General features: G+C 44.0%; 110 protein-coding genes and 1 tRNA gene (1 of these 111 running past the window's edge). 45 read left to right on the plus strand and 66 right to left on the minus strand.

What is annotated here, in order from left to right:
* Positions 1-282: 282 nt before the first annotated feature.
* The gene (gene serB, locus EXT48_RS13325) at positions 283-1296 is read right to left on the minus strand and encodes a phosphoserine phosphatase SerB (protein ID WP_130164743.1); all 1014 of its coding nucleotides are present in this window, start codon (positions 1294-1296) and stop codon (positions 283-285) included.
* A gap of 95 nt (positions 1297-1391) precedes the next feature.
* Here serB and EXT48_RS13330 point away from each other — a divergent pair, with 95 nt between their 5' ends.
* Positions 1392-2033, plus strand: coding sequence for an AhpA/YtjB family protein (locus tag EXT48_RS13330; protein WP_130164744.1), 642 nt, complete (start codon positions 1392-1394; stop codon positions 2031-2033).
* 74 nt (positions 2034-2107) lie between these two features.
* Complete coding sequence (locus EXT48_RS13335; protein ID WP_239361049.1) at positions 2108-2848, plus strand: thioesterase II family protein; 741 nt, start codon at positions 2108-2110, stop codon at positions 2846-2848.
* 315 nt (positions 2849-3163) lie between these two features.
* Here the strand turns inward: EXT48_RS13335 and EXT48_RS23885 are convergent, their stop codons facing one another.
* From EXT48_RS23885 to EXT48_RS13380, 8 genes are all read right to left on the minus strand, one after another.
* The gene (locus EXT48_RS23885; protein ID WP_239361048.1) at positions 3164-3439 is read right to left on the minus strand and encodes a hypothetical protein; all 276 of its coding nucleotides are present in this window, start codon (positions 3437-3439) and stop codon (positions 3164-3166) included.
* A gap of 843 nt (positions 3440-4282) precedes the next feature.
* On the minus strand, positions 4283-5086 hold the full coding sequence (locus tag EXT48_RS13350; protein WP_130164745.1) for a TatD family hydrolase: 804 nt from the start codon (positions 5084-5086) through the stop codon (positions 4283-4285).
* Positions 5052-5693 carry a pyridoxamine 5'-phosphate oxidase gene (gene pdxH / locus EXT48_RS13355; protein WP_205991261.1) on the minus strand — a complete coding sequence of 214 codons (642 nt, stop codon included), beginning with the start codon at positions 5691-5693 and terminating at the stop codon, positions 5052-5054. The genes EXT48_RS13350 and pdxH overlap by 35 nt, the downstream gene beginning before the upstream one ends.
* A gap of 68 nt (positions 5694-5761) precedes the next feature.
* The gene (argS, locus tag EXT48_RS13360; RefSeq protein WP_130164746.1) at positions 5762-7504 is read right to left on the minus strand and encodes an arginine--tRNA ligase; all 1743 of its coding nucleotides are present in this window, start codon (positions 7502-7504) and stop codon (positions 5762-5764) included.
* A gap of 24 nt (positions 7505-7528) precedes the next feature.
* Entirely contained in the window at positions 7529-9118 is a 1590-nt protein-coding gene (prfC, locus tag EXT48_RS13365) for a peptide chain release factor 3 (protein ID WP_017216978.1), read from the minus strand.
* 284 nt (positions 9119-9402) lie between these two features.
* Positions 9403-10353 (minus strand): sensor domain-containing diguanylate cyclase, encoded by a 951-nt coding sequence (locus EXT48_RS13370; RefSeq protein WP_130164747.1) that lies wholly within the window; start codon positions 10351-10353, stop codon positions 9403-9405.
* A gap of 132 nt (positions 10354-10485) precedes the next feature.
* On the minus strand, positions 10486-11184 hold the full coding sequence (locus EXT48_RS13375; RefSeq protein ID WP_010607683.1) for a DUF3581 family protein: 699 nt from the start codon (positions 11182-11184) through the stop codon (positions 10486-10488).
* 177 nt (positions 11185-11361) lie between these two features.
* Positions 11362-12000 carry a cytochrome b/b6 domain-containing protein gene (locus EXT48_RS13380; RefSeq protein ID WP_045989137.1) on the minus strand — a complete coding sequence of 213 codons (639 nt, stop codon included), beginning with the start codon at positions 11998-12000 and terminating at the stop codon, positions 11362-11364.
* Positions 12001-12173: 173 nt separating this feature from the next.
* Between EXT48_RS13380 and EXT48_RS13385 the strand changes: the two genes are divergently transcribed.
* The 3 genes from EXT48_RS13385 to EXT48_RS13395 all read left to right on the plus strand — a co-directional run bounded on the left by EXT48_RS13385 (position 12174) and on the right by EXT48_RS13395 (position 14019).
* Complete coding sequence (locus EXT48_RS13385; protein WP_130164748.1) at positions 12174-13031, plus strand: transporter substrate-binding domain-containing protein; 858 nt, start codon at positions 12174-12176, stop codon at positions 13029-13031.
* A 75-nt stretch (positions 13032-13106) separates the two neighbouring features.
* Entirely contained in the window at positions 13107-13595 is a 489-nt protein-coding gene (locus EXT48_RS13390) for a glutathione peroxidase (RefSeq protein WP_010379179.1), read from the plus strand.
* Entirely contained in the window at positions 13582-14019 is a 438-nt protein-coding gene (locus tag EXT48_RS13395; protein ID WP_130164749.1) for a MarR family winged helix-turn-helix transcriptional regulator, read from the plus strand. Before EXT48_RS13390 ends, EXT48_RS13395 begins: the two co-directional genes overlap by 14 nt.
* Before the next feature lie 65 nt (positions 14020-14084).
* Here EXT48_RS13395 and gltX read toward each other — a convergent pair whose 3' ends face one another.
* The 4 genes from gltX to proB all read right to left on the minus strand — a co-directional run bounded on the left by gltX (position 14085) and on the right by proB (position 18287).
* The gene (gltX, locus tag EXT48_RS13400) at positions 14085-15572 is read right to left on the minus strand and encodes a glutamate--tRNA ligase (protein ID WP_130164750.1); all 1488 of its coding nucleotides are present in this window, start codon (positions 15570-15572) and stop codon (positions 14085-14087) included.
* An 83-nt stretch (positions 15573-15655) separates the two neighbouring features.
* A complete protein-coding gene (locus EXT48_RS13405; protein ID WP_026000901.1) occupies positions 15656-16021 on the minus strand; it encodes a glutaredoxin in 366 nt (121 codons plus the stop codon).
* 86 nt (positions 16022-16107) lie between these two features.
* Positions 16108-17076: a GGDEF domain-containing protein gene (locus tag EXT48_RS13410; protein WP_130164751.1), complete on the minus strand. Its 969-nt coding sequence runs from the start codon at positions 17074-17076 to the stop codon at positions 16108-16110.
* Positions 17077-17147: 71 nt separating this feature from the next.
* Positions 17148-18287, minus strand: coding sequence for a glutamate 5-kinase (gene proB / locus EXT48_RS13415; RefSeq protein WP_102056186.1), 1140 nt, complete (start codon positions 18285-18287; stop codon positions 17148-17150).
* A gap of 363 nt (positions 18288-18650) precedes the next feature.
* Between proB and EXT48_RS13420 the strand changes: the two genes are divergently transcribed.
* On the plus strand, positions 18651-18878 hold the full coding sequence (locus tag EXT48_RS13420) for a hypothetical protein (protein ID WP_010379194.1): 228 nt from the start codon (positions 18651-18653) through the stop codon (positions 18876-18878).
* Positions 18879-18895: 17 nt separating this feature from the next.
* Here EXT48_RS13420 and EXT48_RS13425 read toward each other — a convergent pair whose 3' ends face one another.
* Complete coding sequence (locus tag EXT48_RS13425) at positions 18896-19396, minus strand: DUF1543 domain-containing protein (RefSeq protein ID WP_010607693.1); 501 nt, start codon at positions 19394-19396, stop codon at positions 18896-18898.
* Between the two features lie 108 nt (positions 19397-19504).
* Here EXT48_RS13425 and EXT48_RS13430 point away from each other — a divergent pair, with 108 nt between their 5' ends.
* Positions 19505-21145 (plus strand): amidohydrolase, encoded by a 1641-nt coding sequence (locus EXT48_RS13430; RefSeq protein ID WP_130164752.1) that lies wholly within the window; start codon positions 19505-19507, stop codon positions 21143-21145.
* On the opposite strand, the gene EXT48_RS13435 is transcribed toward EXT48_RS13430, so the two are convergent.
* Entirely contained in the window at positions 21136-21354 is a 219-nt protein-coding gene (locus EXT48_RS13435) for a YgjV family protein (protein ID WP_010379202.1), read from the minus strand. The genes EXT48_RS13430 and EXT48_RS13435 overlap by 10 nt on opposite strands.
* A 284-nt stretch (positions 21355-21638) precedes the next feature.
* Between EXT48_RS13435 and EXT48_RS13440 the strand changes: the two genes are divergently transcribed.
* Positions 21639-22295 (plus strand): Crp/Fnr family transcriptional regulator, encoded by a 657-nt coding sequence (locus tag EXT48_RS13440; protein ID WP_130164753.1) that lies wholly within the window; start codon positions 21639-21641, stop codon positions 22293-22295.
* A 59-nt stretch (positions 22296-22354) separates the two neighbouring features.
* On the opposite strand, the gene EXT48_RS13445 is transcribed toward EXT48_RS13440, so the two are convergent.
* The 8 genes from EXT48_RS13445 to EXT48_RS13480 form a co-directional block, all read right to left on the minus strand.
* Positions 22355-22918 (minus strand): phosphoribosyltransferase, encoded by a 564-nt coding sequence (locus tag EXT48_RS13445; protein ID WP_010607696.1) that lies wholly within the window; start codon positions 22916-22918, stop codon positions 22355-22357.
* A gap of 348 nt (positions 22919-23266) precedes the next feature.
* A complete protein-coding gene (gene parC / locus EXT48_RS13450; protein ID WP_045989146.1) occupies positions 23267-25570 on the minus strand; it encodes a DNA topoisomerase IV subunit A in 2304 nt (767 codons plus the stop codon).
* Positions 25571-25578: 8 nt separating this feature from the next.
* Positions 25579-26688 carry a sorbosone dehydrogenase family protein gene (locus tag EXT48_RS13455; protein WP_130164754.1) on the minus strand — a complete coding sequence of 370 codons (1110 nt, stop codon included), beginning with the start codon at positions 26686-26688 and terminating at the stop codon, positions 25579-25581.
* 1 nt (position 26689) lies between these two features.
* On the minus strand, positions 26690-28579 hold the full coding sequence (gene parE / locus EXT48_RS13460) for a DNA topoisomerase IV subunit B (RefSeq protein WP_130164755.1): 1890 nt from the start codon (positions 28577-28579) through the stop codon (positions 26690-26692).
* A 77-nt stretch (positions 28580-28656) separates the two neighbouring features.
* Positions 28657-29220, minus strand: a complete 564-nt coding sequence (locus EXT48_RS13465) for a YqiA/YcfP family alpha/beta fold hydrolase (RefSeq protein WP_130164756.1) — start codon at positions 29218-29220, stop codon at positions 28657-28659.
* Positions 29205-29981: a metallophosphoesterase gene (locus EXT48_RS13470; protein WP_130164757.1), complete on the minus strand. Its 777-nt coding sequence runs from the start codon at positions 29979-29981 to the stop codon at positions 29205-29207. Before EXT48_RS13470 ends, EXT48_RS13465 begins: the two co-directional genes overlap by 16 nt.
* Positions 29968-30423 (minus strand): DUF1249 domain-containing protein, encoded by a 456-nt coding sequence (locus tag EXT48_RS13475; protein ID WP_010379051.1) that lies wholly within the window; start codon positions 30421-30423, stop codon positions 29968-29970. Before EXT48_RS13475 ends, EXT48_RS13470 begins: the two co-directional genes overlap by 14 nt.
* 22 nt (positions 30424-30445) lie before the next feature.
* A complete protein-coding gene (locus tag EXT48_RS13480) occupies positions 30446-31048 on the minus strand; it encodes an NUDIX domain-containing protein (protein WP_130164758.1) in 603 nt (200 codons plus the stop codon).
* Positions 31049-31295: 247 nt separating this feature from the next.
* On the opposite strand from EXT48_RS13480, the gene tolC reads away from it, so the two are divergent.
* The 5 genes from tolC (at position 31296) to EXT48_RS13505 (ending at position 36158) form a co-directional block, all read left to right on the plus strand.
* Positions 31296-32642 carry an outer membrane channel protein TolC gene (gene tolC / locus EXT48_RS13485; protein WP_045989153.1) on the plus strand — a complete coding sequence of 449 codons (1347 nt, stop codon included), beginning with the start codon at positions 31296-31298 and terminating at the stop codon, positions 32640-32642.
* A 105-nt stretch (positions 32643-32747) separates the two neighbouring features.
* Positions 32748-33671, plus strand: coding sequence for an LpxL/LpxP family Kdo(2)-lipid IV(A) lauroyl/palmitoleoyl acyltransferase (gene lpxL / locus EXT48_RS13490; protein WP_045989154.1), 924 nt, complete (start codon positions 32748-32750; stop codon positions 33669-33671).
* Between the two features lie 26 nt (positions 33672-33697).
* Positions 33698-34306 (plus strand): TcpQ domain-containing protein, encoded by a 609-nt coding sequence (locus EXT48_RS13495; protein ID WP_017217000.1) that lies wholly within the window; start codon positions 33698-33700, stop codon positions 34304-34306.
* Positions 34307-34782: 476 nt separating this feature from the next.
* The gene (locus EXT48_RS13500) at positions 34783-35628 is read left to right on the plus strand and encodes an SsrA-binding protein (protein ID WP_239358616.1); all 846 of its coding nucleotides are present in this window, start codon (positions 34783-34785) and stop codon (positions 35626-35628) included.
* 41 nt (positions 35629-35669) lie between these two features.
* Complete coding sequence (locus EXT48_RS13505; protein WP_130164760.1) at positions 35670-36158, plus strand: hypothetical protein; 489 nt, start codon at positions 35670-35672, stop codon at positions 36156-36158.
* Between the two features lie 207 nt (positions 36159-36365).
* On the opposite strand, the gene glnE is transcribed toward EXT48_RS13505, so the two are convergent.
* Positions 36366-39164, minus strand: coding sequence for a bifunctional [glutamate--ammonia ligase]-adenylyl-L-tyrosine phosphorylase/[glutamate--ammonia-ligase] adenylyltransferase (glnE, locus tag EXT48_RS13510; RefSeq protein ID WP_130164761.1), 2799 nt, complete (start codon positions 39162-39164; stop codon positions 36366-36368).
* A gap of 79 nt (positions 39165-39243) precedes the next feature.
* Between glnE and EXT48_RS13515 the strand changes: the two genes are divergently transcribed.
* The 6 genes from EXT48_RS13515 (at position 39244) to ruvX (ending at position 43529) form a co-directional block, all read left to right on the plus strand.
* Positions 39244-40137 carry a hypothetical protein gene (locus EXT48_RS13515; RefSeq protein WP_045989157.1) on the plus strand — a complete coding sequence of 298 codons (894 nt, stop codon included), beginning with the start codon at positions 39244-39246 and terminating at the stop codon, positions 40135-40137.
* An 11-nt stretch (positions 40138-40148) separates the two neighbouring features.
* The gene (locus tag EXT48_RS13520) at positions 40149-40646 is read left to right on the plus strand and encodes a hypothetical protein (RefSeq protein WP_039494456.1); all 498 of its coding nucleotides are present in this window, start codon (positions 40149-40151) and stop codon (positions 40644-40646) included.
* 62 nt (positions 40647-40708) lie between these two features.
* Positions 40709-41443: a 16S rRNA (uracil(1498)-N(3))-methyltransferase gene (rsmE, locus tag EXT48_RS13525; protein ID WP_010379040.1), complete on the plus strand. Its 735-nt coding sequence runs from the start codon at positions 40709-40711 to the stop codon at positions 41441-41443.
* Positions 41444-41500: 57 nt separating this feature from the next.
* On the plus strand, positions 41501-42460 hold the full coding sequence (gene gshB / locus EXT48_RS13530; protein WP_130164762.1) for a glutathione synthase: 960 nt from the start codon (positions 41501-41503) through the stop codon (positions 42458-42460).
* A gap of 19 nt (positions 42461-42479) precedes the next feature.
* Positions 42480-43037: a YqgE/AlgH family protein gene (locus EXT48_RS13535; RefSeq protein WP_010379034.1), complete on the plus strand. Its 558-nt coding sequence runs from the start codon at positions 42480-42482 to the stop codon at positions 43035-43037.
* Positions 43038-43079: 42 nt separating this feature from the next.
* Positions 43080-43529: a Holliday junction resolvase RuvX gene (ruvX, locus tag EXT48_RS13540; protein ID WP_017217006.1), complete on the plus strand. Its 450-nt coding sequence runs from the start codon at positions 43080-43082 to the stop codon at positions 43527-43529.
* 323 nt (positions 43530-43852) lie between these two features.
* Here the strand turns inward: ruvX and EXT48_RS13545 are convergent, their stop codons facing one another.
* Genes EXT48_RS13545 through EXT48_RS13555 form a run of 3 tightly spaced genes read right to left on the minus strand, consistent with a single transcriptional unit; the run spans position 43853 to position 46900 of the window.
* Positions 43853-44740: a hypothetical protein gene (locus tag EXT48_RS13545; RefSeq protein WP_130164763.1), complete on the minus strand. Its 888-nt coding sequence runs from the start codon at positions 44738-44740 to the stop codon at positions 43853-43855.
* Positions 44718-45839 carry a PilT/PilU family type 4a pilus ATPase gene (locus tag EXT48_RS13550; RefSeq protein ID WP_130164764.1) on the minus strand — a complete coding sequence of 374 codons (1122 nt, stop codon included), beginning with the start codon at positions 45837-45839 and terminating at the stop codon, positions 44718-44720. The genes EXT48_RS13545 and EXT48_RS13550 overlap by 23 nt, the downstream gene beginning before the upstream one ends.
* Positions 45840-45853: 14 nt before the next feature.
* A complete protein-coding gene (locus tag EXT48_RS13555) occupies positions 45854-46900 on the minus strand; it encodes a type IV pilus twitching motility protein PilT (protein ID WP_130126814.1) in 1047 nt (348 codons plus the stop codon).
* Positions 46901-46930: 30 nt separating this feature from the next.
* Between EXT48_RS13555 and EXT48_RS13560 the strand changes: the two genes are divergently transcribed.
* The 7 genes from EXT48_RS13560 (at position 46931) to EXT48_RS13590 (ending at position 53088) form a co-directional block, all read left to right on the plus strand.
* Positions 46931-47614 (plus strand): YggS family pyridoxal phosphate-dependent enzyme, encoded by a 684-nt coding sequence (locus EXT48_RS13560; RefSeq protein ID WP_130164765.1) that lies wholly within the window; start codon positions 46931-46933, stop codon positions 47612-47614.
* 13 nt (positions 47615-47627) lie between these two features.
* Positions 47628-48449, plus strand: coding sequence for a pyrroline-5-carboxylate reductase (gene proC / locus EXT48_RS13565; RefSeq protein WP_039494449.1), 822 nt, complete (start codon positions 47628-47630; stop codon positions 48447-48449).
* A gap of 9 nt (positions 48450-48458) precedes the next feature.
* Positions 48459-48992: a YggT family protein gene (locus EXT48_RS13570; RefSeq protein ID WP_010379021.1), complete on the plus strand. Its 534-nt coding sequence runs from the start codon at positions 48459-48461 to the stop codon at positions 48990-48992.
* A 10-nt stretch (positions 48993-49002) separates the two neighbouring features.
* Entirely contained in the window at positions 49003-49437 is a 435-nt protein-coding gene (locus tag EXT48_RS13575) for a DUF4426 domain-containing protein (RefSeq protein WP_069020914.1), read from the plus strand.
* Positions 49438-49444: 7 nt separating this feature from the next.
* The gene (locus EXT48_RS13580; RefSeq protein ID WP_069020913.1) at positions 49445-50038 is read left to right on the plus strand and encodes an XTP/dITP diphosphatase; all 594 of its coding nucleotides are present in this window, start codon (positions 49445-49447) and stop codon (positions 50036-50038) included.
* Positions 50035-51171, plus strand: coding sequence for a radical SAM family heme chaperone HemW (hemW, locus tag EXT48_RS13585; RefSeq protein ID WP_130164766.1), 1137 nt, complete (start codon positions 50035-50037; stop codon positions 51169-51171). The genes EXT48_RS13580 and hemW overlap by 4 nt, the downstream gene beginning before the upstream one ends.
* 84 nt (positions 51172-51255) lie before the next feature.
* Entirely contained in the window at positions 51256-53088 is a 1833-nt protein-coding gene (locus EXT48_RS13590; protein WP_130164767.1) for a DUF885 family protein, read from the plus strand.
* A gap of 401 nt (positions 53089-53489) precedes the next feature.
* Here EXT48_RS13590 and EXT48_RS13595 read toward each other — a convergent pair whose 3' ends face one another.
* The 3 genes from EXT48_RS13595 to EXT48_RS13605 all read right to left on the minus strand — a co-directional run bounded on the left by EXT48_RS13595 (position 53490) and on the right by EXT48_RS13605 (position 57388).
* Positions 53490-55292 (minus strand): HAMP domain-containing sensor histidine kinase, encoded by a 1803-nt coding sequence (locus EXT48_RS13595; RefSeq protein ID WP_130164768.1) that lies wholly within the window; start codon positions 55290-55292, stop codon positions 53490-53492.
* 44 nt (positions 55293-55336) lie between these two features.
* Entirely contained in the window at positions 55337-56728 is a 1392-nt protein-coding gene (locus tag EXT48_RS13600) for a diguanylate cyclase (RefSeq protein WP_130164769.1), read from the minus strand.
* 575 nt (positions 56729-57303) lie between these two features.
* A tRNA-Leu gene (locus EXT48_RS13605) sits at positions 57304-57388 on the minus strand.
* A 317-nt stretch (positions 57389-57705) separates the two neighbouring features.
* On the opposite strand from EXT48_RS13605, the gene EXT48_RS13610 reads away from it, so the two are divergent.
* Positions 57706-58203 carry an RDD family protein gene (locus EXT48_RS13610; RefSeq protein ID WP_130164770.1) on the plus strand — a complete coding sequence of 166 codons (498 nt, stop codon included), beginning with the start codon at positions 57706-57708 and terminating at the stop codon, positions 58201-58203.
* Positions 58204-58296: 93 nt separating this feature from the next.
* Here EXT48_RS13610 and lptG read toward each other — a convergent pair whose 3' ends face one another.
* Both lptG and lptF read right to left on the minus strand, forming a co-directional pair.
* Positions 58297-59364, minus strand: coding sequence for an LPS export ABC transporter permease LptG (lptG, locus tag EXT48_RS13615; RefSeq protein ID WP_088531502.1), 1068 nt, complete (start codon positions 59362-59364; stop codon positions 58297-58299).
* Positions 59361-60473 (minus strand): LPS export ABC transporter permease LptF, encoded by a 1113-nt coding sequence (gene lptF, locus EXT48_RS13620; RefSeq protein WP_130164771.1) that lies wholly within the window; start codon positions 60471-60473, stop codon positions 59361-59363. Before lptF ends, lptG begins: the two co-directional genes overlap by 4 nt.
* A gap of 196 nt (positions 60474-60669) precedes the next feature.
* Between lptF and pepA the strand changes: the two genes are divergently transcribed.
* From pepA to EXT48_RS13635, 3 genes are all read left to right on the plus strand, one after another.
* Complete coding sequence (gene pepA / locus EXT48_RS13625; protein WP_010377415.1) at positions 60670-62181, plus strand: leucyl aminopeptidase; 1512 nt, start codon at positions 60670-60672, stop codon at positions 62179-62181.
* Between the two features lie 390 nt (positions 62182-62571).
* Entirely contained in the window at positions 62572-63018 is a 447-nt protein-coding gene (locus tag EXT48_RS13630; RefSeq protein WP_010377414.1) for a DNA polymerase III subunit chi, read from the plus strand.
* A gap of 20 nt (positions 63019-63038) precedes the next feature.
* Positions 63039-65888, plus strand: a complete 2850-nt coding sequence (locus EXT48_RS13635; protein ID WP_130164772.1) for a valine--tRNA ligase — start codon at positions 63039-63041, stop codon at positions 65886-65888.
* Between the two features lie 86 nt (positions 65889-65974).
* On the opposite strand, the gene rpoS is transcribed toward EXT48_RS13635, so the two are convergent.
* The 10 genes from rpoS to EXT48_RS13685 all read right to left on the minus strand — a co-directional run bounded on the left by rpoS (position 65975) and on the right by EXT48_RS13685 (position 73099).
* Entirely contained in the window at positions 65975-66955 is a 981-nt protein-coding gene (rpoS, locus tag EXT48_RS13640; protein WP_017217021.1) for an RNA polymerase sigma factor RpoS, read from the minus strand.
* A 63-nt stretch (positions 66956-67018) separates the two neighbouring features.
* Entirely contained in the window at positions 67019-67840 is an 822-nt protein-coding gene (locus tag EXT48_RS13645; RefSeq protein ID WP_130164773.1) for a peptidoglycan DD-metalloendopeptidase family protein, read from the minus strand.
* A gap of 124 nt (positions 67841-67964) precedes the next feature.
* A complete protein-coding gene (locus EXT48_RS13650; RefSeq protein ID WP_039494434.1) occupies positions 67965-68603 on the minus strand; it encodes a protein-L-isoaspartate(D-aspartate) O-methyltransferase in 639 nt (212 codons plus the stop codon).
* Positions 68604-68612: 9 nt separating this feature from the next.
* Positions 68613-69353 carry a 5'/3'-nucleotidase SurE gene (gene surE / locus EXT48_RS13655; RefSeq protein WP_010377409.1) on the minus strand — a complete coding sequence of 247 codons (741 nt, stop codon included), beginning with the start codon at positions 69351-69353 and terminating at the stop codon, positions 68613-68615.
* Between the two features lie 35 nt (positions 69354-69388).
* Positions 69389-70426, minus strand: a complete 1038-nt coding sequence (gene truD / locus EXT48_RS13660) for a tRNA pseudouridine(13) synthase TruD (RefSeq protein WP_130164774.1) — start codon at positions 70424-70426, stop codon at positions 69389-69391.
* Positions 70423-70899 carry a 2-C-methyl-D-erythritol 2,4-cyclodiphosphate synthase gene (gene ispF / locus EXT48_RS13665; RefSeq protein WP_130164775.1) on the minus strand — a complete coding sequence of 159 codons (477 nt, stop codon included), beginning with the start codon at positions 70897-70899 and terminating at the stop codon, positions 70423-70425. Before ispF ends, truD begins: the two co-directional genes overlap by 4 nt.
* Positions 70892-71590 carry a 2-C-methyl-D-erythritol 4-phosphate cytidylyltransferase gene (ispD, locus tag EXT48_RS13670; RefSeq protein WP_130126822.1) on the minus strand — a complete coding sequence of 233 codons (699 nt, stop codon included), beginning with the start codon at positions 71588-71590 and terminating at the stop codon, positions 70892-70894. Before ispD ends, ispF begins: the two co-directional genes overlap by 8 nt.
* Positions 71574-71867 (minus strand): cell division protein FtsB, encoded by a 294-nt coding sequence (gene ftsB / locus EXT48_RS13675; protein ID WP_010377404.1) that lies wholly within the window; start codon positions 71865-71867, stop codon positions 71574-71576. Before ftsB ends, ispD begins: the two co-directional genes overlap by 17 nt.
* Positions 71868-71899: 32 nt before the next feature.
* The gene (locus EXT48_RS13680) at positions 71900-72544 is read right to left on the minus strand and encodes a hypothetical protein (RefSeq protein ID WP_205991262.1); all 645 of its coding nucleotides are present in this window, start codon (positions 72542-72544) and stop codon (positions 71900-71902) included.
* An 84-nt stretch (positions 72545-72628) separates the two neighbouring features.
* Entirely contained in the window at positions 72629-73099 is a 471-nt protein-coding gene (locus EXT48_RS13685; RefSeq protein WP_130164776.1) for a DUF2947 domain-containing protein, read from the minus strand.
* Between the two features lie 84 nt (positions 73100-73183).
* Here EXT48_RS13685 and EXT48_RS13690 point away from each other — a divergent pair, with 84 nt between their 5' ends.
* Genes EXT48_RS13690 through EXT48_RS13700 form a run of 3 tightly spaced genes read left to right on the plus strand, consistent with a single transcriptional unit; the run spans position 73184 to position 75487 of the window.
* On the plus strand, positions 73184-73420 hold the full coding sequence (locus EXT48_RS13690; RefSeq protein WP_010377401.1) for a DUF1653 domain-containing protein: 237 nt from the start codon (positions 73184-73186) through the stop codon (positions 73418-73420).
* Between the two features lie 43 nt (positions 73421-73463).
* Positions 73464-74300 (plus strand): MoxR family ATPase, encoded by an 837-nt coding sequence (locus tag EXT48_RS13695; protein WP_088531513.1) that lies wholly within the window; start codon positions 73464-73466, stop codon positions 74298-74300.
* Between the two features lie 2 nt (positions 74301-74302).
* Positions 74303-75487, plus strand: coding sequence for a VWA domain-containing protein (locus EXT48_RS13700; RefSeq protein ID WP_010605646.1), 1185 nt, complete (start codon positions 74303-74305; stop codon positions 75485-75487).
* A 46-nt stretch (positions 75488-75533) separates the two neighbouring features.
* Here the strand turns inward: EXT48_RS13700 and EXT48_RS13705 are convergent, their stop codons facing one another.
* Together EXT48_RS13705 and acs are read right to left on the minus strand one after the other, a co-directional pair.
* Positions 75534-76187 carry a response regulator transcription factor gene (locus EXT48_RS13705; RefSeq protein WP_010605647.1) on the minus strand — a complete coding sequence of 218 codons (654 nt, stop codon included), beginning with the start codon at positions 76185-76187 and terminating at the stop codon, positions 75534-75536.
* Positions 76188-76273: 86 nt separating this feature from the next.
* Complete coding sequence (gene acs / locus EXT48_RS13710) at positions 76274-78214, minus strand: acetate--CoA ligase (protein ID WP_130164777.1); 1941 nt, start codon at positions 78212-78214, stop codon at positions 76274-76276.
* Between the two features lie 319 nt (positions 78215-78533).
* Between acs and EXT48_RS13715 the strand changes: the two genes are divergently transcribed.
* Complete coding sequence (locus EXT48_RS13715) at positions 78534-79694, plus strand: DcaP family trimeric outer membrane transporter (RefSeq protein ID WP_130164778.1); 1161 nt, start codon at positions 78534-78536, stop codon at positions 79692-79694.
* 396 nt (positions 79695-80090) lie between these two features.
* Here the strand turns inward: EXT48_RS13715 and hflC are convergent, their stop codons facing one another.
* From hflC to EXT48_RS13760, 9 genes are all read right to left on the minus strand, one after another.
* Positions 80091-80969, minus strand: coding sequence for a protease modulator HflC (gene hflC, locus EXT48_RS13720; protein WP_039494419.1), 879 nt, complete (start codon positions 80967-80969; stop codon positions 80091-80093).
* 5 nt (positions 80970-80974) lie between these two features.
* Positions 80975-82150, minus strand: coding sequence for an FtsH protease activity modulator HflK (gene hflK, locus EXT48_RS13725; protein ID WP_039494418.1), 1176 nt, complete (start codon positions 82148-82150; stop codon positions 80975-80977).
* A 92-nt stretch (positions 82151-82242) separates the two neighbouring features.
* Entirely contained in the window at positions 82243-83532 is a 1290-nt protein-coding gene (gene hflX, locus EXT48_RS13730) for a ribosome rescue GTPase HflX (protein WP_130164779.1), read from the minus strand.
* Between the two features lie 24 nt (positions 83533-83556).
* Positions 83557-83820 carry an RNA chaperone Hfq gene (hfq, locus tag EXT48_RS13735; protein WP_010377383.1) on the minus strand — a complete coding sequence of 88 codons (264 nt, stop codon included), beginning with the start codon at positions 83818-83820 and terminating at the stop codon, positions 83557-83559.
* Positions 83821-83896: 76 nt separating this feature from the next.
* Complete coding sequence (gene miaA, locus EXT48_RS13740; RefSeq protein ID WP_240703387.1) at positions 83897-84787, minus strand: tRNA (adenosine(37)-N6)-dimethylallyltransferase MiaA; 891 nt, start codon at positions 84785-84787, stop codon at positions 83897-83899.
* A gap of 106 nt (positions 84788-84893) precedes the next feature.
* Positions 84894-86759 (minus strand): DNA mismatch repair endonuclease MutL, encoded by a 1866-nt coding sequence (gene mutL, locus EXT48_RS13745; protein ID WP_240703388.1) that lies wholly within the window; start codon positions 86757-86759, stop codon positions 84894-84896.
* Between the two features lie 3 nt (positions 86760-86762).
* A complete protein-coding gene (locus tag EXT48_RS13750; RefSeq protein WP_130164782.1) occupies positions 86763-88106 on the minus strand; it encodes an N-acetylmuramoyl-L-alanine amidase in 1344 nt (447 codons plus the stop codon).
* Positions 88099-88572: a tRNA (adenosine(37)-N6)-threonylcarbamoyltransferase complex ATPase subunit type 1 TsaE gene (gene tsaE, locus EXT48_RS13755; RefSeq protein WP_010605655.1), complete on the minus strand. Its 474-nt coding sequence runs from the start codon at positions 88570-88572 to the stop codon at positions 88099-88101. The genes EXT48_RS13750 and tsaE overlap by 8 nt, the downstream gene beginning before the upstream one ends.
* Complete coding sequence (locus tag EXT48_RS13760; RefSeq protein WP_130164783.1) at positions 88569-90053, minus strand: NAD(P)H-hydrate dehydratase; 1485 nt, start codon at positions 90051-90053, stop codon at positions 88569-88571. Before EXT48_RS13760 ends, tsaE begins: the two co-directional genes overlap by 4 nt.
* 11 nt (positions 90054-90064) lie before the next feature.
* On the opposite strand from EXT48_RS13760, the gene queG reads away from it, so the two are divergent.
* Positions 90065-91198 carry a tRNA epoxyqueuosine(34) reductase QueG gene (gene queG, locus EXT48_RS13765; protein ID WP_130164784.1) on the plus strand — a complete coding sequence of 378 codons (1134 nt, stop codon included), beginning with the start codon at positions 90065-90067 and terminating at the stop codon, positions 91196-91198.
* 205 nt (positions 91199-91403) lie between these two features.
* Here the strand turns inward: queG and EXT48_RS13770 are convergent, their stop codons facing one another.
* The 3 genes from EXT48_RS13770 to EXT48_RS13780 all read right to left on the minus strand — a co-directional run bounded on the left by EXT48_RS13770 (position 91404) and on the right by EXT48_RS13780 (position 95301).
* Positions 91404-92537 (minus strand): PleD family two-component system response regulator, encoded by a 1134-nt coding sequence (locus EXT48_RS13770; protein WP_045988582.1) that lies wholly within the window; start codon positions 92535-92537, stop codon positions 91404-91406.
* Positions 92538-92695: 158 nt separating this feature from the next.
* Positions 92696-94663: a hybrid sensor histidine kinase/response regulator gene (locus EXT48_RS13775; protein WP_130164785.1), complete on the minus strand. Its 1968-nt coding sequence runs from the start codon at positions 94661-94663 to the stop codon at positions 92696-92698.
* Positions 94664-94812: 149 nt separating this feature from the next.
* Complete coding sequence (locus EXT48_RS13780; protein WP_130164786.1) at positions 94813-95301, minus strand: GNAT family N-acetyltransferase; 489 nt, start codon at positions 95299-95301, stop codon at positions 94813-94815.
* A gap of 67 nt (positions 95302-95368) precedes the next feature.
* On the opposite strand from EXT48_RS13780, the gene EXT48_RS13785 reads away from it, so the two are divergent.
* The 4 genes from EXT48_RS13785 to EXT48_RS13800 all read left to right on the plus strand — a co-directional run bounded on the left by EXT48_RS13785 (position 95369) and on the right by EXT48_RS13800 (position 97312).
* Positions 95369-95920: a glutathione peroxidase gene (locus EXT48_RS13785; RefSeq protein ID WP_026000907.1), complete on the plus strand. Its 552-nt coding sequence runs from the start codon at positions 95369-95371 to the stop codon at positions 95918-95920.
* 64 nt (positions 95921-95984) lie between these two features.
* On the plus strand, positions 95985-96266 hold the full coding sequence (locus EXT48_RS13790) for a peptidylprolyl isomerase (RefSeq protein WP_010377362.1): 282 nt from the start codon (positions 95985-95987) through the stop codon (positions 96264-96266).
* A 99-nt stretch (positions 96267-96365) separates the two neighbouring features.
* Entirely contained in the window at positions 96366-96944 is a 579-nt protein-coding gene (locus EXT48_RS13795; protein ID WP_017217044.1) for a glutathione S-transferase family protein, read from the plus strand.
* An 11-nt stretch (positions 96945-96955) separates the two neighbouring features.
* Positions 96956-97312 carry a DUF2750 domain-containing protein gene (locus EXT48_RS13800; RefSeq protein ID WP_010605663.1) on the plus strand — a complete coding sequence of 119 codons (357 nt, stop codon included), beginning with the start codon at positions 96956-96958 and terminating at the stop codon, positions 97310-97312.
* A 43-nt stretch (positions 97313-97355) separates the two neighbouring features.
* On the opposite strand, the gene EXT48_RS13805 is transcribed toward EXT48_RS13800, so the two are convergent.
* The 10 genes from EXT48_RS13805 to ndk form a co-directional block, all read right to left on the minus strand.
* Entirely contained in the window at positions 97356-97742 is a 387-nt protein-coding gene (locus EXT48_RS13805) for a VOC family protein (protein ID WP_130164787.1), read from the minus strand.
* Positions 97743-98153: 411 nt separating this feature from the next.
* A complete protein-coding gene (gene der, locus EXT48_RS13810) occupies positions 98154-99623 on the minus strand; it encodes a ribosome biogenesis GTPase Der (protein WP_039494393.1) in 1470 nt (489 codons plus the stop codon).
* A gap of 74 nt (positions 99624-99697) precedes the next feature.
* On the minus strand, positions 99698-100879 hold the full coding sequence (gene bamB / locus EXT48_RS13815; protein WP_069020892.1) for an outer membrane protein assembly factor BamB: 1182 nt from the start codon (positions 100877-100879) through the stop codon (positions 99698-99700).
* Positions 100880-100888: 9 nt separating this feature from the next.
* Positions 100889-101506, minus strand: coding sequence for a tetratricopeptide repeat protein (locus tag EXT48_RS13820; protein ID WP_045987786.1), 618 nt, complete (start codon positions 101504-101506; stop codon positions 100889-100891).
* Between the two features lie 9 nt (positions 101507-101515).
* Positions 101516-102793: a histidine--tRNA ligase gene (gene hisS, locus EXT48_RS13825; RefSeq protein WP_130126835.1), complete on the minus strand. Its 1278-nt coding sequence runs from the start codon at positions 102791-102793 to the stop codon at positions 101516-101518.
* 177 nt (positions 102794-102970) lie between these two features.
* A complete protein-coding gene (ispG, locus tag EXT48_RS13830; protein WP_017217050.1) occupies positions 102971-104089 on the minus strand; it encodes a flavodoxin-dependent (E)-4-hydroxy-3-methylbut-2-enyl-diphosphate synthase in 1119 nt (372 codons plus the stop codon).
* A gap of 5 nt (positions 104090-104094) precedes the next feature.
* Positions 104095-104946: a RodZ domain-containing protein gene (locus EXT48_RS13835; protein ID WP_239358677.1), complete on the minus strand. Its 852-nt coding sequence runs from the start codon at positions 104944-104946 to the stop codon at positions 104095-104097.
* 8 nt (positions 104947-104954) lie between these two features.
* Entirely contained in the window at positions 104955-106448 is a 1494-nt protein-coding gene (gene pilW / locus EXT48_RS13840) for a type IV pilus biogenesis/stability protein PilW (RefSeq protein WP_130126837.1), read from the minus strand.
* 141 nt (positions 106449-106589) lie between these two features.
* On the minus strand, positions 106590-107726 hold the full coding sequence (locus EXT48_RS13845) for a bifunctional tRNA (adenosine(37)-C2)-methyltransferase TrmG/ribosomal RNA large subunit methyltransferase RlmN (RefSeq protein ID WP_069020890.1): 1137 nt from the start codon (positions 107724-107726) through the stop codon (positions 106590-106592).
* A 195-nt stretch (positions 107727-107921) separates the two neighbouring features.
* The gene (gene ndk, locus EXT48_RS13850; protein WP_010377338.1) at positions 107922-108353 is read right to left on the minus strand and encodes a nucleoside-diphosphate kinase; all 432 of its coding nucleotides are present in this window, start codon (positions 108351-108353) and stop codon (positions 107922-107924) included.
* Between the two features lie 584 nt (positions 108354-108937).
* Here ndk and yegQ point away from each other — a divergent pair.
* The 6 genes from yegQ to EXT48_RS13885 form a co-directional block, all read left to right on the plus strand.
* Entirely contained in the window at positions 108938-110296 is a 1359-nt protein-coding gene (gene yegQ / locus EXT48_RS13860; RefSeq protein ID WP_130164788.1) for a tRNA 5-hydroxyuridine modification protein YegQ, read from the plus strand.
* 2 nt (positions 110297-110298) lie between these two features.
* Complete coding sequence (locus EXT48_RS13865; protein WP_010377334.1) at positions 110299-110544, plus strand: YfhL family 4Fe-4S dicluster ferredoxin; 246 nt, start codon at positions 110299-110301, stop codon at positions 110542-110544.
* Positions 110545-110776: 232 nt separating this feature from the next.
* The gene (locus EXT48_RS13870) at positions 110777-113464 is read left to right on the plus strand and encodes a PAS domain-containing sensor histidine kinase (protein WP_130164789.1); all 2688 of its coding nucleotides are present in this window, start codon (positions 110777-110779) and stop codon (positions 113462-113464) included.
* 2 nt (positions 113465-113466) lie between these two features.
* On the plus strand, positions 113467-113871 hold the full coding sequence (locus EXT48_RS13875; protein WP_010377331.1) for a response regulator: 405 nt from the start codon (positions 113467-113469) through the stop codon (positions 113869-113871).
* Positions 113872-113873: 2 nt separating this feature from the next.
* On the plus strand, positions 113874-114806 hold the full coding sequence (locus EXT48_RS13880; RefSeq protein WP_010377329.1) for a GGDEF domain-containing response regulator: 933 nt from the start codon (positions 113874-113876) through the stop codon (positions 114804-114806).
* Between the two features lie 356 nt (positions 114807-115162).
* Positions 115163-115343: the 5' portion of a M23 family metallopeptidase gene (locus EXT48_RS13885; RefSeq protein ID WP_130164790.1), read on the plus strand. 980 nt of this gene lie beyond the right edge of the window; only the first 181 of its 1161 coding nucleotides appear in the window; its start codon is at positions 115163-115165; the stop codon falls past the right edge of the window.

Below are 115343 nucleotides of genomic sequence, written 5' to 3' on the forward strand. Positions count from 1 at the left end.
CATCAAGAGCCCGGATATAAGCACGCAATCACACCAATAATGCTAAAAATGGCTTGTACAATTGGAGGAGTCCATATAAGGTGGTTCACCCGCCGAGCAGCTATGTTTTTCGAGTGAAGAGGAAGTGCCCTTTCTTTTGCGCAACGATTCTTTGGGCATCAAAGAAAAGGTAGTCGTAGCCCATGGATGGGCGTCAAAATCCGTCAGGAAGACGAGCTGACTTAATTCATAGTCTCGAGTGATTGGAGAAATCACCCTCCATGGTACGTCTCATAGCACATATTATTTCGGCACACCTAGCAAATATAACAGTTGTAGCAAAGATCCTTCACAAATAGCCGCGTCGGCATTTTCTACCACTTTTGGTTTACCATGGATTGCTACACCTAGTTGGGCTTTTGCCATCATCACTAAGTCATTTGCACCATCACCAATGGCAACGGTTTGAGTCATTGGGATCGCATATTGGGTTGCAAGTTGACCTAGCACTTCTGCCTTTTTGTCGGCATCTACGATATCACCTAGCACTTTGCCGGTAAGCTGCGCGTTTTCCACCTCTAGGGTGTTGGCAAATACAGCGTCTAGTTGGAGTGGCTCAATCAATGATTCTGCAAACCATGTAAAGCCACCCGAGGCGATGGCAAGATGCCAGTGATGCAGCTTTAGCGCCTGACATAACAGCTCTATACCGGGCATTAGCGGTAAGTTTTCTTTTAATGATTGAATTTGTGATAACGGTACGCCAGAAAGTGACGCAACGCGGCGGTGTAGACTTTCAGAAAAAGAGAGTGCCCCGGCCATTGCCTGTGCGGTGACAGAAGCCACTTCATCATATCGGTCGGCCAATCGAGCAATTTCGTCAATACATTCAATTTGAATTGCGGTGGAGTCCATATCCATCACAAGTAACCCAGGCTCTGCTAAAGTAGGTGCTTGTGTTATCACCGCACCTTGCGCATTAATGCTTTTGGCAAAATGCCTCACCTCAGCCTTACTCGGCATTTGCGATGCGTTAAAACGCATACCCAGTGCAACAGGAAGCTGTTCATGAGGTTGATATGCCGTAAAATAAGCCTGCTCGATAGCAAATGTTTGAAGAAATTTTGTGACTTCCACAAGGTGTTGCAATTGTATATTTGGGCCAAAAAAGCATATTGATTGGGTCGTCATCTCAGGTAATTGATTTACTTGTGTGAGGCTTGTGGTACCTTGGCAGCTATACCAATGAGCCAGCGCCATATGTTCCTGAATTGGTGTGTTTAGTTCACGATTAGCGAATTGAATGATTGACGACATAAGTTGCTCCTTGATAGCGTTAAGCCGATTTTTAACATGATTGCGCTAAGCTGTCAGCACTGGACCTTAGCAAAAGCGGGCAATATGCGATAAATATGAAAAATTTACATGTATTAGAAGTGTTAAACTCAACTCGAGGGCGTAGATTATTTCGCCTGTGCATCGCTGCGACGTGCTTAGTTATGGTGACTTGGCTTGCGTTTAATACCAGTTTTGAATCTCATCGCTTGCTCCATAATGGCGCAGACCTTACCGCAAGGAGCCTCACCAAGCAGCTCGCAAAAAATGTGGCATTGCCCCTCTCTCGCAGTGATACGCCAAGGCTCAGCGCACTGGCAAATCACCTCGCTAGCGATGACTTTGTGCTTCAAGTCGCGATTTATGATTATCAAGGACGTTTTATTGTTGGTAACGACGGTAATTCCTCACCCACAGATTATCAACAGCTACCTCAAACCTTACCAGGGCTCAGTAAAACCAAAAGCATTATTTCTGAACCAGTATATACGCCGATGGGACAGCCTCTTGGGTTCGTCAATATGGTCTATTTGACAGAAGCTGCTATGTCACAAAGCCACTCTAGTTTCCACGAACTTGGACGAGTCGTTTTACTGATGCTGGTGATTACGATGGTATTCACATGGCAAATAGGTCGAGCATTAAAACGCTGGGAAGTAAAACGCAAGATTCGCAAGAAAGTAAAAATGCTACCAGCGCCTGAAAATGTTACTCATTAGATGAAACCCAGTTATCCCTATTACTATTGTAAATAGTTTGATAATATCATTATTGATTTGTATAAGAGCGATAAATGACAAAGGACATGAACAATAAACTTTTTATAATCCCAAAACCGAACCCAAATGCTAAGGTGCGGTTATTTTGCTTTCCTTACGCAGGTGGCTCACCAGCTATTTTTACACCTTGGATCAAAAAAGCTCACGAGAACATTGAACTTGTTTTTGTTCAACTTCCAGGAAGAGGTGCAAGACTTATTGAACCTGCAATTGACAATATGCCTGAGATTATTGATGAGCTGATGCTTCACCTCGACTTCATAACAAGCAAACCTTTTGCCTTTTTTGGGCATAGTTTGGGGAGCAGGATATCATACGAATTTGCATTGCAACTACATACGAAAAATCAACTTATTCCATCTAAGATATTCGCTTCAGGTAGCAGGGCTCCTCATTGCCTTTCAAGCGGGCGTCATTTGCACAACTTACCGCATGATGAATTTATCACTGAGCTTAAAGATTTGAATGGGACTCCAAAAGAAGTTCTAGAAAATGAAGAGCTAATGGAGTTGTTGCTACCTTTACTTCGCGCCGATTTCAAAATTGCAGATACTTATGTCGCAAAGCAGCTCACACTACCAATTCCAATACACGTTTTTAACGGTATCGAAGATTCTGTCCAGAAGAAACACGTCTTTGCATGGCAAGAGCTAACATCACAGCCTTATCAACTTACTGAATTTTCTGGTGGACACTTTTTTATTCACCAATACGCTGATGAGATGATCTCAATTATTAATCAGCAATTGGCTTAACTAGTTTTGGTGTTATGCCGGGAGAGCATAAAGATCGCCGGGTGAACCGGCTCCTACACCTGCTTTTCTATTGTTGGTAAGTATGGTTTTTTATCGCGATAACAGCGTAAAGATCGCCGGGTGAACCAGCTCCTACACCTGCTTTTCTATTGCTGGTATGTATGGTTTTATATCGCGGTAACTGCATAAAGATCGCCGGGTGAACCGGCTCCTACACCTGCTTTTCTACTGCTGGTAAGTATGATTTTATATCGCAGTAACTGCGTAAAGATCGCCGAGTGAACTGGCTCCTACTTTATAAGATGAACAGCTATGCTACAAATCCAAAATAAGCGAGGAGAGAACGCGATTTAACTGAGATTGGTTAAACTCGCCACTTATCTGATAGATAACACCGCTTCCCTTTTTATTAATATAAACCCTATCGTAGTCTTGATTTTCTCCCATAACGACAAAAGCAAAAATATCGCCGTTTTGGTACACACTCATCGGATTGCTTTCGTCTATGTCAAAAGCCGAGCGGAGCTTTGTAATATTTTTTACTTGAGGATCTGAATGATACAGGGCATGAAAAAATTCATTTACGCTCATATTCAACTTTTTATGCATATCACCAAGTGAGATTTCCGGTGGGTTTAACGCAATTGCCAACTCATTTTGATCTTGGCTAGTTACAACCGCAGTTTAGTTACTTAGTCCTAAAAAGTTAATTTTTGATAGTGTCGTGCTATCTACACAATAAACGAGATCAACAACTCTGATATGTAGCTTATTACTACAAGATAAGCTTGGAAAAGGGTTCACTTTTTGTGACGCAATTACCAAGTTCGAGGTGAACATTAACGCGGCAAGTAAAATTATTCTAAACATAACGAAATCCCTAATGCAGCTAATTCCATTTTCGTTCTGTAATTTCTGACAACTTCTTTTGCACAGGTAAGAGATTGTTCTGAACTAAGTTGCTTTACAATGCTTTATGCAAAGTTCTTTACTATCCATTTGATAGTTGCCTTGCCTCCCGTCGGCTCAGGAACCCAATTTAGAGCTGTCGTACAACTTTTAGTTGCTTGGATCATCTCTCCAAAAACCTGTGCCACATTTTCGTTTACGCTGCCTTTGAAAGATAAATTTAAACCTGCACCTTTATAAAATGCATTAATGGCATTTTTACTTTCGTTTCATCATTCATTTTTCTATTCCTTGAGAAATGTTGAAGGTTTTAAATTAAGCTCTTAAACATTAATAAAAGGTGAATAACCAACTAACGCATAAATCATTCCTCCAAGCTATGAGATGTATAGAAGCTTTAATAAATACCAAAAGATCGCCGGGTGAACCGGTTCCTACACGGGTTATTTATCGCTGGTAAGTATGATTTTATATCCCATTTGTGATATTGACTCGTAGGTCGAGATTTATCTCGACATCATCAATTTACCCTAAGCCAAACAACTGCGTGGTATTTCGATAAAGCGCTGCGGCAAGCTCGCTCGGTGTTTCGCTTCGATATTCACAAAGCCTGTCAAATACTTGGACGACTCGCTTAGGAGAGTTCGGCTTCCCCTGATAACCATGTAACGGCATCGATGGCGCATCGGTTTCCAACACTAGGCTTTCAAGCGGCAACTGTGATATTACCTGCGCAGTTTTTTCGCCTCTTGGATAGGTGATTGTGCCACCAACTCCTAGCTTAAAACCCTGACCGATATAATATTCAGCCTGCTGTTTTGAACCTGAAAAGGCGTGGATCACCCCACCATATTGTGGTTTAACACGTTTAAACACGGCGGCAATTAGATGATGACTTTTACGGTGATGGACGATTAGCGGAAGCTTTACCTCATTACTCAGTGCGATATGCGCTTCAAACAGTGCAATTTGGCGCTCAAGCGCGTCGCAGGTTGTATCGATGCCGCACTCTCCTATCGCACACAGTTGGGTGCGGTTGTGTATTACATGCTCGACCAACGCAGCCATATCGTCGTCGCAATGTTCGCCAATAAAATAAGGGTGTAACCCCGCGGCGATTTCACATTGTGGATGATGTGCTTGAAACTCAACAAGCTGTTGAGACTGCTTAAGGGTAACGCCAGGCACCACGAAGCGTTCAACACCCAAACAATGGGCTGCTTTGATATGCGTAGCTAGGTCATCTGCCAACTCGTCAAAATCGAGGTGACAGTGACTATCTATAAAGGCGAATTTATGGGTTAAGCCGCTCAATTTCCCAACTACCATCGGCTTGCTTCACATACATAAAGCGATCGTGAAGACGGTGCTCTCCACCTTGCCAAAACTCAACTTTAGTGGGCTCTACGCAATAACCGCCCCAAAAATCAGGTAGTGGGATTTCGCCTTTAGCGAATTTGTCTTTCATGCTACTAAAGGTTTGCATCAAGGCTTGGCGAGATGACACGGGGCGCGATTGCTGAGACGCCCACGCTGCAAGCTGACTTTCTTTTGGTCTTGATAAGAAATACTTGGCAACGCGACTGGTTGGTAACGGAACAGCTTCACCGTACACGATAACCTGACGCTCAATTTCATGCCACGGGAAGTGTAAGCATACCTTGTTGTTTTGCTTTAATTCTTGCGCTTTGCGTGAACCGGTATTGGTAAAGAAGACAAAACCGTGCTCGTCTACATGCTTGAGTAAAACAATGCGTTGAGACGGCTGACCGTGCTCGTCAACCGTAGCGACGACCATCGCTGTTGGGTCGGTAAACTTGGCATCAATCGCCTGCTGGAGCCAGGTTTCAAACTGCTCAACGGGTGTGTCTTTTAGCATTTCACGACGTAAACCGTCTTTGGTATATTCTCTGCGAATGTCTTCAAGTTTCATCACAATATCCTTAACAAAAAAAGCCGCTATAAAGCGGCTTCTAGTATACCTTAATGCAAGTTAAAACTAACTTACATTTGCTCCATCACTTCGATACCAAGCAAATCTAGGCCTGTTTTCAGTGAGTTAGCAACTAGATTACATAGTACTAGACGACTTTCACGGACGTCTGCAGCTACATCATCTTTCAAAATTGGGCACGCTTCATAGAATGTCATATACAAGCTCGCAAGCTCATATAAATAACTACATAATACGTGTGGCGTTGCTTCGCTGATCATCAGATCAAGCACTTCTTCCAGTTGCAGCAGTTTAAGCCCAAGTGCCTTTTCCTGTGGTGCTTGAATCTGAATGCGACCAGTTAGGCTGGCGCTATCCATGTTTGCCTTACGGAAAATACTACGAACACGAGTATAGGCGTACTGCAAATATGGCGCCGTCGCCCCTTCAAAGCTCAGCATCGTATCCCAGTTAAAGATATAATCGCTGGTTCTGTGCTTTGACAGATCAGCGTACTTCACTGCACCAATACCCACTTTACGCGCGATTTCTTGGCGAGCTTCATCAGATAGGTCAGAGGCTCTGTCAGCGAGCTTTTCTGTCGCACGGCTCACTGCTTCGTCAAGTAAGTCTGATAGCTTCACCGTGCCGCCAGTACGAGTTTTAAACGGTTTGCCGTCGTTACCCATCATAGTACCAAACAGGCTTGGCTCGTAGCTGGTTTTGTCTTTTAAAAGACCCGCTTTACGTGCTGTGATCTCAACTTGGTTGAAGTGTAAACCCTGACGCGCATCAACAAAAATTAGGATACGATCAACATCTAGCTCATTTGAACGGTAATCACAGGCAGCTAAATCAGTCGTCGAATATAAGAAACCACCACCTGATTTTTGCACGATAAATACGGAAGGTTCGCCGTCTTTATTTGCCAATTCGTCAAGGAATACAACTTGAGCGCCCTGATCTTCAACCGCAATGCCTTTCTCTTTTAGCAGCTCAATTACACCGGCAAGACGGTCGTTGTAAGCACTTTCTGCCATGATATCATCACGCGTAAGCGTCACGTTTAGCTTGCCGTATACTTCTTCAGAATGTTTAACTGAGGTGTCGATAAACATTTGCCATAGCTTCTTACAATGCGCATCACCGCTTTGAAGTTTGACTACGTAATCACGGGCTTTATCGGCAAAACCGGCTTCGTCATCAAAACGCGTTTTCGCATCGCGATAAAAGCTTTCAAGATCCGCAAGTGCGACGTTTTCAAGGTCAACACCTTGGTTCAGCAAATCTTCTAGGTGTGCTATCAACATACCAAACTGGGTACCCCAGTCGCCCATGTGGTTTTGGCGAATAACAGTGTCACCACGGAACTCAAGGGCACGCACAACGGCATCACCAATAATAGTTGAGCGCAGGTGACCTACGTGCATCTCTTTAGCAAGGTTTGGTGAAGAAAAATCGACCACGACTTTGTGAGGCGTAGCATGTTCAGCAACACCTAGCTTGGCATCAGTATTTGCCGCTTCTAGGCTTGTGGCTAAAAACTCAGGCTTGAGGTGAATATTAATAAAACCTGGGCCTGCGATTTCTGTTTTTTCTGCAAGATCAGCAACGTCTAGGTTGTCGATGATCTTCTGCGCCAGCTCTCTTGGGTTAGTTTTTAGTGCTTTAGCAGCACCCATCGCACCGTTAATTTGGTAATCACCAAACTGAGGACGCGTACTTTGTGTTACCGCTGGGTTTGTACCTTCAGGGATACCAGCCGCTTGCATCGCTGCATTGGCTTTTTCAATTAAAATACTTTTGATGTTCATCTGTTTTCCTTTAATGCGCAGCGATTAGTGTTCACGAGTTTCATGGAACTTCACGTCAGGGTAACGCTCCATAGATAGATTTAGGTTTACGCGACTTGGTGCGATATAAGTTAGGTTATCACCACCATCTAGTGCCAAGTTTTGCTCGCACTTGCGGCGGAACTCAGCCATTTTCTTATCGTCATCACAGCTTACCCAGCGCGCAGTTTGAACCGTTACGCTCTCGTAAATCGCATCTACGTTGTACTCAGACTTTAAGCGTGCCACAACCACATCAAACTGCAGCACCCCAACCGCACCTACAATCAGGTCGTTATTGATAAGTGGTCTAAATACCTGTACCGCACCTTCTTCAGAAAGCTGTACCAGCCCTTTAAGTAGCTGCTTTTGCTTAAGTGGATCTCTTAGACGAATGCGACGGAATAGCTCAGGTGCAAAGTTTGGAATACCACTAAATTTAAGCGTTTCACCTTGTGTGAAGGTATCACCTATTTGAATAGTACCGTGGTTATGTAGACCGATAATATCACCCGCGAACGCTTCTTGAGCACGCTCACGGTCACCCGCCATAAAGGTTACCGCATCCGCAATACTGACTTGTTTACCAAGACGCACGTGGTTCATCTTCATGCCTTGGCTATATTTACCAGATACAATACGCATAAAGGCGATACGGTCGCGGTGTTTTGGATCCATGTTTGCTTGAATTTTAAACACGAAACCAGAGAACTTTTCTTCGTCGGCTTTTACTTCACGCTCATCAGTTTGACGCGGCAGTGGCGTTGGTGCCCACTCAGTTAACCCGTCAAGCATGTGGTCAACACCGAAGTTACCAAGTGCCGTACCAAAGAATACAGGGGTTAATTCGCCAGTTAGAAATAATTCACGGTCAAACTCGTGCGAGGCACCCATTACTAACTCAAGCTCTTCACGAAGTTGTTCAGCCAAGCTTTCACCCACAGCAGCGTCAAGCTCGCTGTTATCTAGCCCTTTGATCACGCGTTTGTCTTGGATCGTATGACCTTGACCAGTTTGGTACAAAATCGTTTCATCACGATGAATGTGATAAACACCTTTAAATTCTTTACCACAGCCAATTGGCCAAGTAACCGGCGCACACATGATGTTCAGTTCGGTTTCTACCTCATCAAGTAGCTCCATTGGGTCACGAATATCACGGTCTAATTTGTTCATAAAGGTAACGATTGGCGTGTCACGTAAGCGCGTTACTTCCATCAGTTTGCGGGTACGGTCTTCTACACCTTTTGCCGCATCGATTACCATCAAGCACGAGTCAACAGCGGTGAGCGTACGATAAGTATCTTCAGAGAAGTCCTCGTGTCCCGGAGTATCTAGTAGGTTTACCAAGGCATCATTGTATGGAAACTGCATCACAGAAGTGGTTACCGAGATACCACGTTCTTTTTCCATTTCCATCCAGTCAGATTTGGCGTGTTGGTTTGAGCCACGGCCTTTAACCGTACCGGCTTTTTGTAACGCCTTTCCGAATAAAAGTACTTTTTCGGTGATGGTGGTTTTACCCGCATCCGGGTGTGAAATGATCGCGAAAGTACGTCTGCGCGACACTTCCTGCGGAATACTCATATTTGACATTGAAATTCTACTTATGGCATTGGCAACCGAACCAAAACTCGGCCACGCTAAATTCGAACAAAGATTGCTATATTCTCTCCGATCTTGGCCATTTTAACAACTTGATGACGGTAATTTTCGCAGCTAAATAGCAGATGTTATTTAGCCATTGCGGTAGTTGATAAAAGGTGGTCTGTGATGGCTAGTTTATTAGTCCAGCTTTTGACGTAAAATCGCCATTGTTCACAAAAGGCATGCCTTGTCTGCAACTATGTCGCCTATATGCTTTAGATCACATCGAGCATTCAGCTCAGTTTTTGCTGATACATGTGTTTATCTGCCCGAGAAAATAAACTAGCCATGCTTTCAAACTTATTTTCACACTTGGCAAATCCCGCTGAAAATCCACACTTGGGGAGCTTTTTCTCTTTTAACGCTTGATAGAAATTAGCCTCGCTTTGAAAAATAAAGTCGTTGACGGCTTTTTCATTATCTCGCTGCACAATAGCCAGAAACTCATCACCACCATAGCGCCCGATAATATCATCTTCGCTGCTTGCGGCCTTCAAGGCTTCAGCCAAACTTTGTAACACCTGATCACCAACTTCATGACCATAGCTGTCATTTATTGGTTTAAAACCATCTAAATCAAGAAAGACACAGTAAAGCGCACCACCCAGTTTTAACGCAATATCACGCTTATGTTCACCGAGTATTTCAGTCGCACGACGATTTAATACTTCAGTTAACGGGTCTTGCATCGCTATCGCTTTGATTTTGCTATAGCGCTCAATCATCACCAAATCGTCTTCTAGCATATCGCGCAAATGCTCTATAAATTCAACCAACGGAGCGCCGTAATTCGTGGGTTTAAAGTCCATCACACACAAAGTGCCAAACGACTTTCCATTGGGCCAATGGATAGGTACCCCCAAATAAGACTCAAAGCCATCATTGGCAACCTCAGGGTTATCGTCCCACTGATAATTTACACTGGCGTGCTGCTCATATAGATTGCGATTATTAGCGACAACATGCTTACAAAAGATATTGGTTTCTTGCGGTATAAAACCACCAGCAGGATACGGGTTTTCTTCTTGGTCGCTTGCAATCATCACTGCAAAGCCATCTTCTTTCTTTTGCACCACAAACGCAGCAGGCGCCGAAAAAATCTTCGCCATCAAATCGACTGTTTTTTGCCACTTTAGTAATGTTTGTTGTGAGGCTTCTGGTTTGAGCAAGTCTGCATACGGCACAGTAATACCATTTAATTCAATTACATTTTATCTAAACAGTATAGCGGACAGCTGAAGAGTGGATGAATTATTGTTTCAAAGGAAAACGGTGTGGGCAACACGCTGACTGGTGCGTCAGCGTGTATTGGGAGGTTATGGCTTTAATGCTACTTTTCTATCGTTGTAATAGGCAATCAAATCATCAACGGTTTGCTGACAATACTCGCGGATCCCAGAAACTAACATGTGCTTTTCACCATAACCGACTTTAGTGCCATTCGACAGCAAGTTAAAACGCAGGTTGATCTTGCCACGTTTGCCTTCATAGCTAAACTCTGGCTTAGCCGCTTCCAATGTTACTTCCGTTACCGATATATCATCCATATGAATAGACATAGATTCGTATATCACCATTGGCCTTGCTGGGTTTATCATTACTTCTTGCTCACCCATCAATGGGATGATCACATGAGGAAAGGTAGTGCCTGAAAATTCTACGTAATTTCTCGTCAAACTATTGATGAGCGTTGGGCACGTGCTGGTTTCGCCAGCGCGCGACACGGACAGCATCACTTTATCATTAGCGGTAATATCAAATTGTGCAGCACCTTCTGGCAAGGTGAGCGTTGTTGTTTCATCAACCATGCCCACAAAGCTAAACTCCATATTCTCGCTTAAGCCGTAGTGCTTTAACACTAAGGAGAAAAGTAGATCACCCGGTACACAAAACTTCTTTGCATCGATGTCGTGCAATGGGTTGTAGTCGTCCGCGACTCCTTTTGCAAATAAACTCCCCTGCTCTCTGGTAATGGTGATCTCATTTGCTTGTTGTTGATAATACGGCTCTAACATCGCTACTTTTCTCTAACCTCTAAGATAAAACTGCGCCATGTTACCAGAATTTTCTGAAATAGAGGTCATATCTGTTACGATAATCTGTTAACAAATATTACATTGGCCGAACTTGATGCTAAAGGTTAGCGAGATTATTGAAAGCAATAACCTCGCTAACTTCCGTTCAGAGTGGAGTTACATTAACCCTTGTAATGGCTCAGCGCCCCAAGTAAAGAGTAACACAGCAGAAATTGCAATAAAGACAAGGTATGCAACAACACCCGATTTCATGACAGGCGTGCTGACTGCATTTTCTTGCTTACCAGTTACTAACGTCTTTACTAGGTTTTGACCTTTAAGGCGATACACCACAATAGCAAATATATGCAGTGCAATGGCCGCAATTAACAGTTCAATATTGGTGTGATGTATATCGCCTGCTAATTCAACTAAGTCGTAAGATACATATTGTGCGAGTGGGCCTTCCACCAAAATATCATCAGTTGTCATCAAGCCAGAAACGAGCTGAACAAGGATCAACACAAAAAATAGCAGCACCATCAAACTTCCCGCAGGATTATGTCCTACATGGCTTTGTTTTGATTTAATGGCCGATAAAATTGCTTTAGGTGAATGAAATAGCGCGCTTAATTTAGCGGTTTGACTACCAATGACACCCCAAATTAATCGTGCAGCCATCAGTGCTAATAATAAATAGCCAGTAACAAAGTGAAGATCCATCATGCCCTCTTCACCGGTAATATATAAGGTTACTAGTCCTGCTACGAGCAGCCAGTGAAACCCGCGGATAAATCCATCCCACACTTTGGTCATCGTTTATTTGCCCCATAGATAAAAATCATTGCAATGATGACAGGTTATAAAACTCAGCACAAAGAGTTAAGGTTAAATAACCGCTTATCTTGATTTGGCAGCGCATTTTGAATGCTAATTAAGCACAATGTTCTATAGTAAACTGGTGTTTGCTTTACTGGGTTGGAGCAATAATGAAATATTTACTGCTAATGCTGCTGTTGTTTGGTGCGTTCTGCAACGCAAAAATATTGCTGATCTCGAATGAACCAGCCGATGAGCAAAGACTTTTTAGCAAACAAGCCCATAGTTTAGAGTCAGATACCAACAACTTGCTTTTAAACCAGTTTGGCCGAGATTACTTTGATTTTAACATTGTCACCCCAACCAAACTTAATCAATTACTAGCAAGTGAAGAGCCCGTGTGCGCGGTGTCTCGCCTAAAAACCCCAAGCCGCCAGCAAGCCTTTTTGTTTACCATCCCCATCCACCTATATCCAAGCCATAGATTATACTACTTCAAACAACACACCCCGATGGATGCCAGCCTTGTGAATGCCACCGGTAAACTGAAGTCTCTTGCTAGTTTAATGGCTTACTATCCACAAGCCACTATCATCAAAGAGATTGGCAAATCTTATGGCAATACCATTGACTCCGCATTAGCGCTACTTGAACCCAAAAATGTTGCCATTAGACCGTATAAAACCTCAGCACAAACCATTATGGAGCAGTTTAGTGCAGGTAAAGTCGACTTTATATTAGCCTACCCCGCTATTTTTCAGCAGAGCTTTCCAAAGGACAAGGCACACCTAGTGGGTTCCTTACCAATAGCGAATAACCTCCCTCATCTCGAAGGCCATATTGCTTGTAGCCATACCCAAGAAACACAAGCATTTATCGAACAGGCCAACCAGATGATCCGTGCGCTGTATTCCACTAGTACCTATTTAACCACACACTTAAAATATCTCCCCAAGCAAGATCACGCATTGATCACTAGGCGGCTTGCGATGCTAAGCGTCAAATATCAACATACACCTGCAAAATAATTTCACCTGCGGTTGCACAAGGGTCATATTTGGTCTAAATTAAATCGCACACGATTAAATCATAAAAGACTAAAAATGACGACACTCTATCAGTTTGAAGCAAACACATTACAAGGTCAGGCATATCACTTTACCGACTTACAAGGCAAAGCTGTGCTTATTGTTAACACGGCCAGTGAGTGTGGATTAACACCACAATATGAAGGGCTCCAAGAGCTACACCAAAAATACGCGGATCAGGGACTTGTGATCATCGGCTTTCCCTGTAACCAGTTTGGTAAGCAAGAACCCGGCGATGCAAAACAAATTCAAGAAGGCTGCTTAATCAACTACGGTGTTGATTTTCAGATGATGGAAAAGATTGAGGTTAATGGCGATAAAGCACACCCACTGTATCAATACCTAAAGTCCGCTCTTCCAGGGCTATTTGGTAATAAAATCAAATGGAACTTCACTAAGTTTTTATTTAACCAGCAGGGTGAACCCGTTAAGCGCTATGCCCCAATCACCAAGCCTGAACAAATAGCCAAAGATATTGAAAAGTTACTAAATGAGTCAATCTAACCCGCAGCTCAATCTCGATAACCAGATCTGTTTTCGGCTATATAGTGCATCAAGACAGGTTACACGACTCTATCAGCCGTTACTCAAAGAGGTTGGGCTCACGTATCCGCAATACATAGTGTTATTGATTTTATGGGAGCAGGACGGACAGCTCGTGAAAGAAATAGGCGAACGAGCTGAACTCAATAGCAACACCCTAACACCGCTCCTTAAGCGCTTAGCAGAGCGTGGTCTCGTTACCCGTAGCAAAAATCCTGATGATGAACGACAAACCTTCATTCACTTAACCGAAGCAGGTAAAATCCTCGAGCAATCATGCGCTTGTATCCCAGCACAAATGATGGCAAAAGCGGGCTTAAGTATGGAGCAAATTCAACTGTTAAGGCAGTCTCTTGATGTGTTGATGGCACAAGGAAAGCGGTAAACACGATACATTTCAGACAATAAAAAAGCCGCTACATCAGCGGCTTTTGCAATACGGTCTCGCAATTATGCAATAGACGGGTACTCACGGTATGCTTTTTCAAGCTTTTTAGCTTGCTTTTTAGATACACCAATATGCTCTAGTGCCACTCTTAAACGCGCACGAGAAAGGTCAGACCCTAACACTTCCATCGCATCTACTACTGAAGTCGATGAGGTTTTGCCTGTAATAGCAACGAAGATAGGCTCTAAGAACTCTTTGATCTTTAACTCATGGTGTGTCGCCACAGCCTTTGCAATAGAGAAGATCTCAGATTTGTTCCACGTACGCAGCTTTTCTAATTCCCAAATAAAGAATTGCAGTGCCTGACGAACCACTTCTTCGTCCGTTTTACCAGCCGTTAATAACGCTGGATCGTATTCAGGTAAGCCCGCCACAAAGTGACCGGCTAGCCCCACCAAATCAGATAGTGTGTTAATACGTGCCTTGGCTTCAGGAAGTACGCGAGCCAACATATCACCGTTAAACTTCCAGTCGACAAAGCGCTGGATAAGTTCTGCATCGGTTAGGTTTTCGCGGATCCACAGACCGTTTAACCAGTTAAGCTTGTCAATATCAAAGATAGGTCCACCAAGTGATACGCGCTTCATATCAAAGTGTTCAATCATCTCAGCCAAAGTGAACTTTTCACGCTCATCCGGCATTGACCAACCCATACGGCCTAAATAGTTAAGTAGTGCTTCTGGTAAGAAACCCATTTCTTTGTAGTAGTTAATTGAAGTTGGGTTTTTACGCTTTGACAGCTTAGACTTATCAGGGTTACGAAGTAGCGGTAAGTGACCAAGTACAGGTGCTTCCCAGCCGAAGTCTTCGTACAGTTTTAGTAGTTTAGGCGCAGAGTTGATCCACTCTTCACCACGGAAGATATGACTAATCTCCATGTGATGGTCATCTACTACGTTTGCAAGGAAGTAAGTTGGGAAGCCGTCGGCTTTCAACAACACTTGCATGTCTACGTTTTCCCATGGGATCTCAATTTCACCGCGTAGGTAATCGTTAAACTTAAACGTGCCTTCTTCTGGGATTTTCATGCGAATTACGTAAGGCTTGCCAGCTTCAAGGTTTGCCTTTACTTGTTCTTCAGATAAACGTAAGCCACGGCCATCGTATTTAGGGCGTAAGCCTTCTGCCATCTGCTCTTCACGCATTTGGTCTAGCTCTTCAGCCGTCGCAAAGCAGTAAAACGCTTTACCATCATCTACAAGCTGCTGTGCAAACTTTTTGTATAAGTCAGAACGCTCTGATTGACGATATGGACCAAACTCGCCACCCACATCCGGACCATGATCCCAGTCAAGCCCTAACCAACGTAGGCTGTCCATGATAGCTTGCTCAGATTCAACAGTACTACGTACCTGATCGGTATCTTCAATTCGTAATACAAACTCACCGCCTTGCTGCTTGGCAAAGCAATAATTGAATAAGGCAATATAAGCCGTTCCTAAATGCGGATCACCGGTTGGAGAGGGTGCGACACGAGTACGGATAGTCATCAAAATTCTCTTAAAAATGGATTAGTCGATTAATGGCGCTATGCTAGCATAGCGCCTGATTAGCGCATAGTAAGGCGCGTGAATTAAGCTGCTTTTTCCAGCTTTTCTAGATAAGCAACAATGTCATTGGATTCGTATAACCAAGTAACTTCGCCTTGCTCTTCGATTCGCAAGCATGGCACCTTCACTTTACCGCCCTGCTCTAGCAGCTCTTGGCGATATTGCTCATCATTTTTGGCATCACGGGTTTCAAGCTTTAGCCCTTCACGCTTGGCAGCGCGGCGCACTTTAACGCAAAATGGACATGCCTTAAATTGGTATAACTTTAAGTTTGCCGTCATAGCATCTAGCTTTTGCTGTTGTTCTGCGGCACGTTTTTTACTGCGTGGGGTAAAAATAAAATCAAAAAGTAAAATCAGACGTCCTAAAAACCATCTTACAAATTGCATAACGTTTCCCAAACCTTTTGCTAAATTCGCTAAAAAATAGGTTGGGGAGTTTAGCATAATCTTTAAGCGCTATATATAAGCGGAGCTTAAAACAACTCTATTTCTGCACATGCGTATTGTGATTCAGCTAACCCTAAAGCGAGGTAGTTTGTGACTTGGTTTCTGCCATTTTCTTTTGAGTGATAAAGCGCGAGGTCAGCTTTATGAACTTGCTCAGAAACTTGTAGTGTATCGACCACTTCGCTAAAACCTAGACTGACAGAAACATGCTCTACTTGCGGAAATCGGCTAGAGGCAATTGCATTTCTCAAGCGCTCAAGTGCCACTACAGCAGAATCGTCATTGTGACTTTGAAATAGCACTGCAAACTCTTCACCGCCGTAGCGAAACACATAGTCTTCTGCTCTAAAGTTAGCTTTGATCTTTTGTGCCACCAACAGGATCACTTCATCGCCAATCACATGGCCAAAATTGTCATTTACCTGTTTAAAGTGATCGATATCTACCATCGCTAAATACCACTTGCGATCTTCACTGTCATCACGACATACCGTAAACCCGTCCCCATTGGTTATTTCCATGACTTTTTCATCAAACGTTTGGCGATTGAGTAGCTCGGAAAGCGGATCGATACGAGCAAAGTGCAATGTTGCCATTTGATGCGCAAAAACAGTGAGTAAGTGCTTCATTAAAGTCGCAGTGGTGAGATTTACTTGGCCTTCTATATATAAAAAACCAACTAGCTGAGCTTGGTGATAAAACGGGATAACACTATCGCCGTGGTATTGAATGAGGTGTTTGTCATCTTGACGCTGCTGTAATTTATCTACCACGGCATCTACCGGTCCTACCACAACACAAAAGTCGCGATGGCTCACAAATATAGACTTTGGGACTTCTTTTTCCGATAAGCTTTTACTGAAATAAAATGCATAGCTTTCCCCACAAACATCAGAGATAACCCGCTCAAGGGCCTGCATTAGCACCAGTTCACTCTTTTGCGCCAAGAGCTCTAAAGTAAGTTCGTGACCACAGGGTGAATAGCTAATCGACATTCAAGGCCTCTCAATAAAATTGACTCTTGATAAGTGTAGAACAGCTCTCTGAATTTACAGTAATTTATAGGCTAATTTAATACTTCTTGTTGGCTATGTTGATTTAAGAGCACCAAATTATCGCGATGGATGATCTCCTCTGCACTTTCAAAGCCAAGGCATTGCGCAAATTCACTACTATGACGGCCAATTACCAAACCAAGTTCTTGATTACTTAAGCTAGTTAAACCTTGTGCTTGTAGCGTGCCTTGTTGGCAAAACACTTGAACCAGCTCACCACGTTTAAATTGCCCTTCAATCGACACGATACCTTTTGCTAGTAAACTTGCTCCTTGATTACATACCGCATTGATTGCGCCACTATCACAAATTATTTTACCGGTTGATTTAGGGCCAGACAGCAACCAGCGCTTGCGCCCTCCAACCGGAGCGTCAAACTTCAAAAACGTCGTGCTTGGTGCGGTTTGCGTAAGTACTTGCGGTAAAATGTCGTATTCACTGCCTTTTGCAATCACGACATCAACGCCTGCTCGTTGTGCGATGTCGGCGGCTTGCAACTTAGTCGCCATACCACCCGTGCCAAGTTGTGTGCCACTGCCACCAGCTAGTGCTCTAAGTTCGTCGTTTATATGTGTTACTTGCTCTATCAACTGCGCATCTGGATTGGCTCTGGGATCTGCGGTAAAAAGACCATGCTGATCGGTGAGTAATACCAATTTATCAGCATTTGCTAAAATTGCGACGTAAGCAGAGAGGTTATCGTTATCGCCAACTTTGATTTCAGACGTTGCCACCGCATCGTTTTCGTTGATGATAGGTACGACATGATGCTCTAAGAGCTTAGTGAGCATGTCCCGTGCCGTTAGATAACGTTCGCGGTGCTCAAGATCGGCCCGTGTCAGTAGCATTTGTGCCACATTAACGTCGTAAATACTAAACAATGACTGCCATAAATGGATTAATTGACCTTGTCCAATCGCAGCCAGCATCTGTTTTTCAGCGAGTGAATGACCAATTTGTTGCTGCAATACACCACGCCCAGCAGCAACAGCACCGCTAGATACAACAATGACCTGATGACCAGCTTGACGCAACGTTACACACTGCCTTACCAGCTCAACAAGTCTGGGCTTGTTTAAGGTCTGGCTGCCTGCAGTTAAGACACTTGTGCCGAGCTTGATAACAATGGTTTGTTTATTGTTTTTGGTCATAATTTATTGCTTGATTTTCCAGCGACAGGTTTTCGTTATACCACGGACCTTCCCCCCTCCCAAGTAATAATACCAATTGCATTAACTCTCCAACCAATTTGAAGGGTGAAATACCATATTAGCGTCGTTAAAAATTTCTCATTTAGAACAACTAAATAGAAAAATTTTTGCCTAGCTACTAAAGCTATTTCTCCGCTTCAAATAGCTCATTTAATCAATACAATTGGTATAAACTCATGAATTTTATTTCTAACTCAGAGTGAATTGGTATAATCCGCCGCACTGATTTCGATCAAGGCTTTTTTGCACCGCGTGTGAGAGAGTATTTACCATTCAATGAAAGAATAATTAGCTGAGTTCAGAATGAAAAAACACAAAAAGAACAAAGAGATTATGATGCTACCTTTGCTGTTTGTAGTGATCTTAATGTGTGTGGGTGGCCATTTTATTTTGCAACCTAGCTACAAAGACAGCCACATTGTCGAATACTCTCTAGCTGCACTGCCGTTTTTAATGTTTGCCGTCGTGATTGTCGCTATCAAAATAGCCATAAAAGCAGATAACGATGAAAACAATGAGGGTGAGGGCTAAAGTATCCCTCACATTGGTTATAGAGGATGATAACCAAACCACAAAGGGGTAAGCGGTGTTGATTGGCCACTGTGGGTGAGCTTGATATTTAAGTTTTGATCAAATAAATCGATGGCAAAACAGTCATCTACATCATGTAAATCGTCTTTATGAATATGGCTAAAACCGTTAAGCAAAAACGCTTTTGCCTTCTCTTTTGCTTCATCCGCATTCGTTGCAACGAACAGCCCAAAGTCATGCGCCTCAGCTAAACTATCTGGCTTATATCCTCCCAAGTTCACAAAATACAAATGCTCAGCTTGCTCAACACGCTCTTCGGTAAGTTCAATGGCATAGCCATCGGCATGTTCAATGATTGTGTAGCTATCCATATGCACCGAGTTTTTATCACCAACCCATTGCTGCTTTAATTTGGGATAAGCTTCTTCAATTGTATTTGCCGCGACAAAGCGCACATCATGCATTTCAATATGGCAACCTTGAATACGGCCGCCTAGGTATACAACAAACAACTTCACTTTGACACTCCACTCCTTTAAAACCCAAGTATACTCTCAACGCAAAGACTTGGCTTTATTGAGTTAGATGATTATTCTGAATAAATACTCTCAGTGAAGGACAATATAATGAAAAAAACATTCCTCGCGCTTTTGGCTAGCTTTAGCCTGTCATCAACAGCTCAAGTAACCTTAATTCACAATGTAAATGGCTATACGCCCACTAAATCACAGCAAATTGAGCGCTTTTCTTCTTTGGTCATTAGAGACGGTAAAGTCGTAAAAACAAGTGCAAAGGATCTCAGTACTCAATACCCGAGTGCAACCAAGTTTGATGGTGAGGGAAAAACCCTATTGCCCGGTTTAATTGATGCACACGGTCACATCATTGGCCTTGGCAATAATTTACTCACACTCGACGTGCGCGGTAGCAAAACCATTGCAGAAGTAGGAAAACGGCTTAGCCACTACGCCAAAGCCCATGAAGGTGAATGGATAATAGGTCGAGGCTGGGATCAAACCTTATGGTCCGGCGGACAATTCCCAACCGCAGCTGATCTCGACAAATACATAAAAGATAAGCCTGTCATGCTCACTCGAGTAGATGGTCACGCTATTTGGGTAAACTCAAAAGCGATGGCGCTTGCCAACATTTCGAAATCAACAAAGACACCTGAAGGCGGTGAAATCATTACATTGAATAGCGGCATGCCGAGCGGGATTTTTATCGACAAGGCAGAAGACCTTATTCGCACTCATGTCCCAGCTCAGTCAAATGCACAGGTAAACAAGGCGCTGAATAAAGCCGGAGAACACTTGCTGAGTTTAGGCATTACCTCAGCCCATGATGCCGGGATTGACTACACCACATGGCAGGTTTACCAAGCACGCGCCCAGGAACACACGATGCCGCTACGCGTCTACGCTATGTTAAGTGCAAGCTCCCCCAAACTCGCAGAGATGTTAGACGTGGGAGTAATCAAAGATACACGAGATCAACTCTCTATTCGTAGTGTAAAAATCTATGCTGATGGCGCACTTGGCAGTCGAGGTGCGGCACTTATTCGCGACTATCATGACCGCAAAGGTCACAAAGGGTTAATGCTCGAAAACCAAGCGACGCTTGAAGCATTAATCACCCAAGCCATACGCAGCGGCTACAGTGCGCACACGCACGCCATTGGCGATAGAGCGAATCGCATCGTGCTAGACTCATATCAACACGTTTTTAAAAAAGCAGGTGGAAGACTGCTCAGAAATCGCATTGAGCACGCACAAATTGTCCATCCGGATGATATCCCCCGCTTTAAGACGTTAGATATTATTCCATCAATGCAGCCTGTTCATGCCACATCCGATATGCATATGGCCGAAAAGCGCCTAGACGACAAACAGCTTAGTGGCGCTTACGCATGGCAAACATTCTTAAAGCAAGGAAGTAGAGTCGCGGCGGGTTCTGACTTTCCAGTGGAGCTTGCAAACCCTTTCCATGGTCTACATGCCGCTATCACCAGACAAGACCATCAAGATTTACCCAAAGATGGCTGGCGCCCAACAGAAAAGCTAACCAGAGAACAAGCACTCCAAGCATTTACTATTGATGCTGCTTATGCTGCATTTCAAGAATATAAACTGGGAAGTTTAGAACAAGGAAAGTGGGCCGATTTTATCTTAATCGACCAAGATTACTTTACCGTAAGCGAAGATAAAATTGATGATATTAAAGTCGAGCAGACGTGGATTGCAGGTGAACTTAAATATCAGCGTTGATCTTTTTGTAATTTAACCAAATGGTAGGTGTTAACTAGTGCCAGTAGACCATTAGTTAATGCCACCGGCCAAGCTTGGATAAGTGCGCCATAGGCAGTAAAACAAATACAACCCATTAAATTGAACCAACGCAACTTAGCAACATCGCTCATCATCAAAGAAACGACCAAAAAAGCAGAGGCTAAATAGCCTAAATATTCCCAACTCATTTGTCCTCTCCCCTAAGTTGCGTTAGCATATAGTTTATGCTCGAATTTACGTATCGAGCAGAATAAAAAGGCTAACCCACAAGCCCCTAGAAATTAGCACCAATAAATTAGCTCTAACACGGGAAGTGGGGGTTTAATGGTAATATCGTTTATTAAATTCTTCGCCACAGCGCTGAGATAAAACCGATACTACTTAAACGGTGTGAGTTAGCGTAAAACTGAAAAATTCATGCTAACGTCATTATAGTTTAATAAATAGGACATATGTCCGAAGAGCCATCTAGATGTTTCAATATCATTTTTCAACCAATTTGGTCGAACAGTTACTCGCATTTGCTGGTAATAGTTTTCAGCACAGCAAAAAAGAAGTCTTGATCCACCAAGATGAACCATTGAGTAAACTCATATTGGTGACCAGTGGTACTGTGTCTTTTAGTTATGATGTCGGTAACGGTCGTCGCTTATTACTCGGACAACTGGACTGTAGCAACACGCTAATTGGCGAAATCGAAGCGCTGAATCATCAGCCTTGTATTTATACCGTGACTTGCTTGAGCGATGTAACCTATCACCTCATTGAGCTAAAATATTGGCGAAAATTACTGCTAGAGCAACCTGAGCTGAGCCTATATACCGCGCAAACCATCGCTGCTAAGTTTACAGAAAACCAAAAGATAAACTTAGACAAGTTGCTGTTGCCGCTTAGCTACAACATCGCTAAAGATTGCTTATTGCGTGCCGAGAATTCGAACCCAACATTACTTCGTGCCTACTCAACGGTAAGTGCTGAAGCCGAAAGATTTGCGACCACTGAGCGTGCATATCGTCGGGTGGTCAGTGAATTGGTAGAAAAGGGCTTGATAGTACGCAGTAGTGAAGGCTTAAAGCCAGTCGATGTTGACGCGCTTGAGGATTTTGTTGATAGCTTCGCGCAAGCTTAATTTTTCGCGTTTTAGAGTAACTAGGGCGAGTACTTGCTCGCCCTTGAGTATTGATCAGCTTATTTTGCAAATAAGTGTTTAATATTTGCTAAGTCAGACTTTCCTTCCACTAATTCTTCCGGTGTTAAACCTGACAGCTCGTGAGGGAATACCAACCACTCATCAGACTCATGAATAAAGTAATCTGGTGTCATTGGTACTTTTTTGTTTGCTGGCTTGTAGTATGGGCAAGCAACACGAATATCGCGAGGCAGGTTCAAGCGCATTAGCTCTGCAAGCTTTTCTTTCAACGCAAAAATACTGCGGCCAGAATCAAACACGTCATCAACGATTAGCAATGAATCGTCAGCGTTTGCATTTTCAACGATGTAATGCAGACCGTGAACTTTGATTTCTTTAGATTGCTTACCAATGCCATAGTAAGAAGAAGTACGTACTGCGATATGATCAGTCTCTATACCTTTGTAATCGTAGTACTCTTGAACTGCAATACCAATAGGCGCACCACCACGCCAAATACCGATAATAAAGTCAGGTCTAAACCCGTCTTCATAAACTTTAGCGGCTAAGCGAAATGAATCTTCTAGCAATTGTTGCGCTGTGATATAGCACTTATCTGACATAAATACCCCGTTAGGAAGCCCGTGTGATGGTGACAAGCAGCAAGTGCTGCCAATTGATACCAATTACAATTGTTTGCAAGCCATAGGCACTTGTGTGATTGGTATAACCGAATATTTTAACGTAAAGCGCAATAAAATGCTGCAATAATAGTGTCTTTTTATTTTCATTTTTTGATTTGGGACTCGATATTCTAAGCTGCTAAAAGATCGCCGGATAAACCGGTTCCTACGCAAAGTTCAATGGGTGAACAGACACCTACACTGAGTGATTAATTTGGTGGCAGCGAGTTTACCTCGCGATGGTTTGCAAGAGATAAAAATAAGGCCGCGGTGGGCGGCCTGTATCGGTTATTCTTCGGTATCTACGCTAGCGTCATTGTCTTCTGGTGTCTCGACACCATTGTGCTCTAGATCATAGCTATCTACACGCTGTAATCCGCGCGGTAACTTATTACCTCTGCGACCTCGCTCACCATAATAGTGTTCTAGATCACTCGGCTTTAAGGTTAGCTTGCGCTTACCTGCATGTAAGGTAACAGAAACGCCTTCAGGTACTACCGCTAACACTTTGACAAACTCTTCGCGGCTTTGCACTTTCGCGCTAGGAATAGAGATAATCTTATTCCCCTTACCTTTACCAAGCTTAGGTAAATCACGCAATGGGAATAGCAGCATTCTGCCTTCGCTCGAAATCGCCATACACATATCGGTGGCAACATCGAATACCTGAATTGGTGCCATCAAATGGGCACCTTTTGGCACGCTGACGAACGCTTTACCATTTTTGTTTTTGCTCACCATATCCGCAAAGTCACTGATAAAACCGTAACCGCCATCGGTCGCCATCAGGTAAGTCGACTTCTCTTCGCCCATAACCACATGTTCAAAGTTACATCCTGACGCCAAGTTAAAACGCCCCGTCATCGGTTCACCCTGACTCCGAGCTGAAGGTAAGCTATGTGCATCGGTTGCAAAGGCTCGCCCTGAGGTATCTAAGAACACCGCAGGCTGATTACTCTTACCTTTAGCTGAGGCTTTATAACTGTCTCCTGAGCGGTAGCTTAGCCCTTCTGCATCGATATCATGACCCTTCGCAAAACGCGCCCAGCCTTTTTCAGATAGCACAACAGTTACAGACTCTGATGGGATCAAATCTTTTTCGCTAAGCGCTTTGGCTTCGCCACGCTCAACTACTGGTGAGCGTCTATCATCTCCATACAATTCAGCAGCTTCTTGGATTTCTTTTTTCATCAACGTCGACATACGACGCTCAGAGCCTAAGGTTTTTTCCAATCCATCACGCTCTTTTTCAAGCTCATCCTGCTCACCACGGATCTTCATTTCTTCAAGCTTTGCAAGGTGGCGTAATTTCAGGTCTAGAATTGCTTCTGCCTGCTTATCTGAAAGACCAAAACGCGCTATTAACTCTTCTTTTGGTTTGTCTTCGTTGCGAATGATTTCGATGACTTCATCGATATTCAAAAATGCAATCATCAAACCTTCAAGAATATGCAAACGGGCAAGCACTTTGTCTAAACGATACTGCAAACGTCTACGTACCGTTTCACGACGGAATACCAACCACTCAGATAAAATCTGACGCAAGTCTTTAACTTGTGGACGGCCGTCTAAACCAATCATATTGATGTTAACACGGTAGTTCTTTTCAAGATCCGTCGTGGCAAATAGGTGCGCCATTAATGGCTCGACCTTAACTCGATTTGAGCGCGGTACGATGACGATACGCGTCGGATTTTCATGGTCCGATTCGTCACGTAAATCCGCTACCATAGGGAGTTTCTTCGCTGTCATTTGCGCTGCTATCTGCTCTAGCACCTTGGCACCCGAACATTGGTGCGGCAACGCGGTGATCACCACTTCACCTTGCTCTTCGGTGTACACAGCACGCATCTTGATTGAGCCACGACCTGTGGTGTAAAGCTTTTTGATCTCTTCTTGCGGCGTAATGATTTCCGCATCGGTTGGATAGTCTGGCGCTTTGACCAATTCTAGAATTTCTTCTAGTTCGGTTTTAGGCTTATCCAATAACAAACAACAAGCTTCAGCAACTTCGCGTACGTTATGCGGCGGAATATCGGTTGCCATCCCCACTGCAATACCTGTCACCCCATTCAGCAAGATATGTGGTAAACGCGCGGGTAACACTTGTGGCTCATCTAAGGTGCCATCAAAGTTAGCGGTCCAATCAACCGTACCTTGACCAAGCTCTTTCAGCAGTATTTCTGAGAACTTAGATAAACGCGCCTCGGTATAACGCATCGCAGCAAATGATTTAGGATCATCCGCAGCACCCCAGTTACCTTGGCCATCCACCAGCGGATAGCGATAAGAAAACGGCTGCGCCATGAGTACCATAGCCTCATAACAAGCACTGTCGCCATGAGGGTGATATTTACCCAATACGTCACCGACGGTACGGGCAGATTTTTTGTATTTTGCTTGAGCAGACAAGCCCAGCTCACTCATCGCATATACAATACGACGTTGTACAGGCTTCAGGCCGTCACCAATATGTGGCAACGCCCTATCCATGATCACATACATGGAATAGTTCAGGTAGGCGTCTTCAGTAAAACGCCCCATCGGAAGTTGTTCAATGCCTTGCAAGGACAAGGCTTGAGGATCTGTCATGTTACACCTTACTTGTTGTTGTAGCTGATGCGATATATCGCATTGGCGTAATCATCGGAAACGAGCAGGCTACCGTCATCGAGCTCTGCAATTGCGGCTGGTCGACCATAGGTTGTTTCGTTTTCCATAAAGCCGGTAAGGAAAGGCTCATAGCCCCTAATTTGGCCATCTTGCACGTTTGCTCGCATTACTCGATAGCCCACTTTTTTGCTGCGGTTCCAAGAACCATGTTCAGCAACAAAAAGCTGATGCTTCATTGCCTTTGGAAATTGCTCGCCACGGTAAAAGTGAATGCCCAGCGGTGCAACGTGCGCTTGTAGTGCAAGGGCTGGCATAGCGTAATCAGTCACCGATTTACCCTCGCCAAACTCAGGGTCTAGCACGCTGCCGCCATGAACATACGGGAAGCCAAAATGCTGACCTATTTCGTCAACACGGTTGATTTCACATGGTGGAATGTCATCTCCCATCATGTCGCGACCGTTATCGCTAAACCATAACTTTCCGGTTACTGGGTGATAATCAAAACCCACTGAGTTACGCACGCCTTTGGCAATCGTCGAAAGCTTTTTTGTCTCAAGATTTAGTGAAAATATACGGCCAAACTTAGGGTCTTCGGCACAAATATTACAAGGCACGCCAACCGGAATGATCAGTTCGCCTTCAGGCGATACTGTTAGGTACTTCCAGCCGTGGTGACGTTTGTCAGGCAAATCATCGAACACCACTTCTTTTACCGGTGCCTTAAGGTTTTTTGCAATTTGCTTAAAACGCACAATACGCTCTACTTCAGCAACGTATAAGTCACCATCTTTTAGGGCAATACCGGAGGGCATATTCAGCCCTTCTGCAACCAAAATTTTCTTGTCGGCTACGCCATCACGGTTATTGTCAATGAGTGCGTGAACTTTACCCGCTTTGCGAGAGCCAACATACACAGTGCCATCTTTGCCCACCGCCATTTGTCTTGCATTTTCAACATCTTTCGCAAAATAGCTCAGCTCATACCCTTTAGGTACTGAAAGGCGCGAAAGTATATCGTTTGCCAGCGCTGGTGAGCTTAATAACGCAACTGCCAGTGTCGTCGCTACCGTGGTCAATTTGCTATGTATTTTCATGTTAAACCTCTGCCTTATCTCCGTGCTGCTCAAGCCAAACTTTACGGTCGCCAGAGCGCTTTTTAGCTAACAGCATATCCATCATTTCGAGGGTTTGTTCAGGCTCATCTAATGTCAGCTGAACTAAACGTCTAGTATTTGGATCCATGGTGGTTTCACGCAATTGCAACGGGTTCATTTCACCCAACCCTTTAAAGCGCTGTACGTTGACTTTACCGCGTTTCTTTTCGGCCTCAATACGATCTAATATGCCCTTTTTCTCATCTTCATCAAGGGCGTAGTAAACTTCTTTACCAACATCAATCCGAAATAGCGGCGGCATGGCAACAAAAACATGGCCCTTACGAACAAGCTCTGGGAAGTGCTTCACAAAGAGTGCGCATAATAAAGTTGCAATGTGAAGTCCGTCAGAATCCGCATCCGCGAGGATACACACTTTGCCATAGCGCAAACCTGATAAGTCTTCCGAGTCTGGATCAATACCTAAGGCAACTGAAATATCATGTACTTCTTGTGAGGCTAAGATCTGTCCAGATTCCACTTCCCAAGTATTTAGGATTTTACCGCGCAGCGGCATGATTGCTTGAAACTCACGGTCTCGTGCTTGTTTTGCCGAGCCACCTGCTGAGTCCCCTTCCACCAAAAAGATTTCTGAGCGTTCGGTTTCACTTCCAGAACAATCGGTTAATTTACCCGGTAAAGCAGGACCCGAAGTAACTTTTTTACGAACCACTTTTTTCGCAGCACGCAAACGTTTTTGCGCATTGCTGATACACAGCTCAGCAAGTAACTCTGCCGTTTCAGTGTGTTCATTTAACCATAAACTAAAGGCGTCTTTGACAATGCCTGATACAAAGGTAGCGCACGAACGTGATGATAGCTTTTCTTTGGTTTGACCGGCAAATTGTGGGTCTTGCATTTTAACCGACAAGACATAACTACAGCGGTCCCAAACATCATCAGGCGTCAGTTTCACGCCACGCGGGATCAGGTTTCTGAATTCACAAAACTCACGCATCGCTTCAAGTAAGCCTTGGCGTAACCCATTTACATGAGTTCCGCCTTGTGCCGTTGGAATAAGGTTTACGTAGCTTTCAGCGATGGATTCGCTGCCCTCTGGCAACCAATGAAGCGCCCAATCAACCCCTTCGGTTGAGCCACTGAAACTGCCTGTAAATGGGGATTTCGGCAGCACTTCATAGCCTTCAGCGCTGTCTTTTAGGTAATCCTCAAGACCTGCCTCGTAGTGCCATTCTTGCGTTTCTTTCGTCTGTTTATTTACAAAGCGAATTCTAAGCCCAGGACACAATACAGCCTTGGCTTTGAGCAAGTGGTTTAACTTAGTAATTGAGAAGTTAGCTGAGTCAAAATAACTCGCGTCGGGCCAAAAGTGTACTGAAGTGCCGGTATTACGCTTACCAACGCTGCCGGTCACTCTTAAGTCTTCAACTTTATCGCCGTTTTCAAATGCCATTTCATAGATTTGCGCATCGCGTTTAACGGTAATTTCGACTCGAGTCGACAACGCATTAACAACCGATATACCCACCCCATGAAGACCACCAGAGAACTGGTAGTTTTTATTGGAAAACTTGCCCCCAGCATGAAGCTTGGTCAGGATCAATTCAACCCCAGGCACGCCCTCATCTGGGTGAATGTCCACGGGCATACCTCGACCGTCATCGATGACTTCAAAGGAGTTGTCTTCATGCAAGATCACGTCAATCTTGGTGGCATGTCCAGCTAAGGCTTCATCGACACTGTTATCGATAACCTCTTGGCCTAAATGATTAGGTCTGGTGGTATCGGTATACATGCCAGGACGGCGCTTAACTGGCTCTAAGCCATTGAGTACCTCAATAGCTTCGGCATTATAGTTTTGCTGACTCATAGGCTAGTTCTAGTTATCTTTTTATCCGCTAGTATATGCACAACGTACAGTTTTGAGCAGAGCTTTGTGCATAAATTCTAATTTTTGATAGTTAAAAATTTGGTGATGGTGTCAAAATAGCGTGGAAATTCAACAAAGCTATGATCCCCACCAAACTCAATAATTTGACGACAATGACTATAATAACGCACCGCCTCTGCAAAAGGCAGCACCTCGTCGCCCGTTTGTTGCAATAATAGCAAGTTTTCTGGATTACTAAGCTGCTCGACATACATGGATTTTAACGCATCAATATGTTCATAATGCAGCTCATAATGACAGTCCTGATAAGGATTGTATTGTGGTCCAAGGTAGTCATTTAATAATGAAAAAGGCCTAACTGCAGGGTTTATCACCACCGCTTTACAGCCAAGATGTTGCGAAAAATAGGTGGCGTAATAGCCGCCTAACGAGCTACCTAACAACACAGTATCAGAATCAATGACGCTATCCAACTGTGCCAATGCGACTCTCGGGTCATAATGTAGTCTTGGGACAAGGTATGGCGTTTGTTTATCCATCATATATTCACCAAACGCCGTCGCTTTATAGGATAGCTCAGAGCTATTAAAGCCGTGAATATAAACTACTTTCCGAGCCATTTTACCTCTGTTGTTATAGCGCTTTTACTAAATACGATGACACGATAAGCGGGACCCAAATCAGACTGATACCAGTCCTTTGTGTGCTTATCAAATTGGATTGATGTTGCAGGCGTAGCGTAGATAGGTAAAGTGCGAAATTGTTGTTGATATTCATTATGCACATGACCATGAAATAGCCCTAAGACTTGCTCTGAATCCACCAACAGGTTTAACAGTGCAGGACCATTTTCGAGCATATGTTTATCTAAATAGCCATCAATCGGCCTGGGATGGTGGTGAGCAAAAACAATCGTATTGTTGTTGATATTATTATGAAGCTTGTCTTTGAGCGCCACTAAGTGTGATTTAGCGCACCATCCGGCGGGTGTTTCACCTTTTGAGTTTAACAGTAGCACCTGACCAAATGGACCTGAGATGCGCTTATGACGAACGATTTGCCCAGCACTTATTTCTTCAAGTAAAGCTAGCTCGTCGTGGTTACCCGGCACCCAAAGCACCGGACATTGCAACTCACTCTCTCTCACTAAACGGGCAAACTCTTGATAAGAAGCCGCACTGTGATCTTGTGTTAAATCACCGCCAAACACCACACAATCAAAATGCTCTTTTGCCATCGCGGCGAGAGTGCGTTCAAGGTTAGCGGCGGTATTTACCGCAAAATATTCCCCAGAGGGCATGGCAAACAAATGACAATCCGTAAAATGGCCAATACGAATTTGCGCTTTATCGAATTGCAGCTCAAGATCAAACCAAGCCATTGTTTACATCCCAGTTTAAATGCACGCGGCCTTTTTCTAAACACACCATAAGCCAATCAGCTAAAAACGCATTTATTTGATACTTTTCATCTTTTTGGTGCATATCAGGATTTGGGTAGCCATAGGATGGCTTTATTCGACGATGATAATCACGGTGAATTACTTCAGCCACTTTAGCATCATGGTAGAGGCGCACAGACAAAGAGAAGTGTGGTAGATGGGCGCTTACTGTCGCCATCTGCTCGATGTGAATGTCCGTTGTGTATTTACTGACTCCAGCTACGCTCAAACTGTATCGCGCAGAGGCTAAGTCAATCACTCGACTCTCACCGACCACTTCTTCAGGTAGCAATTTTAGCGCCCGTAAATAATTACGTTCGCACAGCGTGATGTAACGGGGCAGAGATTGAATATACTGCTTTGAGCTCAGCACTTGTGACAAAAATACGACTCCTAAACTGCTTCTATATCCGCGCTTTATTTAATGCCAACCATTGTAGACTAATAACAGTGGCAGCGTTATCGATTTCCTCATTATCAAGGCGTGCAAGGGCTTCATCAAGTGGCATTACATGCACTTTGATATCTTCACCTTCTGCAGCCAATCCATAAACCCCACCCGCTTCAGATAAATCAGCAAACGCTAAATACAGATATAGTCGTTCTGTTGTACCACCTGGGCTTGATAAATAAGAGCGCATATAAATAAGCTTATCCAGCTCAAGTCCAGCTTCTTCTTTAGCTTCTTTTCTTGCAACAAACTCGTAATCTTCGCTCCCTTCTGCCATTCCTGCAATGCACTCCAAAAGCCAAGGGGAATTTTTTGAAGCCAACGCCCCTATGCGAATTTGCTCAATAAGCAACACGCTGTCTGTAATAGGATCATACGGCAATATTGCAACCGCATGACCACGCTCTAATATCTCGCGAGTTATCGGCTCTGATACCCCACCATTAAATAAGGCGTGAGTAAATTGGTACTTGTGAATGGTGAAAAAACCATTGAAGATTGTTTCTATTGAAGAAACATTGACGTCGACTTTGTTGAATTGACTCAAAGGTTTCATAAAATAATCCTGTATTTTTTAATAGCAACGGTTTAAAAGCTAACCAATCGCCCTTATAGTAGGGTCATACCTGAATAAGTAAACGAAGTCGTTTACCTTTAACTTTTTCCACTTTACAATACCCAAGTGGTATTAATATATTCTGTTACACTTGTTGGCGATGTTTTACGCATTTGGTCTTTAATTGGGCCGCAAAAACAGGGTAACATGCTGACAGTATAAAAATTGTCTAAGGACTGAGCGAAAAATGAAAAAAACTCTACTATCATTAGTTGTTGGGTTGTCGTGCGCACTTTCAAGCAGCCTGTCCCACGCGGAAGACCTACTGCAAGTATACGACATTGCAACGGCTAACGATCCTACCGTATTAAAGGCTAAAGCGCAGGCTGATGCGCAAAAATATGCACAAGACCAAGCGTTAGGCGTATTGCTACCTCAGCTTGGCTTTCAAATGAGTTATACCGATGTCACATCAGAAGGCGCCCTGAACGATCAGCATGATGGTACTGGTTACACTTTACATGAGTCTGACACTGACACTTTTCAGCGTTCAATCTCTTTGAACCAAACCATCTTTAATATGGCATCTTGGCAAGGACTATCGATTGCCGAAAAGCGTGCTATGCAAGCGGCAACACAGTATGAACAACAAAAGCAAACTCTAATCGTCCGTATCGCTGAAGGTTACTTTAATGTGCTAAGCGCATTAGATAGTCTAGAGTTCGTACAAGCAGAGAAGCGCGCTATCGAACGTCAGCTTGAACAAACGAAGCAGCGCTATGAAGTCGGATTAACCGCGATCACGGATGTGCATGAAGCAAGAGCGCAATTTGACCGTGCAGTTGCAGACGAAATCATAGCTGGTAATGCTGTTGAAACAGCACGTGAAACATTACGTACAATTACGGGTAAGTATCACGCTAAGTTAGATAAGTTGAATACTGAAACCTTCTCAACAGTTAAGCCCACGCAAAATACGAACGATTTTATCGAGATTGCAAAAGCGAAAAACTTAGACCTTCAAGTTGCAAAATCCGCGGTTGACATCGCAAAAGACCAAATAGATTTAGCAAACGCGGGGCACTACCCTACACTAAAATTAAACGCTACTTATTCTGATTCTTTAGCTGACAGTGCAGGTAGACAACACGCACCACGTAGTGACAGAACTTCAGTAGGTTTAACGTTGGACGTACCAATTTACACTGGTGGTCAAACCGTTGCGGCGACCGATCAAGCTCGTGCAAACTTTGTTGCTAGCAGCGAAGATATGGAAGCAGCAATGCGTAACATGACACGTTCAGTGATCACGTCTTATAATCAAGTGGTTTCAGACGTTGCAACTTACCGTGCGCTAGAACAAGCGGTTGTTTCAGCAGAAAGTGCATTGCAAGCAACTGAAGCGGGTTTTGATGTAGGTACTCGTACTATCGTGGACGTACTCGTAAGTACGCAAAACCTGTATAACGCGAAACGTAACTTAGCTGACATTCGTTATCGCTATGTACTTTCGTCGCTGCGCTTAAAACAAGCAGCAGGTACACTATCTCGTACCGATCTTGAAGCAATCAACCAAGGTTTAATTGAAGGCTAAGCACTTCGATTATCATCTCTGAAAAGGCCAGCTATGCTGGCTTTTTGTATTTTTACAGCAATATAGATAAACTAGCCGCTTCAATTAAGTCTTAGGTATATTACTTTGGTTACTCACTCACCTTTCAAATGGTCATTCTTAGCACCTAAATTTTGGCTGACTTGGCTTGGTGTTTTCGCCCTGTATTTAATCTCATGGCTCCCGCAAAGTGTTCAATTTGCACTGGGTAGAGGCCTTGGACGTCTAGTCCATAAATATATGAAACGTCGCCGTCATATTGCTGATGTCAATTTGAAACTTTGCTTTCCACACCTAACTGAAGCAGAACACAAAGCTATGCTCCTAAAAAATATGGAAAATACCGGCATAGCAACACTTGAAACGGGGATGGCGTGGTGGTGGCCAAAATGGCGCATCAATCAGGTGGTGGGCTCGATTAAAGGGCTAGAGCATATTGAAGCCGTGCAAAAACAAGGAAAAGGGGTACTTATGCTGGTCCCCCATATGTTGCATCTTGAGATGGCAAGCCGAGTGCTAGGCACAAAAATGCAAGGTGTTGGCTTTTATCGCCCACACAATAATCCACTTATGGAGTTTTTTATGACCCGTGGGAGACTGCGCTCAAATGAGTATTTAGTCACCAAGCGAGACGTCAAAGGGTTATTGAAAACGCTCTCGAGCAACCGCGTTTGTTATTACCTGCCTGATCAAGATTATGGCCGCAAGCGCTGCGAGTTCGCACCTTTCTTTGCGGTTCCTGATGCAGCAACAACAACTGGTACTTTATTATTTTCTGCTAGCAAAAAGGCTGAGACTTTAAGCTTACACTGTACGAGAGATGCAAAAGGGATGTATCATTTAGACATACAACCTATTTTAGAATCATTCCCAAGTGGCAATGATCTTGCGGATGTTACTCGTGTCAACGAGAGAATGGAGCAAGCAATCAATTGTGCGCCGGATCAATATATGTGGGTGCATCGTCGCTTTAAAACGCGACCTGATGAAAAGGCACCTTCGTTTTATTAGGGCCTAGAGTCTTGGAGTAGTTTGAAATGGCTAAGAAGAAAAAAAATAAATTATCGTCAATCTGGTTTTGGACTAAACACCTATCACTAGGCGTGTTACTCATTTGGGCTGCCTACTATTTTCTTTTTGGTGCCTCTAAAGACATGAACTTTAGGGAAACCACCAATGTTGCAGCGCAAGGCCTGTCGCAATTTTACGAAAGCTTTAGAAATAGCATGAGCAATCGTGATACTGATCGTGAAAAGTACGTTATCACGCTCGGCAAGCCCACCTATCCTCTTGATGACGCACTAGCGCAAAGAGCGCTTGCTGTTAAGCCATCTAACCCTAAATGGACCGGTGAAAAACAACCAAGACGCTTTGATACTGGAGATACCCTAAAAGATGTGCTTACTAAGCAAGCCAAAGAAGAAGGTGTGGAACTGTTCTGGTATCTAGAGCGTGATTATGTGGTGAAATACAACTTCCGTCTTGATACCGACTTTGTTTCTGCACTCTATCAGGTTGGAACGGCGATAAACGACGACTTTGAATTTCAAGTCTATACATTTTTCTGTCCGCGAGAGCGTGCTGCGGTTATCACCGAAAACCCACCAATCTATGTACGTGAGAACTGTCGTAAGCTAGCGGGCTAACAAAATACAAGCTTCCTTTTAGGTCTTTATGCTTAAAGGAAGCATTCATAGCAATTAGTCTTAATACTTGCTCAATTTGAAGGAGCAAACCGGATGTTAAGTGTGTTAAAGCTTTCTCATTTTGAACAACCAAATAGCAAAGCTCTCGCCTGGCCTACATGGATGTTGGTATCTCGCGATAACAGGACGCAGTAGCGGTGTTATCAACAAAATTTTCTCGCCTCAAAATAGCTCACTAATTAAACGAATTGGTATTACACCAAAGCCCTACCCTTTAAAGAAAAAATAACCATATAAATCAAACAATTAAATTTATTCAGCACAATTACTCTTAATATAAATACCCTATTTCAACCATACTTCTAAAAGTTAATTTATATCGTTTAGCTCAATAAAAACACAAATAAAACTTTACAAAAAATAACAAAGGATCAAATATAGAAACAAATAATAAAAATAAAAAAACAATGAGCATCATGTTTAACACCTTGATTTCCTTTTTTACGGGCATTACTTTGGCTTCTGCTTATTTTATCTTCTCCACTAATCAGCCACAGGTTGCAGAGTCAATTAATAAAACTCATCTACAAACTATTAATACACTTCAAACAGAGTTAGCGCAGATCGAATCTAAAAATAGTGAATTGCAAAAGAGATTAGTTGAAAGCCAAACAAAGAGAGACTCAAACTTTACGAACTTAGATACCACAGACGAGCTTCAATCAACCTTCTCTCAACTGCCAAAACCTGAACTATCAGCGCCTCGCGCTGTTTCACTTGATAACTTGAAGGTTGTCAATGTTATGCCCACGGTCAGTCACTTGTCTGCCGAGATGGAGCTTGATGATGCTGAAAAAGTCGAATTACAAGAAGCCTTAATGGCAAAGGCAAATCAAGACTATGAGATCTGGGAGCATTATCAAGCGACAGCATCATTAGATCCTACGAATGTTTCTCAAATTCGAGCTGATTTCGAATATAAACTACAAAATAATGCCAAGTCTTTCGCAACAACCGTAAGCAGCTTATTAACCGCAGATCAAATTAAGCAATATCAAGCCTTTGAATTAAGAGAGCAAAAGCTGTTAGCAAGTCAAAAGTTAGCCATGTTACAAAATGAATTAAATAAAATTGAATTATCAGAGTATCAAAAACAAGAGGTATCTCGATTAAGTCAATCTGTTTTTAGTACGCCAAGTGATATCACGCTAGGTACCGCAGGCAGCCCTTATGCCAAGCAACAAGTTTCCACCGACTTTGAAAAGCTGGCTGAAATAAAGTCACTTTTCAATGAACAGCAGCTCCTACAGTTTACATACTGATCAAAGTTGCATTTAACTATAACTAATAATAAAGGAATAAAATGAAGAACTTTTATCTATCCGTATTAGGAACTACACTACTCGCATGTAGCTCAGTCTCTGAAGCCAGAATTGACTGCCCAGGAGGGCAAGGTTATTGGGATTATCAAACACGACAAGTTCAAGTTTGTGACACTGAAACGAGAACGGTTGAAACGACAAAAAGACATTGTAGCTATGGGGGTGTCACTTGGTTAGGCCATTTATGGCATGAACCAGACTTTCCACTACCAATGACAAGCTATGAAACAGGCTTGAGGATCATTGAACAGTCTAATGCTTGCCCTTCTAGCGTTTACACTTCAAGAACTGGAACTTATTGGTACACAGATCCAGAAGGAAGAAGGTGGATTAGCAATTACACTTACAGCGGTAATATAGGGTTAACTAACAACAAGCTAGTAACTACAACATCAACCGAGACAATTAAGACCAACTGCCGCACGGAAACTCAAACAGTGAGAGTGTGGCGTTGTGGCATGATCCCTTAACAGCAAATATTTGAAGTAAGGCCAATCACCCCACGTGTATTGGCTTTACTTATTCACCTCGCTAACATCGTTATGTAGCTTGTTTTCTCCAATGGAATAACATTAAGTTCAGATAAAAAGCAAACTGAAATACTGACTTTCCACCTTGCCTAGGACTCTCAGCGCTAGAACTGGATGCTAGAAGGTATTAATTACCCAAAGTTCAGGCTAAATACCCAAAGTGGAGCGCCAAATATCACTAACAGCGTTTCTCATGCTTTCGCATTCCGTTAAACTGATACATCGAGCGCCCGAATTAAGGCATTGATAATGATAAGTATCCCGATAAAAACAATAAGCATCCACTAAACTTTTGCACTCCCCCTCTGATAAGACTGAGACCTGCTTCGCAACCTCTAAAATACGAATATTATCTGGGTAGATGCAAAGCTCTGGGTAGTGATTACCATATCGTAAAACGATAAATTGACTGATAAATTCAATATCAGTCATCCCACCCACCCCCTGCTTTAAGTCAAAAAGGCTATCGCTATCTCGGTTAAGGTGGGTTCGCATTTTTTCACGCATATTGCGAACATCTTCCGCCAATTTAGGCACGTCTCGCTGCTGCATTAGTATTGCATGTCGTATTTCCTCAAATCGTGCGGCCATTTGCGGCTCACCTAACACCATACGAGCTCTGACCAGCGCCTGATGCTCCCATGTCCAAGCTTGCTCTAACTGGTATTGGTAAAAACTTTCTAGATTGATAGCGAGTAAGCCCGAGTTTCCTTCAGGGCGAAGTCGTGTATCTAATTCGTAAAGCATGCCAGAGAGCGTTTTGGTATTGAACAAATGCATTAAACGCTGTGCCAGCTTCATATAAAACTGTCTTGAAGAGATAGGTTTATCACCTTGAGTTTGGCTTTCGCCGTCACGATTATGCACAAACACTAAGTCTAGATCTGAGTTGTAACCGAGCTCATATCCCCCCGCCTTGCCATACGCTATTACAGCAAAGCCTTTTTCTTTTATTGTTGCACCTTCAGGCGCGCCAAAACGCGCGACCATGTGCCCCCAAGCAATATCGACGGCTTTTGCGATAATCGCCTCAGCAAGCGCAGTTAGATGATCGCTCACCTTCATAATATCCAACACGCCAGTGGCGTCTGCAGCCGCGACTTTTAGCTGATGCGTTTGTTTAAATTGTCGCAGCGCTTCCATCTGTAGCTCAACATCTTGCTCATCTATACGTAAAAATGCTTGCTGGATCTCGTTTTTATAGGCCGTTAATGGCAAAGGTTTATAGAGAGTTTGTGGGTCGATAAGCTCATCAAGAAGGATCGGGTATTTCGCAATATGCTCAGCAATCCACGCGCTATGACAACAAAGCTTGATAAGTTGAGTCAATGCACCGTGATTTTCATACAGTAGCTCCAAATATGCAGTGCGAGATGCTACTTTATTGATCACACTGAGCACGCGAGCAAGTGCCGGCTCCATGTTTTGTTTACTGAGCTCTCGCAGCAAAGCAGGCATTAACTTATCAAGAATATCGCGACCACGCGTGCCCGCCTGCTTTTTACTTAGTCCTTGTTTAAACTCCACCAAGTCAGTTTGCCAAGTCTCAAAACACGGTGCAGCTAGGCACTGGCCTAGCTGAGCAATTTCTCCCGTTTGCCACGCATAAACTGCGCTATCGTCTTCATCTAACTCTTCTTCAGGCGGTTGACCAATGACTTGACTAAACTCAGCCCGGATATGCTGCGTCACAACCTTTAGCATTTGCTCGACTTCAGCGTAATCGTTACATTGCAATAAGTGGCTCAGGCGCAGACAGTCTAAGTTGTTGTCGGGTAAAGTTTGCGTTTGTTTGTCGTCAAATGCTTGTAGATATTGCTCAACTTTACGCAACACTAAATAGTTCTCATGCAGACGGTTTTTGACCTCAATAGGGACAATCTCAAGCGTTTCAAGCTCTTCTAATGCCTGTAACAATGAAGGGGTTTGTAATGGCGTTTCGCGACCGCCGCGTATCAGTTGCAAAGCCTGCACAATAAACTCTACTTCTCGAATGCCACCAGCGCCCAGCTTTATGTTATTCGTTAAGCCTTTGCGTCTCACCTCTTGGGCAATCATGTTTTTCATCTTTCGCAGTGAATCTATCACAGAAAAGTCGATATAACGGCGATAGACGAACGGCCGGATTAAGTCGTAAAACTCTTGCCAATACAGCGACGGTTCACCAATTGGTCGCGCCTTTAACATCGCATAGCGCTCCCATTCTCGACCTTGATCTTGATAATAATCTTCCATCGCGGCATAGCTCATTACCAAAGGACCACTATCCCCAAATGGTCTTAAACGCATATCGACTCTGAATACTTGGCCATCAATGGTAACTTGATTAAGCGCTGAAATAAGTTTTTGTGCCACTCGAGTGTAAAATACTTGCGCCTCAATGCTACGCCGGCCACCGGATGTGTCGACACTTCTTGGATAGGCAAAGATCAAATCGATATCAGAGGAAAAATTCAACTCCTTACCGCCAAGCTTCCCCATGCCTAATACCGTCATGGGTATCGAGTTACCAGCCTCATCTTTTGGTGAGCCTGATTGCGCTTCTACGCTTAAGTACGCCCATTGATAAGCATTTGAAATCAAAGTATCGGACAGCTGGGAAACATAGCGGATGCTGTCATCAATCTCATTGCCTGCAACCAAATCCAGCCACATCACTTTAAGCCAATACTTTAAGCGATAGTGACGCAGCTGCTGCCAAGCTTGTTTTTCTTCAACCAATGGCGCGGCAAAGTCAAACACATCAGGACAGTCGCGCATTTGCATCTGCGTATCATCGAGCAACCAAGCTCCCCACTCAGGAAATCGTGCAAGCGTACGCTCGGCAAAATCACTCAGCGCCAGTAACCGTGCCAGTTTGGGCTCCATCGGTGCATCACCATAAATCATTTGGTAACGCTCTTGAGCAAGCGTATTCAGCGCTGCTTGAACAAACAATTCCGACATAAAAAACTCCACGGTAGGCTGGCTCTCTTTGTGAGCAGTGTTATAGTAACTCTATCTAAAACACAACCTTACACCGAGTATGAGTTATTTGTCTTTAAACAATATCAACTTTTTAGCGATTTTGATTTGCTTTGTCATTGTCTGCGGTTTGACTATTTTGCTGCGCTTAATGATCCAGCGTAGCGCCAACAATCTTCTGGATGACGAGCTCGCACAACGTGACAACTTTGCACTTGGGATCAGCTATGCCAGTCAAGTGACGATGCTGTGTGTTTGTGTTGCATATTTATTCAATGATTTAGGTGTGGTGAGAGCGCAGGCACACCCTCTGCAAGTGGCCTTACATATTGGGTTGATTATTGCCTTTGTATACTTCGGCCAATGGATCCATCGCAAATGGATTTTGTATCAGTTTGACGAAGAAGAAGCGATTTTAAAGCAAAATATCTGCGCCGCGATGGTGGACTCAGGCATGTTACTCGGTAACACCATATTGGTGCTTGGTTTATATCATTGGGTGCATCCGAAAGGCTGGAGCGATCTATTAGTCGTAGCCCTTGGCTTTATGCTATTGCAGCTGCTTTATACGCTAGATAGTAAAATCAGAGAAAGTCGTTTTGCCAAGTTTAACCAAGGGGCTTCTTTACAACAAAACTTTAATCTCAGAAACACTTCGATTGGTATTCGTTATGCGGGCAAATCCATCGGCCTCTCTTTAGCCATGTATGCGGGACTGCACAGTGCTCCCTACCATGGTGCAAAAGTGGTAGAAAACTTGTTTTCGGTCGTCATGCATTGCGGTGTAATGTGGCTTTTTCTTTACATTGGTAGCTACGTATTACTGCATTTATCCTTACCTAAGGTCAATATTGGCCTAGAGGTAGACCATCAAGATAACGTTGGTATCGCATGTTTGGAGTTTGCGGTTTTCTGCTCCATAGGCTATTTACTTATTAACTTGTTTTCGGTGTAACGCAATACTGCATGAATGCTTTAAGTGATGGATTTTTACTGGTAGATAGCAATTGGGATTTTAGCCAAGAACTCGTCGAGCATTTGCAAAACGTGCGCTCTAGCCAAGCCAGTAATATTATTATCGCAGGTGACAACACCAAACAAATGCTCAAGATGATGTTTAAAGAGCAAATAAAAGACTACTGTTATTGTGACTTTGACAATGAAATTAGCGTTTCTGAACTTGCCAGCTATTTGCATCGTCACCATAACATTCATGCCGTGCTGCTCTATTCTCTGGACTATCATTTAGCCACCGAGGAGCAGCGCTTTATTTTTGATTCTCTTCACCCCCACCGGTTTTTAATAGAACAATCCCCGCAAGGTTTTCAGATCACTAAACTGCACTCACAAGCATTAATCAATCACTTATCTTGTCATCCGGATACCGCTGGCCTCCCCGACCCTGACTTGATGCTTGCCAAGCTCACCGGGTTACTATGCGGTAAAGCTAAAGTGGCAGGATGATGTAGACTAACCGTGCGCGAGCGCTTACCATTGCCACAAAACAGCAACTGAATAATCGAATTATGCGTATTCCACATATTTATCAAGACTCGCCTTTGGCCATTGGTGTGCCAGTTACTTTGGATGATGACGCCGCAGGACACATAGGCCGAGTGCTTAGAATGACAACCAAAGATAAAGTCAGCCTGTTCAACGGACAAGGCGGCGAGTACCTATGTCAATTAAGTGAAGTTGGGAAAAAGAAAGTTGTTGCTGTACCTGAATCATTTGAAGACAAAAATGTAGAATCTCCACTAGCCATACATCTTGGGCAAGGGATTTCTCGCGGTGATAAAATGGACTTCACAATTCAAAAGTCGGTAGAGCTGGGCGTGAGCGAAATTACCCCTTTGTTTACCACACGCTGCGGCGTTAAATTAAGTGGTGAGCGTCTAGCAAAAAAACACCAGCAATGGCAAAAGATAGCAATTGCCGCGGCCGAGCAATCCGGACGTAATACCATCACTGTTATTCACCCGCCGATGGAGTTGTCTGAGTGGCTGGCACAGCAAAGCGACGAGTTAAAAATCACACTACATCCTCGCGCCGAACATTCAATAAAAACACTGCCTTATACCCAGTCTGGGATCCGCTTTTTAGTGGGCCCTGAAGGCGGCTTTACCGATGAAGAGCTAGACGCCACCGCTCAACAGCGGTTTGTTGATGTCCGTTTAGGCCCACGTGTACTACGTACAGAAACCGCAGCTCTCACGGTACTGAGCGCACTACAGCTGCAATTTGGCGATTTAGCACTTTAAATACACAGAGCAACCCCCATATCATGGGTAAACTCAGCAAGCGCAATGGGAGCGTCTATGACGATTAAATTAGGGATCATTTCCGATCCAATCAGTGGCTTTAACATTAAAAAAGACACCGGGTTTGCCATGATGCTGGCGGCACAACAGCGCGGCTATGAATTGTATTACATGGAAATGAATGACCTTTTCTTGTACCAAGGCGTTGCCAAAGCGACCGCAGCAAAAGCGCAGGTATTTGACGATACTTCCCATTGGTATGAACTAGCTGAGAAACAAGAAATCGATTTAGGCGACCTCGACGTTATTTTAATGCGTAAAGATCCGCCTTTTGACACTGAATATATTTACGCCACTTATATTCTTGAGCGCGCTGAACTTGCGGGATCGCTTGTGGTAAATAAACCACAAAGCCTGCGCGACGCCAATGAAAAGCTCTTTACTGCGTGGTTTAGCGAACATACTCCAGATACTTTGGTTACGCGTAATCAATCACAAATTCGCGAGTTTTTAGCTAAACATGGCGATATCATTCTCAAGCCTTTAGATGGGATGGGCGGCGCGTCTATTTTTAGAGTGAAACAAGATGATGCAAATATTGGCGTGATCTGCGAAACACTTACCGAGCATGGTTCTCGCTATGCGATGGCGCAAAACTATATCCCAGCCATTAAAGACGGTGATAAGCGCGTGTTAGTGGTAGATGGTGAAGTGATGCCATACTGCTTGGCTCGCATTCCACAGGGCGGTGAAACTCGTGGTAATCTCGCGGCAGGTGGCCGTGGTGAAGCAAGACCTATTAGCGGATCGGACCGGAAAATTGCCGAAGCCATTGCCCCAACGTTAAAGGCAAAGGGCCTGATATTCGTTGGCTTAGATATCATTGGCGATAAGCTTACCGAAATCAATGTCACCGCACCAACTTGCGTGAAAGAAATTGAAGCGGCATATGACATTTCAATTATGGATAAGTTTTATGATGCGATCGAGCGAAAACTCGACCATACTAAAAACTAACCATTAAGGGGGTCTGGTTATGAAATCACTCGCTAATCACTTTTTAGTGGCAATGCCCAGCATGGACGACCCTTTTTTCAATCATACGGTAACCTATCTTTGTGAACACAGCGAAGATGGTGCGATGGGGTTGGTGGTAAACCACCCTATCGATATCACCGTGGGCGAATTGCTTGATCAAATTGATATCGATAACGACAAATCTAGCCAAGCGGCTAAGGTAAATATCTACGCCGGTGGGCCTGTTCACACCGACAGAGGTTTTGTACTACATACGCCAAAGTTTGGTTACGCCTCAAGCCAAGAGCTTAGCTCCGAAATTATGATCACCACATCAAAAGATGTTTTAGCCTCTTTAACGTCATCACACTCTCCCGAAGGTTTTATCATCACCTTGGGCTATGCTGGATGGGTAAGTGGTCAACTAGAGAAAGAACTGAAAGAAAACACTTGGTTAGTCGTCGAGGCTGACCCCGAAATCATATTTAATACGCCACCCGAAAAGCGTTGGGAAAAAGCAGTGCAAATGCTTGGTATCGACGTTGCACAATTAAGCTCGCAAGCGGGTCATGCGTAACTAGCCTGTAATTTTGAGCTTAGGTTAATAAACGAAGTATTCATGGAAAACAAAAAAGAAAAAGTGCCTAAAGGTAAACGTAGCGTCATTGGGTTTGACTTTGGCACTAAAAGTATCGGCTTGGCCATCGGCCAAGAAATCACCGCAACCGCATCAAGCCTAGGTGCTGTAAAGGCAAACGATGGCATTCCAAATTGGGATGACATCGCTGTATTCATTAACGAATGGCAACCTGATTTATTGGTGGTTGGCTTACCACTGAATATGGATGGTACCAATCAAGATTTAACATTCAGAGCAAAAAAGTTTGCTAACCGCTTGCATAACCACTTCCGGTTGCCGGTAGAAACACAAGATGAGCGCTTGACGACAGCAGACGCCAGAGCACGCTTATTTGAACAAGGAGGCTATAAGAACCTTGCAAAAGGTAAGGTAGATGGCATGTCTGCTTGTATCATTCTTGAAAGCTACTTTGAAGCAATGTGGGAATAGCTAGTCTAACTCTTGGGCTTGTTGAGCTTTATGGCTTTATTTTCCACCAAGTGAATGGATATTATTGATATTTATGCACGGCATAGTCGGTGTAGTGATAACACACTAAAAATATCAATCTAGCGCCGACCTTTAATATCAAAAATTCAGTACTGATATTAAAGGTACGGCTAACTGTCTGTAAAAACCCATCATATTTAACGGACTCTCAACGCTTTCAATCACCAGCAATAAGGCAACTCTTATTCCCTAAACACTATGGTGAAATCGCCATTGTTGTACACCTAGCAAAGCAACTCTAGCCGCGAATAGTGTATGAATGACTAGCGGATCTCCTGTACGGGGTTTACGACTTGGTACTTATCCAAATCAGGTATTAACCCAGCTTGCTGATATGCGCTAGTGATCCGGCCCTGCTCACGAAGTATTGCAAGACCTTTTTGTAATGCAGCAAACGCTCGTTCACCTTCGGGATGAAGCCGAGACACCGCAAAGTGCCTGCTGTCGTTTAACAGCACGACTAGATGTTCATTAGCAATGAGCTCAACATCTTCCAAAACAAAACGATTATCTAGCTTCGGCATAAGCGGCATCAACATAAAGTCGACCCAACCTTTGCTCACCATACGCGCTTGTGACATCCAATCGGATTCAGCATGAAGCTGTTTAAGCGGAAGTGACTCCAAGGTTTGCCAATCGGTCTGCCACTTAGGGTTCGATACCGAAGTTAGCTGGGTGAGCCCTTGCTCCTCTTTTAGCTGCTTTACTTTTTGATTATCTATCCCGTGATAAATACCAGCAAAATACTGACCTTTTTGAATAACCGGCTCACTGATAAAAAGCAGCCGACCTTTATTTTCAAGGTCTGCTTTCCAGTAACTATCAAAGTGAAGTAGTTGTTCCCCTTTTTCAAGCAAATTGGATTCACGAAAACTGACAAAGCCTGGCGTAAAAATAAATGCTTTGTCGAAGCCACCTTTTTGCAAGGCTTGCTGTGCTATCACCATATCGACAACATCACGGCGTAAATACTGGCCACTAAAATCGGTAATTTTTGTGACGTCGCGTTCACCAACAAAACGTTGATAATCTGCGAGGACATCGTCTCTAATAAAAACATTAAGTGCTTCGCTGGCATTAAGTACACCAGCAAAGCTCAGCACGAAAGTGAAAAATAGGTAGCTGCTTTTAGTTCTTCGAATCCAACCCATCTACCGTAACCCCTTGTAGGAAGCCCGCACCTTTTTGTTCATTATTTCGCAGCTTGATCATCAGGCGCAGATCGTTTGGCGAGTCAGCATGATGTAGTGCGTCGGCATAGTTGATCCGCTGCTGCTTATAAAGCTCAAACAACGCTTGATCAAAGGTTTGCATACCCATGTCTTTCGATTTTGCCATTGCCTCTTTAATCGAGCCAATATCGCCTTTTTTAATAAGCTCGGCAACGAGTGGGGAGTTCAGTAACACTTCAATGGCCGCCTCTCGACCTTCGCCTTTTGAAGAAGGCACTAGTTGTTGCGCCACAATAGCGCGCAAGTTCAGCGCCAAATCGTACTTCAGTTTATCGTGCTTTTCTTTGGGGACTAAGTGCATGATACGGTCGATGGCTTGGTTAGCATTATTGGCGTGTAAGGTTGCAACGCATAAATGCCCCGTTTCAGCAAAGCTCAGTGCATACTCCATGGTTTCTTGCGAGCGAATTTCACCAATTAAAATAACATCTGGCGCTTGGCGTAATGAACTTTTTAAGGCAGATTCAAAACTGTCAGTATCAATGCCCACTTCACGCTGAGTAATGATGCTTTTTTGGTGTTGATGCACAAATTCGATGGGATCTTCAATGGTCAAAATATGGCCACGTTGGTTACGATTGCGATAACCGAGCAGTGCAGCAAGCGAGGTTGACTTACCCGTGCCCGTACCACCTACAAATAACACCAAGCCACGTTTGGACATGATCACATCGGTCAGTACCGACGGCAAACCTAGCTCATTGACATCGGGAATCGCGGTAACGATACGGCGAATAACCATACCCGCACAATCTCGTTGCCAAAATGCAGAAACACGAAAACGCCCGATATCATTGGCAATCGCAAAGTTACACTCTTTAGTGTTAAAGAATTCTTGCTTTTGCTTGTCGCTCATAATCGAGGTAACAAGATTCAGTGACTGATCGGCATCTAAGCTTTCTTCACTTAACGCTCTAAGTTCGCCATCGATTTTGGCGCTCACCGCAAGCCCTGCCGAAACGAACAAGTCGGATGCTTGCTGATTGGCCATCGTTTGCAAAAATGGTTCTATATTCATCGCTACACCACTACTTAATAGCCGCTATTAAACTGATTTTTGTCATGCGCTTTTGCACGCGCATCTTGCTGTGTGATCAAACCACGGTTTAATAAATTTGTAAGGCATTGATCCATGGTTTGCATACCGTGCATTGCACCGGTTTGAATTGCCGAATACATCTGTGCAATCTTGTCTTCACGAATAAGGTTACGAATAGCAGGGATCCCGAGCATGATTTCATGCGCTGCTATGCGCCCGCCGCCAACTTTTTTCACCAGTGTTTGTGAAATCACCGCTTGTAGCGACTCTGACAGCATAGAGCGCACCATGTCTTTTTCTTCACCTGGGAACACATCCACAATACGGTCGATGGTTTTAGGTGCTGAGGTAGTATGCAAAGTACCAAATACTAAGTGGCCTGTTTCCGCGGCAGTTAGCGCTAAACGAATGGTCTCAAGATCACGTAATTCACCAACTAAAATAACGTCAGGGTCTTCACGGAGTGCACTTCTCAGCGCCGCGTTAAAGCTGTGTGTGTCTCTATGTACTTCACGTTGGTTAATAAGGCTTTGCTTGTTGTCGTGAACAAATTCTATCGGGTCTTCGATGGTTAGAATATGGTGATGTTTGTTGTTATTAATATAATCCACCATCGCAGCCAGCGTGGTTGATTTACCAGAACCTGTCGGGCCGGTTACCAATACTAAGCCACGTGGGTTGTCGGAAATCTTGGTAAAAATGTCTGGTGCCCCCAAATCATCTAAACTCAGCACTTGATTTGGAATGGTACGGAACACCGCAGCAGGACCACGATTTGAATTAAAGGCGTTAACACGAAAACGCGCCAGATTTGGCACTTCGAACGAGAAATCTACCTCAAGGTTTTGCTCATAGTCACGACGTTGATTATCATTCATAATATCGTAGATGAGGCTGCTGACGTCTTTTACTTCTAACGGCGGAATATTCACCCGGCGTACGTCCCCGTCAACACGGATCATAGGGGAAACACCTGAAGAAAGGTGTAAGTCAGATGCTTTGTGTTGAACACTAAAAGCCAATAATTCTGTAATATCCATTTATAACTCCACAATGAGCACTAGTACTATATGGTTACAATAGCAGAACGCTTAGATAACGCCTACGGCAGGATAAAAAAAGCCAAGCAAAACTGTCAATTCAGCGAAACAGTACAATTACTCGCGGTTTCTAAAACCAAACCTATCACCGATATTGAGGCTGCGATTGCGGCAGGTCAAACCCAATTCGGTGAATCTTACGTACAAGAAGCGGTTAATAAAGTTGCCTATTTCAAACAAAACAAAGCGCTTGAATGGCACTTTATTGGTCCAATCCAGTCCAATAAATCAAGATTAGTCGCCGAAAACTTCCATTGGGTACAAAGCGTGGATAGAGAGAAAATCGCACGCAGGCTAAATGAGCAAAGACCAACAAACTTAAAGCCACTCAAGGTGCTGTTGCAGGTCAATATTAGCGGTGATGACAACAAATCAGGTTGTCATCTCAATGAGGTTGATACGCTGGCGCAGTTTATTAATGACTGTCGTCAATTGGAGCTTCGTGGCTTGATGACTATCACAGAGCAAACCGATGATAAACAAAAGCAATTACAATATTTCCAGCAAATGCGCGCTTGCTTTGATAGACTAAAGGACCAATATCAACAGCTAGATACCTTATCGATGGGAATGAGTGGCGATTTAGATACTGCGATTGCAGCAGGTTCCACTATGGTTCGCATTGGTACTGATATTTTTGGCAAACGACAGTGAGGTGAATAACACAATGTCAAACAAGACAATTGCATTTATTGGAACGGGAAATATGAGCTATGCCATTATCGGTGGCATGATCAAAAGTGGCTTTGACGCGCAGTCTATTATTGCCACCAACCGCAATGCAGAGAAACTTGCCAAAGTCGCAGAGCAATTATCGGTAAGAACAACACAAGATAATCTAGAAGCAGTCGCCGCGGCTGACGTCATTGTCTTGTCTGTAAAACCACAGATGATGGCCGAGCTGTGTCAGACCTTTCAAGATGCAGATATTGATATTAGCAATAAACTGTTTATCTCTGTCGCCGCCGGAATTACCGTTGCACGACTGAGAGAAATGCTCGGCCAACCGGTAAAAATGGTGCGCTGTATGCCTAACACGCCATCGTTGCTAGGACGCGGTGTGTCTGGCTTGTATGGCGTCGACATCAGCGACGAAGAAAAAGACTATGTTGAGCAAGTATTTTCATCCACGGGGATTGCCCTGTGGCTTGATGAAGAGTCGAAAATCAACGACGTTATTGCGGTAACGGGTTCGTCTCCAGCGTATTTCTTCTTATTTATGGAAGCCATTGAAGAAAAGGCTAAAGCCCTAGGTTTTAGTCCTGAGGAAGCCAGAAAGCTTGTGCAGCAAACTGCGCTAGGCGCAGCTGAAATGGCATTATCACAACCAGAAATTAGCATCGCTCAGCTACGCGCTAACGTCACCTCTAAAGGTGGCACAACCCACGCAGCCGTTGAGCACTTAAAAGCACAGCAATTACCAAAAACCGTAGCGGACGCGATGGATGCATGTATCGCGCGCGCTGAAGCAATGGAAAAAGAAATCTAAAGGTGACCAATGAATGCCATGCAATTTTTAGTCGGGATCGTATTTGATCTATTTTTAATGGTCGTATTACTACGATTCTGGTTGCAGCTTGTCAAAGCGGACTTTTATAACCCGCTAAGCCAAGCGGTTGTTAAAGCAACCTCTTTTGCCGTGAACCCACTGAGAAAAATCATTCCGGGTGTGGGCGGTTTAGATCTTGCCTCTTTGGTGCTGGCATTCATTATTGGCTTTGCCAAAATGGCGACGCTGATGGCGTTATTCGGTGGTTACTTTGACGCTTTAGGCGCGCTGATTGGTGGTGCTATTACCGTAGTTAAAGAAGCATTTAGTCTGGTGTTCTGGATCCTTATTATTCGTGCCATTTTAAGTTGGGTAGCGCAAGGCTACAATCCAGTTGCCGCCGTGTTCGAGCAATTAACAGAGCCGATGCTAAGACCTATTCGTAAGGTTATCCCACCACTAGGCGGACTGGACTTATCTATTTTAGTCCTAATTATCGGCATGCAATTTTTGCAGATCCTAATGATGGATTTACTGAGATAGGAGCATCCAAATGAAATCATTTATTATTGCGTTAATGATGCTGCTTGCACCAATCGCATTCGCTCAAGATGAACAAGGCGGCCAATTTAAAGACTTAGGTCCTTGGGAAGTGCATTATATCGCCTTCCCATCCACCTTTGTTCAGCCCACCATTGCAAAAGCGTATGGCTTAATTCGTAGCGGTAACAAAGCGATTGTAAATATCTCGGTCTTGGCCGACAAGCCAGGAAAGCCCGCAGTTAAGGCACGCGTTGCAGGTAGCGCCAAAAACTTACTTGGTAAAACCGTACAGCTAGAGTTTAAAGAAGTCGTGGAAGGTGAGGCAATATACTATCTTGCCCAATTAGATTACGACGATGAAGATATTTTTCGTTTCGACATTGAGATCAGTGAAGGTAAGCAAAGCCGCAAACTCACGTTCTCACAAAAGTTTTATGTAGAGTAGAGAAAATATGTCAAATAAAGTGGTACTTGCCACGGGCAACCAAGGTAAAGTCAAAGAGCTTAGCGCGATGCTAAATCAGTATGACATTGAGGTATTACCGCAAAGTGATTTCAACGTGTCAGAGGTTGCAGAAACCGGCACGACCTTTGTGGAAAACGCCATTATCAAGGCTCGTCATGCAGCTAAGATTTCTGGCTTGCCTGCCATTGCCGATGACTCAGGCCTTGAGGTAGACGCGTTAAACGGCGCACCTGGAGTATATTCAGCGCGTTATGCTGGCGCAAACGCCGACGACCAAAAAAATATTGATCACTTACTCGCAGCGCTTGGTGAACAAACTGAGCGCAGCGCCCGTTTTTGGTGTGTTCTAGTTTATATGCGCCACGCTGACGACCCAACGCCGATTATTTGTCAGGCAAGTTGGGAAGGTGAAATCACCACAACGCAACAAGGCCGAGAAGGGTTTGGTTACGACCCAATCTTTAAGGTACAAGGTTTAGACTGCACATCAGCAGAGCTAACCAAGGAAGAAAAAAACGCAATCAGCCATAGAGGACAGGCACTTAAACAACTCGTCAGTCACTTTCAAGGCCTCGCGTGAAACTACCTCCATTAAGTCTTTATGTGCACGTACCTTGGTGCGTGCAAAAGTGCCCTTACTGTGATTTCAACAGCCATGGTAAAAAGGGCGATATTCCTGAAACGGAATATATTCAACATTTGCTCCACGATATCAAAGCCGATCTTCACTATGTTCAAGGCCGTAAACTCAGTAGTATTTTTATTGGCGGTGGCACCCCTAGCCTGCTTTCCGGTGAAGCGTACCGCTATTTACTCAATGAAATTGAGGCGCTAATTGGTTTTGAGGATGACATTGAAGTCACTTTAGAAGCGAATCCAGGCACAGTTGAGACCGATCGTTTTAAGCATTATGTTGCGGCTGGCATCAATCGTATTTCGATAGGTGTGCAAAGCTTACAACAGGAAAAGCTTACTCAACTTGGTCGTATTCATGGCGAGCAAGAAGCGCTCAATGCCGCTCAAGAAGCGCATCAAGCAGGATTAAATAGCTTTAATCTTGATTTGATGCATGGCCTTCCCAATCAATCTGTTAGCGATGCCTTAAGTGATTTAGAAAAAGCCATTGCGATGGCACCGCCACACCTTTCTTGGTATCAATTAACCATTGAGCCAAATACGCAGTTTGCCTCTAAGCCTCCGGTTTTACCTGAGGATGAAACACTGTGGGACATCCAAGAACAAGGTCAGGCATTACTTGCAGAGCACGGCTACCAGCAATATGAGATCTCAGGCTATGCCAAAGCGGGATTTCAATGTCGACATAACTTGAATTATTGGCAATTTGGCGATTATCTCGGGATCGGCTGTGGTGCACATGGCAAAATCACTTTGCCTGAGCAGCAACAGATCTTAAGAACCGTAAAGGTAAAACACCCTCGCGGCTATATGGATCTGAGTAAACCCTATTTGTATGAGCAGTGGCATGTTGCAAACGATGACAGACCATTTGAGTTTTTTATGAATGTGTTCCGTTTAAAAACTGCCGCATCAAAACAACAGTTTATTGACTACACTGGTCTTGAACTTAGCGCTATTGCAACGCAAATTGCTGAGGCCGTAGATAAGGGTTTGATTGAGGAAACCAACGATTCATGGCTAGTTACAAATAAAGGCCACCGATACCTCAACGATCTGCTAGAGTTATTTGTTTAATAAGATATAGAAATTATGCGGGTGATATTCACTGCAACCCGCATGAAAACCGCCATTCGGCAACATATAATAAAAGGGTATAAAATGCGTAAATTAACCATTTTAGCAGCAGCGGTAAGCGTCGCGCTTTTTGCTGGCTGTCAACAAACCACACACTCTCCAGCACCTACTCCAAAAGCTGAACAACAAGTCGTAAAAAGTGAAGTAGAAAAGGCGAACGCACTTTTTGAAGCGTCGTTTACCCGTGGCGTAATGCGTAGCCCAGTTTACCAAACTTATATGGGTATCAAACAAGACTACGACAAGTGGGATGACGGCAGCGAAGCGCGCCAACTTGAAGATCTTGAACTGACGAAACAAGACTTAGCTGCGCTTAATGCAATTGATCGCAGTAAGCTAGATGCCAATACGCAAGTGAGCTACGACTTATTCAAGCAAGGTCTTGAAAACACCATTGCTGATTTTAAATGGCGTTATCACTCATATCCGGTAAATCAGATGTATGGTACACACTCAATGGTGCCTGCATTTTTAATCAACCAGCATCAAATTACCGATGTGAAAGATGCCAAAGCCTATATCTCACGTTTAAACGGTGTACCGGCTGTATTTGATCAGCTCATCGTTGACTTAAAAGCGCGTGCAGATAAAGGTATTATTGCACCGAAATTCGTTTTCCCTCACGTCATTGAATCAAGTGAAAATATCATCAAAGGTGCACCATTTGCTGCGGGTGACGACTCAACGTTACTGGCTGACTTCAAACGCAAAGTAGCAACACTTGAAATCAGTGAAGACGAGAAGTCAGCGCTGGTAAAAGAAGCAACAGACGCGCTAACAACAGCAGTAAAACCTGCTTATAACAAGTTGATTGGCTACCTACATAAACTTGAGAAAAAAGCAGACAACCGTGATGGTGCATGGAAGTTCCCTAACGGCGAAAAGTTTTATAATAACGCCCTAGCACGTACGACAACCACAGCATTAAGCGCTGAAGAAATTCACGAAATCGGTTTATCTGAAGTGGCGCGTATTCATGACGAAATGCGAGCAATCAAAGAGAAAGTGGGCTTCAAAGGCGATTTAAAAGCCTTTATGGAGTTCATGAAAACCGACAAGCAGTTTTACCTTCCAAATACAGAAGCTGGTAAGGCACAATATTTAGCCGAAGCCAAAGCGATGATCGATAATATGAAGTCACGCTTGGATGAGCTGTTTATCGTTAAGCCAAAAGCGGACATGATAGTAAAACGCGTCGAGGCATTCCGCGAAAAATCTGCTGGTAAAGCTTTCTACCAGCAACCAGCGCCTGACGGCTCACGTCCTGGTGTTTACTATGCAAACCTTTACGACATGGAAGCGATGCCTACTTACCAAATGGAAGCCTTGGCTTATCACGAAGGTATTCCGGGTCACCACATGCAGATCGCGATTGCTCAAGAGCTAGAAGATATGCCTAAATTCCGTAAGTTTGGTGGCTACACTGCATACATCGAAGGTTGGGGCTTATATTCTGAGCTTGTACCAAAAGAAATGGGTTTATACGAAGACCCTTATTCAGATTTTGGTCGCTTATCGATGGAATTATGGCGTGCGTGCCGTTTAGTAGTAGACACGGGGATCCATGCAATGAAGTGGACACGTCAAGAAGGTATTGATTACTACGTAAATAATACACCTAATGCTAAGTCAGACGCAGTGAAGATGGTAGAGCGCCATATTGTTATGCCTTCACAAGCTACAGCGTATAAAGTGGGGATGTTGAAGATCTTAGAACTTCGTGAAGCCGCTAAGAAAGAACTAGGCGATAAGTTTGATATTCGTGAGTTCCACGACGTCGTACTGAAAAATGGCCCAGTTCCACTAAACGTGCTTGAATCATTTGTTGATGAGTGGGTAGCGAGCAAAAAAGGCTAATACCTACTGCCAATGAACCGAATAAAAGCCAGCATGCTCAGTCACGCTGGCTTTTTTACTTTATTTACCTTACATAAGCTGTATTCAGATAAGCAAATCGGTCTAAGAAATAACGGCCGCTAGAGAGCGAGTTGTTATTCCATGCTGAGATTACTTAACCTGAGGTTTGGATAAGGAATGAGCTAACTAATTGCTTTTAAACTCATATTAAATTATTTCCTTATCTAGCCAGAGAGTTTTGGGGATAACCCCGCTATCGCGTCCTGCTACCGCCCTGGTACCTACATCCTGTAGGCAAGACGAATTTATGCACCAATAGCTAGCTATTGGAAGTGAATTCAACGCAGTTAGCACAAAAACTGGCTGCTAGAAAGGCGTTAATTATCCGAAGCTCAGGTTACTTACTCTTCTGTAAAATTAAACTCTGTTCCGGTTAAAATAATATGCAAGCAGGCACCACCATGCGCAGGGCTTTGCATTTTGATTTCGCCCTTCAACTTTTGTGTTACTAAGTTATACACAATACTCAAGCCAAGCCCTGTCCCCCCCGAAAAACGCTTTGAAGTGACGAAAGGCTCAAAAATAGCAGGCAATAGCTCTTTATCTATTCCCGCGCCGTCATCTTTAAAATAAAAATGGATATAATCATTAATTAACACGGTAGATACCACAATATTTAGCTTTTGCCCGTCAATCTTGGCGTGCTTGATGCAATTGTTAATACTGTACCCAACAACTTGGCTAAACACCGATGGGTAACTGATTAAAGTTAAGTTTTCGGGGATTTCGAGTTCAATGGCATAGTCTTCTTGGTTTAATTCTGATTGGTAACAATCAAAGACATTTTTAACTAAATGCTTAAGGTTGAACGTGCTCTTTTCTTCAAACTCTCGATTCACTGCCACAAGCTTAAAATCATCTACCAGCGAGGCTGTGCGGTGGAGGTTATTTTCTAATAAATATAGCGCGGCTTCTGCCTCAGTAATTAGTGTCGTCAAGGTTTGCCGCTGTAACTTACCAAGTTCAAGTTGCGATTTTAGTGTCGCGACTTGCTCTTTTAAATGCGATTGGCTGGTAATAGCAACACCGAGCGGCGTATTAAGCTCATGGGCAAAGCCACTCACCATATTTCCTAAACTCGCCATTTTGGCTTCTTCGATTAAGCGTTGCTGCGCTGCGCTTAGGCGCGCAAGCAAGGTTTCAATAAATGCTAATAGGTCATCAAGTTGATGAGCAATTTGTGCAATCTCATCGTTACCGTCAATATTCACCCTTAAACTAAAGTCTTCAAGCTTAGCAACTTTTACGAGTACTTTATTGATAGCCAGTATATGCCGTGTGACTTTGCTATTTTGATAATTCAGTAAGATAAGCACAGCAATATTCATCAGTACAATTAAAATGAGGCCATATAAAATGATACTTTCTTTACGTTCTTGCGTAACGGCTTGGGTACGGATTGATACTAGTTCAAACTGGCTTCGTAATTTTTGCTTCTCGGTGAATAGCTCCGCACGTACGCCTTCACCATCGTGCAAACCTAGCTTTCGCAAAATAGCAACATAGCTTGCAAAACCCGCTTCATAACGTTTAAGCAAATTGCTTATCTCTTCACTTAGCGCGCTGTCTTTGATTAGTTGCTCAGCATGCATGACGAGTTGTTCATGCTGCTGCAAATAACTTAAGTCAGCTCTTAACAAAAAGTCTTTTTCTCTACGCCTTAATTCCAATATGGCAATTTCCAACTGAGGCATAGCCTTACCAGAAATTCGATCCTGCAAGGCATGGGCGCTACGTCTGAACTCACCATAAATACCTGCATTTTCGTCATAGCCGAGCTGTTCATGCAAGCGGATAAGTTCATCTAGTTTACCAAAGTAAGCTTTTGACAGTTCATCGAGCTGTAATAGCAAAGGCAGCAAGGCCTCTTCATTGGCCATAGAATTAAGCAAGTTACTAAAGCTATCCTGATAGCTGTACTTTAATTGTGGGATGGCAGAAACATCATCTTTTTGTGCTCTAATAAGAATATGCTCTTCTTGATCTATGGTTCGTTGTAGAGCAGTTTGCAGCTGAGTAAGTTGTGCAGTTAGGCGGGCACTACGACTCACTTCGTAATACAAAAACCAACTGACGAAAATGATCACTATCGCAGAAGTCAACGCGGCAATTTTGAAAAATAGAACTGACTGCTTTAGCTGCACGGCATATTCTCACTTAATTGATACTCTGTAAGCTTAGTATAGTTCTAGTGGGTTTCCTGATTTGTTTCCAAAACCTCACTTTCTTTTTGCTGTCGTTGCGACAGATTTTTATCGTAATACATGCTGTGATCGGCGCGAGCCATGAGTTCCGAAACACTATCTTGATTTGCTGAAGGGAAAGCATAACCAACGCTCACTGTCGTTTGAATAGTGTGTCTATCAACTTGTAGCGGTTGCTTTTCAACCTGCTCCTTAATGTTTTTTATAATTGAGTTAACCAAAGCGTCTTCTGACACTCTGTGTAAAATAATAACAAACTCGTCTCCCCCCAATCGCGCGATAAAATCGTACACACGCACTGAATTCATCAAAATTGACGAGACATGGAGCAACAGCTTATCTCCCACTTCATGACCAAACTTATCGTTTACTTGTTTAAAATTATTTAGATCGAGGTTAAGCAGCACAAATGACGGTTGCTCTGAACGACCAAGTAACGTATTGAGTTGCCTAATCGCATAGCGACGGTTGGGCAACTTAGTTAAATCATCTTGCAACGAGGCGGTATGTGCTAAGTGATACGAACGATAGAGTACTAATAACGAGAGAAACAATATTGAGGCAACAGCAGTAACCAAAATCTGAGCTTGTTGCCTTGCCTCCGCATAGGTGTTCTCGTCTATTTGATAATCAGCCACAAGCTGCCATTCACCAGATGGTAAATTGATTGGGATGACTAAATCTGGTGTTTCAAACAAGGTAGCAGAGCCATAAAAGACATCCCCCTGTTCACCTAGCCCATCTCGACCTCGAATCGCTAAAGTGGCACTGTCCAATTCGTTAATGCCACTATATTCAAGCAGCTTTTGATAATCTAAAACTACACTAATTGCGCCCCAGTAGTTTTCATTCCTCGGATAATCCGAAAATACAGGAAACCTCGCAATCAAGGCTTCACCGCCTTGCACTAGCTGCAATGGACCGGCGATAAATACTTTTTGAGAGGTTCTTGCAATTTCAACAGTGCGAAATTGTTCAGGGTTTGTGCGAAAATCGAAACCGATAGCCGCTCGGTTCCCTTCAACTGGATAGACATGACTAATAATATTATTGGGTGCAAGCCCCACATGACGAATCAGCGTCGACTTTTCAACGGCTTTAGCAACCACATGAGACCAATGCTCAATTGCAAAGTCAGGATCGATTGTAACAAAAGTCGCTAAACTCTCAGCCAGATAGGTGTCCATAAATATGGCGTTTTCAATTTTAGCGCGAACAAGTGAAATGTTAGACCTTACCGTTTCGGTTCTTTCGCTTACTTCCTGAACCACAATAGAGTGAGAAATAAGATTTACCGCGTAGAAAGTCAAACTCCAGAACACGATGGTAAACAACGATAACAGCACTATGGTTTGCTTTTCTACGGTTACCTTCATCGCCTCTCTTGCCTAATAAAATTTAGCTGCTTAAATCTACAATAAACCAATTTAATTACAAAAGCATAGGCAATCTATCAAAAACTGCCAGTTTTGTGAGGAAGTAACTGTCAGTTCAGAATTATGGGTTGAACCGTGGAGGTGACTTGATTTGTAGCGACGAATAGCACCTGTGATGTGACGCTTGCTTAAATCAATTCGTCGAGATAAGACCAATTCGTTCGTCAAGATAGGCCCAATTAGTCGAGATAAATCTCGACCTACAGACAATTTGAGGCATAAAAAAACCTTGCTAAAAAGCAAGGGTTATAAAAAATGGTACCAATGGGTGGACTCTTAACCTGTATTAGCGCCACCGCGTGGCGTCCAAGTCCGATACCATAATTTCAAAGCATAAATTTGAGGCATAAAAAAACCCTTGCTAAAAAGCAAGGGTTATAAAAAGTGGTACCAGTGGGCGGACTCTTAACCTGTATTAGCGCCACCCGCGTGGCGTCCAAGTCCGATACCATAATTTCAAAACATAAATTCGAGGCATAAAAAAACCCTTGCTAAAAAGCAAGGGTTATAAAAAGTGGTACCAGTGGGCGGACTTGAACCGCCACGCCCGAAGGCAACGGATTTTGAATCCGTCATGTCTACCAATTCCATCACACTGGCATAATTTTTCTTTCATCTTCTAAAACAAGAGAAAATAAAGAAAAACCACTTTGAGCTCAGGCTTTTTTTATTTGCCTTCGTCTCTATGCTTTGCATTATACAAAGGCGATTAAGAACGGCAAGTAATTTTTTTGCAATAAGGCGTTAACTGCTTGTTATTTGCGCACAAGCTGTTAAATATTGCCCTAAAGTCAACTTTATTCCTGCTAAAACGGCAAGGGCAAGGCGTTGCTAATCCATTAGTTAACGTAATTCAGTAAACGTTTTATCGGTTTATGTGTAAAATACTCCGCAACCTTGTAATTATGAGAGTTGTTATGTCACATTTTGCTCCAGCGAATTTCAGCCGTCGCTTGGCTTCACTTATATACGACAGCTTAGTGGTCGTCGCGTTCGCAATGCTGACTACCGTGTTATTTTTACTAACTATCAATGCCTTAATTTCATTTAACCTGCTCGCGCTTGGCAATCATGAAGACGTATCGGCGCTGATCCAAGCGGATCCTATCTTATATACACTTAGAGCCATGTTATTGGTGCTGGTTTCGGTGCTGTTTTTTGCCTATTTTTGGACTAAGAGCGGCCAAACTATCGGCATGCGCGCGTGGCGCTTAAAAGTGCAAACCCCTGACGGAGCACTGTTAACTTGGCCAAAAGCAATCGCTCGTAGCCTATGCGCGCTACTTGGACTGGGTAATCTGATAGTATTGTTAGACTTTAAAAAGAAAAGATCGCTCCAGGATATGCTGTGTGGCACTGAGGTAGTGCTACTGAGCAAAGAGGAAAATAAAAAGGTGTATAACAGCTTAGACTAATCTAAGCTTCAAATAGCAGCCTATTCCATTAGCCATGTCCATAAAAAATATAGGCCTCAATATGAGACCTATATTTTTACTTAATTCAAAACGTTAATTTTGTTTCTTCAGCAGATGGATAGCCAATCCAATAAATAACAAGCTTGGCATTAACGCACCAACCACCGGTGGAACTTGATATACCATCACGATAGGGCCAAAAATTTCATTACTCAGATGGAAAGCTAAGCCTGTTACCACGCCCATAATAATCCGCGCGCCCATGCTCACCGTCCTCAATGGCCCGAAGATAAATGACAAAGCCACCAGCAGCATTACCCCAATCGTCAGCGGCTGCATCACCTTACGCCACAGCGCGAGTTCATAGCTACTTGAATCTTGCTCATTTTGCTTTAGATAAGCGAGAAATGACCATAACCCTGTAAAAGACAAAGCATCGGGCTCTATCGATACAACACCTAGCCTGTCTTCACTTAATTCAGACTCGTAGAGCATTGATTTTGAATAATGCGTTGTAATTTGCTGTTGATCGATATGCACTTCTTCCACATCTTGCAATTGCCAGCCATTAGACATGCTTTGCGCCGACTGAGCGCGTACGATTTTTGCCAGTGTTAGTGAGTCATCGAAATAATAGATTGCGATATCTTTAAGCTTACCGTTTTTTTCAACATTACCAATGTTAATAAAATTGCCGCCATCTTTCGCCCAAACACCACGCTGAGCACTGTAGACTTCACCGCCATAAATTGCTTCGTTTTTTAACCGTTTTGCGGTTTGTTCCGCTTTTGGTGCGCCCCACTCCCCAAGCGCCATCATCAGTAGCGCCAGCACCACTGCCGTTTTCATCACCGACATAATAATTTGAAAACGCGACCACCCAGCCGCTTGCATAACAATTAGTTCACTGCTTGAGGCAAGTGCACCAAGGCCAATCAGACCACCAATCAACGCAGCCATCGGGAAAAATACAACAATATCGCTTGGCATGCTGTAAATGGTATAGAGCATGGCGCCAAGTAAATCATAGCTGCCACGACCAACCGAGCGTAATTGCTCAATAAACTTTATAAGCGTATTGATCCCCACAAAAACTAATAGCGCGAAACCTGTGGTTTGTAAGATGCTACGCCCTAAATACCAATCTAGCGTCTTCATCATACCACCGTCTCCCGTTTCATAAATACCGAGCGAACCCACACACCAAAAGGTCTTCCTTTCGCAATTAAATAAACGCCAATAAAGAGCACACTTAAATGGATCCACCAGAGACCGACTGAGGCTGGTACTTTTTCTTCAGCTAACAGAAACTTGCCTGCATTGAGTAAAATAAAATAACCCAAATATAGCGTAATTGCTGGCACGAGCTTAGCGAACTTGCCTTGTCTTGGGTTAACCACACTCAGTGGCACAGCCAATAGAGTGAGTAACAAAATGGAAATAGGCACCGACAATCGCAACTGAAATTGCGCTTTTGCTTCTGGCGTATCCATTTCAAGTAACTGTAAGCTTGGAATGGCCTCTAATTTACGGCGCTGGTGTTCAATTTCTTGTTCTTTAATTTGCACTTGATAAGTACCAAATTCAGTGCGATTAAGTGCTTGGCTGAAGCCATCAGTCTCGTAACGCTTACCTTCATGAAGGAGTAGTTGCTGCTCACCACTATCAAGCTCAATCACTTCTCCTTTTTGCGCATACACTAAACGAGCGGCTTGATTTGAGTCCTTCTCGGGCAATTGCGCGACAAACACTTTGTCTAATTCGCGGCCTTGTTCGCTAATGCCGTGAACAAATACCACCGCTTTTTCATTGCCCGTTTGCTGAAATCTACCGGCTCTAAGAGTAGATAGCCCCGATTCCGCATCGGCTTGCTCTCTTAATTGATACTCTTTTTCACTCGCCCAAGGTGCAATATACATACTCACACAAGCGGCCAGTAATGCAAAAAATACACTAGAGACTAAAGTCACCCTAACCACATACCACTCACTGACCCCGCAGGCGCGCAGTACCGTCATTTCACTGTCGGCGTAGATGCGACTATAGGCTAAAATGATCCCAAGAAAGAGACTAAGCGGTAAAATATAACCGGCCAACTGTGGCAGTTTTAACGCAAGCATAGCAAGTACTAACTTACCCGGTATACTCCCTTCAGACGCTGAGCTCAGAATGAGTACAAACTTTTGTGACAAAAATATTGTCATTAAGGTGAGAAAAACCGCAACCTGAGATTTTAGTACTTCACCCGTTAAATAGCGGAAAATAAGCAATGTTCGTCCCTATAAAACGTCTTGTTTCACTGGAATAGTGGGAAAAATTGAGTAAACTGATTATTTTAGTCACTTTATTATATGTCAATGCGCCGGAATATCCTACCTAAGGTTAAAGCATATTCATGACTTTAATGTAGGAAAGTGTGTTGGCGTAAAAAGTTCAAAATGACATGACAAAGACTCAGGAGTCGCAATGGAATTCAGCGTTAAAAGTGGTAGTCCAGAGAAACAGCGTAGCGCATGTATTGTTGTAGGTGTATACGAGCCACGCCGTCTCTCACCAATTGGTGAACAGCTGGATAAAATAAGCGAAGGCTATATCTCAAATTTACTCAGACGTGGTGATCTTGAAGGCAAACCAGGACAAGTTCTACTTCTTCATCATGTACCAAATGTACTAAGCGAACGCGTTTTGTTGGTGGGTTGTGGTAAGGAAAGAGAGCTCGATGATAAACAATACAAACAAATCATCTCTAAGACCATCAATACGTTAAATGAAACTGGCTCAATGGAAGCGGTATGTTTTCTGACCGAGCAACATGTTAAGGGCCGTGATACTTACTGGAAAGTTCGCCAAGCGGTCGAAACCACGCAAGATTGCCTGTATACCTTTAATCAACTAAAAAGCAAAAAGAGTGAGGCTAGACGCCCGCTACGTAAAATCGTTTTTAACGTACCAACGCGTCGTGAATTAACAATCGGTGAAAGTGCGATTGAGCACGGTCTTGCTATCGCCGCTGGCAGTAAGCTATGTAAAGATGTTGCGAATATGCCACCAAATATCTGTAACCCTCGTTATTTGGGCGAGCAAGCACAACAGTTGGCTGAAGACTTTGATAACGTTACCGTAAACCTTGTTGGTGAACAAGAAATGGAAGAGCTGGGTATGCACTCATACCTAGCAGTTGGCCGTGGTAGTCGCAACGAGTCAGTGATGTCGGTTATCCACTATAACGGTGGTGACGAAGGCCAAGCACCAATCGTATTCGTGGGTAAAGGCTTAACATTTGACTCGGGTGGTATTTCTATCAAGCCTGGCGAAGCGATGGATGAAATGAAATACGACATGGGCGGAGCCGCAGGCGTACTTGGTTTAATGCGAGCTGTCGTACAAATGCAACTGCCACTTAATGTAATTGGTGTTTTAGCTGGCTGCGAAAATATGCCAGGGGGCGATGCTTACCGTCCGGGCGATATTTTAACCACTATGTCCGGTCAAACCGTTGAAGTACTCAATACCGATGCCGAAGGCCGCTTAGTACTGTGCGATGCGCTAACTTACGTTGAAGCATTCGAGCCAGAAACCGTTGTCGATGTTGCGACATTAACGGGGGCATGTATCGTTGCACTTGGTAGCCATGCGACAGGTTTATTATCTAACCATAACCCGCTTGCCCATGATTTGCTAAAAGCGTCAGAACAAAGTGGCGACAGAGCGTGGCAACTGCCGCTTTGGGATGATTATCAAGAACAACTTGAAAGCCCATTTGCTGACTTTACGAACTTAGGTGGTCGCGCAGCTGGCACAATTACAGCCGCGTGTTTCTTGTCTAAATTTACGAAAAAGTACAACTGGGCGCATTTAGACATCGCAGGTACGGCATGGCGCAGCGGCAAGAACAAAGGCGCTACAGGTCGTCCTGTGCCTATGCTGATGCAATATTTACTTAACCGCGCCAATATCACGGACGCACAGCAAGACTAATAGTCTGGTCGCGACACTTAACAAGCATAAGTCGCGACATAAAGTCGCTGCTACACAAGGTTAATCCAAACCGTAGCAGCGGGTTTACCCCGCGACTATATCCCGCACCAAATTAACACTACAAAGCAACTAAACCACCTCAGCAAGCGCTCCTCACCACTTGCCATATTTTATTCTTCTTCTCTTGCTTCTTGATTGATGGTATTGCCTTTATATGGCAGAATACAGGCTTATTTATGTGCATTTAAGTGGCGCTATAATTAGTTTTAAACTAAGCCGCGCATACTGATTTTCTTCGTCTACGCTATCACGGTAAACAAGATTACAGATATTGAGCAGCTGTGGAGCCTGTGGCAAACCTCAGTACTCCTCGCAATTGGTATTATTATCATGACTATCAAAGCGCGCTTTTACGTGTTAAAACAAAACGATGAGCCGGGGATTAGCGTTCCGGCTCATTTTGATCTGGCAGCACAAACTGCGGCGAGCTTATATCAAGCTGGACACCGTATCTTTGTTAACGTCGATAATACTGACGACGCTCATTTATTTGATGAGCACCTTTGGTGTTTTGACGCAGACAGGTTTGTGCCCCACAACTTACAAGGCGAAGGCCCCAAAGGCGGCGCACCAGTGGAAATTGGCACTATGCCTCCTGCTGCTCGTCGCCCCGTGCTCATTAATTTAGCTCGGGTCGTCCCTGACTTTATTCGTCGCTTTGAACAGGTGATAGATTTTGTGCCTGTTGAAGCCAGCGCTAAGCAAGCCGCACGAGAACGCTTTAAGCAACTTCGTGCACTTGGCGCAACAATTTCCACTGAAGACATTGAGAAATAGCATTTTTAGGGTTCTGTGTAATGGATAAAACCTACAATCCACAAGATATTGAACAGTCTTTGTACCAAGACTGGGAGTCAAATGGCTACTTTAAGCCATCAGGCAATGGTGACGCATATTCGATTATGATCCCACCGCCGAATGTCACAGGTAGTCTACACATGGGCCACGCGTTCCAAGACACTATCATGGACACTTTGATCCGCTATCAGCGTATGAAGGGCAAAAACACGCTATGGCAAGTGGGTACTGACCACGCTGGTATCGCCACTCAGATGGTGGTTGAGCGCAAGCTTGCAGCCGAAGAAGGTAAATCACGCCATGATTTAGGCCGTGACGAATTCATCAATAAAATCTGGGAATGGAAAGAGCAATCAGGTGGCACAATCACCAAACAGTTACGCCGTTTAGGTGCGTCTGTAGATTGGGATAGAGAACGCTTTACGATGGATGACGGCCTGTCTGAAGCGGTAAAAGAAGTATTCGTTCGCCTATATCAAGATGACTTAATCTACCGTGGTAAGCGTCTAGTTAACTGGGATCCTAAATTACACACTGCGATTTCTGATTTAGAAGTTGAGAATAAAGACAAGCAGGGTCATATGTGGAATTTGCGCTATCCACTTGCGGATGGCGTAACCACTAAAGATGGTAAAGACTACATTATCGTAGCAACCACTCGTCCAGAAACCATGCTTGGTGACACTGGCGTTGCAGTAAACCCGGATGATGAACGTTACCAAGACTTAATTGGTAAAGAAATTCTACTTCCTATCGTCAACCGTCGCATTCCTATCGTTGCTGATGAACATGCAGATATGGAAAAAGGCACCGGCTGCGTAAAAATCACGCCAGCACACGACTTTAACGATAACGAAGTTGGTAAGCGCCATGAGCTGCCAATGATCAACGTGTTCAACAAAGACGCAGCAGTTCTGAATACGGGTGAGTGCTTTACTTTTGATGGTAAGCCACTTGAAGCGATGGACGCACCAATTCCAGAGCGTTTCCACGGCCTTGACCGTTTCGATGCGCGTAAGCAAATCGTTGACGAGTTTGAGCAGCTTGGTCTACTTGAGAAAATCGACGATCACAGTCTAACCGTTCCTTACGGCGACCGCTCTGGCGTAGTTATCGAGCCATTACTTACCGATCAGTGGTATGTTCGCGTTGCTCCTCTTGCAGAGCCTGCGGTAAAAGCGGTAGAAGATGGCGATATTCAATTTGTACCTAAGCAATACGAGAACATGTACTTCTCTTGGATGCGTGATGTCCAAGACTGGTGTATTTCCCGTCAACTTTGGTGGGGCCACAGGATCCCGGCATGGTATGACAGCGAAGGTAATGTATATGTTGGTCGTGACGAAGCTGAAGTTCGTCAAAACCATAACCTGGATGCGAGCGTAACGCTGACCCAAGATGAAGACGTACTAGACACTTGGTTCTCTTCTGCACTGTGGACTTTCTCAACGTTAGGTTGGCCTGAAAACACGGAAGATCTAAAGGTATTCCACCCTTCAGATACCTTGGTTACTGGTTTCGACATTATCTTCTTCTGGGTAGCTCGCATGATCATGATGACCATGCATTTCATCAAAGATGAAGATGGTAAACCTCAAGTTCCATTTAAGACCGTTTATGTGACTGGCCTTATTCGCGATGAAAATGGCGATAAGATGTCTAAGTCAAAAGGTAACGTGTTAGATCCACTAGACATGATTGACGGTATCGATCTTGAGAGCCTAGTGACTAAACGTACTGGCAACATGATGCAACCACAGCTTGCGGCAAAAATCGAAAAGAATACGCGCAAAACATTTGTCGATGGTATTGAAGCACACGGTACTGATGCATTGCGTTTCACTCTTGCAGCAATGGCGTCAACGGGACGTGATATCAACTGGGATATGAACCGTCTTGAAGGTTACCGTAACTTCTGTAACAAGCTTTGGAATGCTAGCCGTTATGTATTGATGAACACAGAAGAACAAGACTGTGGCTTCAACGATAACGAAAAAGTGTATTCTCTAGCGGACCGTTGGATTTTAGGTCAATTCCAAAATACAGTTAAGGTGTTCTCTGAGCACTTGGATAACTATCGCTTTGACCTTGCGGCAAACACTATTTATGAGTTCACATGGAACCAATTCTGCGACTGGTATCTAGAGCTAACTAAGCCAATTCTATTTAAAGGCAATGAAGCGCAGCAGCGTGGTACACGCCATACGCTTATCACTGTATTGGAAGGCTTACTTCGTTTGATGCACCCACTAATGCCTTATATTACAGAGACAATTTGGCAACGTGTAGCACCAATCGCAGGTGTCGAAGCGAAGACGATTATGCTTGAAGCGTTCCCAGTATTCGACGAAAGCAAAGTTGATGCGCAAGCGATGGCAGACCTTGAGTGGGTGAAGCAGTTTATTATTGCTATCCGTAACATTCGTGGTGAAATGGACATCAGTCCAAGCAAACCGTTAAACGTGTTACTTACTGGTGCAAGCGAAGATGACAAACGTCGTCTAGAAGAAAACCAAGCTTTCTTAAGCGCTCTGGCAAAACTGGAAACGGTAGACTTACTTGCAAGCAAAGACGAAGCACCAGCTTGTGCGACTGCGTTTATCGGTGACCTTGAAATCATGATCCCAATGGCAGGTTTGATTGATGTAGAAGCAGAACTTGCGCGTATTGCTAAGCAGCTTGAAAAAGCAGAAAAAGGTCTTGAGCAGGTTGAAAAGAAACTCGCAAACGAAAAGTTTGTAAGTAACGCACCTGAAGCAGTACTTGCTAAAGAGAAAGCAAAATTAGCTGAGTTTAGCGATGCAAAAACGAAGCTACTTGAACAAAAAGCAAAGATAGAAAGCTTGTAATCGCTTTCTATCTTTGCTGGTTTTATACATTTCAAGAATTAAAAAAGCCGCATATTGCGGCTTTTTAATGAGCAAATTGGTATGATTTACTGTTGCTCAAATAGGCTATCTGTACTTAACCCTTCGTGTTGTAAAATGTCTTTTAAGCGTCTCAACGCCTCAACTTGAATTTGTCTTACACGCTCTCTCGTTAGCCCAATTTCGCGGCCAACATCCTCAAGCGTAGATGGCTCATAACCAAGCAAACCAAAGCGTCTCGCGAGCACTTCTCGCTGTTTTGGGTTTAACTCTCCCAGCCAATCAACAATGTGTTTGTTAATATCGTTGCTCTGCACTTCGGTTTCTGGACCACCGCCCTTTTCATCCGCGATAATATCGAGCAGTGCTTTGTCATTTTCACCACCAATAGGCGTATCAACCGAAGTGATCCTTTCGTTTAGACGGAGCATTTTACTGACTTCTTCGACGGGTTTGTCGAGACATTCAGCGATTTCTTCAGCGGTAGGTTCATGATCCAGCTTTTGTGTCAATTCACGTGCTGTACGTAGGTAAACATTGAGCTCTTTAACAACATGAATAGGCAAACGAATGGTACGAGTTTGGTTCATGATCGCACGTTCGATAGTTTGACGGATCCACCAAGTTGCATATGTAGAAAATCTAAATCCACGTTCTGGATCAAACTTTTCCACCGCCCGGATCAGGCCTAAGTTACCTTCTTCAATGAGGTCAAGTAATGCCAAACCACGGTTGTTATAACGACGAGCGATTTTAACCACTAATCTCAAGTTACTCTCTATCATCCGTTTACGTGAGGCTTCGCACCCCTTTAACGCTTTACGCGCAAAGTAAACTTCTTCTTCTGCACTGAGCAGTGGGGAAAATCCAATTTCACCTAAATAGAGTTGAGTAGCATCTAAGTTTTTAACCACTTCTTCTTTGGCAAAAACTTCTTCGTCGTCTTCGAGGTCTTCAAGTAATTCGTCTTTCGGTTCGTCAATATTATCATCTTCGAACTTGTCTAACTCTGGAGTAGATTTTGTAGGTAATTTTGCAGTGTGAGCCATAAGTATTCTCCCCAAGCGAATAAAAGTAAGGGTACTCGAACCAATCGATGTACTCGCATTACTTTATGGCAAGTATTTTGCCGGGTTTACAGCTTGACCTTTAAAACGGATCTCAAACCTAAGCGCCGTCTTAGAAGCATCTGTACTACCCATTTCGGCAATTTTTTCCCCAACTTTAACTTTTTGCTGTTCTCTGACGAGTAACTTAGCGTTGTGGGCATACGCACTTAGATAATCATCCGTATGTTTCAGAATGATTAAATTACCATACCCACGCAACGCACTCCCTGCATATACAACTACACCGCCAGCAGCAGCCTTAACTGAAGTACCTGGTTTATTAGAGATCTCCAATCCCTTATAACCATTCTCTTTAACAGAGAAGTGACGAGTCACTTTACCTTCAGCAGGCCATTTCCATAGTACCTTATTATTATACAAAGCCTTGGTACTACTAGATTTTTGTGTGGCTTGTCTTTGAACATACTCTCGTTGATTTGGCTTATCAAGCTCTTTTTTGGGGCTTTTGTTACTTTTTTGTTTTAAAGACTGAGACTTGTGGTTTACTTTCGTGTATTTTGTGTTCTTTTTGTTTTTATTTTTGGGATATTCTAGACGAATGATCTGATTGGGGTAGATCGTGTACGGAGGCTTAATTTTATTGATTTTCGCGAGCGTTCTTACATCTTTGTTCGCGCTAAATGCAATTGCAAATAAAGTATCGCCTTTTTTTACTTTGTAACTGCTTCCGTTAATATTAATTTTATGTGACGAAGTGGTCTTACCAGAATATAAAGTCGTTACAGGCGCAGGCGTATGATTCGATGAGCAGGCAACAAGCAGGCCGCTTAAACAAATCGATATGATGACCTGAGACTTGTACATTACTTATATTTTCCAGTGCTACTATCAACGACTATCATATCAATCTAACTTAATTTTGCTTGGTTTTCACATTCTACTGGAAAAAATAGTTATATTTTATGGAGTTGTTTGTAAAGCTACAAAATTAACCGACTTCGCCAGCGACTAAAGGCACAAAGCGTACAGGTGCGAGGGCGTGACGAATAAACTGCTCCCCTTGTTTAACAAACAAGGTGAGTGTTTGCGCTTCAACCCCGATGGGAATGACCATAGCACCGCCATCTTCTAGTTGCGCCAATAGCTCATCTGGCACTGATTGTGCTGCGGCAGTAACAATGATCCCTGCAAAAGGCGCTTTTGACGCCCAGCCTTTCCAACCGTCTCCATGTTTCATCGTCACATTATATAAATCCAGCAAATGCAGCCTTCTGCGCGCTTGCCACTGCAGTGACTTGATCCGTTCAATGCTAAAGACCTGTTCAAACACTTGCGCGAGTACTGCGGTCTGATAACCAGAGCCCGTCCCCACTTCCAAAATACGCCCTTTAACACCTACTTGTTTTAACACTTCGGTCATTTTTGCAACGATAAAAGGTTGCGATATTGTTTGTCCTTGTCCGATAGGAAGAGCTGTATTTTCATATGACTTATGTTTAAGCACTTCATCGACAAACATATGTCTAGGCGTGTTAGCGATGGCGTTAAGTACCACTTCATCCTCTACGCCTTGCTGTTTTAGCAGTTCCACTAGCGCATTAGCGCTGCCCTGATAATTACTCAGCACATACGCCTCTTAAGATAACCAGCTCGCCACAGCATCTAAGCTCTCGTAAGCCGTCATATCCACCTTGAGTGGTGTGATAGCGGCATAACCGTTGTTTACAGCATGAAAATCCGTGCCTTCACCAGCGTCACTTTCATGACCTAAGGTGCCATACCAATACACACTTCGGCCCCATGGGTCGATTTGTTCGGTCATGGTATCCGCTTTATGACGTGAGCCTAGTCGAGTGACTTTAATCCCTTTTAAGTCACTTAATGGAATATCAGGGACGTTGATATTAATGATTTGGTCTTTTGGTAGCGGATGGTTTGCAAGCTTTTTAATGATCTCTACCGTGACATGTGCTGCAGTTTCATAATGGGCTTCATTTTTAGAGCAAAGAGAAACGGCAATCGCAGGTAAGCCCACATGTCGACCTTCAGTGGCCGCCGCAACAGTACCTGAGTACAGCGTATCATCGCCAAGGTTAGCGCCATTGTTGATCCCTGCAACGACTAAATCTGGCAATTCATCCATCAGTTTGTTCACTCCAAGGTGAACACAATCGGTTGGCGTGCCATTCACGGAGATAAAACCATTATCTAGCGTAGTTGCTCTGAGTGGGTTTAATAAGGTTAACGAGTTACTCGCACCGCTACAATTTCTATCTGGACCAATGACGGTTACGTCCGCGATTTGTGATAACGCTTGATACAAGATAGCAATGCCCTTGGCGTGAACACCATCGTCATTACTCAATAGGATCTTCATATTTCACCTCTTTTTCTTGTTAGACAATGAGTATCTCACTGCTGTATCGACTCTTCATGTTTATTAAACTTTTTACTGGCATCTTTATGATTAACAAGCTCTCTGAGCAGCGCCGTGGCAAAAGTTCCTTTTGGTAAACTGAATTCAAGGGTGAGCGTACTGTCGTCAGCCATACTCACCTTAAGCGCTTCGGGTATTAATCTAAGCGCTCTACGCTCATTTTTCATCCCAAATTCAGCCAACCCTTCGTGCCATTTAGCGAAAGGAGCCAACCATTCACGCTCTTGCGGCAATAATCCCTTTTCACCTTTACCAACCAATGGCGCCGAAAGCAAAATATCGCCATTCAGTAACCGCTCGATGAGTTCGCAATCAATCTCTGAGTCAAAAAAGGCGTTACTACCGCTCAGTAAAAAGATTTCACGGTGCCAAGTCGTTGCCAAACCATGCTCTGCCACGCGGCGACTGACGACTTCGTTGAACAGATGAGAGCGAGCGGCTGAAAGCACTAGCCCTCGGAGCTTTTTATCGCGGATCTTTTCACCGTCAAATAACCTATCTGCCATGGCTAAGTTGTGGCCATCATGACCAAAACGTTGTTCTCCAAAATAATTAGGAACCCCTTGGCGTACAGCATTAATACGCGACAGAATATCAAGTGGAGCAGTCACGTTTCTGAGGGTAATGGCAAAGCGATTGCCCTTGTGACAACCTGTTTTTAACTTTCGATTGTGCCGTATTTGCTGCACCACAAAAATAGAGTCACTATTTAATGCACTAAAATCTAACGACTTTTTAATTGCCACCGGCACGCTAAACCACTGCGTACATACGCCGTGTCTGTCTTTAATTCCTGCATAGCTGACATCTCGCGGTGAGATTTGAGCAAATTCTGCAAGCTTTTTAGCGACAAAAGCGGTGTTTTCTCCCTTTTTTATGATCTGCAAGCAAACGTGCTCACCTTCGCCAGTAAAAGGAATATCTAAAATTTCTTCGACTCTAAAGTCTTCTGGTTGTGACTTATAATCGCCGTCAGATAACGGTTTACCATAAAGATAATTGAGTGTCTTCATGCTTTTACCAATAGCACCACAGCATGGCTTGAGATCCCTTCTTTACGTCCTTCAAAACCCAGTTTTTCAGTGGTAGTTGCTTTAACATTAACTTGGTCTAGCTGCGCTTCACAATCCGCAGCAAGGTTAGTGCGCATCGCATCAATATGTGGTCGCATCTTTGGTGCTTGTGCGACAATCGTGACGTCGACATTGCCTATTTTATAGCCAACCGCTTTTACTTGTTCCATCACGCGGCGTAATAAAATACGACTATCGATATTTTCAAATTCACTCGCGGTATCAGGAAAGTGCTTACCAATATCTCCCAACGCAAGTGCTCCCAACAAGGCATCACACAATGCATGAATTGCCACATCACCATCGGAGTGAGCAATAAAACCCTGTTCGTAAGGAATTTTTTCCCCACAAATAGTCAATGGGCCAGCTCCACCAAATTTATGAACATCAAATCCGTGGCCAATTCTAATCATGCTGTTTACCTTGTTGTTGAATTATAAACTCCGCCAGAGGTAAATCCTCCGGCGTCGTGATCTTAATGTTATCCGTACGCGCGGCAATGAGTTGGACGGGCTGATTTTGTAATTCCATTGCTGATGCTTCATCTGTGATATTTGCACCTTGAGAAAGTCCAAGCTCCAGCGCAGCCAATAACTCTTCATACCTAAACATTTGAGGCGTAAAAGCCTGCCATAACGACGCTCTAGGTACGGTCTCCTGTACCAACTCCGTACCGCGTTTGATGGTATCTTTAACCTTGGCAGCCAGTATGCCACCTTGCTGTTGGTTTATACATCGTGAAATCAGCTGATGAATATCGTCCAGTGCAACTAAAGGTCGAGCTGCATCATGAACTAACACCCAGTCAGGGCGACTTGGTGCCAATGCTTTTAGCGCCAATAAAACGGAGTCGGCACGTTCTTGTCCACCTTCGCAGTGGCTAAAACGACTATCAGGCAGCAACGCCGATGAAAAATATCCATCTTCTTTGGAAACGGCGACCATAAATTGACTGACGCACTCAAGTCCGGCTAGTTTTTCTAGTGTGTGTACTAAAATTGGTTTACCTAATAGTGGAATATATTGTTTAGGCATCTGCGCCTGCATACGACTGCCAACCCCAGCTGCGGGGATGACGACTGCAAGTTTATCGTTTCTTTTCATGAGGTACTTTCGGTAATACACGGATAAAAGTTTCGCCAGGCTTAATCATGCCGAGCTCATGACGAGCACGCTCCTCAACCCCTTCAAGGCCGAGTTTTAAATCGTCGATATCCGCTTTTAATAATTTATTTCGTTTACTGAGATTGGCATTGGTTTCTTGGTGCGATTTAACCACGGATTTTATCCGAGTGTAGTCCTCCACGCCGTTGTGGCCGAACCAAAGTCTGTACTGAATAAATAGCGCTAAAACCAACAGCGCTAACTGAAAAAATCGCATTGCTTAATCCAAACTTCTGTTTTTTGAGTCGATTAGGATAGTTGACTCATTTTTGTTTTTTGTACTTGTGGCCAATTAATTGAACTGGCAAGTAACATTTCTCTTAGCGTCAGTCTTCGTGGTACTACCGCCTTGCCAAAATACCAAGTATGGCCACAACAAGCCGCTGTCATTAACGCTTTCGTTGGTTTTAGCAATTGTACACGCGCTTCGTCGCTTGCTTGTAAGCTATTACCATTAACACTAAACCAGCCAAATTGGTTGCAGTGCAATTTGTCAGCCTCATTCACTTGGTCGACACTGTCGAGCCTTACGGTTGTCCCCGTCGAGTCTGCATATAGCACGGGAACCACCAGCCCCACTTTCACCTTAGTGGTAAAAAATGCTGCGTTGGCAGCGTCATCACATTTAGGCTGTGATTTTTGCTTTGCTAACCAACATCCATTGAAACTATCTAGCTCAAGCGGGACATCACCATGAATAATATGTGTGGCCGCGCGCTCAACATAATACGGCAGGCTGTTTAACAAACGCTGAAGGCGAGTATGATCGGAGAGTTCAGCAAGCTTCGGCAACTCTCTGGCATAAAATACGTTTACAAGCTCGGCAAATACAAGGCGAGATGCTTCGTCATACCAGATTGTATTTTGCTGTTGCTCCAAAACGCCTCCCGTCAATGCAATCTACTTTAGTAGACTGGTGTACATCCTTTATACACTAGCCATGTTTCAAATCAAAGCAAACTGCTCAGTTGTACTTGCTTACGGCTTGGTTCCTAATTTTGCTTGCCCCTCAGCCATAAATTGTACTACCGAACTGCGTTTTTTTCCTATTAAGAAACTACCGTCAGTCAAAAACATAAAGTTCTGCCAACATCGCTTAAACACGTCAAAACGGGTCTCGATCACATCATCTCGAGAGAGACAAAAATACACGGTGGTATTAGCTTGCCAATCAAGAAATTGCTCGATAGTTTCAGGAAATGCTTCTCCTGCTTCCCACGGCTGCTCCCAATTGAGGGTTTCTTGCCATGAGTCTGCTTTACCAACCCAGTCTGTTTTATCAAAGAAATCAGGGTGATCTTTTTCGTTGCTTACCATAGTGCTCCAAAGCACCGCAGCGCGCGCCGTTGACATTGGTTTTATCAATGCCAGGTCGGATTCTTCGATTGGAAGATCTTTATGTTTGAAAACCCAAGCTTTCTTATAATCGTCCAGCGCAATATAATTCATCTTTAAACACCTTCAGTCTTAATGGCACGGATTATAACATTTCAGTCCGTCACGTACGGCTTTTATTTTTTGGAGCTTGAATTAGTGGATATCACACCTGGAATTTACCGCCACTACAAAGGAAAATTATATCGAGTGCACGCCTTGGCAACGCACAGTGAAACGCAAGAGAAGCAAGTGGTTTATCAAACCCTATATGGAGATATGAGTTTTTGGGTTCGACCACTTGAAATGTTTTTAGAAGACGTTATGGTCGAAGGCGAAGCGGTGCCTCGCTTCACCTTAATCGAAACCGAAGCAGGGTTGGCAGCGAAAAGCTGATTGTGGCAAGATGAGCCAATCTCATCTGACCACAAGAAGTTGAATTATGTTTAAAGGTACTGATCAATATATTGCTACCTCTGCTCTACAACAGGCCGTGAATGCGGCCATCGTTTTAGAAAAACCACTCCTCATTAAAGGTGAACCTGGTACAGGCAAGACCTTACTTGCCGAAGAATTGGCAAAAAGTTTAGATACCGAACTAATCCAATGGCATATAAAGTCAACAACCAAAGCCCAGCAAGGCCTGTACGAATACGATGCGGTCTCGCGTTTACGCGACAGTCAACTTGGCGATCCTCGCGTTAATGACGTTGGCAATTACATCATCAAAGGTAAGCTGTGGCAGGCCTTTACCGCCACAAAACGCCCCGTTCTGCTGATTGATGAAATCGACAAAGCCGATATTGAGTTTCCCAATGATCTACTGTTAGAACTCGATAAAATGGAGTTTCACGTTTACGAAACTAACGAGCAAATAAAGGCAAAGGTGCGCCCCATCGTGATTATTACTTCAAATAATGAAAAAGAGCTACCAGATGCCTTTTTACGCCGCTGCTTTTTCCACTACATCGACTTTCCGAGCAAAGAAGAGATGCAGCAGATTGTAGACGTACATTTTCCACATATTAAAGCGAATTTAGTACAACGAGCACTCGAAAGCTTTTTCCAATTACGCGACACACCAAACCTAAAGAAAAAGCCAAGTACGAGTGAGCTACTCGACTGGTTAAAACTATTATTAGCGGAAGATATTTCCCCTGACGCGTTGCATGACAAATCTAACCAAGGTGGCCTAATGCCGTTATTTGGTGCGCTACTTAAAAACGAGCAAGATGTTTCTTTGGTTGAGAAACTCGCCTTTATGAGCCGCCGCTGATCATGCTCATCGATTTTGTGCTCACCCTTAGGCGTTACGGTATCAAAGCGAGCCTGCGCGAATTACTAGACTGTCTAGAGGCGCTGGATAAAGAAGTTTGCTTTGCCGATCTAGACGGTTTTTACTTTTTGGCAAAAACCATCTTCGTCAAAGATGAAACCTTGTTTGATAAATTCGACCGTGCGTTTGCTGATTATTTTGAGGGGATAGAATCAATAGACCTCTTCTCACAACTTCAACAGCAGCAATTACCAGAGGATTGGTTGCGTAAAGAGTTTGAGAAGTCGTTGTCTGAAGAAGAAAAAGCCAAACTTAACGCCATGGGTGGACTCGATAAGCTCCTTGAAACGTTAAAAGCACGCTTGGCAGAGCAACAAAAACGTCACGCAGGTGGTAATAAATGGGTTGGTACAGGTGGCACTTCGCCTTTTGGCGCTTACGGCTATAATCCTGAAGGGATCCGGATTGGCCAAGATGGAAACCGTCATCGCCGAGCAGTAAAGGTCTGGGATAAAAGGCAATACCGTAATCTCGATAGCAATACTGACATCAGCAGCCGCAATATTAAGCTTGCACTCAAGCAATTGCGTAAATTTGCGCGCAGTGGAGCAAGCGATCAGCTCGATCTTAATGAAACCATTCGCGCTACCGCAAGACAAGGCGGCATGCTGGATGTGAAAATGGCTCCTGAGCGACATAACTCAGTGAAGGTATTGATGCTGTTTGATATTGGCGGCTCTATGGATGACCATATCCAGCTTTGTGAACAACTCTTTAGTGCCGCACACAGTGAATTTAAGCACCTTGAATTTTTTTACTTTCATAATTGTGTGTACGAACATGTTTGGCACGATAATGACCGTCGTGACAGCGAATTGCTTGATACTTATCAGCTAATTAACCGATACGGCTCAGACTATCGACTAATATTTGTTGGTGACGCGACAATGGGTCCCTATGAAATCACCTATCCCGGCGGTAGTGTAGAGCATTGGAATCAAGAAGCAGGAGCTACTTGGCTGAATCGTTTAACCAATCACTTTAGTAAGGTGGCTTGGCTTAACCCTCAGCCGCAAAGCTATTGGTCTTATTACCATTCGATAGAGCTAATAAATCAATTAATGCAAGACAGAATGTATCCGCTAACAATAGAGGGACTAAGTCAGGCGTTTAAAGAGTTAAGCTAAAGCAGTGCTGCTTGCAAGGTAAGCGCCTTGCAAGCAATGATGCGAATTAGTCACTCGCTTCGATAGGTTCTAGTTGTAGTTTTGAAGCAATCAATACGGCTTGAGTACGGTTATAGACACCCAACTTTCTGAAGATAGCGGTGATATGTGCTTTCACCGTTGCCTCTGAAATATTTAGCTCGTAGGCAATTTGCTTATTCAGTAAACCTTCGTGTAAATATTGCAGCACTTTATATTGCTGCGGCGTGAGCGAGGCCACTTGTTGGGCAAGCTCTTTGTCTTCCCCTTCCAGTTCAGCCACTTTGTCTTTCATGCCTTCAGGCAACCACGTGTCACCTTCAAGCACTTGCTCTATGGCTTCGGTAATTTGTTCTACTGACGCCGCTTTTGGGATAAAACCCATCGCGCCGTATCCCATCACTTTAGAAATGATAGAAAGGTCTTCGCTTCCCGAAACCACAACAACAGGAAGACTTGGGTGATCCTCACGGATCCGAATTAGTCCATATAAATCACCATTGCCCGGCATATGTAAATCGAGCAGGAGTAGGTCTAGTTCTTCTTGTTGTTGTAAGACCGAGAGCGTAGTGTCAAAGTTTTCAGATTCGAATACCTCTAGTCCTTCAAACTGCGCTTTTAGAGCCCCCTTAAGCGCCTCTCGAAATAGAGGATGATCATCCGCGATTAAAAACTGATACATGCTATGCTCCTAAAAAATCGGCTGTTATCGTAAAGATAACAGCCGTTATAGTATGTTTATATTAGGTCGCAATTCAAGTTATTCAGTTAACGATTCAATCTATTCTCGATTAATTCATCAACCACACTTGGATCGGCAAGTGTAGAAGTATCTCCTAACTGTTGATACTCGTTGGCCGCAATCTTACGCAAAATACGGCGCATGATTTTACCAGAACGGGTTTTAGGTAAACCTGGAGACCATTGGATCATGTCAGGGGTTGCAATTGGGCTTAGCTCTTTACGCACCCAATTTCTCACCTCTTTCGTTAACTCGTCAGATACCGTTACCCCTTCATTTGGCGTGATATAGACATAGATCCCTTGGCCTTTAATATCGTGTGGGTAGCCTACCACAGCCGCTTCGGCAACCGCTTCGTGAGCTACCAACGCACTTTCGATTTCAGCAGTACCGAGGCGGTGACCTGAAACGTTAAGTACATCATCCACGCGACCGGTGATCCAGTAGTAACCGTCTTCATCACGGCGACAACCATCGCCCGTAAAATAAACGCCCGGATAAGCCGAGAAATACGTTTGTTCAAAGCGCTCATGGTCACCATAAACCGTACGGGCTTGTGAAGGCCAACTATCCAAAATCACCAGATTACCTTCAGTCGCGCCTGTCAGAGTATTACCTTCCGCGTCAAATAGTGCAGGAGCAATACCAAAGAATGGACGGGTCGCAGAACCCGGCTTAAGTGCAGTAGCGCCAGGTAGTGGCGTGATCATGATGCCGCCCGTTTCGGTTTGCCACCAAGTATCTACGATAGGACAGTCACTATTACCAATTTGCTCATAATACCAAGACCAAGCCTCTGGATTAATTGGCTCACCGACCGAACCCAAAATACGTAAACTATCACGCTTAGAACTTGCTGTTGGCTCGTCACCTTTCGCCATCAAAGCACGGATCGCGGTAGGTGCTGTATAAAGGATAGTAACGCCATGTTTATCAACGATTTCACCCATGCGACCAGACGTCGGATAGGTCGGCACGCCTTCGAATACAACTTGAGTACAACCATTTACTAGTGGACCATAAGCAATATAACTATGACCCGTGATCCAACCCACATCCGCGCTACACCAGTAAATATCATCTTCTTGAAGATCGAATACATACTCATGGGTCATTGATGCATACACTAGGTATCCACCCGTAGTATGCACTACCCCTTTCGGCTGACCGGTAGAGCCCGAAGTATAAAGAATAAAGAGCGGATCTTCCGCATTCATCATTTCAGGTTCACATTCGGCTGGTTTATCAGCAACTAATTCATGCCACCATACATCGTGACCATTCCATTCAACATCGCCACCTGTTAATTGATGTACAATCACATGCTCGATAGTGGTGACGCCAGCTTGCGCTACCGCTTCATCGACATTTGCCTTAAGCGGCACACAATTACCACCGCGACGACCTTCATCTGAGGTGATGACAACTTTGGCGCCAGAATCTTTAATGCGATCTGCAATCGCAGAAGGTGAAAAGCCCCCAAACACAACGGAATGGATAGCACCAATTCTTGCACAGGCCTGCATGGCATAAATTGCTTGTGGAGCCATCGGCATGTAGATAGCGACGCGGTCACCCTTTGCAACTCCTAGGCTCTTGAGGCCATTGGCAAGCTTTGCGACTTCATCGTGTAGTTGTTGGTAGGTAATATTTTCTGTTTGTTCTGGGTTATCACCTTCCCAAATCAATGCAACCTTATCGGCGCGCTTTTCAAGGTGTCTATCGATACAGTTATAAGAGGCATTTAGTACGCCGTCTTCATACCATTTAATATTGATATGGCCTTTGTCGAATGAGGTATTTTTAACTTTACTGTAGGGTTTGAACCAATCTAAACGTTGACCGTGCTCTTTCCAAAACTCTGCGGGGTCATCAACCGACTTTTGATATAATTCTTGATATTGCTCGTCGTTGATTAATGCTGCGTTCTTGATTTTTTCAGGAACTGGATAAATGCTCTGTGACATAGTCATCTCCATTATATTTAGAGGTCTAGGTCTGCTAGACACGCTTTTCCTAAGGATCACCCAGCCTTGGGTGTTTAAGTATTAGACCTTAGTTGTAGAACACCTGCAAACATAAAAGTTTCATACAAGTTACCGATTGTACCTAATTTAATACAAACGTTATGATCGCCTTATCTTCTACTCATTTACCGTATGCCACCTTAGTCTAATAGACCAATAGGTAATTGAGTAAAAACCAACCTTAAACAACAGTTAGTGATGATTAAAATGAATGTCAGCTGCTGCCAACTGCAAAGCACAGCTATTGAGGAACTGGATTATGACAACGAATAACATTAATAAAAAACTGCTCGCAGTTGCTATCAGTAGTCTCTGCGCTCTCCCTGCCACTGCGGCAGAGATTGGCGATACCAAAGTTAACTATGGTGGTTATATCAAGCTTGATGCCATTTGGAGTGACTTTTCTGACGGCGCGTTGGGTGCACAAAATATAGGTCGAGATTTTTACGTTCCTGGTACGACTCCTGTCGGGGTTAACTCAGATAGTGACGCTGTATTTGATATGCACGCTCGTCAATCTCGGTTTAGCTTCGGGACCGATACTAAGCTTGATGATGGCAGCAGTATCAAAACTAAAATCGAGCTAGACTTTATTTCTACATCTGGAGGAAATGAGCGTGTTAGTAACTCCTACTCACCTCGTATTCGTCAGGCCTTTGTGAGTTACAAAGGCTTCTTGTTCGGTCAGGCTTGGTCAAACTTCCAAAATGTTAGTGCATTACCAGAGACTTTAGACTTCGTTGGCCCAGCTGAAGGTACCGTTTTCATACGCCAAGCCATGGCTAAATACACCACTGGAAACTGGTCTTTTTCTATTGAAAACCCAGAAAGCACAGTTACCACTGCAGATAGTGGCCGTGTCGTCACTGATGACGCTAGCATGCCTGATTTCACTGCACGTTACACACACAATGCTGATTGGGGTCATATTGCGGTAGCGGCACTTGCGCGCCAAATTACCTATAAAGTCGGTGGAGCTGATGAGTCTGAAAGCTCATTTGGGGTCAGTGCGTCTGGTCGTGTTAATTTTGGTGACAATAACTTGAAATTTATGCTGACCCAAGGTCAAGGGCTTGGTCGTTACGTAGGCCTAAACGTTGCTAATGGCGCGGTATACGACGGTAACTCGTTACATGCAATTGACTCGACATCGGGCTTTATCGCTTATCAACATAGCTGGAATGAACAATTCCGTTCAACATTCTTATACTCTTTCTTTAATGCTGATAACGAAAGCGATTTGCTGGCGGTGACTGGCGATCCGACAAAATCAAGTATGAGTTACAGCGCAAACCTACTTTATTCACCCGTGAAAAAGCTTACCTTTGGTGCTGAATATAAAATGGGTACTCGGGAAACAGAAAGTGGCCTCGAAGGTGATTTAGACAGACTGCAACTTTCAGTGAAATACGTGTTTTAAGAGTTTGTTATTTTAATAGACTACTACCAATTCACTTCCTAACTGCGGCCTATTGGCCGCTTTTTTATTGTTGGTCGCGACATAAAGTCGCTGCTACGACATGTTTTATCGCGACATAAAGTCCACAGCAACGGTAGGCTTCTTCGCGACATAAAGTCGCTGCTATGGCGTGTTTCTTCGCGACATAAAGTCTGCTGCTACGGCGTGTTTTTCGCGATAAAAAGTCGCTGCCACGGTGTGCTTTTTTGCGACATAAAGGCGTTGTTACGGTGTGTTTCTTCGCGACATAAAGTCGCGGCTACTCATGGATTTCATCGTCTAACGTTGTGACCATATCGCGCCAATAAAAAACCCCGCTGGCTGGCGGGGTTTTACAATCATATAAAAAGCATCATCTTATTGAGCTTTTGCATCCTTCATATAATCAAAGAACTTGCTGTCCGGTGATAACACCATAACGTCATTCTTATCTTTAAAGGTATTTTTATATGCTTCAAGCGAACGAACAAACCCGAAAAACTCAGGGTCTTTATTATATGCTTTTGCGTAAATGTTTGCCGCCGTTGCATCACCTTGACCGCGAACCGCGCGAGCATTACGCTCGGCATCTGCAAGCATAACTGTCACTCGACGATCAACATCAGCGCGGATGGTCTCCGCCTTTTCTTGGCCTTCTGAACGGTGCTCTTTTGCCACAGCTTGGCGCTCAGCGCGCATACGTTGGTAGATTGAGCTGCTTACTTCATTAGGCAAGTTAATCTGCTTAACACGGACATCCAGCACTTCAATCCCAAGCTCACTCGCGCTTTCCGACGCTTGAACTAACGCTTCTTCCATTAGCTCGCTACGTTCACCAGATACTATTTCTTTAATAGTACGCGAACCGAAGTTTGTTCTTAGACCGTTGTTAACCTTTTGCTTAAGTAGCGTTTCAGCATACTGTTTATCACCACGCGCGCGTAGGTAATAAGCACTAAAATCATTCACGCGCCACTTCACGTAAGAATCCACGATCAAGTCTTTCTTCTCACTGGTTACAAAGCGATCAGGTTGACCATCTAGGGTTTGGATCCGCGCATCTAATTTACGTACTTGGCTAAAGAAAGGCACTTTCAGGTGAAGGCCAGGTTCATACACCAAAGCATCGCCATTCGCGTCTTTTTGCACCTTACTAAATAGCAGTACAATTGCTCTTTGACCTTCGTTTACTACGAAGATACCAGAAAACGACATGATCACGGCAGTGACTAATAGAAGTAGACTAAAATTCTTCATATTGATTATCTCCCGTTACCAAATCTGTCGCGATTAAATCTATCGCCGCCTGAATTGACAGAACTATTTTGCTGTTGAGTACCTTCAATCGTTCTACGAAGCTGCTCAATATCGCTCTGATTTGGCAAACGTACTGGTGACGAAGCGTTGTTATGGGATTGCATAATCTTATCAAGTGGTAGATACAACATGTTATTACCACCTTCAACATCAACCAATACTTTTGAGCTACGGCCCAAAATCTGCTCCATTGCATCAATATATAAACGTTTACGCGTTACTTCTTTTGCTGCTTGGTACTCAGGAAGTAGCTTTTCAAAGCGCTCTACTTCACCTCGAGATTCAAGGATAATACGCTCGCGATAAGCTTCTGCTTCTTGCGTCATACGAGTCACTTGACCACGCGCACGCGGTTCAATTTCCCTTGCATAAGCTTCTGCTTCACGAATGAAACGCTCTTCGTCTTCTTGTGCAGCAATCGCATCATCAAATGCGTCTTTTACTTCTGCTGGTGGACGAGAATCTTTAAAGTTAACGTCCGTAACAATCAAACCAAGGTTATATGGTTCGATAATGCTGTTTAGCTCTTCCCAAGTGCGCTGACGAACCACTTCACGACCCGTAGTTAACACTTGGTCCATGCGAGCATGACCCACAACATAACGCAGAGCACTGTCTAGCGCTTGTTGTAAGCTGTGGTCAGCATCGGTCACACTGAAACGATAAAGTGTTGGATCAACAACACGATATTGCACTTCAAACTCAACGCTTACTACGTTTTCGTCTTCCGTAAGCATAAAGCCTGAAGCCGACAATGAACGTACCGCTTCAATATCTACAGGAATAACACGCTCGATGAACGTGGCTTTCCAACGCAGACCCGGCTCAGCAATACGGTCAAATTTACCAAATTGCAGCACGATACCACGCTCAGCTTCTTTTACCGTGTAAATACCACTTAGTGCCCATACGATGGCTGCGATAATAAGTATAAAGACGAAACCAGCACCGCCTAATCCGCCATTACCACCTTTCCCCGGCTTACCGCCGAAAATACCGCCGAATTTATTACCAAATTTACGGAATACTTCATCTAGATCAGGTGGGCCTTGATCCCGCCCTCCGCGGTTTTTCCACGGATCGTTATCATTGCCATTATTACCCGGTTCGTTCCAGGCCATAGCTATACTCCATTGTTATTTAAATGAATTAGGTTAAATCTAACAAAATTCGAGCGACTCTCATATAAAAATACGCTCGAAATTGACGATTTTTAACTACCAACGACCAAATCATTGAGATTTCGCCCGAATTCCTTATTGAGCTTTTCCCATTCGATTTTTGGCATTCTTACCGAAATAAGCCAATTGCCTTGCTCGTCGTAGCCTTTTTCATCCACGGCATTGAGCTCAAATAGCGCACCTCGTAAACGCCCAAGCGCAGGAGGGATAGCAAGCTCAGCTGTGAAAACGGTTTTTGCCAACAACTCTTTAACGGCGTCGAATAACAACGAAATCCCTTCTCCAGAGTGGGCACTTAACCACACTCTGATCGGTTTTCCTTCATCGTCCCTATCTATTCTAGGCGCAACTTCGTCCATTAGATCAATTTTGTTGTAGACTAAAAGTTGAGGAATGTCATTGGCTTCAATTTCCTCTAGAACCAATTGTACCTGTTCTATGTTTTCTTTTCTTCTCGGATCTGCAACATCGATGACATGAAGCTGTAAATCTGCCTCACGAGTCTCTGTTAAAGTCGCCTTAAATGCTGCTACCAAGTCATGAGGTAAATGACGAATAAAACCTACTGTATCTGCTAAGATAACGGGGCCAACATCATCGATTTCTATCTTTCTTAGCGTAGGATCAAGCGTTGCGAACAATTGGTCCGCAGCATATACATCCGCATCCGTAATTTTGTTAAACAGCGTCGATTTACCCGCATTGGTGTAGCCTACCAGAGAAACGGTTGGGATCTCGTTACGACTACGCGCTCGCCGCCCTTGCTCACGCACAACAGCTACCTTGTCTAATCGCTTACGAATACTCTTAATTCGTTCTCTTAGTAACCGTCTATCGGTTTCTAATTGGGTTTCACCAGGACCACGTAAACCGATCCCCCCTTTTTGCCTTTCTAAGTGCGTCCATCCTCGAATTAAGCGCGTAGAGATATGCCTTAGCTGAGCAAGCTCAACCTGCAATTTACCTTCGTGGGTACGGGCTCTTTGCGCGAAAATATCTAAGATCAGCGTTGTCCTATCTAACACTCGGCACTTACAAACGCGTTCTAAATTGCGCTCTTGTGAGGGACTGAGTTGGTGGTTAAATATGATGACATCTGCGTTGTGGATGTTGACAATCTCGGCAATTTCTTCAGCTTTACCCGTTCCGACAAACAACTTTGCATGTGGTGCTTGACGGCTGCCTTGCACAACCGCCACACTACTAACACCAGCAGAAGAAACTAGCATTTCCAATTCACGTAGATCTTCGCGATCTCCTTCGTGAGGAAATTCTATATGAACCAAGACTGCCTGTTCGCCGGCTTCATAACGGTCAAACAAGCATTAAGCTCCTACTAATAAGAATTAATAATTACCTTCTTCACCTTGGTCGCCCGCTTCACTTCCGGTTGCATTTTGGAAGTTAACCGCACGAGCTGGAACCACAGTGGAGATGGCGTGTTTGTAAACCATTTGGTTTACTGTGTTTTCAAGCAAAATCACAAATTGGTCAAATGACTGGATCTTGCCCTGTAATTTAATGCCATTCACTAAAAAAATTGAGACAGGAATGCGCTCACGACGCAAGACATTCAAAAATGGGTCTTGTAAAGATTGGCCTTTTGCCATTTTCTTATCCTTCGTTTTAGGTGTTATTATGTCAGGTCGTTGATTTAATCAGAACACGCTGATTTAACAACTACTATTAGCTTAGCGAAGTTAGAACACGTTGCAAGTTTTCTTGACTATCGGTGTCAAGCCAAGTCACATCTTGCCACCCCCTCAGCCAAGTTAATTGCCGCTTCGCCAGTTGTCTGGTCGCTGCGACGCCTTTGAAAACCATTTCGTTATAATCGCACTCGCCAGCTAAATACTCCCACATTTGCCGATATCCGACACAGCGAATAGAAGGCAAATCAGGGTGTAAATCTTTACGTTGATATAAGGCCAAAACTTCATTTTTAAAGCCTTCATCCAACATTATTTTAAATCTTTTCTCTATACGTTCATGTAAGACTTTTCGGTCATTTGGCGCAATCGCAAATTGATGAAACTGATACGGCAATGCATCCTGTTTGCTTTGCTGCAATTGAGTCATCGTTTTACCACTAATGCGATAAACTTCCAAAGCGCGGTTAATGCGTTGCGAATCGTTTTCGCTGATTTTAGCCGCAGCTTCTGGGTCAATCTCTTTTAACTGTTGATGCAGCGCAGGCCAACCCTTTTGTTCGGCTTCGCGCTCCAATACCGCTCTGATTTCAGCATCAGCCTCTGGTAATGGCGACAGGCCTTCAATCAAGCCTTTAAAGTACATCATCGTGCCGCCGACTAAAATTGGCACCTTGCCACTCTGATGAAAATCATCAATTAGTTTAATAGCATCAGCACGAAACTCAGCAACCGAATAGCTTTGTGCCGGATCAATAATATCAATTAGGTGATGTGGTGCCTGTGCTTGCTCTTGTGCGCTCGGCTTTGCCGTGCCGATATCCATCCCTTTGTACACTAACGCCGAGTCTACACTGATGATTTCGGTATTTAACGCTTGGCATAACTCTATGGCCAATGCGGTTTTGCCCGCTGCTGTCGGTCCCATTAGGGTAATGACAGGTAACTTGTTCACATCTAACCTACTAATAAACTGCACTAATCTCGTATTATAGCTGATAGTACATGGTAATTAATACCTACTTAGGCACGAATTACTGCGAACTTAAAAAACTGACCAACTTCTGGGCATCAATTGTAACCGCACTTTTATGAATACGAGCCAAACATGAGGCTTTTGAAAGTAATTTTTCTTTAACTAAATCAAAATGCTGGCTATCGAAATAGCTACTGGGTGTTGAGACTTCTAGCCACTGTAACCAATCTTGGAGTTCAGCATCTGAGCTCGGTTCCATCATCTGCTTAGAAATTTCACCAACATCTATGCTATAGAGCGACACTGGCAACTTTTTAACTAAAATATGGCCATCAAAAATTTCAATCGCAAACCCTAAAATTGCCAACCAAGTTTCACGCTGCTGCAATGCTTCCAGTGCGGCTTTATCTAACTTGATGCGCACAGGTAACAGCAGCGCTTTGCCTTGCAATGTGCCATCTTGCTCAATTTGCATTTGCCAATATGGCATCAGCCCTTGCCTACAATCACCAAACAACAACTGATTGTCTTGCTCAAGCATGACTTTGCCTTGCGGCAACAACATCCAGCTAGATTTACTGACGGATATCGGGATGCTACTTACTTCAATTGACGGTAATTCAGCTTCTTCAATTTGATCGAAGTGCTGCATCTGTTGATGTGATAGTCCTTGATAGAGCTGGTTTACATTCACCTGCTTTTTGCCACCACCTGTTGCACCGCCATAGTTACTTCGACCGCCACCTGAGGCTGCTCTTGAAGCCTCAGTGCGTTCACCGAAGGTACTTGGAGCCGAATAGGCCTGTGGTTGCGTTTCGGGCTGTAAGGTTGAACGGTAACTTTGATGATAGGTTTCATCTACCTGTTCTTGGGGCGTAAATAATGGCGATGCGATATCAGGTGCTTGAGTCTCGGTCTCGCTTGCACAAGGTAAATCAATTTGCTCCGTCGCGACCTGCTTTATTGCTTGTACGATAAAGTCGTGAACCAAGCGCGCTTGATGGAAGCGAACTTCGTGTTTCGCGGGATGGACATTAACGTCAACTTGTCTCGGATCTAACTCAAGATATATGACAAAACCGGGAAGCTCTTCATGCCCGATTGATTCATCAAACGCTTGGCGAATCGCATGCAAGATGAGCTTATCTCGCATCATACGACCATTTACGTAGGTATATTGTGTGCCGTTGTTCACCCCCGCAGGTAACACCCAACCGAATAATCTTAGTCCCTCATGACCTGAGTCGATAAAGCTTGCTTGCTGTAAGAATGCTTTACCACCAACTTGCGCAACTCGCTCAACACCTTTTTCAATAGTGCGAGGGCGATATTGGCGAACCACCTTTTGGTTATGAGTGAGCGTGATGGCAACATCAAAACGACTCAATGCAATGCGCTTAACCAGTTCATCGATATGGCTAAACTCGGTTTTTTCGGTACGTAAAAATTTCCTGCGCGCTGGCGTGTTGAAAAACAGATCTTTGACTTCAATGGTGGTACCGTCTGGGTGCGCGGTAGGTTGAACCTGCACAGCCATATCTCGCCCTTCGGCGAAAGCCTGCCAAGCAGTTTCTTGCGCTTGAGGTTTAGAGCTCAGAGTCAGTCGCGATACTGAACTGATGGATGCCAGCGCCTCACCTCGAAAGCCAAGCGAAGCAATACACTCCAGATCATCCAAGCTTTTCAGTTTACTCGTCGCGTGGCGAGACAGTGCCAACATCAGCTCGTCTTTAACAATACCGATACCGTTATCACGGATCCGAATAAGCTTGTGTCCTCCACGCTCAATATCTATTTGAATGCGCGTCGCACCAGCATCAATACTGTTTTCCACCAGCTCTTTCACAACGGACGCTGGTCGCTCCACCACCTCACCGGCAGCGATTTGGTTGGCCAACCGAGCTGGAAGTATTTCTATCGTCATCATTTACGCTTTTGGAATAGTTAAGACTTGCCCAATAAACAAGGTATTGTTTTTCAGGTTATTTGCTTTTTTCAATTCACTGACCGTAATGCCATAACGGCTAGCCAGCACACTCAATGACTCTCCACTTTTTACTTTATGCGTCACCGGCTTGTTGGATTGCATACGCGCAAATAGCGAGTTATCCGGTGGATTTTTTTCATAATAGCCCTTTATCGAACTAAAAATAGCCCGAGCTAAACGCTCTTGGTAATGCGGAGACATTAATAGTTTTTCTTCTTGAGGGTTTGAAATAAAGCCTGTTTCCACCAGGATCGAAGGTATATCTGGTGATTTTAGTACCCCAAAGTTTGCAGCTTGCGGTCTGCTTTTGTGCATTTTTGCTACTTTTTTCAGCTCTTTGACGACTTCTTCTGCGACCTGAAACCCGGTTTTCATCGAATGTTCCATCGACATATCAAGTAGCGCCTTGGCTAAATATTTTTCGTTGGCCGTATCTTTAATTAAATCGGCTGCACCACCTAATAGCTGTGAGTGTTTTTCTTTGTCTTCTAGCCACTTACCTATTTCAGAATTTGCTCTGCGCAGTGATAACACCCAGACCGACGCACCGCGTGGTTGAGGGCTGGTGAAGGCATCTGCGTGAATAGATACAAAGAAATCCGCTTTCCTTTCGCGCGCTCTTGCGGTTCTCGTATTCAACTTGAGATAATAATCGCCAGTACGAATAAGCTTTGCGTTCATCCCCGGCTGGCTATCTACTAAGCGCGCTAAACGCTTCGCAATTTGAATGGTTACGAGCTTCTCATAAGTACCTGAAGGTCCAATAGAACCTGGATCTTCACCGCCATGACCGGCATCGATGGCGATGACAATATCTCTGTCTTGCGCCAGTGTTTTTCGTGGTATGGCAGTTTTTGTATCGTCATAAGCACTCATCTGCTTACCATACAAATCAACAACTAGTCGGTTTTTATATGGACCGGTTGGTGCTAACGCAAAGATTTTTGGCGTAGCGCTACGACTTAGCTCCACAACAATCCGTGCAGAATTGCTGTTTTTTGGTTTGCTGTGGCGCACCTTGTTTACAACTCGATGTTCGTCAGGAACACTCGGAAAGTCTTTTTGTTGCTTGGTGTTTTCAAGGTCGATCACCAAGCGCAGTGGATTTTTCAGCACAAAATAGCTGTAATCCGGCTTATCGCTCATATCAAAAACAATACGAGTGCTTTCTGGGGAGGGCCAAACACGCACACTTTCGATGGCGTTTTGGGCAAAGCTATGCATGCTCGCTAAGAGCATGCAGATAAAAATGAAAATATAACTAATAGTCGGCTGATTACGCATAATCTTGTAATTGTTTTAATAGTGCCTCGCCGCGGCTAGACTTGGCCTCAAGTGTAATTTGACGGCCATCACCAGCATACTGCATTGTGACGTCTATATCTGGGTTTGGAATAAAGCCTTCACCTTTTTCAGGCCACTCAACAACACAGATAGCATTACTTGCAAAGTAATCCCGGATCCCCATGTATTCGAGCTCTTCAGGCGAACCTAATCGATATAAATCAAAATGATATATTGAGACATCATCCAGTTCATAAGGTTCAACTAAGGTATAAGTTGGACTTTTTACCTTACCTGAATGGCCAAGGCTTTGCACGATCCCGCGAGTGAGCGTGGTTTTACCCGCGCCTAAATCACCGTGTAAAAATAGTACCGCACCTTGACGAATAACATTGGCAATTTTATTACCCATGGCAACTGTTGCTGGCTCATCAGCCAAATCGAATTTCATATGACCTGTCGTCACCCTAAAATACCTCGAATATGTTCGAATAAATCCCCGGCCAACATACCTTTTTCGCCATCATGGGCGGCCTGCTCGGCAGCTAAACCATGAATATACACGGCTAGGTTTGTTGCAGCAAATGCTTCCATCCCTTGGGCAATTAAACCGCCTATGATACCAGATAAAACATCGCCCATCCCAGCACTCGCCATTCCCGCACAGCCTGAACGATTAATATTTATTCGCTCACCTTCAGATATCAAACTGCCCGGCCCTTTTAGTACCGTAACAGCGCCATATTCATGGCTAATTTCTTTAGCCACCGCGAAGCGGTCATGTTCATTTAGCGGTGTCTCTAAGTGACTCAATAACCGCCTTGCTTCACCTAGGTGAGGCGTTAACACCCAGTTTGATTTTTGCCTCGGTGCATGCGCTAAACAATTGAGCCCATCAGCATCCACAACCATCGACAATTCAGTTGCCATCGCACAATTAAAAAGTGATTTTGCCCAAGCGTCTTGAGCAAGCCCGGGACCAAGCACTATAACACTGGCTTTTTTCATCAGTGGCGATAACTCATTCGCACTCTCGACACCGTGCACCATTAATTCAAAGCGCCCCTGCAAGACACTTGCAATATTATCGGGATGAGTAGCGACCGATACAAGGCCAGCTCCTGCTCGCAGAGCGGCTTCTGCTGCCAATCGAATTGCCCCAGCCATGCCACGATTTCCGCCAATAAGTAACACATGACCATGGGCATTTTTATAGCTATCTAGTGCTCGCTGCGGCCTTGCTGCCATGAAGGTTTCATGATTTAAATAATTAGATGTTGGCGTTACTAGGGTTTTGAATGCTTCACCAACATCCAAATCGGCTAACAATAACGTTCCCACAAAACGCTTTGCTGAGCCGCTAAGTAAGCCCTGTTTTAACGCGATAAAGGTGATGGTTTTGGTAGCTAAAAATGCACTGGCCGCAACTTCTCCTGTTGTGGCATTTATACCGCTCGGTACATCAAGTGCCAACCTAGTAATTGGCAGTTTATTTATTTTGTCAAAACAAAGGCAAACATGGTCAGGCAGCTCACCTCTAAAACCGGTGCCGAACACACCATCAACCACCACCGTAAACTGGCTTAACTCTACCTCGTTCAACGAAAAAGCCAATGCGCCTTGATATTGAGAAAATGCCTGCTGCGCATCGCCCGTTAAGCTTTCAGGTGCAAATAACGCGAATACGGTGACGGAAAATCCGGCCTGCTGACATAATTGAGCAACGACAAAACCGTCTCCCGCGTTATTACCTTTACCTGTGATAACTAAGATATGGCTGGATTTTGGCTGGCTGTTTTCAATAAAGCGAAATGCAGCAGTCCCTGCTCGCTTCATTAAAGTACTTAGATCTGTGCCTGATAACTTTGCAGCTTTTGCTTCATATTGCTGCACTTGTTGGGCTGAATAAGCAAATTGTGGTAAATTGTCCGTGTATTCATTAGCCATTATTTCTTCCCGTGACGACCGATAATATCAATTATAGTGAACTTGCAGCACAAATTAAGCAATGGGGCCAAGAACTTGGCTTTGCAGAAGTCGGTATAACCGACATTGATTTACGCGAGCATGAAGCGCAACTTCAGCGCTGGTTAGACGCAGGCTATCATGGTGAAATGGCTTACATGGCGGCGCATGGAATGAAGCGTGCCCGCCCCGCAGAACTGGTTCCTGGCACTCAGCGTATTATTTCGGTGAAAATGAACTATCTGCCACCCGATGCCAGCTTTGCCAGAGCGCTTGGTAACAAAACCACAGCCTATATCTCTCGTTATGCATTAGGTCGAGACTATCATAAGGTAATGCGCAATAAGCTAAAGCAGCTCGGACAAAAGATTGAGCAAGAAGTCGGCACATTAGGGTTTCGTCCTTTTGTCGACTCAGCCCCGGTATTAGAGCGACAAATTGCAGAAAAAGCAGGACTTGGCTGGCGTGGAAAAAACAGTCTAGTGATTAATAAGCAGGCGGGATCTTGGTTTTTCTTGGGTGAGCTGTTTGTTGATATTCCTCTTCCCATTGATAAACCAAACCAAGAAGAAGGTTGTGGCCGTTGTACCGCCTGCCTAACTTTATGCCCTACCGGCGCCATCGTAGAACCTTATGTCGTTGATGCGAGACGCTGTATTTCTTATCTCACCATAGAGCTTCAAGGCGCAATTCCAGAGGAATTTAGAGCAAAAATGGGCAATCGGATATACGGTTGTGATGATTGCCAGTTAGTCTGCCCATGGAATCGCTATGGTCAAATAACGGAAGAAGCCGACTTTTTGCCGCGGACTCAACTTAAAGATCAGCAATTGTTGAGCTTATTTGCTTGGGATGAAGCAACATTTTTGAAAAACACCGAAGGCAGCCCCATTCGCCGGATTGGACATGAACGTTGGCTACGAAACTTAGCCGTTGGCCTTGGCAATGCACAATACGATGAAGCTATCGTTATAGCACTGGAAGATAAGCGTCAAAGTGCCACTCCCCTTGTTATCGAGCATATCGACTGGGCGCTGGAACAACAAAGACTAAAGTCAGACCAACATGAACGCAAAAAAGCAAGGCTGATCCGCATTATTGAAAAGGGCTTGCCACGAGACGCTTAGCTGATTTGTCGCGCTAAAGCACGACCTACGGTCAAATGAGTTGAGAGAATCACGATAAAAAAGCTGCGCTATAAAAGCTAAAGAAGTCGCGCTAAAGCGCGACCTACGGTCAAATGAGTTGAGAAAATCACGATAAAAAAGCTGCGCTATAAAAGCTAAAGAAGTCGCGCTAAAGCGCGACCTACGGCGGTATTGGAAGTAGGGTTTATTCTGAGCGTCGCGAGAGTAGTTTTAAGTCTTCTTCAATATCATGGAAAGCGGTTTTCACCTCTCGCACACTTTCTTCCCTTGCGACTGAGCTTTGAATCGCTTTATCGACGTTTTGATAGATAAACATCTCCTGATCTTCGTCTAGGCCCATTGTCGGAATGCGCTCTTCAAATAACTCTTGTAATGAGCGGAACACTTTTTCATTTTCTTGACGATTTTTATCAAGCAGCGACACCATGCTGTTAAACTTACCTTGCACCATTTTTATCGCTTCTTCCAGGTCCTCGTGTTGCTGTACCAGCTTGCGTTTAGTGGAAATGGCAATTAACTGTTGCTCCGTTACGCTGGCAATAAAGCAAATATGATCCCGCAATCTTCCGTGTTTATCTGGATCGTCTCCCGGCATATTGAGGATCAAAATACTCAAAAATGGATAGTTAACCAATATGCGGTTAGTAAATTCATGTAATCGCCCTTTGGTGTGTAAGATTTCAAATAATTCAATGACGATAGGTGAGCAAATCCCCGTAGTTGCAAAGTGATGTTTTTGTCCCTCAAGCCGAACTTCAACATTACAATTAAGTCCCAGTCCCTTTAAACACTGACATAAAGCTTCCGCCAGTCGCGGGATTGTTTCTATCTCACCGATTTGCTCAATGTAGGTAACGATTTGCCCCATTTCACTGCTATTAGCCATGGCGCTAAATGCCGTGGAGGTTGCATCTTCAATTTGCTGAGCCAGAATATCTTTTTCTAGTAGCATTTGATTCAAGTGCGTGAGCTTGGCTTTTAACTCACCTTGGCCAAACGGCTTAACAATATAATCTTCAGCACCCACTGAGTAGCCTTCCATGCGCTCTTCAACAGAGCCTCTTGCAGACACGAACATAACGATAATATGCTGTGTGTTTGGATTGGCTTTAATTGCCTTACATACCTCATAACCGCTCATTTTTGGCATGCTTACATCAAGTAAAATTACTTGAGGGTCAAAGTCTTCGACTACAGCTAGACATTCATGACCGCTTTCAACGGTTTTTAACTCAAAGTCTAAGTCTTCTAAAATCTCTTCAATGATTTCTAGATTAAATGGTTCGTCGTCAACTGCTAAGATTCTGCGTAAAGCCATAAATGAATATCCTTCGTCGGTTCACAATGGGAAAGGCACTGTGGGGAAAATACGGTAACTTAAGACCAGTGCTTCAACAGCTCCCAATCAGATTATATTAGTACAAGCTCTATATATTATTTATAGACGCTTACTCAACGCCTTTCCAATTACAACCATTACACCGCATTACTCTCAAGATGCTCTGTTAACGGCAGACTCACATTGATACATGCACCACCCTCAGGATTATTCTCGGCGTAAATCTGCCCTTTATGCAGTAAAATAAATTCCTTACAAATAGCAAGACCTAAACCCGTGCCGCCGGCACCACTGTCTGTTTTACTACTTTGCACAAACTTGGCAAAAATCTGTTCCAATTCGTCATCCGGAATACCAACCCCTTGATCGGCAATCTTGATATGAATATCTTGATCTTTACAGCTTAACAGTACACTCACCTCACTGCCTTCAGGGCTAAACTTGAGCGCGTTGCCCAATAGGTTTCTGATCACTTGATTCATTTGCTCCGGATCGCAAAAGGTCATCACGCCTTGAGCTGGCTTTTCAAAGCGGATCTTTATCTTTTTCTCAAGCGCAGTCCCCGATACATCTTCAATACCGCTTTGGATCACATTAACGAGGTTGTGAAAGCTTGGATTAAATGGAAAACGACCTGCGTCTAACTTTGATAAATCAAGTAGATTGTTAAGCAGTACCAATAGACGTTCTCCACTGGTTTCGATACGAGATAAATACTTTTTGAGCTTGTCCGTCGGTACTTCAGGAGCCGTTAGCTTATCTAAACCGAAACGTGCAAAACTTAATATAGAGTGCATTGGTGTGCGCAATTCATGGGACATATTGGCTAGAAATTCAGATTTAGATAGGTTGGCCGCTTCCGCCGCTTCTTTGGCTTTTTGTAACTGTGCCGTTCGAGCTTGCACTTCAAACTCTAGTAACTCTTTGGTTTCTTCTAGCACTTCTTGTTGCTCTTTAAGCTTTGAGACATTTTTAAAAATGACCGCAAATGCCATATCGCCGTGATGATCGATTTCGTTAAACGTTCCCATCAAAGGAATGCTGCGCTCACCCGCTTTTGGCAGACTCAGCTCACAGTTAAAGTGCTTTAACATACCAACATGCTTCATCAAATCGCGTAATTGCGACACGGATATTTCATCAAATAGCTCAAAAATAGAGAGTGGCTGTAGCTCTTCTTCCGTTAGCTCAAACAATTCGCAACACGCGTCATTTGCTTCAATAATATGGCCTTGACGGTTGAACAGCATAATCGGATCCGGAGTATGTTTATAAATCACGCGCAGCAGACTGTCGCGTTCAATCAAGGCATCGACCGTATCTTGGAGGCGCTCAACCAACTCTTGGTTATGACGTCTTAAGAGCTCTGTTTGCCATAATTTATGTAGGCTTTGTAATAAATCGCTCTCATCAAACGGTTTAATCAGAATGTCTTCTACCCCTTGACGCACGGCTTCTAACATATCCACTTGATTAACCCGAGAAGTCATCAATAAGCAGCGGCAATTGTGGTGCACTTGACGAACTTTATTAAACACATCTAAGCCTGTGTCTTTTTCTAGATTAAAGTCACAAATAAGGAGATCAACAGGATGTCGCTCGGCAACTTGCATCGCTTCATCAAGCGTCGTCGCGGTCGTCACCGCAAGCTGTGCTCCGCGTAGGCCGTTAGCTAAGGTCTCTAGGCGAGGCGTATGATGGTCAACCAGCAACACTTTGGGCAGCACTAAGGTATTAGTAGAACCAATTTCCAGTAGGCGTTCAAGTAAGCCAGTAATATCTTTATTAGCAAAGAAGGGGTAGATAACAATGCCATTTGGCAAGGCGCGGTTGATTTCACTGAAAGATTTTAAGTGCTCGGCATTATCGGGTTTAGGTGCCAGCAACACTAACTTATCATGATTCCTCAGTTGATATAACGCTTGGAGCTTACTGGCTGGCACCCCATGAGCAATAACAACAACATCAAACTTATCAAAATCGAGATTTGCTTCTAGACTCCGGTAATGCACATGCTCTACCTCACCACCGAGTAACTCAAATAATACCTTTACTCGCATCGCTTGCACACTGCTGCTGTCAATAATCAGCACTCGATTCGCCATAACCAGATCCTTTACCGATAATTCTGAGATCCAGTTTAGTAGAAGAATCACAAGACGCTAAAAAATAGCACTATTTTGATATGTTTGACGCCGCGGTCTAATTCTCGCAGCGAAAAAATTCAAACAGCAAAGACCAACGGCGTATAATGCTATGCGAGAGACTTGCCCAAAATCGTCAAGCTATAGTGATTACCATCCATGACCGCGATGTTAGGCAGCTCTCCCCACTTTTTATAACCGTGTTTTTCAAACAAGCGGATACTGGGGAGATTATGAGAAAAAATAAAGCCAAGTAACGTTGTAATAAACAGGGTCGGCGCTTGCTGCTCTGCAAAATCCATGAGTTTACTACCTAACCCTTGGCCTTGTGCCGCTTTTGCAAGATAGATACTCACCTCAGCCGTACCATCGTAGGCAGGACGTCCATAAAAGCTGCTAAAGCTTATCCATGCAATCACCTCACCCGCCTGCTCTACCACATAAATTGGGCGATTTTGCGTATGTGCGGCGAACCAACTTTGCTTTTGTGCTACGCTTACGGGCTCCGTATCCGCAGTGACTTGGCGGCTCGGTATCGTTTCGTTGTAAATGGCAACAATGGCGCAAAGGTCATGCGGTTTAGCGAGTCTAATATTCATGAAAGCTGATCAAGGTAACGAATATTTTCGTATCATAAGAGATAACATAAATAAAAGGAAAGCACTGATGATAAAAAGTCTTTCGATTCTGAGCTTAGCGCTCGGTTTCCTAATCTCGAGTAACGCGTATGCAAAGACATCCAGCTGTGATGATTTTACCAATGTTGAGCTGCGAAAACTGCGCTCTGATGACTCACTTAATCTATGTGAATTTAAAGACAAACCGCTTCTCATCGTAAATACAGCCAGTAACTGTGGATTTACAGGTCAGTTTGAAGGGCTTGAGCAACTACATCAAAAATATCAAGATAAAGGCCTTGTTGTACTTGGTTTTCCCTCTGATGACTTTTTCCAAGAAGAAGACGACGAAAAGGAAACTGCAAAAGTATGCTTTATCAACTACGGTGTAACCTTCAATATGTTTGCGACATCGGAAGTTCGAGGCTCGGATGCCAACCCCATTTTCCAACATTTAAACGAAGTAACAAGCTCTCCAAATTGGAATTTTTACAAATACTTAGTGTCAGCTGATCGGAAAACAATTAAGCGCTTTAACAGCCGCACTAAACCTATGTCTGACGAACTCACTAGCGAAATTGAAAAACTCTTGCCTAGATAAGCTGATTTTTTAACGTACCTAGATTAGAATAAAGTATGAATAATAAATAATCATCGGAGAAATTATGGCAATCGCTAGTGCAAGACACATCCTAGTAGATAGTGAAGCGCAATGCATGGAGCTCAAAGAACGCATTGCAGCAGGGGAAGATTTCGCAGAAATCGCAAAGCAGTACTCCAATTGCCCGTCGGGCCAAGATGGTGGTGCGCTAGGTGAGTTCGGACCAGGCATGATGGTGCCTGAATTCGATAAAGTGGTTTTTTCAGCCCCAATCAATCAAGTACAAGGGCCAGTGCAAACGCAGTTTGGTTTTCACTTGCTTGAGGTAACCAGTCGTAGCGATTAATTCGCTTGCGAAAAGTTAATCACTTCGCCATCATTCCTTAATACCAACTCGCTACATTTACAGAATGAGCGAAAGTTACTTAGTTGAAGGAATGATGGCATGAAACTTATCGGTTCGAACACCAGTCCATACGCCCGTCGAATTAGAATGTGGGCCGCGGCTAAACAGCTCCCAATGAGCTACCAGCATATAGATATATTTTCTGAAGCAGGCCATGACGAACTTATTCGCCATAATCCTGCCCGTAAGATCCCATTTTTAATAGACGATGCACAACTTATTTGTGATTCCAACCTGATTGTTCGCTATCTCCGTGAAAAACATCAACTTCCATTTCCCAGTTGGGATCAAGAAAATTGGCTGATCCTTATCAATGCCTGTAATGATTCTTTGGTGGAACTGTTACTTAGCAAGCGCTCTGGTTTTGATATTGAACAAGATAAACTGTTTTTTAATCTACAGCGGGAACGAATTGGCCATACCCTGCACTATCTCAATGAAGAGTGTGTGACAGAAGAGTTTTTACACTGTGATTATCTCCAAATCAGTTTATACTGCCTTATTGATTGGGTTCTATTTAGAGAGCTCGTCGACCTGAGCGATTACACCAACCTGATGGCATTTCATGACCGTTGGCAAAGCCAAGCAATCGCCCAGCAAACTGATCCACGAAATTGAGAACACCTATGATGAATGAAGAAGAAATTGGCTCAGAAGTCAGTGAGTTTATTGAGCAAGTAAAAAATACTGAAAGCGTTTGGGCACTTAGCTCTGATGACGGCGGTATGGTTGTGGTTGACTCAAACCAGTTTGACGAGACTGATGTGTTATTGCTGTGGGATAGTGAAGAAAAAGCGCAAGCTCAATGTCGCGACGAGTGGAGTGAGTTTTCACCGATGAGTATTGATGTTGAAAGTTTTCTTGACGAATGGGTACTCGACCTAAAAGAAGATGATGCACTCGTTGGTCTAAACTGGAATGATGACAACGTTTGTGTTGAAATCGAGCCCGTTGGTCTTGCTAGACTACTTGTCGATATCGAATAAAAGCACACCGCATCAAAGTGGCTCTCACCCCGTGTGAGTGCCGCTATTCACCCGGCTTTGACACCAAAGCAACTAAAGTCCCTTCAATGGCCCTCACATAAGCTTGTGTTACTCTACCCTTTTGGTTTGGTGAGCTTAATGGCTCGGCTCCAGCGGCGACCGCTTTATCATAGCATTCAGGGACATTTTCACAGCTGATGGTAATTTCAAACCCAAGTGCAGGCTGTTTAGGATGGCAACGAATATAGTCTTGCCTAAACTGTGATTGAGCTAACGGGTGGCTGGCAAAGGCGAGTTTCACTTCACCTGTGTCTAACTCACCATAATCCCCTTCATCGGTCATATCAAAAGTGCTCAAGCCAAATGCTTGATAGTAAAAATCCAGCACTTCCTCAACACTTTCTACATAAATCACCGCTTTAGCAAACACCTAAGCCTCACTATCAATAAAACCTAATGTAACTTAACCTGAGTTTTGGGTAAGAAATGAGCTAACTCTTTATTTTTCAAGCTTGTCTAAACCATATACTTGTCTAGCCAGAGAGTTTTAGGGATAACTAGGCGGATTTACGCACCAATAGCTGGCTATTGGAAGTAAATCCAACAAAGTTAGCGCTGAAACTAACTGCTAGAAAGGCATTAATTATCCGAAGCTCAGGTTATATATAACTTAAGCACAAATGTTGAGCAAGGTAAAACAAAGTAAAAGAGTTCTGGGTTAAATATAGTCAGGTGTGGAAACAGGAATTGGTTGGATAGATATGAAGCTTATGTTTAGCTCGACGCACTAACCAGATGGTGTCGAGCTACTAGTGTCGAGCTACAATTCCCGCAAAAAGCCTTACGACTTATTGCGGTTTTCTTTTGCAAATGCACGAAGCTTACGCTTTTGTGAGAGCGTCATTTTGTTTGAACGACCAGCGTAAGGGTTATCCCCTTCGCGGAATTCAATCTTAATCGGCGTACCCATTACGTTAAGCGCTTTACGATAGTAGTTCATCAAATAGCGCTTATAGCTATCTGGCAGTTCATGCACCATATTGCCGTGGATAACAATACGCGGCGGGTTATAACCACCTGCGTGAGCGTACTTAAGCTTCACACGGCGTCCACGAACTAGTGGTGGCTGGTGATCCGCCTGAGCCATATCCATAATACGACGTAACATTGCCGTGCTTACTCGCTTAGTCGCTGATTCATAAGCTTCGTCAATCGACTCAAACAAGTGACCAACACCTGTACCATGTAATGCGCTGATAAAGTGCAGACGAGCAAAATCAACAAAACCCAGTCGTCTGTCTAGCTCAGTTTTGATACGCTCTTTGACATAGTCATCAAGACCGTCCCATTTGTTTACTGCAATAACCAACGAGCGACCCGCATTTAGTGCAAAACCAAGTAGACTCAAGTCTTGATCTGAGATCCCCTCGCGCGCGTCTACAACGAGCAATACCACGTTGGCATCTTCAATCGCTTGCAGTGTTTTGATAACCGAGAATTTCTCTACAACATCGCTGACTTTCTTACGCTTACGTACACCGGCGGTGTCGATCAATACGTACTCTTTATCATTGCGCGTCATCGGAATGTAAATTGAGTCGCGCGTCGTACCCGGCATATCGTAAACGATAACGCGGTCTTCACCTAAGATACGGTTAGTTAGTGTTGACTTACCTACATTTGGACGACCGATAATCGCGAGTTTAACAGGCTTGTCTTCAAAACCCGTTTTGCCGTCTTCGGCTTCTTCACCTTCAAGGTAAAGCTCTGCGATATCTTCATCGTCATGCTCAAGCTCTTCATCTTGAGCCGTAAGCTCAGCGATAACCGGTTGTAGCGTCAACTCTAATAATTGAGTAACACCACGACCATGCGCGGCGGCGATCTGTTGAACGTCACCGAGCGCTAGCTGGTAAAATTCAGCACAGTTCGAGTCAGCATCAATGCCATCCGTTTTATTAGCGACAACAAAGCAATTCTTCTGTTGTTTACGAAGGTGCTGCGCGATAGCTTGATCAGCAACCGTCATACCTGCGCGCGCATCCACCAAAAATAGCACAATATCCGCTTCTTCAATTGCAAGCAGCGACTGCTCGGCCATTTCAGTTTCAATGCCTTCTTCAGAGCCATCGATACCACCCGTGTCTACCACAATAAACTCGTAGCCTTCATAGTTTGCTTGGCCGTATTTACGGTCGCGAGTCAGACCCGGAAAGTCAGCAACTAACGCGTCACGAGTACGTGTTAAACGATTAAACAGTGTGGATTTACCCACATTAGGTCGCCCAACCAGAGCGATCACAGGAAGCATAGACTACCTCTTTTAAAAACAACAAAAGGCTTCGCAAAAGCGAAGCCCCATAAAATATCTAAAAATTCAGAAAGTTACTGCGGAATTTGAACTGCGCTAAGTTCACCATCACGCGTGTAAACAAATACTTTGCCATCAACCACTATCGGTTCGACAAAAAAGCCTGAACTATCAAACTCGGTACGCGATACCAACTCACCAGAACTCTTATCCAGCCAGTGTAAGTTACCTTCCTGATCGCCAACCACTACGTAGTTGCCAGCAACCGTTGGAGCGGTTAGATACCAACCGCGCAGAGCTGGTTGTGTCCAACGTTCAATACCTGAGTTTTTGTCTAGTGCGTACAGTACGCCATCGCTATCAACCAAATAAATTACGTCAAGATCGAGTGTGAGATCTCGGTAACTACTGTACTCACGATCCCACACTACATTACCGCTGCGCACATCAATGGCCACTAGTTTACCATTATAGGCGATAGAATACACATATGCGCCGCTTACAACGGGTTTAGTATCAACATCCACCAAACGCTCAAACTCAGAAGCCCCTTTTGCAATTGCAACATCTGAGCTCCATGCGGTAAAACCGTTTTCAGCGATAAGTGCTGTTAACTTACCACTTTCTTCGCCAACCAATACGCCACCATTCGCGCTGGTCGGTGAGCTTAAACCACGTAATGTCAGCGCTGGGACTTCTTGCTCATAGTGCCAACGCTCTTCACCTGTATCTGGGTGTAGCGCAACCAGCTTGCCTGAACCTAAGTTAACGTAAAGAAGACCATCGCCTGCAGCTGGCGCTGACAGCGCTTCACCTGGTACCGACTTACGCCAAACTATTTCGCCGGTTTCACGGTCCAGCGCAAAAACCTGTCCGTGCTCAGAGCCAACATATAGTTTGCCATAAGCTTGTGTGATCCCACCTGACAGCTTCGCACTGTCATTGTCTTCCCATGGCCAAAAGTTCTTATTCTCACGAACATCAACTCGCCACTTTTCTTTACCTGTTTCAGTATCAAACGCTGTCACTATACCTTCACGGGCAGCTGCAAAAACAGTGCTCTGGTAGCTTACTGGAGATAAACGCGAAAAGTAGTGCTCAACCCCGTCTCCAATCCCCTCTTGCCATACAACAGTGGCGTCGAATTGATTGTTGATCTCAGGAAGTTTTAACTCTTCTTCATCATCACTAGAAGAACAACCTGCGGTGAGTGCTGCAACACATAAAGCCAATGAGGCCATCGTTAACTTCTTCATGGCAACTCCTTAAACCGTTGTCTTTTGTGCAAGATCATCCAGTTTAATTTGCAGCATAGGGTTGCTATTGCCTTCCGCCGCTTCTAATGCCGATTGATAAGCACTACGTGCTTTATCTTTATCGCCTTGAGCAAGGTAAATATCACCTTGGATCTCAGCAAGCTGCGCCTTAAACGCTTCAGGCATAGGCTTAGCCAGTGTTGCAAGTGCTTGTTCGTATTGAGACTGAGACGCTTGTACACGTGCAAGTCTTAACAAAGCCGTTGCTTTTAGCTCAGCGTTGGCAACATTATCAGCCGCCCAAGTTAGCTTCTCAGCTGCTAGCTTAAGATCGTCTTTGTCGATTGCCTCTTTAGCAGCAACGAAAGCCGCTAACACGGCGTAGTTAGAATCTGCATTTGCAGCAACAAAGGCGTCGCTTTTTGCTAGTACATCGTCACTTTCAACAACCTGAGTGAATGCTTCTGATGCTGCTTCTGCGCTATCGATCTGGCTTTGGTTATACGCTTTCCAGCCATACAGACCACCTAAACCAAGCACGGCACCGACTACTATCGTTGTACCATTTTCACGGAAAAATCGTTTTATTGCTTCTGCTTGTTGTTCTTCTGTTGAATAAATTTCCATTCTAACCTCTTAGCTTACCAGCTCTGCTAACAGCGTTTTTACTTCTGCAAGTGGTAAGGTGATTTGTTCTTTCTCTTCACGCAGATACTTCACTGTCACTTTGCCTTCAGCGAGTTCATCTTCGCCTAGCACGAGCGCAATAACAGCATCGCTTTTATCTGCACGTTTAAATTGTTTCTTAAAGTTGCCACCGCCACAATGAACCATCACGCGAAGGCCAGCAATATCATCTCGTAATTGCTGTGCAACTACTGGAGCTTGAATCGCCGCTTTGTCACCCATAGCAACGACATATACATCAGCATTACGACGAATATCACCCACACATTCCAGCGTTTGTAGCATCAACACTAAACGTTCGATACCCATAGCAAAACCAACGGCTGGCGTTGCTTTGCCGCCAAGTTGCTCAACCAAGCCATCGTAACGGCCGCCAGCACATACAGTACCCTGAGAACCTAAGCTTGTTGTCACCCACTCAAATACGGTGCGGTTGTAGTAATCTAGGCCACGTACCAGTTTTTCATTAACTTGGTATTCGACGCCAGCTGCGTCTAAACGTTCACACAAATTAGCAAAATGTTCGCGTGATTCTTCATCTAAGTGTTCAGAAAGCTTAGGTGCATCAACCAGTACAGCTTGCACCTCTGGGTTTTTGCTATCTAACACGCGCAGTGGATTGCTGTACATACGGCGCAGACTGTCTTCGTCAAGCGCTTCTTTGTGTTGCTCCAGATATGCAATCAGAGCATCGCGATATTCAGCACGCGCTTCATTTGACCCCAAAGAATTGAGCTCAAGCTTTACATGATCTTGAATACCAAACTGCTGCCATAAGCGCGCCGTCATTAGGATCACTTCAGCATCAATATCTGGTGTTGCCATACCAAAAGTTTCAACACCAAATTGATGGAATTGACGGTAACGGCCTTTTTGCGGTCTTTCGTGGCGGAACATCGGCCCCATGTACCAAAGGCGCTGTTCTTGGTTATATAGCAAACCATTTTGATTACCCGCTCGTACGCACACAGCAGTACCTTCCGGGCGTAGCGTTAAGCTATCGCCATTACGGTCATCAAAGGTATACATTTCTTTTTCGACGATATCGGTCACTTCACCGATAGAGCGCTTAAATAGATCGGTCGACTCAACGACTGGAAAGCGGATCTCTTGATAACCAAAAGCCGCTACTGTCTCTCTTAATACCGATTCTACTTTCTGCCAGACTTGCGTGTCACCTGGCAGACAATCATTCATTCCACGGATTGCCTGAAGTTGTTTAGTCACTGAAAACCCTAACTTAAATTTGTCACCAATCGATTTACTGCTGCTTGAACCTTTGGCTAAATACGCTCAAACAGCCTCATCGCATTGGTTTTATTTCTTTAATGCCATTTATCGTCGTGCAGTTTAGCACGCCGTGAGAAAGCGCGAAATTCGCTTATCTTAACGATTACACAGGTGTCAGTCGATGATTTTTACATCGATTTTTTCTTCACTTTCTTTTTTCTCTACATATTCTCGGATCTGAGACTCTAATTGAGCGACGATATCATCATTATCAATCCGTGTTTTTTGGCGCTCGCCATTGATATAAAGGCCTGAACGGCGATTTGCGCCAGCAAGACCTAAGTCACTGACAAGTGCTTCACCAGGGCCATTGACCACGCAGCCAATCACAGACACCGAAATTGGCGTGACGATATCTTCTAATCGCTCTTCCAGCTGATTCATTGTATTCACTACATCAAACTCTTGGCGAGAGCAACTTGGGCAAGCAATAAAATTAATGCCGCGCGAACGAATTCGCAGTGACTTTAGAATATCAAAACCCACTTTGATTTCTTGCACTGGATCAGCCGCAAGTGAAACACGTAATGTATCACCAATTCCTTCAGCAAGTAACATCCCTAGACCAACTGCCGATTTAACTGAACCGGCTCTAAAACCACCTGCTTCGGTGATCCCAAGGTGCAGAGGTTGGTCGATTTCTTTTGCCAATAAACGATAAGCGCCAACGGCTAAGAATACGTCGGAAGCTTTTACCGAGACTTTAAACTGATCAAAGTTATGGCGCTGGAGAATTTCGACATGTCGCATCGCAGACTCAAGTAAGGCTTCAGGTGTTGGTTCACCATACTTTTCTTGCAAATCGCGCTCTAGTGAGCCGCCATTCACGCCAATACGAATTGGAATGTTGTGCTCACCCGCCGCATCAATCACTGCACGAATACGGTCTTCACTACCAATATTCCCAGGATTTATCCGCAAACAATCGGCACCGTACTTAGCCACTTGTAATGCAATACGATAATCGAAGTGAATATCCGTGACGAGTGGAATATCCACTTGCTCTTTAATGCTTTTGAATGCTTCAGCTGCATCCATTGTCGGCACAGAAACACGGACAATATCCGCTCCGGCGTCTTGAATAGCTTTAATTTGTGCCACCGTCGCATCAACATCTAGAGTATTGGTGTTCGTCATAGACTGTACTGCTATCGGTGCGCCATCACCAATAGGCACATTACCGACATAGATCCTTGTTGATTTTCTACGCTTTATAGGTGGTTCTGAAAACATGCTGACTACTCTGTTAACGGTAAATTGAATTTAGCTAGACGGTTTTTAGTAAACGCAGGCAATGACACTGGTTTACCGTCAAGCGTGACCTCTACGGCCTGATGCTTGCCGAGTATAACAGAAAAAGGGGCCTTACCTTCAACTGTCATAGTATATCCCGCTTTTTTAACACCAAACGCGACACGCTCTTGTGTTGCGTCAAACATTTCAACCCAACTTTCTTCGTTGAAATGCATGACTACCGTGCTCAATGCAGAGTCTCGTTTTGTCGCTTGCGGTTTCGTTTCAACTGGCACTGAAACCTCCGCTTCACTCGCCTGTGGCTCGCTTTGCGGGGTTGTGTCATTGTTTTGCTCAGTAGGTAATGCTAACTCATCAACCTTTGGCGTTGTGGCATTTTCAACTGGCGTCTCAAGCTGAGTGACCGGCGTTTCAGGCACCACTTCTTGTTCTGAGCTACTAGTCTGCCAAAACCAAAATGCCGACGACCCCAGCACGATAGCCAGCACAATGTAGCTCACCATCATTAGGCGGTTATCGTGGGCTTCTTTATGAGTCCGGCGAGAAAAGCTTTGCATTCGCTTTTTCTGTGGCGGCAACTCCGGAGATTGATATCGAGCCAGTACTTCCGTCGGATTCAATCCCAGTAACGCGGCGTAATTTTTAATATAGCCACGCACAAAGGTTTCAGGCCCTAGGTCTTGATAGTCATCCTGCTCGAGCTTGGTAAGTTGGGCATGAGTCATCTTTAAGCGCGATTCAATTTCAGCAAAGCTGATCCCGGCATTTTGTCTTGCCGTTGCTAAAGTTTGCCCGAGTGAAGGCTGCTCTTGTTCAGGTGCTTCCTGCTCTTTCATTGTTTGGTTCATAAAACGTAATTTGTTGGGTCTACAATTAGTAATCCGTGGCCTGCTTGCAGCGCCACATCAGGAGTGAGTTTATTCCATCGCATAATTTCATCGATCAACACACCATATCGATCGGCAATACTGAGCAAAGTATCTCCCGCCGCAATTTCATGCACGACATTGGGATTGTTAAGATACACCTTTTGACCTGCGTACAATCTTGCAGATTCCCGCACTTGATTATATTCCATCAATTCAACCATTTTAATGTCGTATTTGACTGAAATACTAAATAGGTTTTCACCTGCAATAACAGTATGAAAAGGTACCTGAGGAGGCGCAACGTCACGATTTAATAACGGCACACTTGAACTACTTGATGACGTAGACGCTAACACTTGAGGCTCACGTGAACGAGGACTAAATGTGACTTCCGATGGATCCGGTTGATAAAACTCAACCCGAGCTTCAGAGTCCGAGCTAACGTTCACTAAAGACGTGCTTTTTGCCACTTCAGGTTTTGCCGAAGGCGCAAAATTATTGGCCTCAGCGGGTGAATCAACGGTGAATGACTGGGTTGAATTCGATTGCGTTTTCTTACGTTTAATTTTAATTTTTGGATTCGCAACAATATGACTAGGCGACGCCTCGGCAAGCTTATTTAACTGCGCTTCTCGGTAGCGATTGCGCAACCGTTCAAATTCACTTGCAGCGATATTATTCGTTAAGATCAGCCCTGCTTGAGCAGATTTTGGGTAACTTTGCACCAAAGTCGTGGCGATGTCTTGCGCCTTCTGTAAGTGCCCCATTTGCATATGTACTAAGTGCCCAAGCATTAAGCTTCTTGGTGAAATAAATCCACGCTTGGCAACATTATCAAGCACTTCTTCTGCTCTTAAGAAATCACTGCGAGCATAGTATAGGCCCGCGAGCGCTAGTTGCGACGACATCTGCTGAGCGTTATGCTTAATCGCGCTTTGCAGATATTCCTCGGCTAGGGAATACTCATTTTGTTTCAGCGCACACAGCGCCAAGTTTTCGTAGCTTGCCGATACCCGCAAATAACTTGGTACCTCAATCGCTTTGAAAAAATATTGGCTCGCCTTGTCATACTGACCAACGCGGCAAAGAAAAGTGCCATAGTTATTTAGCGTGTCGGGGTTATCTGGCTCAATATCCAAAGCCGCCTGATAGGCATTATCAGCGCGTTGTTGCTCACCCACCTGCTCGTAATAATACGCCAACGTATAATGAGCTTCGGCCAGTTTTGGCGCTAGCTGTAATGCCCGCTCTAAATTAAATTTGGCTGAGGTAGTATTACCTGAATTGAGATATTGAAGTGCCAGTGCAATGCGAGTTCTTGCGGCATTGGTGTTATTGACTTGTTGTTCGGCCACAGGACGCCCGTCGGAGCGATAACTACTCTCCGTCACACAACCTGACAGAACTAAACTCGCGCCTGCGAGAATGGATGCAGCCAATCCTGTTTTGCGATAATTTCGCGATTGCATCACTCACCTTTGAATGCCACTGGGTTCTATGTGTGCCCTATATTACCCAAAAGGCTAAGAGATTCATCTATTTTTTACCAGATAGTCAGAACTTATCTGTGGTCAAGATGAAATGAGCTGGGTAAACCCAGCTCATGAATATTATTGTGCGCTCACATTGACAGCAATGGCATTGTCGTCACGCTGTTTTTTCTTAGCTAAACGCTTGGTTCTGTCTACGACATCGCCCACTAGCTGTCCACATGCGGCGTCAATGTCATCGCCGCGGGTGCGACGAACAATACACGTCAGTCCTGCAGCTTGTAACACCTTAGAAAATCTATCGATGCGACTGTTGCTAGAGCGGCCATATTCATTACCCGGGAACGGGTTAAATGGGATCAAGTTAATTTTTGACGGCGTGCCTTTGAGTACTTGTACTAATTCATGGGCATGATCTGTACTGTCATTAACGTCTTGTAGCATCACGTACTCAATGGTGACGTCCTTATTCGCTTTAGAACCATCGATATAGCGACGACATGCTGCTAGGAACTCTTCAATCGGATACTTTTTATTGATTGGTACAAGCACATCTCGTAGTGGATTGTTTGGTGCATGTAGCGAAATTGCCAGTGCCACATCAATCTTTTCTTTCAAGATATCAAGCGCAGGTACCACACCCGATGTACTTAGCGTAACGCGGCGCTTGGATAAACCAAATGCCCAATCGTCCATCATCAGTTCCATCGCTGGTACAACATTATTTAGGTTTAGCAGAGGCTCACCCATCCCCATCATAACGATGTTAGTAATTGGGCGTTTAGTGCTATCGCCTTTATGCAGACCAATGTCGGTTGCCACGCGCCAAACCTGACCAATGATCTCAGACACTTTTAAGTTACGGTTAAAGCCCTGCTGCGCCGTTGAGCAGAAAGTACATTCCAAAGCACAACCAACCTGAGAAGACACACACAGTGTTGCTCGGTCTTTTTCTGGGATCCATACGGTTTCAACTTCTTGGCCGCCTTCAAGTACTAGAGCGTACTTAATGGTACCGTCAGAAGCCACCTGCTTTACTGAAATTTCAGGTGCTTTAATCTCACACTCAGCCTGCAACCGCGCACGCAACTTTTTGTTCAAATTGCTCATGTCATCAAAGTTGTCGATACCAAAATGATAAATCCATTTCATCACCTGATCCGCGCGAAACGGCTTTTCGCCATATGATGCAAACAACTCGCGCATCCCCTCGCGATTTAAATCAAGTAAGTTAATTTTTTTCTCAATAGTGGTCATGAACAACCTCGGTTAAAGACGGTAAGAACAGCTAAATTGCCAACAACGCATTGTACAAAAAAGCAGCAAACATCACAAATAATGTAACGTGTTTTGTGAAGTAGTTTGATTACTTTACAAAGCACGCTTATCCCGCAACTTAGCTACGGGACAAAAAAAGGGCTCGAAAGCCCTTCTTTGGCACCAAGTCTCGAATTAACGAGTACGTGGGCAGATTTCTTCTTCAGCGAAGAAGTAAGCGATTTCGCGAGCAGCAGACTCAGGCGCGTCAGAACCGTGTACTGCGTTCTCGTCGATGCTGTCTGCGTAGTCAGCACGTAGCGTACCAGCTAGCGCTTCAGCAGGGTTAGTAGCACCCATGATTTCGCGATTTTTACGAACTGCGTCTTCACCTTCAAGCACCTGAACCATTACTGGACCAGAAGTCATGAAAGAAACTAGTGCACCAAAGAAAGGACGCTCTTTGTGCTCTGCGTAGAAACCTTCAGCTTTCTCTTGAGAAAGGTGAACCATTTTTGATGCAACGATTTTAAGACCAGCAGACTCAAAACGGTTGTAGATAGCACCGATGTGGTTTTTAGCTACAGCATCAGGCTTGATGATTGAAAAAGTGCGCTCTAAAGCCATCTTTTTTGCTCCAAAATATTATTGTGAATATTAACGGGCGCGAATTATACGTGTTTTGGTAGAAAAAACCTACTATCTCACGCCGCTTTCTTTGCGAAGAAACGAAAGTTTGGTGAATTATTTGTCGATTAAATACGCAGAATTGCCCACAGAAGCCTTAACAGTAAGGCCACTTGCCCTTCCTTGCACAATGTCAAAAAACCTGATCTACATCAAGATTACTTACTTAGCTTTCTTCTATACTGCGCCGCTTTTTAGAATCAGCACGCGAAATCACTCAACAGCTGACCCGTAATTAGGGCCTGTTTATCTTTCAAGTTTGTTTTTGCAGCAGTTTGATTGGTATTTATACAAGGCAGTGCCTGCGTAGCATAGTTGTTCTATGTGAGTCAGGCGATAACACAGTAGAAATGCCAATCAAGCGCTGCCCTTTGGGTTCACCTGAGTGCGCTTTGTTCATTGTTGCTCAACTTTTGCCTAGATTACTAGGCGGCAAGTCGAGCGTCGCGACCAAAACACACTCAGGAGAACAAAAATAAAACAGCAAAGGTCAACAGGCCCTAGTTCAATGTATGAGGTAAACCATGTTTGTACCAGAACTTCTCTCTCCTGCCGGCAGTTTAAAGAATATGCGTTACGCTTTTGCGTACGGTGCCGACGCTGTTTACGCCGGACAACCAAGATACAGTCTGCGCGTACGTAATAACGAATTTGACCTAAACAACCTCGAAATCGGTATTAATGAAGCCCACCAGCAAAACAAAAAGCTCTATGTCGTATCAAATATTGCGCCGCACAACGGCAAAGTGAAAACTTACTTACGTGATATTGAGCCTGTTATCGCGATGAAGCCAGACGCGCTTATCATGTCCGATCCCGGGCTAATTATGCTGGTGCGCGATAAATGGCCAGACATGCCAATTCACCTATCCGTACAAGCAAATGCTGTTAACTATGCGGCGGTGCAATTTTGGGCCAAACAAGGGGTTGAGCGCGTTGTTCTTTCTCGCGAGTTGTCGCTACAAGAAATAGAAGAAATTCGTACATTGTGTCCAGACACTGAGCTTGAAGTATTCGTTCACGGCGCCTTATGTATGGCTTATTCTGGTCGCTGTTTATTGTCGGGTTATATCAACAAGCGCGATCCAAACCAAGGTACTTGTACCAATGCCTGCCGCTGGAGCTACGATGTCAAACCTGGTCAAGAAAACGAAACCGGCGATGTTGTCCATAAGGTCGATCCAAAAGCGATTATTCCAACCTTAGGGGAAGGTCAACCAAGCGACGAAGTGTTTATGCTCGAAGAGCAAGGTCGACCTGGTGAATACATGCCAGCATTTGAGGATGAGCACGGTACTTACATCATGAATTCCAAAGATTTACGTGCTGTCCAGTATGTTGATCAACTGACTCGTATGGGCGTGCACAGCCTTAAGATCGAAGGCCGAACCAAGTCATTCTATTATGTTGCTCGCACCGCACAAGTCTATCGTAAAGCCATTGATGATGCTGTTGCAGGTAAACCATTTGACCCAAGCTTAATGAAAACCCTAGAAAACCTAGCCCACCGAGGGTATACCGAGGGCTTCTTGAAACGTCATGTACATCAAGACTATCAAAATTACGACTACGGTCATTCGGTGTCTGACCAACAGCAGTTTGTTGGTGAAGTGCTAGGTCGCACTAATAATGGTCTCGTTGAAATTGAGGTTAAAAACAAGTTCTGTACTGGTCACAGCTTAGAATTGATGACACCTAAGGGCAATATTCACTTTAATCTTGAACACATGGAAAATAAAAAAGGCGAAGCGATAGATGACGCCAAGGGCTCGGGTCATATCGTCAAAATTCCATTACCGCAGGACATAGACTTAAGTCACGCCATTTTAATGCGCAATTTAGGCCAAAGTGAGGACACTCGTAATCCTTTTAAAAAGGCATAACGATGGCACTACTTATTAATGATAAATGTATCAACTGTGATATGTGCGACCCTGAGTGTCCTAATCAAGCCATTTACATGGGCGATAAAATTTATCAAATTGACCCTGACAAATGCACTGAATGCGTTGGCCATTACGACACACCAACTTGTGTGAGTGTCTGTCCCATTGATTGCATTAAACCAGATCCAAACCACAAAGAAAGTCTTGATCAGTTAGCCGAAAAGTACCTTCGACTCACCGAATAACAAGGTGAAGCCACGCGCTTCACCTTGTGAATCTCTCAACTCCCCTCTTCCCTACCTCACGATAAAGATTTCTTGCGCCTCTTGTCGAAATTTCAAATAGATATACTACAGTTAAAGCAGAGCAATAGGACTTTTAAAGCGTATTTTACTATCGTAGCTTGAGTGTACTTTTAGCGTCTTAACGGCGGATGTTTTTATATGAATCGGCTTTACGTTGAGGTAAGGAAATAACATGGATTTGAACTCATTTGAGTCATTTTTTAATAGCGCGTACATGCCACATGGTCATTGCTATTTGTGGCAACCTCACCTGCTGTGGACCAATGTCATCTCCGATATCTTGATAGCCGCAGCCTACTTCTCTATTCCCATGGCGATTATGATTTATGCAAAACAACGCCCTGATGTTGGCAGAAATTGGGTCTTTGTGTTGTTTTGTAGCTTCATCACCTTATGTGGACTCACGCACTTAATTGGCGTTTATACCGTTTGGCATGGCGCTTATGGTATTCATGGCATTTCAAAAGCAGTCACAGCGTTTATCTCAATGGTAACAGCAGTTTATCTTTTTAGACTGATCCCAAGCGCAGTCGCAATCCCAACCCCCAATCAATTCCATGGCGTAACCGCAAGGCTCAAACGTATTACCGATGAAAAGCAGGCGCTCCATTCGCAACTAGACCAACACAGAGTTACCGAGTTTATGCTCGATGCCTTACCCACCAGTACCTTGTTGCTTGACCAGCTACTTACCGTGAGTAAGTGCAATCCTTATTTTTATCGCGAGCTTGGGTACGACACGCCGGATGCGTTAATTGGACTGAGATTACACGATATTGTCAGTTTGGATGATCCGTTCGACAGCTTAGAGTCCATTAGCCAATCTCTACTTAACCAAAACGATTACAGTAAAGAAGCACTGTGCCATGTGAAAGACAAATTTGGCAATCAAATCCCGATGGAGATGCGCTTAGTACAAGAACCCCATGACGGTGCTAATCTCATTTTAGCGGTGTTTAATAACCTTTCGTCACTAAAACGCACAGAGCAAGCACTCGCGGAATCCACCGAGCAAATGAAGCGTGCAATCGGGGCAACCGAAGATGGCATTTGGGAGTGGAACGTTGTCGACAACAGCGTCAGCTATTCATCTCGTTTAAAAACCATGATAGGTAAGCGCGATGACGAAAAAGTCACCTATGACGACTGGTTTGCACATATCCACCCAGACCATCAGGGTAAAGTGCAAGATGCCATAGACCATCACTTTGCCACCAAAGATCAATATTTTGTCGAGTACTTAGGGCGAGACAACAAAGGAGAATACGCTTGGTTTTCCGCCGTAGGCAACAGCCAATTTGACGACCACGGTAAAGCATTGGTGATGTCTGGAGCACTTAGAAATATCCATCAGAAAAAATCCCTTGAGCTGCAAGTGGCGGAAAAAAACAAAATTCTCAATGCCATCTACGAAGGTGCAAGTCAGGCTATTTGGCTATTAAAGGTAGAAGAAAAGCAAACATTTCGAGTGCTCGAGTACAATAAGTTTGCCTGCCAGCGCACTGGCGTCAAACTTGATGAAATATTGGGTAAAACCCTCAGCCAACTAAGAGGGACAGTGTTAGAAGCGGAGCTAGTAGATAGAATCGAAAAAAACTACCAACTTTGCGTTGAGGTCGCAAAACCCGTAGATTACACCGAAATGATACCATTCAAAAATAAAGAACATTGGTATCAGACGACTCTTTATCCACTTAAAGACAGTAAGAACCAAGTTGAGCGGATCGTTGGTATCGCCGTCGATATTACTGCGCGAAAATTCGCAGAAAAAGAGCTTGAAGACAACCAGCGCTTTTTACAGCGAATGATAGATTCAGCAGTGTGTGGCCTTTATCTCTTCGACTTAAAACTCCACAAGAACACGCGTATAAACAAGCGTTATACTCAACTCCTTGGTTATACAATTCAAGAGTTAGAAAGCTCAAATTTGGAACTATGTTTTCATGAAAGTGAACGCGCACTCGTTTACGAGCATATTGATGAAGTGAGAGCCAGCCAAGACGGTGAACTTATCCCAATAAAGTATCGCTTTAGACACAAAGAAGGGCATTGGGTTTGGTGCTACTCTGTCGATACCGTGATCACTCGAGATCACAATGGCGAGCCAGAGTTGATGCTGGGTACTTTTGTCGATATGACTGAGCACACCGAATTGCTATTACAACTGCAAGAATCCAACGCCCACCTTGAGCACTTTGCCTATATTGCTTCTCATGATTTACAAGAGCCACTCAGAAAGATCACCGCTTTTTCAGACAGTTTGGCGCAAAGAATTACGCCAGAACTCAAAGACTACGACGATGCAAAGTTTGAAATAGAGCGCTTGGTTGATGCCAGTCAACGAATGCGGATCATGATCCAAGACCTACTCAAGCTATCACGCTTGCATTCCCATGAGTTGAAGCTACAAACAACCAATCTCACTTTATTGTTAGAAGATATCTGTGAAGTGATGAGCTTTAGTATCGAGGAAAGCGGCGCAGAAATTAAGCTAGAGAATGGTGATTTACCTATCGAACTTGATCCCTCGCTTTTTCTTCAAGTGCTGCAAAACTTAATCAGTAACAGCATTAAGTTTAAGTCACCAGAGGTTACGCCCGTAATCCAAATTTACGCCAGCCAAACCGGCCATGAAACGGTGATCCATTACAAAGACAATGGGCTTGGGATCCCAAAATCTCGACGTCAGCAAATCTTTGAACCGTTCAGGCGTTTTGGCACCACACAAGAGTATGGCAGTGGTATTGGACTTGCGCTGTGCCGACAAATCGTAAAACTACATGGCGGCACAATAAAATGCCTGCAAAGTGATGATGGCGCTTTGTTTGAAATCATACTGCCAAAAGAAGTTAAGGAGTAATAATGGAACTGTTATTAGTTGAAGATGATCCAGATGATGTCTACTTTTTTAAAAGAGCATACAGCAGTATTGCCAATGCGCCAGAGCTTAAAATTTTTTCTGACGGTCATGAGCTGCTGCATTACCTCGACTCTATCGCAACCTACGACCAAGTTATTTTGCTGGATTTAAACATGCCAAAAATGAGTGGCTTTGAAGTTATGGAAGCTTTAAAAAATGAACAAGTTGCCGATAAATTAATAACGGTATGCTATACCACCTCTACTCACCACAGTGACATTCGTAAAGCATATCAATTGGGCGCTAAGTCATATATTACCAAGCCCGGACGCTTAAGTGATTTAGAGTCGTTGATCAAATTAATCAAGCAGTATTGGTTTGACAATAACTGTGTCGTGCAAGGGTAACTATGAATACATGGCTGATTTATCTTCTTGAAGACAACGATGAAGATGCTTACTTAGTAAAGCGCACACTTGCAAGTACTGATGGTAGACAAAAGTTTAACGTTAAACACTTCAAAAATTTAGAACAACTTGAAACCGCCTTAAACACAGTCAAGCCTGAAGCCATCCTTATCGATTTAAATATCGATGAGAGCCAAGGTCTGACCACGCTGATTAAAGTAAAACAGTTGCCAATCAGCGCCCCTATAATCGTGCTAACAGGGGTATCTGAAACACTGTTTGGCGAAAAGGCAATTCAACTTGGTGCGCAAGATTATATCCCAAAACACGAAGTGAGCGGCCCACTATTGGCACGTACAATCACCTTCTCAAAAGAACGCTACGAAATGCAGCGAAATCTAGAGAACCTAGTGGTGATGGATAGACTCACTATGCTACATAACCGCGGCGCATTTGATAACGAATTAGAAAGAGCGATTTCTGAGTCAGAGCGGTATGGTCATGGATTTGGTGTGCTGTTTATTGATCTCGACAATTTTAAACCAGTCAATGATCAGCTTGGTCATCAAGCGGGCGATCAATTGCTAAAAATACTGGCAGCAAAACTTAAAATGTATAAACGTGCGTCAGACTTTGTTGCACGCTACGGTGGTGATGAATTCGTGGTTATCGCCCCTCATCTAACCGAAAAAAATCAGTTACGAAAACTTGCTCAGCATAAGTATGACTTGCTCAGTGATAATTACTGTCTCCAAGATGAAAGCGCCAATATCCGCGAAGTAAAACTGGACTTAAGCATTGGCGCAGTGATTTATCCAACTGACGCCACATCAGCAGAAGAGTTAGTTGCTAAAGCAGATAAAGCTATGTATCACGCGAAGACGAATCAATTACCTTACGCGTTTTACTCGGATGCAGGACTCACAGCAAAATAGTAGGGTAAGGAGTGTACTAATCCATTCTATTTTGAAGGTATTGTTTGTCGGCTTTTCTCCTTACGTGGTTGCGCCTTTCGACGAAAGGCAAAACATTGCTTCGTTGTTTTCGACGCTCTCCCCCCTGCCTTTCCTCTAGCAACTCTTCTAGTTGAGACAGAGTAATTAGCCTTTTCATAGCAACCTCCGCAACACACCACTTTCTTTTTTATAGTCGCTTTTACAAAAAACCCCAATCTAGCAGGCAAAAATCTAAGCCACCACTCAACAAAATCACATTTTAAACTTTTATTTTACAAAATACTCACATTTAGGTATAACTTGATTGAACAAAAAACAAACAGAAAGGATACAACATGAAACGCCACTATCTATCAGCGTGTTTAATCGCGCTCCTCTCACATCAGGCAACAGCTGCAGGTCAGCATGACTCTGTAGCTATGCCTGAATTTACTGCTGAACACATCAGTGCCTTACCTATTTCTAGTGTAATAGCAGTAAACCCTGAACTGTTTCTTTTCAGCAATGCTTTACAAC

The organism is Pseudoalteromonas sp. CO348 (genome assembly GCF_004208845.1).
Taxonomy (GTDB): Bacteria; Pseudomonadota; Gammaproteobacteria; order Enterobacterales; family Alteromonadaceae; genus Pseudoalteromonas; species Pseudoalteromonas maricaloris.

Coding starts and splice junctions, on each gene's coding strand:
- prfC (WP_017216978.1), bottom strand. CDS start 9,118: ATGTCAAATATGAGTATTCCGCAGGAAGTGTCGCGCAGACGTACTTTC.
- EXT48_RS13770 (WP_045988582.1), bottom strand. CDS start 92,537: ATGGCTTTACGCAGAATCTTAGCAGTTGACGACGAACCATTTAATCTA.
- EXT48_RS13430 (WP_130164752.1), top strand. CDS start 19,505: ATGAAAAAAACATTCCTCGCGCTTTTGGCTAGCTTTAGCCTGTCATCA.
- EXT48_RS13555 (WP_130126814.1), bottom strand. CDS start 46,900: ATGGATATTACAGAATTATTGGCTTTTAGTGTTCAACACAAAGCATCT.
- EXT48_RS13880 (WP_010377329.1), top strand. CDS start 113,874: ATGAATACATGGCTGATTTATCTTCTTGAAGACAACGATGAAGATGCT.
- EXT48_RS13445 (WP_010607696.1), bottom strand. CDS start 22,918: ATGTCAGATAAGTGCTATATCACAGCGCAACAATTGCTAGAAGATTCA.
- EXT48_RS13330 (WP_130164744.1), top strand. CDS start 1,392: ATGAAAAATTTACATGTATTAGAAGTGTTAAACTCAACTCGAGGGCGT.
- parE (WP_130164755.1), bottom strand. CDS start 28,579: ATGAGTCAGCAAAACTATAATGCCGAAGCTATTGAGGTACTCAATGGC.
- ispG (WP_017217050.1), bottom strand. CDS start 104,089: ATGTTTTCAGAACCACCTATAAAGCGTAGAAAATCAACAAGGATCTAT.
- EXT48_RS13480 (WP_130164758.1), bottom strand. CDS start 31,048: ATGAAACCTTTGAGTCAATTCAACAAAGTCGACGTCAATGTTTCTTCA.
- EXT48_RS13590 (WP_130164767.1), top strand. CDS start 51,256: ATGCGTAAATTAACCATTTTAGCAGCAGCGGTAAGCGTCGCGCTTTTT.
- EXT48_RS23885 (WP_239361048.1), bottom strand. CDS start 3,439: ATGAGCGTAAATGAATTTTTTCATGCCCTGTATCATTCAGATCCTCAA.
- miaA (WP_240703387.1), bottom strand. CDS start 84,787: ATGGGACCGACAGCAGCGGGCAAAACCGCATTGGCCATAGAGTTATGC.
- truD (WP_130164774.1), bottom strand. CDS start 70,426: ATGAAGACACTCAATTATCTTTATGGTAAACCGTTATCTGACGGCGAT.
- EXT48_RS13500 (WP_239358616.1), top strand. CDS start 34,783: ATGTTTAACACCTTGATTTCCTTTTTTACGGGCATTACTTTGGCTTCT.
- EXT48_RS13600 (WP_130164769.1), bottom strand. CDS start 56,728: ATGAAGGTAACCGTAGAAAAGCAAACCATAGTGCTGTTATCGTTGTTT.
- hfq (WP_010377383.1), bottom strand. CDS start 83,820: ATGGCAAAAGGCCAATCTTTACAAGACCCATTTTTGAATGTCTTGCGT.
- yegQ (WP_130164788.1), top strand. CDS start 108,938: ATGTTTGTACCAGAACTTCTCTCTCCTGCCGGCAGTTTAAAGAATATG.
- EXT48_RS13785 (WP_026000907.1), top strand. CDS start 95,369: ATGATAAAAAGTCTTTCGATTCTGAGCTTAGCGCTCGGTTTCCTAATC.
- der (WP_039494393.1), bottom strand. CDS start 99,623: ATGCTTCCTGTGATCGCTCTGGTTGGGCGACCTAATGTGGGTAAATCC.
- EXT48_RS13575 (WP_069020914.1), top strand. CDS start 49,003: ATGAAATCATTTATTATTGCGTTAATGATGCTGCTTGCACCAATCGCA.
- EXT48_RS13395 (WP_130164749.1), top strand. CDS start 13,582: ATGAGTCAATCTAACCCGCAGCTCAATCTCGATAACCAGATCTGTTTT.
- gshB (WP_130164762.1), top strand. CDS start 41,501: ATGACGATTAAATTAGGGATCATTTCCGATCCAATCAGTGGCTTTAAC.
- EXT48_RS13390 (WP_010379179.1), top strand. CDS start 13,107: ATGACGACACTCTATCAGTTTGAAGCAAACACATTACAAGGTCAGGCA.
- tolC (WP_045989153.1), top strand. CDS start 31,296: ATGAAAAAAACTCTACTATCATTAGTTGTTGGGTTGTCGTGCGCACTT.
- EXT48_RS13790 (WP_010377362.1), top strand. CDS start 95,985: ATGGCAATCGCTAGTGCAAGACACATCCTAGTAGATAGTGAAGCGCAA.
- EXT48_RS13835 (WP_239358677.1), bottom strand. CDS start 104,946: ATGAAAGAGCAGGAAGCACCTGAACAAGAGCAGCCTTCACTCGGGCAA.
- serB (WP_130164743.1), bottom strand. CDS start 1,296: ATGTCGTCAATCATTCAATTCGCTAATCGTGAACTAAACACACCAATT.
- EXT48_RS13570 (WP_010379021.1), top strand. CDS start 48,459: ATGAATGCCATGCAATTTTTAGTCGGGATCGTATTTGATCTATTTTTA.
- EXT48_RS13715 (WP_130164778.1), top strand. CDS start 78,534: ATGACAACGAATAACATTAATAAAAAACTGCTCGCAGTTGCTATCAGT.
- EXT48_RS13630 (WP_010377414.1), top strand. CDS start 62,572: ATGACTATCAAAGCGCGCTTTTACGTGTTAAAACAAAACGATGAGCCG.
- ruvX (WP_017217006.1), top strand. CDS start 43,080: ATGGAAAACAAAAAAGAAAAAGTGCCTAAAGGTAAACGTAGCGTCATT.
- EXT48_RS13865 (WP_010377334.1), top strand. CDS start 110,299: ATGGCACTACTTATTAATGATAAATGTATCAACTGTGATATGTGCGAC.
- rpoS (WP_017217021.1), bottom strand. CDS start 66,955: ATGGCTCACACTGCAAAATTACCTACAAAATCTACTCCAGAGTTAGAC.
- EXT48_RS13520 (WP_039494456.1), top strand. CDS start 40,149: ATGAATGCTTTAAGTGATGGATTTTTACTGGTAGATAGCAATTGGGAT.
- EXT48_RS13800 (WP_010605663.1), top strand. CDS start 96,956: ATGAATGAAGAAGAAATTGGCTCAGAAGTCAGTGAGTTTATTGAGCAA.
- EXT48_RS13350 (WP_130164745.1), bottom strand. CDS start 5,086: ATGGTAGTTGGGAAATTGAGCGGCTTAACCCATAAATTCGCCTTTATA.
- EXT48_RS13550 (WP_130164764.1), bottom strand. CDS start 45,839: ATGAATATAGAACCATTTTTGCAAACGATGGCCAATCAGCAAGCATCC.
- rsmE (WP_010379040.1), top strand. CDS start 40,709: ATGCGTATTCCACATATTTATCAAGACTCGCCTTTGGCCATTGGTGTG.
- surE (WP_010377409.1), bottom strand. CDS start 69,353: ATGAAGATCCTATTGAGTAATGACGATGGTGTTCACGCCAAGGGCATT.
- EXT48_RS13455 (WP_130164754.1), bottom strand. CDS start 26,688: ATGAAAATACATAGCAAATTGACCACGGTAGCGACGACACTGGCAGTT.
- EXT48_RS13545 (WP_130164763.1), bottom strand. CDS start 44,740: ATGGGTTGGATTCGAAGAACTAAAAGCAGCTACCTATTTTTCACTTTC.
- EXT48_RS13580 (WP_069020913.1), top strand. CDS start 49,445: ATGTCAAATAAAGTGGTACTTGCCACGGGCAACCAAGGTAAAGTCAAA.
- EXT48_RS13495 (WP_017217000.1), top strand. CDS start 33,698: ATGGCTAAGAAGAAAAAAAATAAATTATCGTCAATCTGGTTTTGGACT.
- EXT48_RS13870 (WP_130164789.1), top strand. CDS start 110,777: ATGGATTTGAACTCATTTGAGTCATTTTTTAATAGCGCGTACATGCCA.
- ispF (WP_130164775.1), bottom strand. CDS start 70,899: ATGATTAGAATTGGCCACGGATTTGATGTTCATAAATTTGGTGGAGCT.
- gltX (WP_130164750.1), bottom strand. CDS start 15,572: ATGACTATCCGTACTCGTGTCGCACCCTCTCCAACCGGTGATCCGCAT.
- EXT48_RS13440 (WP_130164753.1), top strand. CDS start 21,639: ATGTTTCAATATCATTTTTCAACCAATTTGGTCGAACAGTTACTCGCA.
- EXT48_RS13385 (WP_130164748.1), top strand. CDS start 12,174: ATGAAATATTTACTGCTAATGCTGCTGTTGTTTGGTGCGTTCTGCAAC.
- ftsB (WP_010377404.1), bottom strand. CDS start 71,867: ATGCGATTTTTTCAGTTAGCGCTGTTGGTTTTAGCGCTATTTATTCAG.
- EXT48_RS13410 (WP_130164751.1), bottom strand. CDS start 17,076: ATGTCGATTAGCTATTCACCCTGTGGTCACGAACTTACTTTAGAGCTC.
- EXT48_RS13705 (WP_010605647.1), bottom strand. CDS start 76,187: ATGTATCAGTTTTTAATCGCGGATGATCATCCTCTATTTCGAGAGGCG.
- EXT48_RS13515 (WP_045989157.1), top strand. CDS start 39,244: ATGAGTTATTTGTCTTTAAACAATATCAACTTTTTAGCGATTTTGATT.
- EXT48_RS13775 (WP_130164785.1), bottom strand. CDS start 94,663: ATGGCGAATCGAGTGCTGATTATTGACAGCAGCAGTGTGCAAGCGATG.
- EXT48_RS13875 (WP_010377331.1), top strand. CDS start 113,467: ATGGAACTGTTATTAGTTGAAGATGATCCAGATGATGTCTACTTTTTT.
- EXT48_RS13645 (WP_130164773.1), bottom strand. CDS start 67,840: ATGTACAAGTCTCAGGTCATCATATCGATTTGTTTAAGCGGCCTGCTT.
- EXT48_RS13820 (WP_045987786.1), bottom strand. CDS start 101,506: ATGGAAATTTATTCAACAGAAGAACAACAAGCAGAAGCAATAAAACGA.
- EXT48_RS13420 (WP_010379194.1), top strand. CDS start 18,651: ATGAAAAAACACAAAAAGAACAAAGAGATTATGATGCTACCTTTGCTG.
- EXT48_RS13750 (WP_130164782.1), bottom strand. CDS start 88,106: ATGCGTAATCAGCCGACTATTAGTTATATTTTCATTTTTATCTGCATG.
- EXT48_RS13560 (WP_130164765.1), top strand. CDS start 46,931: ATGGTTACAATAGCAGAACGCTTAGATAACGCCTACGGCAGGATAAAA.
- hflC (WP_039494419.1), bottom strand. CDS start 80,969: ATGAAGAATTTTAGTCTACTTCTATTAGTCACTGCCGTGATCATGTCG.
- mutL (WP_240703388.1), bottom strand. CDS start 86,759: ATGACGATAGAAATACTTCCAGCTCGGTTGGCCAACCAAATCGCTGCC.
- EXT48_RS13375 (WP_010607683.1), bottom strand. CDS start 11,184: ATGTTAGAGCCGTATTATCAACAACAAGCAAATGAGATCACCATTACC.
- EXT48_RS13335 (WP_239361049.1), top strand. CDS start 2,108: ATGACAAAGGACATGAACAATAAACTTTTTATAATCCCAAAACCGAAC.
- acs (WP_130164777.1), bottom strand. CDS start 78,214: ATGTCACAGAGCATTTATCCAGTTCCTGAAAAAATCAAGAACGCAGCA.
- EXT48_RS13685 (WP_130164776.1), bottom strand. CDS start 73,099: ATGAATTATATTGCGCTGGACGATTATAAGAAAGCTTGGGTTTTCAAA.
- glnE (WP_130164761.1), bottom strand. CDS start 39,164: ATGTCGGAATTGTTTGTTCAAGCAGCGCTGAATACGCTTGCTCAAGAG.
- EXT48_RS13845 (WP_069020890.1), bottom strand. CDS start 107,726: ATGACCACTATTGAGAAAAAAATTAACTTACTTGATTTAAATCGCGAG.
- EXT48_RS13435 (WP_010379202.1), bottom strand. CDS start 21,354: ATGAGTTGGGAATATTTAGGCTATTTAGCCTCTGCTTTTTTGGTCGTT.
- proB (WP_102056186.1), bottom strand. CDS start 18,287: ATGACCAAAAACAATAAACAAACCATTGTTATCAAGCTCGGCACAAGT.
- EXT48_RS13470 (WP_130164757.1), bottom strand. CDS start 29,981: ATGGCTTGGTTTGATCTTGAGCTGCAATTCGATAAAGCGCAAATTCGT.
- EXT48_RS13700 (WP_010605646.1), top strand. CDS start 74,303: ATGCTCATCGATTTTGTGCTCACCCTTAGGCGTTACGGTATCAAAGCG.
- lptG (WP_088531502.1), bottom strand. CDS start 59,364: ATGATGAAGACGCTAGATTGGTATTTAGGGCGTAGCATCTTACAAACC.
- argS (WP_130164746.1), bottom strand. CDS start 7,504: ATGAACATCAAAAGTATTTTAATTGAAAAAGCCAATGCAGCGATGCAA.
- parC (WP_045989146.1), bottom strand. CDS start 25,570: ATGACAGATCCTCAAGCCTTGTCCTTGCAAGGCATTGAACAACTTCCG.
- EXT48_RS13465 (WP_130164756.1), bottom strand. CDS start 29,220: ATGGCTCGGAAAGTAGTTTATATTCACGGCTTTAATAGCTCTGAGCTA.
- EXT48_RS13380 (WP_045989137.1), bottom strand. CDS start 12,000: ATGACCAAAGTGTGGGATGGATTTATCCGCGGGTTTCACTGGCTGCTC.
- EXT48_RS13505 (WP_130164760.1), top strand. CDS start 35,670: ATGAAGAACTTTTATCTATCCGTATTAGGAACTACACTACTCGCATGT.
- EXT48_RS13610 (WP_130164770.1), top strand. CDS start 57,706: ATGTCACATTTTGCTCCAGCGAATTTCAGCCGTCGCTTGGCTTCACTT.
- EXT48_RS13635 (WP_130164772.1), top strand. CDS start 63,039: ATGGATAAAACCTACAATCCACAAGATATTGAACAGTCTTTGTACCAA.
- EXT48_RS13535 (WP_010379034.1), top strand. CDS start 42,480: ATGAAATCACTCGCTAATCACTTTTTAGTGGCAATGCCCAGCATGGAC.
- EXT48_RS13780 (WP_130164786.1), bottom strand. CDS start 95,301: ATGAATATTAGACTCGCTAAACCGCATGACCTTTGCGCCATTGTTGCC.
- ispD (WP_130126822.1), bottom strand. CDS start 71,590: ATGAAAAGAAACGATAAACTTGCAGTCGTCATCCCCGCAGCTGGGGTT.
- ndk (WP_010377338.1), bottom strand. CDS start 108,353: ATGGCTTTAGAGCGCACTTTTTCAATCATCAAGCCTGATGCTGTAGCT.
- EXT48_RS13795 (WP_017217044.1), top strand. CDS start 96,366: ATGAAACTTATCGGTTCGAACACCAGTCCATACGCCCGTCGAATTAGA.
- pilW (WP_130126837.1), bottom strand. CDS start 106,448: ATGCAATCGCGAAATTATCGCAAAACAGGATTGGCTGCATCCATTCTC.
- proC (WP_039494449.1), top strand. CDS start 47,628: ATGTCAAACAAGACAATTGCATTTATTGGAACGGGAAATATGAGCTAT.
- pepA (WP_010377415.1), top strand. CDS start 60,670: ATGGAATTCAGCGTTAAAAGTGGTAGTCCAGAGAAACAGCGTAGCGCA.
- EXT48_RS13405 (WP_026000901.1), bottom strand. CDS start 16,021: ATGCAATTTGTAAGATGGTTTTTAGGACGTCTGATTTTACTTTTTGAT.
- hflK (WP_039494418.1), bottom strand. CDS start 82,150: ATGGCCTGGAACGAACCGGGTAATAATGGCAATGATAACGATCCGTGG.
- bamB (WP_069020892.1), bottom strand. CDS start 100,879: ATGAAGAAGTTAACGATGGCCTCATTGGCTTTATGTGTTGCAGCACTC.
- EXT48_RS13760 (WP_130164783.1), bottom strand. CDS start 90,053: ATGGCTAATGAATACACGGACAATTTACCACAATTTGCTTATTCAGCC.